The following is a 111,169-nucleotide window of genomic DNA, read 5'->3' as shown; positions in this document are numbered from 1 at the left end:
GTAGCTGTTCGGGCGTGGCCCACGGCTGGGCCGCGGACGCCATCGACTGCTGGTAGCAGTTCAGGAATGCCTCGCCCGCCGTGGTGCGGAAGCGGTCGAGCAGCGCGGCGCGGCGGTCGGCCTGCGCGGGCGGCAGTTGCGCGTGGGTCCGCTCCTGGCGGTCGGTGCCCACGGTGGCCGCGGCGTAGTCGATCGAGCGCAGCAGCCCGGCCACGTCGCGCAGCGGCGACGTCTTGCGGCGCCGGAACGCCAGCGGCTGGCGCGGCTCGCCCTCGAAGTCGACCAGATAGGTGTCGTTCTGCGCAATCAGCACCTGGCCCAGGTGGAAGTCGCCGTGGATGCGCGTCTGCAGGCTGCCCGGCGCCGCGGCGGCCAGACGCGCCACCAGCTTCGGCAGCTTGTCGCGGGCGGCCAGCAGCGTCTCGATGTCGCGCGCGAAGTCGCCCGATGCGGTCTCGCGGCGCGCTTCGAGCAGGCCCAGGGCCTCGTCCAGCGACTTCATCGCTTCCTCGGCCCAGTCGCTGGCCTGCGCGTCGGTGGCAGCCACCGGCGTGAAGGCTTCCTCGTTGGTCTCGCGCGCCAGCACGGCGTGCAACTCGGCCAGGCGCCGGCCCAGCGTGCCGACCATCGTCGCGTAGCCGGTCAGCGCCTCGCCGAACTCGTCGTCGCCGTCGGTCAGCGGCAGTGCGTCGTCGATGGACCGGCTCAGGTAGTCCAGCGTCCAGTCCCAGCCGTCGCCCTGGTTCAGGATGTAGCCCTGCAGCAGCATCAGCGTGTGCGGCGTGCCGTCGGCGCCGGTGCGCACCACCTCGCCCAGCAGCGCGGCGGAATGCCGGTAGCCATTGCTGGTCAGGTAGCGCGTCATCTCGGCCTCGGGGTGAATGCCGCCGGCCACCTTCCGCACCAGCTTCAGCACGCCCGTGTTGCCGTAGGCCAACGAGCTGTTCGACTGCTCGGCCGACATCCACTGCACCGGTTCGGATTCCAGCGGCGCGTCGGCCAGCCCCGGTTCGGGCAGGAAGTGGATGGTGCCGTGCGACACGTCGGCCGACGTGCGGTCGCGCATGGCCTGCACCACGGCGCGGGCATAGGCTTCGACCACGAAGCCATCGGTCGCCACGCCCACGCGCGGGCCGCGCCGCACGCGCGCCATCGACAGGCCGTGCACGAGTTGCGGCATGCCCTCGGTGTTCTCGCGGTCCCACAGCAGCGCCACCGGGAGCTGGTAGCACTCGGTGCGGCCCGGCAGCTGGACCTCCACCTCGCAGTGCCAGACTTCCTCGGTGTTGCCGATCTTGGCCAGTGGCCAGGCGTAGGCCACGTTCACGCGCTCGATGCGCTCGCCCTTCGAGGCGAACCAGCGGCGGCGCGTCAGGTAGTTGGGCAGTACCTCGGTGGTCAGCGCGCGCCGGGCCGACTCGGTGAGTTCGGAGCGGCCCCCGACGTTCTGCAGTACCAGCGTGACTTGATCCACCATCTGTTCCGGGGCGTTGACGTGCCACGACGGCGGCTGCGCGTCTTCGCTGAGCACAAACCAGTAGAAGCCATACGGCGGCAGCGTCAGCAGATAGGTGAGCTGGCCGATGGCGGGGAAGGGCGTGGCGCCCAGCATTTCCACGGGCACGCGGCCGTTGAACTGGGACAGGTCCAACTCCACGGCCTGCGGCGCGCGCGACAGGTTGGCCACGCACAGGATGTGCTCGTTCTCGTACTCGCGCAGGTACGCCAGGATCTTGCGGTTGCCCGGGAACAGGAACCGCAGCGTGCCGCGCCCGAACGCGCGGTGCTGGCGGCGCAGCGCCAGCATGCGGCGCATCCAGTTCAGTTGCGAGTGGGGGTCGCGCGTCTGCGCTTCCACGTTGACGGCCTCGTAGCCGTACAGCGGGCCCTGCAGCGGCGGCAGCACCAGCCGCTCGGGGTCGGCCGACGAGAAGCCGCCGTTGCGGTCGGGCGACCACTGCATCGGCGTACGCACGCCGTCGCGGTCGCCCAGGTGGATGTTGTCGCCCATGCCGATCTCGTCGCCGTAGTAGATCACGGGCGTGCCCGGCATCGAGAACAGCAGGCTGTTCATCAGCTCGATGCGGCGGCGGTCGCGCTCCATCAGCGTGGCCAGCCGGCGGCGGATGCCAAGGTTGATGCGTGCGCGGCGGTCAGAGGCGTAGACCTCCCACAGGTAGTCGCGCTCGCTGCTGGTGACCATTTCCAGCGTCAGTTCGTCATGGTTGCGCAGGAAGATGGCCCACTGGCAGTTCGGCGGCACCTCCGGCGTCTGCCGCATGATGTCCGTGATCGGAAAGCGGTCCTCGCGCGCGATGGCCATGTACATGCGCGGCATCAGCGGGAAGTGGAACGCCATGTGGCATTCGTCGCCCGCGATGCCGCCGTCCGGGCTGGCGGCGCCCGTGGTGTCGGCCGTGCCGCCGCCGCTGGCGCCGCCAAAGTACTGCTGGGCGTCCTCGGGCCACATGTTGGCCTCGGCCAGCAGCATCCGGCCCGGGTAGCGCTCGTCCAGGTGGCGGCGGATCTTGCGGATCACCTCGTGGGTCTCGGGCAGGTTCTCGTTGCTGGTGCCCTCGCGCTCCACCAGGTACGGCACGGCGTCCAGCCGCAGGCCGTCGATGCCGATGTCCAGCCAGAACCGCATGACCGACAGCACCTCGTTGAGCACCTGCGGGTTGTCGAAGTTCAGGTCCGGCTGGTGCGAGTAGAAGCGGTGCCAGAAGTAGGCGCCGGCCTCGGCGTCCCAGCTCCAGTTCGATTTCTCGGTGTCGCAGAAGATGATCCGCGTGCCGGCGTACTTCTGGTCGTTGTCGGACCAGACGTAGTAGTTGCGCGCGGCCGAGCCGGGCTTGGCGCGCCGGGCACGCTGGAACCACGGATGCTGGTCCGACGTGTGGTTGATGACCAGCTCGGTGATCACGCGCAGCCCGCGCGCGTGCGCGGCGGCCACGAAGCGCTTGGCCTCGGCCAGCGTGCCGTAGTCGGGGTGCACGTTGCGGTAGTCGGCAATGTCGTAGCCGTCGTCGCGGCGCGGCGACGGGTAGAACGGCAGCAGCCAGATGGTGTCGACGCCCAGGTTCACCAGGTAGTCGAGCTTGGCCAGCAGGCCGGCAAAGTCGCCGACGCCATCGCCATTGGCGTCGTAGAAGGACTTGATGTGCAGCTGGTAGATGACCGCGTCCTTGTACCAGAGGGGGTCCGCAGTCAACAGGGCGGCGTTGGCGCGCTCCGAGAGTCGCTTCATGCCGGGTCTCCAGGTTGTTGTTGTGGCCTGACGTGCCAGAGCGAGAACGGCAGCTCATGGGGGTTCAGGCGGATGCGCTGGCGTTTGCCATGCCAGGTGAAGCGCCGGCCGAACATCTGGTCCTCGGCCTCCAGCGCCGCGTGGTCCGGCAGGCCCCACTCCCAGAGCGGCAGCTCGATCTCGGACTCGCGCGCGTTGCGCGGGTCCAGGCTGATGGCCGCCAGCAGCACGTCGTCGCCAAACGCGCCCGCGTGCTCGGCCCCGGTGGGCACGAAGCGCGCGAAGTAGAGCACCGCGTCATCGCTGGCGTGGTAGAAGCGCAGCCCCAGGTGGTTTTGCAGCGCCGGGTGGTTGGCGCGGATCTGGTTCAGGCGCGAGATCTCGGCCACGATGTTGCCGGGCTGGTTCCAGTCGCGCACGCGCAGTTCGTACTTCTCGGAATCCAGGTATTCCTCGCGCTCCACGCCGTTCAGGATCAGCGGCGCGCTTTCGCAGACCTCGAAGCCGTTGTACATGCCCCAGAGCCCCGAGAGCAGCGTTGCCAGCGCGGCGCGGATCAGGAACGCCGGGCGCCCGCCGTCGTGCAGGAAGAACGGGTTGATGTCGGGCGTGTTGACGAAGAAGTGCGGGCGGTAGAACTCGCGCAGCGGGCTCTGCGTCAGCTCGGTCATGTACTCGATCAGCTCGGCCTTGGTGTTGCGCCACGTGAAGTACGTGTACGACTGCGAGAAACCGAGCTTGGCCAGCCGCGCCATCATCTTGGGCCGCGTGAACGCCTCGGCCAGGAACAGCGTGTCCGGGTGCTTGGCGCGCACGTCCGCGATCATCCATTCCCAGAACGGCAGCGGCTTGGTGTGCGGGTTGTCCACGCGGAAGATGCGCACGCCCTGGTCGGCCCAGAACATCACCACGTCGCGCAGCGCCTGCCAGAGCTGCTGACCGGCCGGCGGCTGGGCGTAGAAGTCGACGTTGACGATGTCCTCGTACTTCTTGGGCGGATTTTCGGCGTAGCGCAGCGAGCCGTCGGGCCGGTGCGAGAACCATTCGGGATGCTCGCGCAGCCACGGATGGTCGGGCGAGCACTGGATGGCGAAGTCGAGCGCCAGTTCGATGCCCATGTCGGCGGCGGCCTTGCGCAGGCGCTGGAAGTCCTCCATCGTGCCCAGCTGCGGGTGGATGGCGTCGTGCCCGCCCTCGGCGCTGCCGATGGCGTAGGGGCTGCCCACGTCGCCCGGCTCGGCCTTCAGGCTGTTGTTCTTGCCCTTGCGGTGCGCCTGCCCGATCGGGTGGATCGGCGGAAAGTAGAGCACGTCGAAGCCCATCGCGCGAATGGCCGGCAGGCGCCGGATCACGTCGTCGAACGTGCCGTGGCGGTTCACGTCGCCGCTTTCCGAGCGCGGGAACAGTTCGTACCAGCTGGCAAAGCGGCCAGCCAGCCGGTCGGCCTCGACCGGCATCGGCGTGGGGTAGCGGCTGGCGAACGGGCGGCCCGACGGCCTGGCCATTGCCGCGCGCATGGCGGCCTCGGTGCGCGGCGACAGCAGGATTTCCAGCCGCAGCGCGTCGTCGCCGGCGGCGGCCGCCAGGTCGGCCAGGATGGCGCTTGCATCGTCAATCGACTGGCCGTCAGGCGTACCGAGCGTATCGGCCACCAGCCGGGCGCCTTCCTCGATCTCCAGCGCGATGTTCACGCCGGCCTTGCGTTTCTTGCCGACCTCGTCGAGCCAGCTTGCGAACGTGTCGCGCCATGCCTCGACCGTGAATTCATGGCGGCCCAGCGTGGCGATGGGAAAGCTGCTGCGCCAGCGGTCGTTGACGGTGTGGACCATCGGCGACGCATGCCATTCCTGCTCGCCCGGGCCGCGCCACAGCACCGCGGCGGCCAGCTTGTCGTGCCCGTCCATCCAGATGTCGGCGCAGACCTCCACGCGCTCGCCCACGGTGCGCCGCACGGCAAAGCGGCCGTGGTCGGTGGTGGGCGACAGGTTCTCGATGGCCACGCGCGGCGCCTCCATGGCCACGGCCAGCGCGCGGTCGGCGGCCTTGGCTGCGCTGTCGCCGCGCCTGGGCTTGGCCACCGGGACGGCCGGGCTCGGGATCGCCTCGAACAGCCGGATATCGGCCGGCGGCAGCGTGATGGTGCTGCATGGGTCCAGCTTCTGGCCGTTTTCGAGCGTGCCACCCGGGCCGCCGTCGACGGGCGCCAGCGTGGCGGCCGGTTGCGGCAGCGCGCTCAGCACGCGGTCCACGCCGAACGAGGCCGGCTCCATCGGGCACGGGTTCAGCACCACGGTCAGCGCTGGCTCGCCGGCTGCGCCGTTGGCCAGGTGGCGGGGCACGCGCGCCAGCACCGTCAGCGGCGCATCGGGGCCGCTGACCTGCCGCACGGCCACGGCCGGGGCGTCGTCGCGCGCGGCCAGCCACGCGTTGGCCTGCATCAGTTCGTGGGTCAGGTCGTACGGGGCGTCGATGATGTCGTCGGGATGGCCATCGGCCTGCGACGCGGGCGCCGTGTCGATCGCCGCGCCGTCGGCATGGGCGCCGGTCTCGTAGCCGGCCGGTACCAGCCAGCCATCGCCGATGGCGGCGGCCGTCCACAGCGCACGGCGCGCGGCCAGCACGTCCACGCCATTGGGCGCCAGCGCCGGGGTGGCCAGCACGCGGCCAAAGCGGCGCAGGCGGGCGATTTCCTCGGTCAGCCACGCGCTGCGGTAGTCCCACCACGGCAGCGACGAGAACGCCCCGTCGAACGGCGCGGCGGACAGGTCGTCGATCTGCTGCGGGGTGGTGCCGGGCGTCCAGGCCAGGAATACCGGGCTGGCGGCGCCGGACTGGCGGCGCAGCGTCTCGATCAGTTCGGCCCAGTGGCGCCCGGCCACGCGCGACGGGGCGCGGCAGCAGAAGCCGGCCACGCCGGCATCCACCACGTCCCGCAACTGCGCCGTCCACCACGCCAGCAACTGGCTGGCCGTGGCCTCGTCGAACCAGCGCACGCGCACGCCGGGCAGGTGGCTGTCGCTGGCGTCGGGGCTGCCGGCCGGGCGGGCGTGGTCGACCCAGCCGTCGTGCATGCCCGCCGCGTCATGCGGAAAGCGGTCCAGCGACAGGTCGACGAGCGGTGCCAGTCCATGCTGCCGGCAGGCTGCGAATGCCGCCTGAAGCACGTCCGGGCGGGTGTGGGGTGCCGACCATCCGGCCAGCAGGATATGGTCGAAGCCAAGTTTCGCGGCGCGGCCCAGTTGCTCGGGGTCCAGCGCTCTCGCGTTCTTCAGGTTGAGTTGGCAAATGCGCACGTCACACGTCCTCTGGCCGTGGGGCGCCCGTGGGCAGGTTGGGCGCGCGTCATGTCAATTCCGTCCGGACATGCAGAGGCCGTGCCAGATTCGCCGCTTTGGCGGCCATTTCCGGCAGAGTGCGGTGCAGCAAGGAATCGCGCCGGACGGGCGGTTGGGGCGGCGGGCGGCGCTGGGCCGCCGGATGTAAAAAGTGCACGCCCCGGGTGGCGATGGAGTAGGAATGCCCGCTGGCGTTGGGCCGCACTGGTGCACGCGGACAGCCACCGGCGGTGTGATCCAGCGGATACGCGGATGGCGCGGCGGTCAGCTGGAGCGGTAGACGTCCAGGCGGTTGTAGAGCGTCTTCAGGCTGATGCCCAGCGCCTTGGCGGCCTGGCGCTTGTCGCCGTCGAACTTGGCCAGCGTGGCCAGGATGATCTCGCGCTGGGTGTCGGCCAGCGTGGTGCCCACGCGCACGCTGACCACGCCATCCACGGTGGTGGGGCGCGGCGGCTGGCTGGCGAGGCCGGGGTTGCCGATCTCGACCTGGCGGTCGGCCAGGATGTAGGCGCGGTAGATCGTGTTCTTCAGCTCGCGGACGTTGCCGGGCCAGTCGTAGCGCACCAGCCGTTCGAGGGAGCCGGGCGAGAACGTCTTCTCGGTCTGCTCCATCGTGTTGAATTCGTCCAGGAAGTGCCGGGCCAGCGGGATGATGTCCTCCGTCCGCTCGCGCAGCGGCGGGATATGCAGCGGAAAGACGGCCAGGCGGTACAGCAGGTCCTCGCGCAACTGGCCGTCGCGCACGGCATCCATCGGGTCGCGGTTGGTGGCGGCCAGGATGCGCACGTCGCTGACCAGCGGGGCGTCGCCGCCCACGCGGTGGAACGAGCGGCTTTCCAGCACGCGCAGCAGCTTGATCTGCATCTCCACCGGCATTTCGGTGACTTCGTCCAGGAACAGCGTGCCGCCCTGGGCCTGCTCGAAGTAGCCGGCCTTCTGCTCCAGCGCGCCCGTGAAGCCGCCTTTCTCGTGGCCGAACAGTTCGGATTCGATCAGCGTGGGCGCGATGGCGCCGCAGTTCACGGCCACGAACGGGCCGCTCCGGCGCGTGCTGCGCTCGTGCACGGCGCGCGCCACCACTTCCTTGCCGCTGCCGCTTTCGCCCACGGCGAGCATGGTGACGTCGGTGGCGGCCACGCGATTCAGCTGACCGATCAGCCGTTGCATGGCGGGGGAGGTGCTTTCCCAGAGCAGCGAGACCTGCGCGGGTGCGGCGCGGCGTCCCGATGCGCGAGGCGGGGCGGCGGGGCGGCCGGAAGGTAGCGTGGCAGTGGTCGACACGGGCGTGAAGGGGGCCTCCTGCCCGGCCGGCCCGCGCGGTGGCGGACGGGTTCGGGGGCGCAGGCACGTCGCAATGGTGGAAGATGCCTATCATGCTATCTGTTCAGGCGGCGGGTGGCTACCGCCTGAAACGCTGTCGCGGCAAGGTCCCACAGGCGTGTCAGACGGACACTGGCATAACGGCGCAGCCACTGTCGCTACACTTCAGGCTATCCTCAGGCGCGTGCCGTCCCGTACGCGCCGTGATCCCATTAGCCACGCCCCGCGGGCCATGACAAACAGACGCCGGTCATACGACGCTTCCACGTTCTCCTATGCCACATATCCTGATCGTTGACGACGACGAGAACGCCTGCGCGGCGCTGGCGGAAATCGTCGCGATCGAAGGCTTTTCCTCCGCCACCGCCGGCACCCTGCGCGAGGCGCGGCTGCAGATTGGCTGGCGCATGCCGGACGCCATCCTGGCCGACCTGCGCCTGCCCGACGGCAACGGCATGGAGCTGTTCGACGAGGTGGGCTCCGCCGGGGTCGAAGTCATCCTGACCACCGGCTACGCCAGCGTGGAATCGGCCGTCGAGGCGCTGCGCCTGGGCGCCACCGACTACCTGGTCAAGCCGATCAACGTGACGCGGCTGCAGACCGTGCTCAAGCGGATCGCCACAACCAGCGAGCTGCGCGCCGAGGTGCATTCGCTGCGCGGCGAGCTGCGCCGCTACGGCCGCTTTGGCCGCCTGCTGGGCAGCTCCGAGGCCATGCAGTCGGTCTACGACCAGTTGAGCAAGGTGGGCCCGACCGAGGCCACCGTGCTGCTGATCGGCGAGAGCGGCACCGGCAAGGAACTGGCCGCGCAGACCGTGCACGAGCTGTCGCAGCGGCGCCGCCAGCCGTTCCTGGCCGTGAACTGCGGCGCCATTTCGCCGACGCTGATCGAGACCGAGATGTTCGGCCACGAGCGCGGCAGCTTCACGGGCGCCGACCGCCAGCACAAGGGTTACTTCGAACGCGCCGACGGCGGCACGCTGTTCCTGGACGAAATCACCGAGATGCCGCTGGAGCTGCAGGTCAAGCTGCTGCGGGTGCTGGAAACCGGCTCGTTCATGCGCGTGGGGACCAACCGCGAGACCCACGCCGACGTGCGCGTGCTGGCTGCCACGAACCGGAATCCGGAAGAAGCGGTAGCCGACGGCAAGCTGCGCGCCGACCTGTATCACCGGCTCAACGTGTTCCCGATCGAGCTGCCGCCGCTGCGCGCGCGCGGCGACGACGTGGTGCAGATCGCCAACACGATGCTGGAGCAGCTCAACGCGGAGCAGGGCACGCAGCGCCGGTTCTCGTCGGCGGTGCTGGAAAGCCTGCGCATGCATTCGTGGCCGGGCAACGTCCGCGAGCTGCGCAACTTCGTGCAGCGCGCCTACATCATGGCCGACCAGGACGTGATCACCGAGGTCCAGATCCCGCTGCAGGTGGCCGCGGCGCCCAGCGCCGGCACCGCGGTGGTGTCCGTGCCGGTGGGCATGTCGCTGGCCGAGGCCGACCGCCAGCTGATCTTCGCCACGCTGGAGCAGTGCGCCGGCGTGAAGAAGCACGCGGCTGAAATTCTGGGCATCAGTTTGAAGACTTTGTACAACCGTCTGGAGGACTACGCCGCGAAAGGCGAACTGCCGGAGTGGCTGAGGGCTTCTCGCAGCAGCGATGCCGCGCCGCCCGCCGCATGATGGCGGCGGCAAAAAGCGGCGGCGGGGGCATGCGGCGGTGCGCCGGACACGGGCTGACCGTGCCAGCGCACGGTTCTTGCGTGCCGGAGCCCGTGGAGGTTCCTGATTCGATTGCCTTACCGACGGTTGACCATGACTGACGCTCCGCGTATCCCCCCTTCCGCCGTGTCCGCCGACAGTGGAGGCGCAACCGGGCAGGCGCCTGCCACGGTGCGCAGCATTGGCGAGGTATCCGCGCTGATCGAGCAGGCATCGCATGACCTGCGGTCGTCCCTGAATGCTATCCAGAGCTGGAGCTATGTGCTGGACCGTTCCATCGACACGCTGGCCGCCCCGGCGCAGCGCGCGCTGGACGGCATGCGTTCCGGCATGCAGCAGCAACTGGCGCTGATCGAGGAAATGGAAGAAGGCGTGCGGCTGCTGGCCGACGAGCGCGCGCCGACCTGGGAAGACACCGACCTGCGCATGCTGGCCGCGCTGGCCATCGAGGACAAGCGGCCCGCGGCCGAGGCGCGCGGCGTCATCCTGTCGCCGCTGGAATGCCACGACGACCACGGGCTCGGATTTGCCGTGCCCGGCGATTCCCTGCGGGCCGGGCCGCTGCTGCGGCATCTGCTGGTGCACTGCCTGTGGCGCGCGCCGGCGGGCGGTTCCGTGCGCGTGCACCTGAGCGCGGAGCCGGACTTCGTCAAGTTCCGCGTGACCGAAAGCCCGCCCGTGGACCGCTCGCGCGGCGCCAGCCGGCTGTCGGCGCTGAGCGAGTTCTTCGACCGCCGGCCGCCCGACAACGGCGGCCATTCGCCGCGCCAAAGCACGGCGCTGCTGCTGACCCGCCGCATGGTCGAACTGCAGGGCGCGGTGCTGACCGCCGAGAACCAGGATTGCGACAGCGACAACGTCACGGTCTGCATTGCGGTGCGCTTTCCGCGCGCCATCAGCGCCCGCCCAACCTGAGCACTTTTTACCGCTTGGCGCACAATCTGCAGCGCCAGGCCGGGCATCTTCCCCCCTGATCCCTGTGCTGGCGCGCCGTGGCGCGCACGTTGGCGCTGGCCCGCCGTTTGCATCGTTGTTCGACGCAGCCCCGCAGACAGGGCGCGGACGTCATTCGAACAGGAGAGATGCCATGGCACAAGCCAAAGCCTCGAAGGAATCCCAGAAGCCTTCCGCCAAGCCGTCCACCGCGTCGGCCGACCAGGCTAGCAAGGGCAAGGCCGACAAGGCCAAGAAAACCTACCAGGAAGCCGTTGACGAGTCACTGGACATGACCTTCCCGGCCAGCGACCCGATCTCGCCCAGCGCGGCAGCCCATGCCGAGCGCCAGACCGCCACCAAGCGCGACGACGTGGACTGGACCCTGAAGAAGGGCAGCGAGCACCAGCCGGCCGGCGAGAAGGCCGCGGCACATCGGCCCGGCGCCACCGACAAGGGCGGCGACAAGAAAAAGCGCTGATTCGAAAAGCGCTGATCCCGCCGCAGCCGGCGGCGACTTTTCCGCGCGACGGGTCGCGAAGTGTGCGCCCCGAGACCATTGCACTGCAACATGCCTTGAACGGAGCCTCAGGATGTCTACGATCATCGCAGGACGATTCGAAACGTTCGACCGGGCCGAGACCACCGCATCGCGATTGATGGCCCAGGGTGTCAGGCAGGACGATCTGACCATGTTCTATGTGAACCCGCCGGGACAGCACGGCACCTATCCGATTGGAGGCGACGAAGCCGTGGACCCGGCCGCGCGCAAGGCCGGGCCGGGCGCCGGGCGCGGCATCGTGATCGGCGCGGCCATCGGCTTTGCCATTGGCATCTGCCTGGTGGCGGCGGCGCGCGCGTGGTTTGCCACGGCCGCCCCGCAGCCATGGGTGCTGGTGCTGGTGATGGCGTTTGCCACGGGGCTGGGCGCCTACGCCGGGTCCCTGATGGGTGCGCTGGCCAAGACCGATGCACGCAGCGGCCCGGTGCGGCATGCGGGCGTGCTGCTGGCGGCGCACGTGAGCGCGGACAACACGTCGCTGGTGGCCAACGAACTGCGCCGCAACGGGGCGCAGGACGTGGAGCGCGCGGAAGGCCAGTGGCGCGACGGCCGCTGGGAAGACTTCGACCCCCTGCGGCCGCCCGTTCCGGCTGGCCGCTGAGTTTTTCATCCACCAGGAGGAATTTGCACATGAAGCCCTTGGACCCCCAGGTACCGCCGGCCGACACGCCGCCGCGCGGTGCCGCGATCATCGGTGACGTCGACCAGACCGGCGCGGGCTGCGGCCCGTTCGTGATGGCGTCCGACACGCTGGAAGGCAACAAGGTGGTGGACCCGTCCGGCGAGGAAATCGGCACCATCGACCACATCATGCTCGACGTGCTGGGCGGCCGGATTGCCTATGCCGTGCTGGCCATGGGCGGCTTCCTTGGCATCGGCGAAAAGCTTCACGCGCTGCCGTGGTCCGCGCTGACGCTGGACACGCGCCGCAAATGCTTCGTGCTGGGCGTGGAGAAGGACCGCATCAAGGCCGCGCCGGGCTTCGACAAGGAGCACTGGCCGACCATGGCCAATTCGCAATGGGCCACCAGCATCCACGAGTACTACGGCATTTCGCCGTACTGGGAGAAGGACCGGTACGACCCGTGGGGGTGAGGCAGGTGATATTGCCTGCTGGGAGCCAGCTCCCAGCAGGCTGCTGCCTCAAACCTTGTGATTCACCTGCCCGGCCGGCTTTTCCGCCGGGTCGGCGCGCATGCCCGTGGCCTGGGGCGGCTGGCCCATCGGCTCGGCGGGCGGAGGCACGCGCGTGGTGAGCTGGTTCGACACGCCCAGGATGCCTGGCGGCGTCGACGCGGCCTTTTCGATCCGTTGCGCGATATCGATGTCCTCCACCTGGCCCGTGATCGTCACGCGCCGGTCCACCACGTGCACGGCCACGCCGTCGGGCATGTCGCCGCCGCAGAATTCGGCGATGCAGGTGCCCACGCGCTCGCGCAGCAGTTCGTCTTCGTCGTCGGGGCTGGTGCGGCCCGGGGCTTCGCTTTCGGTCATGGCAGTCCTCGTCGGTCATGGGATACGCGCGGCACGATGCCGCGCCCGTGCGGAGAGCAGCAATCGTCATGCCCACCGCGCGCCCGCGGCGCCGGGTCGTGGCTTGTAAATACGACGTGTCACGGTGCCGGATGACATCCTTGTAGGACGCCACCGACTGAAACTGCATGAGGGCGCTCCCTACAATGTAGACAGTCCCGCTTGTCCCAGGGAGTCAGACATGAGCCAGCAGAAGACGCGCAGCCTTTTTCATCTGTTCGACCGCTTTGCCGGCGCCGCCACGCAGCAGGCCGGGTCGCCGGTCGCGTTCGCGCTGGCGGTGTTCGTGGTGGCCGCGTGGGCCATCACCGGGCCGATGTTCGGCTATTCGGAAACCTGGCAGCTCGTGATCAACACCGGCACCACGATCGTCACGTTCCTGATGGTGTTCCTGATCCAGCAGAGCCAGAACAAGGATTCGATCGCGGTGCATTTGAAGCTGAACGAACTGCTGGCGTCGCACCGCGAGGCCAGCAACCACCTGGTGGCCATCGAGGACCTCGACGAGGAGGAATTGCGGCAGCTCGTGAAGTTCTATCGCCATCTTGCCGAACTGGCCGACGAGGAGGGCGACGTCAAGTGCAGCCACTCGATCGACGAGGCCAACGAGAACCACGCGCAGAAGGCCCGGGCCCGCCACGCCCGGGGCAGCAAGCCCCCGGCGCAGGACAAGCGCGACACGCACAGCGAGACTTCGGCCGTGGCCTGAGCCGCGGCACCCCGTCCGTCAATGCAGGAGATGCGGCCCGGCCGCGAAGGAGCCCGACTTGGCAACCCCAGTGACTCCCGATGCAGCAGCGATCGCCCCGGTGGAAACCGCCGCGGCCCCCGAGCCGGAGACCCGCATCGTGCGCGTGGTGGCGTACGGCCGGGCCGACTGCGATGACCCGGACAGCCACCAGGGCGCCACGCTGCGCGGCATTGCCGAGCGCGTGGCCCGCCTGGCCGGCTCCACGTTCGCCGGCACCTACGACGCCGCCATGCAGCAGCCGTTCGACGGCGCCGGCGGGCGGTTCTACTTCGTGCCGGCCCATACGCTGGTCGGCATCGACACCGCGCGCCAGCTTGGCATCGGCAGCCTGCAGGATCTGCTGGGCGGCGTGGTGCCGCACGCATTCATCGGCACGAAGGTGATTTCCCACGGGCTGGTGGCGCCCGACGCGCGCGCCCCCGAGGGATGGAGCGCCGATTTCACGGACCGCGTGCGCGACCACGTGCTGCCCGGCTACACCGCGTTCTCGCTGGCCGATGCGCGCCAGGCCGGCGTGGCGATGCTGCGCGACGGCAAGGTCCGCGTGAAGGAGCCGTGCGGCATTGGCGGACTAGGCCAGCACGTGGTGTCGACCGAGGCCGAGCTGGACAGCGTGCTACAGGACCTGGACGCGGACAGCGTGGACCGGGAAGGGCTGGTGCTGGAGCGCAATCTCGACAACGTGCAGACGTTCAGCGTCGGCCAGGTGGAGATTGGCGACCTGCGCGCCAGCTACTGCGGCACCCAGGACCTGACGCGGGACAACCGTGGCCAGCTCGTGTATGGCGGGTCGACGCTGCGCGTCGTGCGCGGCACGCTGGAAAACCTGCTGGCGCACCCGGTGGAAGCCCACCTGCGCGATGCGGTGCGGGCGGCCGTGGCCTACCATGCGGCGGCCGTCGACTGCTTTCCGGGCGTGCTGGTGTCGCGCTGCAACTACGACGTGGCGTTCGGCACGCACCAGGGCCGGCCGCTGCTGGGCGTGCTGGAGCAGTCCTGGCGCGTGGGCGGGGCCACCGGCGCCGAACTGGCCGCGCTGGCGGCGTTCCGCGACGACCCGCAATGCGTGCGCGCCACGGCGAGCACGCGCGAAATCTATGGCAAGGACGCGACCGTGCCCCAAGACGCGGACGTCTACTTTCAGGGAGAAGACCGCAGTGTTGGCGCACTGACCAAATACGCGAGACTGGAGTCGACATCCGATGGCCACACATGAAGAATCGATACAGATCCATACCGAAGCGGGCATGATCGCCGGCACGGTGATCTCGCCCGCCACCAAGCTGCCCGGCGTGCTGTTCGTGCACGGCTGGGGCGGCAGCCAGCAGCAGTACCTGGCGCGTGCCCGCGAGGTGGCCGGGCTGGGCGCGGTCTGCATGACCTTCGACCTGACCGGCCACGCCGGCACGTCCGCCCAGTACGAGACCGTCAGCCGCATGCGCAATCTGGCCGACGTGCTGGCCGCCTACGACATGCTCGTGCGGCACCCCGAGGTGGACCGCAACGCGATTGCCGTGGTCGGCAGCAGCTACGGCGGCTACCTGGCCGCCGTGCTGTGCGAGCTGCGGCCCATCCGCTGGCTCGCCTTCCGCGCCCCGGCGCTGTACATGGACGAAGGCTGGGAAGTGCCCAAGCGCCAGCTTCACCGCGACCAGGACCTGGTGGCGTACCGCCGCAAGGTGGTGGCGGCCGACACCAACCGCGCCCTGCGCGCGTGTACCAACTTCAAGGGCGACGTGCTGGTGGTGGAATCCCAGCACGACAACATCGTGCCGCACACGGCCGTGCTCAGCTACGTCGATGCCTGCATCCAGGCCAGCTCCATCACCTATCGCGTGCTCAAGGGCGCCGATCACGGCCTGACGTCCGAGGACAGCCAGCGGGCCTACACCCGGCTGCTGCTGGGCTGGCTGCGCGAAATGGTGACCGAGGCGCGTACCGGGCCCGCCGTGCCGGCGCGGCCGTCCAAGCCGTCGTCGGTGGCGAAGACGCCGCATCACGACGACGGGCTGGAGCCCGACAGCCTGGCCAGGGAAGAAACGCGCGAGGCGGTAATGGCCGGGGATGACGACGACAACGACCCGCAGGTGATCGCCGCGTCGGCCCCGCCGATGCACAAGAGCCGCTGACGGGGCGGGCGGGCAGGGCGATTTGCAGGACTTGCAAAGTTGCCCGGGTCGCCCGTTTGGATCGGTAAGCATTGCAAAAGGGCGCGGCGGCGCGTCCGCCCGGGATGGCACGACTCATGCGTACCCGCATGCACATGAAACCGACCCCCGTTGCCGATGTGGAAACCCCAAGCCTGGACGCGGCGCTGCGCAAGGCGGGGCTGCACTACGTCGAGGACAGCGAGCCCGGCATTGCCCGGCGGCGGGCCGGCAAGGGCTTTACCTACGTCCGACCAGACGGCAAGCGCGTGGACGAAGCCACGCTGGCCCGCATCAACGCGCTGGCGATTCCGCCGGCCTACGAATCGGTCTGGATCTGCCTGGACCCGAACGGCCACCTGCAGGCCACCGGCCGCGACGCCCGGGGCCGCAAGCAGTACCTCTACCACCCCGAATGGGCCGCGCTGCGCGATGCCGACAAGTACGCGCGGCTGATGGCATTCGGCCACGCGCTGCCGCACCTGCGCGGGCGCGTGACGCGCGACCTGGCGCGCAACGGCATGCCGCGCGAGAAGGTGCTGGCGGCCGTGGTGGCGCTGCTCGACGCGACGCTGGTACGCGTTGGCACGCCGCGCTACGCCGAGCAGAACCGCACCTACGGCCTGACCACGCTCAAGCGCAAACACGTGGCCGTGCGCGGCAGCCGGCTGCGCTTCCAGTTCACGGGCAAGAGCGGCGTGACGCACGACGTCTCGGTCAACGACGCCCGGCTGGCGCGCGTGGTGCGCAACTGCGCCGAGCTGCCCGGGCAACGGCTGTTCAAGTACCAGGACGCCGAGGGCCAGATCCGCGAGATCGGCTCGACCGACGTCAACGCCTACCTGCAGGAGGTGACCGGCGGCGAGTTCACCGCCAAGGATTTCCGCACGTGGGCGGGCAGCGTGCATGCGCTGGCGCTGCTGCGCAAGACGCCCGCCGACAGCGAGACGGCGCGCAAGCGCGCGGTGGTCGAAGTCATCCGCACCGTGGCGCAGCGGCTGCGCAATACGATGGCGGTCTGCCGCAAGTGCTACGTGCATCCCGACGTGCTGGCCGCGTTCATGGACGACACATTGCACGCCTTACCGGCACCGCGTGCAGCGGCGCGCCTGCGGTCCGACGAGGCCCGGCTGCTGGCGCTGCTGGAAAACACCGCCACGGTATCGTCCTCGCCGCGCAAGGCCGCCTAAAGCGCTTGAAGCCGCTTGAAGCGGCACCCGTTCGGGTGAGCACCGGCACGGCATCGACCGGCACGGCAATTGCATCGATGCAGATACCCATAACAAGCACAACACGCATCGCAATCGAGGCTCAAGGTGGAACATGCAGTCATTGGTTGCCTTCACGCTGACAGCAGCAGCGAGGCAAACTTCCATACCGAGGCGCGCCCGTCGCTGCCTGCTGCTGAATCTTTCCAATCGTCCGAGACATCCGGCAATGCCTGCATCGTGACCGCCAGCGATGGCGGGCCGGCGCGGCACGGCCTGCACGTGTCGCCGGCGCGCCTGGCCACGGCTATCCAGCGCGGCAAGGGCGGCACCCCGCGCGCCGCGCGCGGCAAGGACCTGCGGCAGACGCGCGTGCTGATGCAGGCGTTGTGCGAGATGCGGCTGGAATTCTGCAAGCCGGACGAGGACATGTCGGCCGCGGCGCTGGAAACGCGCCAGGCAACGACGATGGCGCTGTGGAACAGCCGCGAGCGCGCGCTGTTCACGCAGCCCGACGTGGAGCGCGGCATCGAGGCCCGGCTCGAAGCCGGCTTTCGCCACGCGCGCAACGGCAGCCCGCGCGAGGCCGCCGGCGAGTTCAAGCGGGCCTACCTGCTGCTGTGCTGCGCGCTGACGCACGCGCGGGACATCGCCCGGCGCAAGGCGCAGGCCGGTCAGTCGGCCGGCCCGATGTAGCCGGGCATGCCACGGGCCTTGGGGCTCAGCGCGAGCTTTACGGCGCGCGCCAGCGCCCCGGCGAACGTGTGGTGCGTATCGAGCGGCCCCTTGATGTGCTTGCGGAAGAAATCGGCCCAGCGGAAGTCCGAATAGGCCGTCGACACCTTGCGGTAGCCGCCGGCAAGCTGCACGAACGCTTCCAGGCTGCGGTAGGGGTCGTCGCGCATGCTGTGCACGTCCTCGGGCAGCTCGCGGATCGGCCGGCGCCGGCCGTGCTCGTCGTACGGGTGGACCATGTTCTCGGCGTCCATCTGCTTCCAGAACTCGCGCCACGACAGGTGGCTCAGGTCGTCCCGCACCAGCGCCGGCACCATGTCGATGCCCATCTCCTGCCACGCGCGCACCCAGTGATGATGGTCGACCACGAACAGCGTCTGGTCGGGGCCTTGCACCACGTGCACGCGATGCTGGTCCAGAAAGGCAGGCAGGTCGGCGTGCGACAGCCGCCGCGTGACGTGCATCTTCTGCGCGACGTGGTACGCGCCCACGGTCATCTGCGTGGGGCGCAGATGGTCGATCGGCACCATCAGCGCCGCGCCTTCGCCAAGCCGTCTTTTTCGCTTACCCATGGATCTGTTCTCGCAAAAGCCAGTACCGGCGACGGTGGAGCAAGGTTTGTGCCGCCACGCTTTCCGATGCGGCGCCGTGTGGCCGGTGCAATCCTTGCCAGCACTTGTAACCGTTACGCATCGCCGTGGCAGCGGCTGCCGGTGGTTGCCTGCGCGCGCCGCGGCACGGAATTTGCGCGCCTTGCCGTATTGATCCATTCATCGCCAGATCCTACGGAACGCACGCCATGTCCACACCCGAGAAGCTCCCGCCCCAGCACCAGGACCGCCAGCCGGGCCTGGAGAGCGAAATGACGCCGAAGCCCGACAGCGGCGCGGACGACTACGTCGGCAGCGGCCGCCTGCAAGGCAGGGTGGCGCTGGTGACCGGCGGCGACAGTGGCATCGGCCGGGCCATCGCCGTGGCCTTTGCGCGCGAGGGGGCGGACGTTGCGTTTGCGTATCTCGACGAGCACGAGGATGCGAAGGAAACCCAGCGGCTGGTCGAGGACGCCGGCCAGCGGGCGCTGGCCATTGCCGGCGATATCGCCGATGTCCAGCACGCCGACAAGGTCGTGGCGGACACGCTCGCCAGGTTCGGCCGGCTGGACATCCTCGTGAACAATGCGGCGGAGCAGCATCCGCAGGAATCGCTGGAAGAGGTGACGCCCGACCAGGTCGAGCGGACATTCCGCACCAACGTCTTTGCGATGTTCCACGTCACGCGCGCGGCGCTGCCGCACCTGGGCAAGGGGTCGACGATCCTGAACACGACGTCGGTCACCGCCTACCGGGGCAGCGCCCACCTGCTGGACTATTCGGCCACCAAGGGCGCCATCGTCGCGTTCACGCGCTCGCTGGCGCTGCAGGTGGTCAAGCGCGGCATCCGCGTGAACGGGGTGGCGCCGGGCCCGATCTGGACGCCGCTGATTCCATCGACGTTCAGCCCCGAGGAAGTGGCGGAATTCGGCAAGAAGACGCCGATGGAGCGCCCCGGCCAGCCGTTCGAGGTGGCGGCCGGCTACGTGTTCCTGGCGTCGGACGCCGCGAGCTATATCACCGGGCAGATCCTCCACATCAATGGTGGCGAGGTGGTGAACGCCTGATGCCTCTGACCGCAGGATAAACAGGGAGAAACGATCATGTCTTCGATAGTCGCCGGACGCTTTGCATCCATCCCCGAGGCCGAGCAGGCCGCCCAGAAGCTCTACGCGCGTGGCTTCTCGGTCTGGGACGTCTCGATCATGTCGGTGGACCCGGGCGGTGCCCGGCCGCCCGGCGTGCTGCTGGCCGCGCGTGCCAAGGGCGACCGCCGCGACGAAGTGCTGGAGGTGCTGCGCGAAGGCGGCGCCAGCGACTGCGAGCAGGCCAAGGGCACCTGGGAAGGCGGCCAGTGGACCGATTTCGACCCGAAGCGGGCGCCGTCGCTGATCGGCGCGCCGGAAGGCGAGTACTGGCCGATGCCGGGTGGCAAGGGCAAGCCGTCGGGCGAGGCATCGCCGGACACCACGCGCCCGGCCCACGCCGCGCCGGTGGCGCACGAGGCCGTGGCCGAGGACAGCACCGGCAACGAGGACCCTGGCAGCGAGCTTGAGCACTACGTGGACCGCCAGGTGGCCAGCAACAGCTAAGGACATTGCCGATGGCCACGGAAACGACCGCGGAACTGGATACGCTGCGTCCCACGCAGATCACGCTCGGCATGTACCAGGTGCACGAGAAAATGGACGTCTCGGCCCGGCCGCGCAGCCCGGCCGCGCAGAAACGCTTTCTGACCGAGCATCGCATCGAGACGGTGGTGGGGCCGGGCGGCGCACTCTACATCGCCGATCACCACCACTGGGCGCGCGCCTGGCTGGAACTGGGCTGGGAAGAGGCGCCGGTGCGCATCATCGCGGACCTGAGCCACCTGTCGCCGGGCAAGTTCTGGAAGCAGATGCGCGCGCTTGGGCACTTGAATCCATATGACGAACACGGCCAGCACCTGACCGAGAAGGACCTGCCGGCCACGGTGATGAGCATGCGCGACGACCCGTACCGCAGCCTCGCCGCGTTCACGCGCAATGCCGGGGCCTACCAGAAGCCTGGCAACGCCTATGGCGACTTCCGCTGGGCCGATTTCTTCCGGCGCTACGTCGAGGAAGACATGCACAGCATCGCCGGCTTTGCGCGCGCGATGACCGTGGCGATTCCGCTGGCGCGCAGCGGCAAGGCGCGCCGGCTGCTGGGCTATGTGGGGCCGGTGCGGTTCGAAGAGGACGCCGGGAACAAGGGGGCGGGCAAGAAGGGGGCGGGCAAGAAGGCCGCCGGGAAGAAAGCGGGCGGGAAGAAGGCCGCCGGGAAGGAGTCGACGAAGAAGGCGTCCGCAGGGAAAGCGCCGAAGTCGTCCAAGGGCTAGCCCGGCAGAAAGCAGCGGAGGGGCGGTTTTCACCGCCCCTCCGTCATTTGCCGCCCGCGCGGCACGCCGCGCGCGTCAGCGCTTGGACTTGTGCGTGGGCTTGCCCTTCTGGCTGGTGCTGGCCATTTTCTTGAGCTCGCCTTCACTCATCGACTTGGCCATCGACTTCGATGCGCCCTTGAGCGAACTGGCCTTGCGCTCGCCGCGCTTGGCCGACAAGGCGGCGCCGGCCGCCATCTGCTGTGCCTTCGATTTGGCTGGCATGGTCGATCTCCTTCGGTTTGTGAAACCCGGGCCTTATATGCGGCCCAACACAACCAGGAGCACGACGATGATGACGATCAGGCCCAGGCCGCCGGACGGTCCGTAGCCCCAGCCGGAGCTGTACGGCCACGTCGGCAGTGCGCCAATCAGCAGCAGGACGAGAATGATCAGAAGAATAGTACCGATACCCATGGTGCGCTCCTTTGTTGTGGTGCTGCAGCGCGGCAGACGGGTACTGTCGCGCTGGCTGTCCCTGTGCCTTCAGGTTAGGACAGCACCACTCCGCGCTGAGGCGGGCTGGGGCTGAAATCAGTGTAGGAATCGGACGACTTCTGGTGGATTGGGACGCCGCCGCCGGCCGGAACCATGGCGGCGGCGCCCGCCGGCGTCACAGCGCGGCGCGGTAGATGCCGTGCGCGTCGGCCTGGGTCACTTCGCGCGGGTTGTTCACGAGCAGGCGGGTCTGGAGCATCGCGTCGGCGGCCAGGCGGTCCAGGTCGGTCTCCTGCACGCCCACCTCGCGCAGCGTGCGCGGGATGCCGGTGGCTTCCACCAGCCCCTCGATATGGGCGATCAGCGCGGCGGCCTTGGTTTCGTCGCTGCCCGTGGTGCCGGGCAGCACTACGTCGCAGAGCTCCCCGTAGCGCTTGCAGGCGGCCGGCGCGTTGAACTTCATCACGTGCGGCAGCACCAGCGCGTTGGACAGCCCGTGCGCGACGTGGAAGATGCCGCCGATGGGGTAAGCCAGCGCATGGACGGCCGCCACCGGCGCGTTGGCGAACGACTGCCCGGCGAACATCGCGCCCAGCAGCATCGCCTCGCGCGCGGCGCGGTCCTGGCCGTTGTCGCAGGCGCGCATCAGGTTCTGCGACAGCAGTTCCAGCGCGCGCACGGCCAGCATGTCGGAGACGGGATTCTTCAGATGGGCGCTGGTGTAGGCCTCGATCGCATGGACCATCGCGTCGATGCCGGTGGCCGCCGTGGCGGCGCGGGGCAGGCCCAGCGTCAGCTCGGCGTCCAGGATGGCCAGGTCCGCGAAGAGCTGCGGCGCCACCACGCCCATCTTGGTGGTCTCGCCGGTCGTGACGATGGACACGGCGGTGACCTCGGAGCCGGTGCCGGCCGTGGTCGGCATCTGCACCAGCGGCAGCCGCGTGCCGGTGACCTTCTTCACGCCGTACATGTCCTTGATGGACTGCGAGGCCGGCAGCAGCACGGCAATCAGCTTGGCGACGTCCATCGACGAGCCGCCGCCCAGGCCCAGCACCACCTCGGCATCGGCCTGGCGCGCGCGCTCGGTGGCTTCCAGCACGACGTGCTCGGGCGGGTCGGCCACCACGTCGTCGATCACGGTCACCTGCCAGTCGTGCTGGCGCAGGTCGTCCAGCGCCGGCGCCAGCAGGCCGCTGCGGGCCAGGAACCCGTCGGTCACGACGCACAGGCGCCGCGCCTGCGGGTACGACTCGCGCAGCAGCGCGCCCAGCCGGCGCGCCGCGCCAGCTTCGACGATGACCGTCGGCACGGTCTGGAAGCGGAAGGGGTTCATGGGGTCTCCTGGATCTTGATTAAACCGTCGGCAGCGCAACCGTAATCGTCATCAAACCTGCAGGCAAAGATACTTGATCTCCAGGTACTCCTCGATGCCGTGGCGGGAGCCCTCGCGGCCGATGCCGGACTGCTTGATGCCGCCGAACGGCGCCACCTCGTTGGAGATCAGGCCCGTGTTCAGGCCCACCATGCCGTATTCCAGCGCCTCGGCCGTGCGCCAGGCGCGGGCGATGTCGCGCGTGTACAGATAGGCGGCCAGCCCGAATTCGGTGGCGTTGGCGGCGGCCACGGCGTCCTCGTCGCGGGTGAAGCGGAACAGCGGCGCCACCGGGCCGAAGATTTCCTCGCGTGCCACGCGCATCTCGGCCGTGGCGCCGGCCAGCACGGTCGGCGTGTAGAACGTGCCGCCGAGCTTGTGCTTGCCGCCGCCGGTCAGCACCCGGGCCCCCTTCGACGTGGCGTCGTCCATCAGCGACGTGACCTTGTCGATGGCCTTGTCCTCGATCAGCGGGCCGATCACGACGCCGTCCTCCAGCCCGTTGCCCACGCGCAACTGGCTGGTGCGCTCGGCAAACTTGGCCGCGAAGGCGTCGTAGATGCCGTCCTGGATATAGAAGCGGTTGGCGCAGACGCAGGTCTGGCCGCCGTTGCGGTACTTGGCGGCGATGGCGCCTTCCACGGCGGCGTCCACGTCGGCATCGTCGAACACGATGAACGGCGCGTTGCCGCCCAGTTCCAGCGACAGCCGCTTGACCGTGGGCGCCGACTGGGCCATCAGGATGCGGCCCACCTCGGTCGATCCCGTGAACGACAGCTTGCGCACGATCGGGCTGCCCGTCAGCACGGCGCCAATCGTCCTGGAATCGCCGGTCACCACCTGCAGCACGCCGGCCGGCACACCCGCCCGATGGGCCAGCTCGGCCAGCGCAAAGGCCGACAGCGGCGTCAGTTCGGCGGGCTTGATGACGATGGCGCAACCGGCGGCCAGCGCCGGGGCCGCCTTGCGCGTGATCATCGCGGCGGGGAAGTTCCACGGCGTGATGGCCGCGCAGACGCCCACCGGCTGGCGCAGCGTGACCAGGCGCTTGTCGGCGGCAGGGGACGCCAGCACCTCGCCGTCCACGCGCTTGGCTTCTTCGGCGAACCATTCGATAAAGCTCGCGGCGTAGGCAATCTCGCCCTTGGACTCGGCCAGCGGCTTGCCCTGTTCGCGGGTCATCAGGTAGGCCAGGTCGTCGGTATTGGCAACCATCAGGTCGAACCAGCGGCGCAGGATGGCGGCGCGGGCCTTGCCGGTCAGCGCCGCCCAGCCCTTCTGCGCCACCTCGGCGGCGGCCACGGCGCGCTCGGTTTCGGCGGCGCCCAGGTCCGCCACCCTGGCGATGACCTCGCCGGTGGCCGGGTCGGTCACGTCGAACGTCGCGCCGGAATCGGCGCCTTGCCACTGGCCGTCCACATAAGCGAGCTGGCGGAAGAGCGAAGGATCCTTCAGTTGCATGGCGAATTTCCCCGAGAGAGTCACGGCGCCGGCGCGGCCTCACGTCAGACTTGCCGGCGTTCAATAGATTGAACTATATTCCGTATGTCGAACGATGCTCGATCATACGCCCATGCCGGGCAGACCGCCAGCATCGCCATCCGTTCCAGTCCTGCAGTTGCCAATGCCCAAATCCGCCTATACCCCGCCTGCCGACCTGGCGCCCGACAGCCGGCCGACCTCGCCGGCCGTGGTCCGGGCCGTGCGGGTGCTCGATGCCATCGCCGCGTCGGCCACCCCGCTCACGCTGGCGGACCTGACGCGCCTGACCGGCGCACCCAAGAGTTCGCTGCACGGCATGTGCGACACGCTGGCGCAGCTTCAACTGCTCAAGCGCCTGCCGAGCGGCGCGATGGCGCTGGGCCCGCACGTGATGGGCTGGGCCAACGCTTTCCTGGCGCAGACCGAGATCACCGAGGAATTCCGCGCGCTCTGGTCCCAGACCGACGCCTTCCACGACGCCACGGTCACGCTGTCGACGCTGGAAGGGGCCGAAGTGGTCTACCTGGCCTGCCAGAACGGCGACCGGCCGCTGGGCGTGACATTCCGCATCGGCATGCGGCTGCCCGCGCCCTACACGGCCACCGGCAAGGCGATGCTGAGCACGCTGCCGTCCGCCGACGTGCGGCGCCTGTTCGCCGATGGCCTGCCGGCGCCGCTGACGCGAGCCAGCGTGGGCAGCGCGGCGGCACTGGCCACCGAGCTGGAGCAGGTGCGTGCGGCCGGCTATTCGATCGACAACGGCCAGATGCGCGAGGGCATGACCTGCTTCGGCGCGCCCGTGTTCGACGCGCAGCAGACGCGGGCCGCCGGCGCCATCGCGGTCAGCTACCTGAGCAGCGAGATAGACGCCGCCACCGGCGAACGTATCGGGCGGCAGGTGCGCGCGCTGGCCGACCAGCTTTCGGCCCGGCTGGGCGCGGCGCCGCGCTGAGCCGGCCCGGCGGCCGGCCCGTCCGCCCGCTGTCGGATTTGCGCACGGTCAAAGGCGCGATCTCATCAAATCGCTAGCATCCGGGGGTTCCCCTTCCCGATGCATCACGCGATGACACAATCCCCGGGCGCGATCCGCCGCCCTCAACTGGTAGCGCCGGCCGGGTCGCTGGCGGCGCTGCGCATGGCGCTGCAGCATGGCGCCGACGCCGTCTACCTGGGCCTGCGCGATGCCACCAACGCGCGCAATTTCGGCGGCCTGAACTTCAGCGAGGACGATATCCGCACCGGCGTGGCCGAAGCGCACGCGCGCGGCGCCGAGGTGCTGTTCGCCATCAACACCTTTGCCCAGATGGGCCACGTGGAGCGCTGGCACCATGCCGTGGACGCCGCCGCCGCGCTGGGCGCGGATGCCGTGATCATGGCCGACGCCGGGCTCATCGCCTACGCCGCGCAGCGGCACCCGTCGCTGCGCATCCACCTGTCGGTGCAGGGCTCCGCCACCCATGCCGATGCCATCGAGCTGATGCGCCAGCAGTTCGGCATCCGGCGCGTGGTGCTGCCGCGCGTGCTGTCGGTGCCGCAGATCGCCCGGCTGGCGCGCCAGACCGACGTGGAGCTGGAGGTATTCGGCTTCGGCAGCCTGTGCGTGATGGCCGAGGGGCGCTGCCTGCTGTCGTCCTACGCCACGGGCGACTCGCCCAACAACAAGGGCGTCTGCTCGCCGGCCCACGCGGTGCGCTGGGACGAGCGCGACGGCACCATGCAGGCGCGGCTGTCCGGCATCCTGATCGACAGCTACGCGCCCGGCGAACCGGCCGGCTATCCCACGCTGTGCAAGGGCCGTTTCACGGTGGAAGGCGAGCGCGGCTACGTGCTGGAGGAGCCCACCAGCCTGAACGCGGTGTCGCTGCTGCCGTCGCTGATCGACATCGGCATCGCGGCGATCAAGATTGAAGGCCGCCAGCGCAGCCCGCGCTATGTGGCCGACGTGGTGGGCGTGCTGCGCGCTGCCATCGACGATGCCTGCCGCGACCCCCGGCGCTTCGTGCCGCGCCAGGACTGGCAGGCCACGCTGGGCCGCCATGCCGAGGGCGACCAGGTCACGCAGGGCGCCTACGACCGTCCGTGGCGATAGCCCGATCCCGCTTCCCGAATCCCCCCACGCTGCACCTTCCGCCCACATCCACCATGGCTACCCCCCTTTCCACGAATCCGGCCCCGACGGCCCCGGCGTGCCGGCTTGCGCTCGGCCCGCTGCTCTACTACTGGCCGCGCGCGACCGTGCTGCAGTTCTATGCGTCGGTCGCCGACACCGCCGTGGACCGCGTCTACCTGGGCGAGGCCGTGTGCACGCGCCGCCACGAGATGCGGCTGGCCGACTGGCTCGACGTGGCCGGCATGCTGCGCGACGCCGGCAAGCAGGTGGTGCTGTCCACGCCGGTGCTCGTGGAATCGGACAGCGACATCGCCGTGATGCGCCGGGTTTGCGCGCAGGACGACTATCTGGTCGAGGCCAACGACCTGGGCGCCGTGCAGAACATGGCGGGCCGGCCGTTCATCGGCGGGCCGCACCTGAACGTCTACCACGCCGGCACGCTGGCCTGGCTGGCGCAACTGGGCGCCACGGGCTGCACGGTACCGGTGGAGATGGATGGCGACACGATGGCGGCGCTGGCTGCGGCCCGGCCGGGCGGAATGGATCTGGAGGCGATGGTCTGGGGCCGCATGCCGCTGGCGTTCTCGGCGCGCTGCTTCACGGCGCGGCACCATCGGCTGCGCAAGGACGCGTGCGAGTTCCGCTGCATGGACTATCCCGATGGCCTGGTGGCCGACACGGGCGAGGGCCAGGCGTTCTTCACGCTCAATGGCATCCAGACGCAGTCGGCCACGTGCCTGGACCTGTGCGCGCAGGCGTCGCGGATGGCCGCGGCGGGCATCGGCTACCTGCGGATCAGCCCGCACGCCTCGGGCACGTTCGATGTCATCGCCCATCTCGACGCCATCCGCCGCGGTGCGCGCGAGGCGGCCCCGGCCAGCGTGAGCCCGGCCGGGGCGTTGCCGAGCAATGGCTACTGGAGCGGCGCGCCGGGCATCCGGTGGCTGTCGCACACCGAACAAGAGGCCGGACAAGGAGCGCTGGCATGACGATCCTGCAATCGCTGGCGACGCGCGTACATCGCCACCTGCCCGCCCCGCTGCGCGCCGCGCCGCTGGTGGTGGCGCTCGAAGCGATGCGCCGGGCCGGCTGGCTGGCGCCGCCAGCCGCGCTCGATGGCCGGACGTTCTCGCTGACCGTGGACGACATCGGCCTGGCGGTGCGATTTCACTGCGCCAACGGCCGGTTCCTGCCGGGGCCGTTCGACGATCGGGAGACCGACCTGACGCTGCACGCGGGCGCGCTGAGCTACCTGCGGCTGATCAGCGGCGATGCCGACACCGACACGCTGTTCTTCCAGCGTCGGCTGTCGATACGGGGCGACACGACGCTGGGGCTCGAAGTCAAGTACTGGCTCGATGCCGCGCCACGGCCCGAATGGCTGGGGGCGATGGCGCAGCGGCTGGCGCTGCTGTTCCCCGAGCCGCGCGGCGCCTGATTCAGAACTCGGGCAGCGCCCCGCCGTAGCGCGTGCCGCGCTGCTTGAAGCAGTGGCTGGCCCGCAGCACGGCGCGCGGCGCGTCGGCCAGGCCGCCGACGGCGTCAAAGCGCGCCAGCGTGGCATTCAGCTCGCTGGCGCTGCGCGCGTGGATCATCGCGAACAGGTTGTACTGCCACAGCGGCAGCCGCCGCGCGCGCCGGAAACACATGCTGACGTGCGGCACATGGGCCAGCCGCATGCCGACCGCATCCACGCGCGCGTCGGGCACATTCCAGACACACATCACGTTATGGGTATAGCCGAACGGACGGTGCCGCAGGATCGCGCCGAAGCGGCGGATCACGCCCGCGCTGCGCCAGCGCGCCAGCCGCGCGAGCGTATCGGACAGCGGCAGCCCGGCGCGGCGCGTGAGGGCGTGGTAGGGGTGGGGCGTCAGCGCCAGGCCGGCTTCGAGCGCCGCCGCCAGCCGCCAGTCGGCCTCGTCGAGGATGGGCGGCTCGGGCGGGCTCAGGATCAGCGGCGGCTGCGCGGGCACGCGGCGGCCGCCCCGGCCGGCGCCGAGCGGCAGGCCCAGGTCGGCCCGGTATTCGCGTTCGAGCGGCAGGTCCACGGGGCGCTGGCCCAGGTCGGCGGCAATCCGCGCCAGCACGCCGTCCAGCGTGCCACGGTCGCGCGCGCCGGCCACGAACCAGAGGTTGTAGCGGTGGCCTTCGCGCGCATGGCTCTGGCTGATGTCGGGATCGAGGTTGATGCGGTCGACCGCGTGCTCCATCCGGGCCTGCGGGATCGACAGGGCGGCCACCGTCGTGGCGCCAATGGTGTTCGGCGCGAAGACGGCGCCGATGCGGCTGATGCGGCCGTTGCCCAGGTCGCGGGCAAGCAGGCTCAGCAGCGTGTGTTCGGACAGGTTGAACGGCTCGCCGGCGCTCTGGTACGGGCGCGCGTCGAGCGGGAAATGGTCCTGGATGCGGTTGTAGAGGGCGAATTCGTCGAGGTCGGCAACGGGCATGGCGAGCGTGTGGGGCAATCGGAGTGCGTGGGTTGGGCACAGGGTCGATGCGCAGGCGCCATGTGTTGCGACGGACCGGAGCACGCCCGCAATATGCGGGCATCATCATCGTCAAGATCGGCAGCGGCCTCGTTGACCGCCATCAAGCCGGGTCGAGATGGTAGGCGCCGCCCGCGCTGGCCGCCCGGCGTTCCAGCCGCACGGCCAGCAGCGCGATGCCCAGCGCCGCCAGCGGCGCCAGCGCGGCCACCCACGGCAGCGCCGGCAGGCCCGGGCCGTGGTCGACGACCACGCCGCCCAGCCACGCCCCCAGCCCGTTGCCAAGATTGAACGCGGCGATGTTGAAGCTCGACGCCAGGTTCTGGCCGGCGCCCTGCGCATGGCGCAGCACGCGCAGCTGCAGCGGCGAGACGGTCGAGAACGCGGCGATGCCCAGCACGCCCACAAAGATCACCACGCCCACATGGCTGTGCAGCGACAGCGTCATCGCGGCCAGCACCACGGTCAGCGCGGCCACCGCACCCAGCAGCGCGCCGGTGGGGTGGCGGTCCGCCATGCGGCCGCCGAGGATGTTGCCGATGATCATGCCGCCGCCGAACAGCAGCAGGATGGGCGACACGGCGGCCTCGCCGAAGCCGGTCACGCGCGTGAGCATCGGCTGGATATAGGTGATGACGGCGAACGTGCCCAGCGCCTGCAGCACGGTCATCAGCAGGCCCAGCAGCACCTGCGGGCGGCCGATGGTCTTCAGTTCGTCGACCAGCCGCACCGGCGCGCTGTCGTCGCGGCTGCCGTGCACCAGCAGCGCGATCACCGTCAGCGACACGAGCCCGATGGCGGTCATGGCCCAGAACGTGGCGCGCCAGCCAAAATGCAGCCCCAGCCAGGCCCCGGCCGGCATGCCGAGCAGCGTGGCCAGCGTCAGGCCCGAGAACATCACCGAGATGGCCGACGCGCGGCGGTTGGCCGGCACGAGGCCGGTGGCCACCACGGCGCCCACGCCAAAGAACGTGCCGTGCGTGAGCGACGTGACCACGCGCGCCACCATCAGCGTGGTGTAGTCGGGCGCCAGCGCGCACGCGGCGTTGCCGACCGTGTAGACCATCATCAGTCCCAGCAGCACGGCCTTGCGCGGCATGCGGCGCGTCAGCAGGGTCAGGACCGGCGCGCCGGCGAACACGCCGAGCGCGTAGCCTGACACCAGCATGCCGGCGGACGCGATGGTCACGCCCAGGTCTGACGCCACCTGCAGCAGCAGGCCCATGATCACGAATTCGGCGCAGCCGATGCCGAACGAGCCGGCAGTCAGCGCGTAGAGGGCGGCCGGCATCCGCGCGGGCGGGGCGCCGGTGGCGGGGGTGGAAACGGGTGGAACGGGGGCGGTCATGGTCGGTTCTCGCAAAAAAGGTGGACCGGCGAGCACGGCGCCGGCTGGAGGAGCGGAGCAGGCCGCCAGTCTCGGCCTTTCTGATTCTTCGAAAAACGGGCAATATCGAGAATCAGTTTCAATCAATCGTTGAGAATCATGGATCGCATCGGTGACATCGGGCTGTTCCTGCGGGTGCTGGACCTGGGATCGATCAGCGCGGCGGCGCGCAGCCTGGACATTTCGGTGGCGGTGGCCAGCCAGCGGCTGCAACGGCTGGAACGCGAACTGGGCGTCCGGCTACTGCATCGCACCACGCGCCGGCTGCATGCCACGCCCGAGGGCGCGGTGCTGGCCGAGCAGGGGCGGCCGCTGGTGGAAGACCTGGAGGCGCTGGCCGGGTCGCTGCGCCAGGCGGGCAGCGGCATCTCGGGCACGCTGCGGCTGACGACCTCGGCGTCATTCGGGCGGCAGTACGTGTCACCGCTGCTGACCGAATTCCTGCGCCGGTATCCAGACGTCCATGTCAGCGTCAACCTGGACGACCGCGTGCTGGACGTGGTCAGCAGCGGCTTCGACCTGGCCATCCGCATCGGCTCGCTGGACGACTCCACGCTGGTGGCGCGCAAGCTGGCCGACAATCAGCGGCTGCTGTGCGCATCGCCCGACTACCTGCGCGCGCATGGCATGCCGCGGACGCCGGCCGATCTGGCGCGGCATCAGTGCCTGGTGCTGGTGGGCGCGCAGGGCCGGGCCGATGTCTGGCGGTTCGAGGACGGCAAGGGCGGGGAAATCGCGGTGCGCGTGCGGGGGCGCGTGGAGGCCAATACGGGGGAACTGCTGTCGGACGCGGCGCTGGCCGGTTTCGGGATTGCCATGCATTCCACATGGCATGTCTGCGACGATCTGCGGGCGGGCCGGCTCGTGCGGGTGATGCCGGACTATACCATCGCCGCCAACGGCATCTACGCCGTCATGCCGCAGCGCCGGCTGGTGCCGGCCCGGGTGCGGGCGTTCGTCGACTTCCTGGCCGAGCGCTGGCGCGATGCGCCGCCCGGTACGCCGGCCTTGGGTTCGCCGCGATCCTGACCTACATTGCCTAGTTACGGCCGCGCGGCGGGCAGGGGATCTGCCGGGGATCGGGAGCGAACGGGGCAGGGCCGGCTGCCTAATTCTTGGGCAGTCCGGTGCGATACCGCACCGACAGGCCCCCGGCGGATCGGGCCGGCAGGATATCCACAGAAGCTGTGGATATCCTCAACGTGGCCCGGCGCACGTCCGGCCTGGCCCGATGTCGCCATGCTGTGGCACCAACCTCGTCCAACTGTCCGCTTCGTGCCCGCTATGCGCAGGATTCCGTTTGCTGCCGTGCCGTCCGCCCTGGCCATGGCCGTCGCGCTGGGTGGCTGCGTGTCGTACTACCGCGTGCCGTCCGATGCGCCGTACGCCAGCGTGAGACTGATGACCAGCACCGACGACCGGACCACGTTCAGCGTGCTGGACCCTGCCCGGTGTCCGTCGCCGCGGCCGCTGGTACTGGCCGGCACCGGCAAGCAACTGGCGGCGATGGGGCGCGACTCGACGCTGGACATGGCGGGCATCGCGCCGGAGCCGCCGTCGCGCACGCGTGAGCGCAAGGTGGTGCCGGGCAAGCGGATCTTTATCGCGGTGACGTCGTACGCCGCGCCGCCGGCCGACGACGCCCGCTGCGCGGCCGGGGTGTCGTTCATCCCGCAAGTGAACCAGCAATATGAAATCCGTTACACCCGCGACGATGCCGCCACGCAATGCGCGGCGCGCGTGTTGCAGTTGAGGCCGACGGCCGATGGTGGTGCGACGGTGGTACCGGAACCTTCGCAGCAGGGTTTCCGGGCCCTGCGGCCCGAGTACCTGTGCGAAGCGCGCTAGGGCGCGCGGGCGATGGCGGCCGGCCGGGCGGCCGGACCAGGGGAGGGGTGGGTCAGGCCTGTTCGATCAGGAAGCGCTCGGGGCGCTTGCCCAGCCAGGCCGGCGCGCGGCCACGGCCCGACCACGTCTTGCCCGTCTTGGGATCGCGATACTTCGGCGGCAGCGCCGACGCGGTCTTGCGCGCGGCACCGGTGCCGGCCGGACGGCCACGGCGGCGCTTGGGCGCGATGTCCTCGACGCTGAGATCATAATCGGCCATCAGCTTGCGAATCTGTTCGATCACGCCGGCCACTTCATTGGCACGCACTTCGCTGAGCTTGGCTTCCAGCGCTTCTTTTTCGGCCAGCAGTTGCTTGTATGTCGGCATTTTTGGATCCCCGTTCAGATTGGCGGCCGTTGCGTGACACTGCAAACGGGTCCGCATAACAAAAATATTACAAGAATTATCGCGAAAAGCACGCATTCAAACGCCAATTCGCATAAGGCCCGCTAACCGATTTGCGGAAAAACGGTATCGCAATGACCAGTTATGGGATTGTCCGGCGGAATCTGGCGCTATCCGGCATTTGTCGCGCTGGCTCGCATCCTAACCACAATCGGCAAGGCGAGGCAACCTCGAATCGCCGGATAATCGAGAATCTGCCGCCGCAATCGCGATAAACAAATCGGTGGTCGTCCGACTCGCCATTCAGCGGATTCCGAAATTTGCCGGGACGCCGCCGCGCTTTGCACGATTGGCGACGCTGGTATTTTTGACAGGTTTTGGCACCCGGGCGCGGATATATTTGGCCGGGCCACGGCAGCTCGTGCCAATAAAAAAAGCCCCCGGGGGAAAGTACCCGAGGGCTGGCAAATCCACCGGTCATCCCAGGTGGAGGAGACATCGGTGCCGCCCGTGGCAGGGGCGGAATTTCGGTGTGCCGGTCGATATTGGCGGACCGTGTTTTACGGAAAATGCGATGCCGTCAGATGGCCCAGCCGCCGGCATAGAACGCGGCGAGCGCCACCGCAATGGCTACCGTGCCGACATTGAGCTTGCGCCATTCACCGGCGACGATGCGGCCGATCACCAGCGTGCAGAAGCCAAGCATGATGCCGGTGACGATATTGCAGGTCAGCACGATGAATACCGCGCAGACCAGGCCGGCCAAGGAATCGACAAGGTCGTCCATGTGCAGGCGCGACACGCTCGACAGCATCAGCAGGCCCACGTACATCAGCGCCGGCGCCGTGGCGTACGACGGCACCAGCCCGGCCAGCGGCGAGAAGAACATCACGGCCAGGAACAGCACGCCGACGGTCACGGCGGCCAGGCCCGTGCGGGCGCCGGCCGCGACGCCGACAGTGGATTCGATATAGGCCGCCGCCGGGGCGCCGCCGAAGAACGCGGAGAAGATCGAGCTGACAGAATCGGCGGTCAGCGCGCGGCCGCCGTTGTGGATGCGGCCCGTGGCGTCGAGCTGGTTGGCCTGTCCGGCCACGGCGCGGATGGTGCCCGTGGCGTCGAACACGGCGGTCATGACCAGTGCCAGCACGCTGGGCAGCACGGCGGCCGACAGCGCGCCGCGCACGTCCATCGCGCCGATCAGCGACGTCTGGCCCGGCGCGGACAGCGACGGCAGCGCGAACACGCCCGTGAACTTGACGGCCGGATCGAACACCAGCCCCAGCGCGGAGATGCCGACGATCACGAGCAGGATGCCGCCCGGTACGCGGCGGCGCTCCAGGCCGAAGATCGCGGCCAGGCCCAGCACCGACATCATCACCGGGAACGACGTGATATGGCCCAGCGCCACCGGCAGGCCCGGCGCGGTGTTCTTGACCACCAGCCCCACCTCGTTCGAGGCAATCAGCAGCAGGAACAGCCCGATGCCGATGCCGGCACCGTGCGCCACGCCGGCGGGCAGGTTGCGCAGGATCCACGAGCGCACGCCCGTGACCGAGATGGCCGTGAAGACCACGCCCATCAGGAACACGGCGCCCAGCGCCACCGCCGGCGACAGCTTCTGGCCCAGCACGAGCCCGAACGCCATGAACGCGGTCAGCGAGATGGCGCAGCCGATGGCGATGGGCAGGCGCGCCCACAGGCCCATCAGCAGCGACCCGAACGCGGTGGTCAGGCATACGGCCACGAACACGGCGCTGGTGTCGAAGCCGGCCTTGCCGAGCATGCCGGGCACCACGAACACGGCGTAGACCATCGCCATGAACGTGGTGACGCCGGCCACCACCTCGCGGCGCTGCGTGCTGCCGCGCGCGGTAATGCCGAAATACTGGTCGATCCGGCCGCTGGCCGGGGGCGCGGCGTCCACGTCCGTGACGGACGGATAGGGCTGTTCGATCATGGTCTGTCTCCTTGCTGGGGCGCTGCGCGCGTCCGCGTACGGATCGGGCGTCAGCCTCGTCTCACGTGGTTCCGGGGTGTGAGGGCGGAGTTCCCGTCGGCATCGGGCAAGGGGTGCGGGTGTCTCTTTCCTCGGTGTCCGGCCAGTGAGGCCGGGGCGCCGGTCCGGGCCTCTGGCGGGCCGGTTCCAGCGGGCTCAAAGGTAGGCGAGGCGTCCTGCCGGGTCATCATCGGGCCCGGATGCGGAACATGCCCGGCGCCGAATATCCACGGTAATGCGGTGCCTGCGGCGCCTCAGGGATTTCCCTCGGTGGGCCGCCGGGGCCATGCATCGGTCACACGGGCCACGCCGCGCTAAAGGTCACGGCCGGGCGGCCGATAGCCCTTTGGCAACCCTCATATCCACACAGCGAGCCAGCGGAGCCCCAGCATGACCAGCGCGATGAGAGACATCGACGAGCGCACCAATCTGACCAACAACAACCAGTTCGAGTTGCTGTTGTTCCGACTTGGCGACGCGACGCACAGCGGACAGTCCGAACTGTTCGGCATCAACGTTTTCAAGGTCCGGGAAATCCTGGTCATGCCGTCGGTGACGTCGGTGGTGGGCGCCGAGCCGGCGATCCTGGGCATGGCGGACATCCGCGGGCAGGTGATTCCGGTCATCGACCTGCCGCGCCTGCTGGAATGCAAGCCGAAGTCGGGCCTGAACATCATGCTCGTGACCGAATACGCGCGCTCGACGCAAGGCTTTGCCGTCGAGGCCGTGGAGGAAATCGTGCGGCTGGACTGGAGCCAGGTGATCTCGGCCGAGAACAGCGTCAAGGGCGGGCTGGTGACCAGCATCGCCAAGCTCGACGCCGGCGGCGACAACCCGCGCCTGGTGCAGGTGCTGGACGTGGAGCAGATCCTGCGCGACGTGCTGCCCACGCGCCAGCCCGACGTGGACCCGGCCACCGTGGGCCCGCAGCTCAGCCTGCGCCCCGGCACCAAGATCCTGTGCGCCGACGACTCCGCCCTGGCGCGCGGCCTGATCGAGAACGGCCTCAAGGCCATGGGCGTGCCCGTGGTGATGACCAAGACCGGCCAGGAAGCGTGGGACATGCTGGGCGAGATCGCCGACCTGGCCGCAAGCCAGGGCAGGTCGATCCGCGACGAGGTGTCGCTGGTGCTGACCGACCTGGAAATGCCCGAGATGGACGGCTTCACGCTGACGCGCAAGATCAAGGCCGACGCGCGGCTCAAGTCGCTGCCCGTGGTCATCCACTCGTCGCTGTCGGGCGAGGCCAGCGAGGAACACGTGCGCAAGGTCGGCGCCGACGCCTACGTGTCGAAGTTCCTGGCCAAGGACCTGGCCGACACGATCCGCGGCGTGCTGGCGCGGCACCCGTGATCGGGATGTATTGAGTTACCGATGGTTGTCTCCCCCTCTCCCGCGACGCGGGAGAGGGGCCGGGGGAGAGGGCATGGAGGCTCTGCTTGCCGACCGGTCGAGAACTGGACCGTTGGCCCTCATCCCCAACTCCTCTCCCGCCGGCGGCAGAGGGGAGCAAAACCCTGCGTCCTGCCACAGGCAACGCCACCCCCACCCCCGCACAAAACCCCGTCGCACGCAACAAAACCCCCTGAACCGGCTTTGCCCAAAAAAAAGGCACGCCAGCTCCTGTGAGGGCTGGCGCGGGTTTGCGGGCTGTCAAGAGGGCGATTATCCACGCAACCTGTGGATAGTTCCACGCGCCAGAAGGCTTAACTCAAACCAGTTAGCCGCGCGGCTACTTCGGCTGGGCCACCGTGCGCAGGTACGGCTTGAGCGTCTTGAATCCTTCCGGATACTTCTTCTTTGCGTCCTCGTCGGACACCGAGGTCGGGATGATCACGTCGTCGCCCGGCTTCCAGTTGACCGGCGTGGCTACCGTGTGCTTGGCGTTGAGCTGCAGGGAGTCCAGCAGCCGCAGCACCTCGTCGAAATTGCGGCCGGCGCTCATCGGGTAGACCAGCATCGCCTTGATCTTCTTGTCCGGGCCGATCCAGAACACCGAGCGGATCGTGGCGTTGTCCACGGCCGTGCGCGGGCCGCTGCCGCTGGCCTCGGGGTGGATCATGTCGTAGAGCTTGGCCACGGTCAGGTCGTGGTCGCCGATCATCGGGAAGTTCACGGCGGTGCCCTGGGTCTCCTCGATGTCCTTGGCCCAGCGCGAGTGGTCGCCCACGGGGTCGATGGACAGCCCGATGACCTTGGTGTTGCGCTTGTCGAATTCGGGCTTGAGCCGCGCCATGTAGCCCAGTTCGGTGGTGCAGACCGGCGTGAAGTCCTTGGGGTGCGAGAACAGGATCGCCCAGCTGTCGCCGATCCATTCGTGGAAGTGGATCGGGCCCTCGGTGGTTTCGGCGGTGAAGTCCGGGGCGGTCTCGCCAATGCGGATGGCCATGGTCAGGCTCCTTGGATGGGTTGCGGTTGTCGATCGGTCCGGCCATCCAGTATAGGAACTGCGGCGGACATTGCACGTCCGCCCGATGGCCGAGGGCGGCGCCGGTAGCGCGTTCGTCACTCCCTCAGTCGGGCCGCTCCAGGTCGGCGATCACGGCACGCAGAAAGCGCGCGGCCTCGCCGCCCGTGACCACGCGGTGGTCGAACGTCAGCGACAGCGGCATCACGCGGTGCACGGCCGGCACGCCGCCGGCGGCCACCACCTCGTCGCGGATGCGGCCGGCGCCCAGGATCGCCACGGTGGGCGGCACCACGATGGGCGCGGCATAGCGGCCGGCGATCATGCCGAAGTTCGACAGCGTGATGGTGTTGCCACGCATCTCCTCGGGCGCGATGGTGCGCGCCTTGATGTCGGCGCGCATCCGTTCCAGCCCGGCGCGCAGGTCGGCCGCGTCGCGCTTGCCGACGTTGCGCAGCACCGGCACGAACAGCCCCTCGGGCAGGTCCGCCGCGATGCCGACGTCGATCCGTTCCAGCAGGTGCCGATGGCCGGTGCGCCCCTCGTACCACGCGTTCAGCGCCGGCTCGGCGCGCACGCCGGCCACCAGCGCGCGCACCAGCCGGATCGTCACGTCGTGGCCGGCGGCGGTGGTTCCCACGGTCTGCCATGCGTGCAGGTCGGCATCGTCCATGACCGTGGCCGCCGCCACCTCGCTCTGCGCGCGCGCCATGTTCTGCGCCATCGCGCGCCGCACGCCGCGGACCACCTCGGCCGGACCCAGTTCGGACAGCGTGGTGGCCACGCGCTGCACATCGGTGGCCGTGATCACGCCGTCGCGGCCCGACGGCGTGACCATCGCCAGATCGACCGACAGCTTGCGCGCCAGCGCCCGCACCGCCGGCGTGGCGCGCAGGCCGTGGCCGCCGTGGATGCCGGCGGCGCCCACGCGGGCCGTGTCCTCGCGCACCACGTGCGTGCCCACCTTGACGGCGCCCACGACCGTGCCCGCATCCTCCGACGCGCCCGCGCCCTCGAAGCCCACCAGCGGCGCGCCCAGGTGGACGATGTCGCCGGGCCGGGCGAACAGCTTTTCCACGCGCCCGCCGAACGGCGACGGAATCTCGACGATGGCCTTGGCGGTCTCCACCGACAACAGCGGCTGGTCGGCGTCGATGGCGTCGCCGGGCTTCACGTGCCACGTCACGATCTCGGCCTCCTGCAACCCTTCGCCCAGGTCGGGCAGCTTGAAGATCCGCATGGTCGTCTCCTGTCGTCTCCGGTGTTCCTGGCTGGTTCCCGAGCGGGCCTACGCCGCGTCCAGCGCGCGCCGCGCCGCGTCCACGATCTGCGCCACGGACGGCAGGTAGCTGTGCTCCAGCCGCGCCAGCGGCACCACGGTGTCGTAGCCGGTCACGCGCTGCACCGGCGCGCTGAGCGAGTAGAGCCCGGCATCGGCCAGGTTCGCGGCAATCTCGGCGCCCACGCCGGCCGTGCGCGGCGCCTCGTGCACGATCACGCAGCGGCCGCTCTGCGCCACCGATTCGAAGATGGTCTCCATGTCCAGCGGCTTCAGCGTCGCCACGTCGATGACGGCGGCCGAGATGCCGTCGTCGGCCAGCTGGTCCGCGGCGGCCAGCGTCTCCTGCACCATGGCGCCCCAGCTGACCAGCGTGATGTCGCTGCCTTCGCGCAGCGTGAAGCATGCGTCCAGCGGCAGTGCCGCGCCGTCGTCGGCCACCTCCTGCCGGAACAGCCGGTAGAGCCGCGTCGGCTCGAAGAAGATCACCGGGTCGGGGTCGCGGATCGCGGCCAGCAGCAGCCCGTAGGCCCGCGCCGGCGACGACGGCATGACCACGCGCAGGCCGGGGATATGCGCGAACAGCGCCTCGGGGCTTTCGGAGTGATGTTCGGGCGCGTGGATGCCGGCGCCGCTGGGCGCGCGCACCACCAGCGGACAGGTCAGCCGCCCGCGCGTGCGGTGGCGCAGGTGGCCGGCGTGGTTCAGGATGTTGTCGATGGCCGGGTAGATGAAGCCCGCGAACTGGATCTCGGCCACGGGCTTGAGACCCATGGCCGCCATGCCGATGGCCGCGCCAACGATGCCGCCTTCGGCCAGCGGCGTGTCGATGACGCGCGCCTCGCCAAAGCGCGCCTGCAGGCCGACCGTCGAGCGGAACACGCCGCCGTTGACGCCGATGTCCTCGCCCAGCAGCACCACGTCGGGGTCGTGCGCCAGCGCGTGGGCCAGCGCCAGGTTCACCGCTTCCACGAGATGGAGTTCAGCCATGATCGGTCTCCGTGGCGGGGGCAGCGTAGCGCCGGGCGGTATCGAGTTGGTCGGCCAGCGCGGCCGGCAGCGTCTCGTACAGGCAATCGAACATCGCTGTGACGTCGGGGTGGGGCAGGTCCAGGTACGCCTGCACCGCCGCACCGACGGCCGCCTGGGTCTCGCGCACCAGCGCCTCCTCGCGCGCGGCATCCCACGCGCCCACGCTGGCCAGGTAGTCGCGCAGCCGCTTGATCGGCTCCTGTCGCCAGGCTTCCTTGACGGTGGCCTCGTCGCGGTAGCGCGACGCGTCGTCGGCCGTGGTGTGGTCGCCCAGCCGGTACGTGACGGCCTCGATCAGCGCCGGCCCCGCGCCGTCGCGCGCCCGTTCGATGGCCGCGCCCGCGCGCTCGCGCACGGCGATCACGTCGTTGCCGTCCACCTGTTCGCCGGGAATGCCGGCCGCGATGGCCTTCTGCGCCAGCGTGGCCGCCGCCGTCTGCCGCGCGCGCGGCATCGAGATGGCCCACTGGTTGTTGTTGATGACGATGACCAGCGGCACCTGCCACGCGCCGGCCATGTTCATGCCTTCGTAGAACGCGCCGTTCGACGTGCCGCCGTCGCCGATGATGCAAACGGCCACGCGCGGCTGCTGGCGCAGCTTGAACGCATAGGCCACGCCGGCCGCATGGCCCACCTGGGTGCCAATCGGCACGCAGTTGCCAAAGTCGTGCGGCACCGCCGCAAAGCCGCTGCCGCGCTCGTCGCCGCCCCAGTACAGCAGGCTCTCGGTCATCGTGACGCCACGCACGAACTGCGCGGCGTGGTCGCGGTACGACGGGATCAGCACGTCGTCCGCCCGCATCGCCATCGCCACGCCCACGCCAATCGCCTCCTGCCCCAGCGCCGACGCAAACGTGCCGATCTGGCCCGTGCGCTGCATCGCGATGGCCTTCAGGTCGAACTGCCGGGTGAGCACCATGGCGCGATAGAGCGGCAGCAGCGCGGCCGGGTCGCGGGCAAAGTCGGGAAGGTCGGGGGCAGGGCTGCCCTCGGGGGAGAGGTAGCGGGTAAATCCAATGTCAAAGCGCGCAACAGTGCCCATGTGGTGGTCCCCTTGTGGTTCGCTGTGTCCTGTGCGGCGCAGCATCTTGTGGACGCTGCTGCCTTCGACTATAGGGCAGGAATCCGGGGAGGGGGTGTGCGGTGGCGCACGGGGTGGGGACGGCCGAGGCTCCAGCAGCACGGCGCCCATATGCGCTCCCCGCATATCGCCCCGCTTTTTTGTTCGTTGTCTGCGGTGCCGCGCGTCCCTACAGTGCAAGGCTTGTGCTTGCCCCCAGGAGCCGATTCCGCCATGACCGTTGCCGTAGCCACCCGCCAGGATTTCGAGATTCGCCCGCTGGGTGCCGCGCTGGGTGCCGAAGTCGTCGGGCTGGACCTGAGCCAGCCGTTGTCCGACGATGACTTCCGCCGCATCCATCGCGCGCACCTGGACCACCACGTGGTGGTGTTCCGCGACCAGCGCATCACGCCAGACCAGCAGATTGCGTTCAGCCGCCGCTTCGGGCCGCTGCAGATCCACGTGCTGCACCAGTTTCAGCTTGCCAACCATCCCGAGATCCTGATCGTGTCGAACGTGCTGCGCGACGGCAAGCCAATCGGGCTGGGCGATGCGGGCCATTTCTGGCACTCGGACCTGTCGTACAAGGAAAAGCCGAGCCTCGGCTCGCTGCTCCACGCCATCGAACTGCCGGCCGAGGGCGGCGACACGCTGTTCGCCAACATGCACGCCGCGTACGACGGCCTGCCCGACGCGCTGAAGCGCCGGGTCGAAGGGCTGACCGCCGAGCACACGTATCTGGCGCGCTACGCCGAACTGCAGCAGCGCAGCCCGTGGCGGCCCAACCTGACGCCCGAGCAGATCGCGCAGGTCCGGCCCGTGGTGCATCCCGTGGTGCGGACGCATCCTGAAACGGGCCGCAAGGCGCTGTTCGTGAGCGAGCATTTCACGACGCGGATCGTCGGCCTGCCCGAAGCGGAAAGCCGCGCGCTACTGGACGAACTGTTCGCGCACAGCGTGCAGCCCCGGTACGTCTACCGCCACCACTGGCGCGCGCACGACCTGGTCTTCTGGGATAACCGCTCGCTGCTGCACCTGGCCGGCGGCACGCCGGACCACCTGCGCCGCGTGATGTACCGCACGACGATCGAGGGCGACACGCCGTTCTGATCTTCGCCCGCCCGTCTTCCACTCTTCCATCCCGCGTCCCCGGAGCCTTTCGCATGTCCCTGATTGCCCTTGCCACCACCTTTTCGCGCCGCGCCACGCTGGCCGTGCTGACCGCCGGCCTGGCGCTGTCCGGCACCGCGCACGCGGAGGGGCGCATCCGCATCGCCGAGCAGTTCGGCGTGGTGTACCTGCTGCTCAACGTGGCGCGCGACCAGCAACTGATCGAGAAGCACGGCAAGCAGCAGGGCGTCGATATCCAGGTGGAATGGACGCAGCTGTCGGGCGGCGCGGCCGTCAACGACGCGCTGCTGTCGGGCGCCATCGACATCGCCGGCGCCGGCGTGGGCCCGCTGCTGACGCTGTGGGACCGCACGCACGGCCGCCAGAACGTCAAGGGCGTGGCGTCGCTGGGCAACTTCCCGTACTACCTGGTCTCGAACAATCCCAAGGTGAAGTCGATTGCCGACTTCACCGACAAGGACCGCATCGCGCTGCCGGCCGTGACCGTGTCGGTGCAGTCGCGCGTGCTGCAACTGGCGGCGGCCAAGCAGTGGGGCGACAAGGAATTCAACCGGCTCGACAAGTGGACCGTGGCCGTGCCGCACCCCGATGCCGCGGCGGCGATCATCGCCGGCGGCACGGAAATCACGGGCCATTTCGGCAATCCACCGTTCCAGGAGCAAGAGCTGGCCGGCAACCCGAACGCGCATATCGTGCTGAATTCGTACGACGTGCTTGGCGGGCCCAGCTCGGCCACCGTGCTCTACGCCACCGAGAAATTCCGCAACGACAACCCCAAGACCTACCGCGCCTTCGTCGACGCGCTGGCCGAGGCCGCCGCGTTTGCGACCAAAAACCCCGAGGCCGCCGCCGACCTGTATATCCGCGTGAACAAGGCCAGGATCGACCGTGCGCTGCTGGTCAAGGTGCTCAGGAACCCGCAGGTGCAGTTCAAGATCACGCCGCAGAACACATTCCCGCTGGCCGCGTTCATGCACCGCGTGGGCGCCATCAAGAACCAGCCGAAGTCCTGGCAGGACTACTTCTTCCAGGATGCCGCCACCGCGCAGGGGAGCTGACATGGCCGAGGCCCATCCCGCCGGCACGCGCCTGCGCGTCGTGCCCCAGCCGCAGCCGCTGCTGGAAGTCGACCACGTATCGCTGGAATACCGCACGCCGCAGCGCGTGGTACGGGCCACGCACCAGGTCAGCTTCGACGTCCATGCGGCCGACCGCTTCGTGCTGCTGGGGCCGTCCGGCTGCGGCAAGTCGACGCTGCTGAAGGCCGTGGCCGGGTTCGTGCCCGCCGCCGAGGGCGAGATCCGGCTCGACGGCCGCCGCGTGCAGGCGCCTGGGCCGGACCGCATCGTCGTGTTCCAGGAGTTCGACCAGTTGCCGCCGTGGAAGACGGTGCGGCAGAACGTGATGTTCCCGCTGCGGCAGGCGCGTGGCTTGTCGAAGGCGGAGGCGGCGGACGTCGCCATGCACTACCTGGACAAGGTCGGGCTGGCCGCGTTTGCCGATGCCTTTCCGCACACGCTGTCGGGCGGCATGAAGCAGCGCGTGGCCATTGCCCGGGCGCTGGCCATGCGGCCCAAGGTGCTGCTGATGGACGAGCCGTTCGCGGCGCTGGACGCGCTGACGCGGCGGCGCATGCAGGAAGAACTGCTGGCGCTGTGGGACGATGCCGCGTTCACGCTGCTGTTCGTGACTCATTCGATCGAGGAAGCGCTGGTGGTTGGCAGCCGCATCCTGCTGCTGTCGCCGCATCCGGGCCGCGTGCGCGCCGAGCTGAACAGCCACCAGTTCACGCTGGCCAGCCAGGGCAGCGCCGAATTCCAGCTGGCGGCGCAGCGCATCCACGCGATGCTGTTCGAGACGCCGGCCGATGCCGCGCCGGCCGTTGCCATCCCCAATGCGAGGCACGGATCATGACCACCGCTCATCCCGCACTGCGTCCGGAGTACGAACGGGCGCTCGAACCGTTTACCGCCGTGCCGGTGTCGCGCGCGCTGCCCTGGCCGCGCCGGCTGTGGCAGCAGGGGTGGCTGCGCAAGGCCGTGATCCTGGCGCTGCTGGCGCTGGCGTGGGAGATCATCGCCCGCATCCAGGACAACGACCTGCTGCTGCCGACCTTCCTGTCGACCGCGCGCGCGTTTGCCGACGCCATCGTCAGTGGCGAGCTGCCCGGCAAGGCGCTGGTGTCGCTGTCGATCCTGCTGCAAGGCTACGCGGCCGGCGTGGCGCTGGCGTTCGTGCTGACCACGCTGGCCGTGTCCACGCGCGCCGGCCGCGACCTGCTGGACACGCTGACGGCGATGTTCAACCCGCTGCCGGCCATCGCGCTGCTGCCGCTGGCGCTGCTGTGGTTCGGGCTGGGCACCAAGAGCCTGGTCTTCGTGCTGATCCATTCGGTGCTCTGGCCGCTGGCGCTGAACACGTACGCCGGGTTTCGGGGCGTGCCCGAGACGCTGCGCATGGCCGGGCGCAACTATGGCCTGCGCGGGCTGCGCTACGTGGTGCTGATCCTGGTGCCGGCCGCGCTGCCGGCCATCCTGTCCGGGCTGAAGATCGGCTGGGCGTTCGCGTGGCGCACGCTGATCGCGGCGGAACTGGTGTTCGGCGCGTCGTCCGGCAAGGGCGGGCTGGGCTGGTACATCTTCCAGAACCGCAACGAGCTCTACACGGACCGCGTGTTCGCGGGGCTGGCGACGGTGATCCTGATCGGGCTGGCCGTGGAAGGGCTGGTGTTCGTCACGCTGGAGCGCGTGACCGTGCGCCGCTGGGGCCAGCAGCACTGACGCGGAAGCCCCAGGTTGCTGCGGCGCGCCTTGTCGATGCCATGCGCCCGGCGTATCGTGACGGGCCATGACGACAATCCATCCTGCCGCGGCCCAGGGTTTCTCGACCCAGGCCGACACCTACGCCCGCGGGCGTCCCGACTATCCCGAAGCGCTGGGCCACTGGCTGCGCGACACGCTGGGCGTGGCGCCCGGCGCCACCGTGGTCGACCTGGGCGCCGGCACCGGCAAGTTCACACGGCTGCTGGTGCCATCGGGCGCTAGCGTCGTGGCGGTGGAACCGGTGGACGCCATGCGCGCCCAGCTTTCCGCCCGCCTGCCCGACGTCCGCGCCCTGGCCGGCAGCGCCGAATCGATGCCGCTGGCCGACGCCAGCGTCGACGCCGTGGTCTGCGCGCAGGCGTTCCACTGGTTCGCCAACGCCGCCGCGATGCGGGAAATCCATCGCGTGCTCAAGCCGGGCGGCCGGCTGGGCCTGATCTGGAGCGTGCGCGACGAAACCACGCCATGGGTGGCGGCGCTGACGGCCATCATGACGCCCTACGAGGGCGACGCGCCGCGCTTCTACAAGGGTGACTGGAAGCGGGTGTTTCCGGCGCCGGGCTTCGGTCCGCTGGCGCTGGCGCGCTTTCCGTACACCCACACCGGCGCCCCGGCGCAGGTCATTGTCGACCGCGTGATGTCGGTCAGCTTCATCGCTTCGCTGCCGGCCGCCGAGCAGGACGCCGTCCGCGCCCGCCTGCAGGCAGTCATCGACACCGACCCGGCGCTGCGGGGCCGCGACGTGGTGGCCTTTCCGTACAGCACCGAAGCGTACTGCTGCACGCGGGAGTAGTCAGGCCACCGGGGCCAGCCGGGCCCGGTAGCGGGCGGCCAGCACCTGGCTCAGCCCCAGCGCCAGCACCGCGCTGAGCGCGGCGAACAGGTAGACGGTTGGATAGCCGCCCTGCTTGGCGATGAAGCCGGCCACGGGGCCGGTCAGGCCTAGCGCGAAGTCCAGGAACAGCGCATAGGCGCCCAGCGCCGAACCACGGTTGGTGGCTGGCACGCGCTTGACGGCCTCCATGCCCAGCGCCGGGAACACCAGCGAGAAGCCGAAGCCCACCACGGCCGCGCCGGCCAGCGCCTGCCACGGCGCGTGAGCCATCCAGATGATCGCCAGCCCGGCCGCTTCCACCGCGAACGACACCAGCGCCACGGGATAGCCGCCGAACTTGCCGATGGCATCGGCCATGACCAGCCGGGTCAGCACAAAGCAGACGCCCAGCGCGGTCAGCGCCAGCGCCGCGTTCTGCCAGCCGTGGCTGGCGTAGTAGAGCGTGATGAACGCGGTGATCACGCCAAAGCCGACCGACCCCAGCGCCAGGCACAGCCCGAACGGCGTCATCGCGCGGAACACGCGGCGGAAGGGCAGGCGGTCGCCCTTGAGGATCGGCACCGGCGCGCGGTGGCGCGCCAGCAGCAGCGCCGCGCCGGCCACCAGCGTGGTCACCACGCCAATGGCGGCCAGCCCGCCCCAGTGCGCCAGCACCACGCCCACGGGCGCGCCCACGGCCAGCGCGCCGTACGTGGTGATGCCGTTCCACGAAATCACCTTGGCTGTATGGCGCGCACCGGCGCTGCCGATGCCCCAGGCAATCGTGCCGGTCGTCACCAGGCTCTCGCCGGCGCCGAGCATCAGCCGGGCCGCCAGCAGCCACGCCAGCCCGATCCAGTCCGTGCCGGCGCACAGCGCGGCCACCAGCGTCAGCAGGCCGCTGCCGGTGACCAGCGCCAGGCCGGTCAGCACCGAGCGCTTGGGGCCCTGCGTGTCGCACAGCGTGCCGGCCCACGGCCGGCTCAACAGCGTGGCCAGGTACTGGATGCTGACGGCCAGCCCCGCCAGCACGGCGCTGTAGCCCAGGTCGCCGTGGACGAACCCCGGCACGACCGCGATGGGCAGGCCCACCGCCAGATAGGCAATGAAGTTGAAGGCAACGACGGAAAGGATGCGGCGGGTGACGTCGCCGGTTTCGGCTTCGCCATGCGGCGGCGTGGCCGGCAAGGAACTGGGGGCGGACATTGGGTGATTCGGAGGGCGCTGTGTGGGCCGGGGTATCGCCGAACCTGTACGACGACTCAGGGAAAACCCGGAAGGCGCCATGATACGGCAATGCAGCAATTTGCGTACGCCCGATACCGCCGGGTGGTCCGATTGACAACACTTTGGCCGTTCTATACGGTGGACGCCCGTTCCGATTGGCCTGCCGCCCATCCCTGCATCCATGCCACGCAAAGCCGCCCAGCTCTCCGAAGCCGACAAGCACGCCGCCGAGGGAGGCGCCGTGGCCGTGGACCGGGCGCTGTTCGTGCTGTCCGTGTTCCGCGAGGGCGATACGTCACTTGGCCTGGCCGAACTGGCCCAGCGCAGCGGCCTGTACAAGAGCACGCTGCTGCGGCTGCTGGCGTCGCTGGAACATGCGCGGCTGATCCAGCGGCTGGCCGACGGCCGGTATGCGCTGGGCGCCGAGATCGCCCGGCTCAACGCGGTCTACGCGGCGTCGTTCTCGCTGGAGCAGGTGGTCATGCCGGCGCTGCGCGAACTGGTGCGGGTGACGCGGGAATCGGCCGCGTTCCACGTCGAGCAGGGCGAGCACCGGCTGTGCCTCTACCGCGTGGATTCTCCCCAGCCGGTGCGCGACCACATCCGCGCCGGCGACCTGCTGCCACGCAACCGCGGCGCGGGCGGCCGCGTGCTGCGCGCGTTCGCCGGCGCCCGTGGCGAGATCTACCAGAAGATCCGCGACGAAGGCGTGATCGCGCTGGTGGGCGACCGCAGCCCCGATATCGCCGGCGTCTCGGCCCCGGTCTTCGGCCCCAACGGCGAACTGAAGGGCGCCCTGACGCTGACCTGTCCCACGCCCCGCTTCAGCAACGCCTTCCGCCAGCAGGTGCTGGACGCCGCCCGCGCCCTGACGCGCACGCTGGGCGGCCGGTTTCCGGAGGTGGTACCGGGCGAGGCGGAGGTGGAGGGGCGCGCGGGGGGAGGATTGATTTTCTTTCTCCCCTCTCCCGCGCGCGGGAGAGGGGTCGGGGGAGAGGGCTTGGCGGTACAAAATCCGACCGGTCGTGAATGAACGGCTGACCCTCTCCCCCAGCCCCTCTCCCGCAATGCGGGAGAGGGGAGCCAGACAGCGGTTCGTCAACCGTTGCAGGCTACAGCCACCCCCACCACACCACCCGCCACCCCCGGCTTGCCGGGGGTGCGCCGCAGCGCCGGCGCGGGCTATGATGCGTGTTTTGCCTCGTTTCAATCCGGCGTTTTCGCGGCCTGCCCTTTGCGGGTTAACGTGGATAACGGCAGCCGCCCCCGGTAGCTTTAAGAGGAAACCGATTCCCGTGCACCTGGCTCAGCAGACGATTCTGGTCGTCATGATGGTGGTGTTCTCCAGCACGCTGGTCATGGCGGCGGGGCTGGTGCTCGCGCTGCGCGCGAGTGCTGCCGGCCGGCTATGGGCGGTGGGGCACGTGGTGGCGTCGGGTGCCGGGCTGGTGGTGGCGGCCAGCGCGGCCGAGGGCTCGCTGCATCTGGCGGCGCTGGGGGCCGGCGCCTACCTGATAGGCCGGCTGACGATCTATCGCGGCGTGCGCGTCTACTACGGGCTGGCCGACCACGTGGTGCCGCTGCGGGTGACTGGCTTGGCCACGCTGGCGTTGCTGCTGCTGGTCAGCGGCCTGGCCGACGCCCGGCTGCTGCTGCACGGCGTGGCCTACGGCATGCTGGCGATGATCTCGTTCAGCACCATCGTGACGATGCTGCGGGGCCGCCGCGGCCGCACCAGCATCGGCGGGCCGCTGGTGCTGGCGTCGCACCTGGTCCTGCTCGGCTCGCAGGTGGCGGCGCTGAGCTACGGCGCGGCGTTCAAGGGGCTGGCGATCACGCCGTTCTTCCTCCAGACCAGTACATCCGTGTGGCCGCTGGCGCCGCTGGTGGCCGTGCTGCTGGGCCTGTTCGGCTTCAGCCTGATGGCGATGGAGCAGATCATCGCCCGCAACGAAAGCGGCGCCCGGCTGGACGCGCTGACCGGCCTGCTCAACCGCGGCGCGCTGGACATGACGGCCATCGGCCTGGTGGCGCGCTGGCAGCGCGACGGCGACCCGCTGTCGTGCCTGGTAATCGACGTCGATCATTTCAAGCGCGTCAACGATCGCCATGGTCATCACGCCGGCGACCAGATCCTGCGCGACATTGCCGCCGCGCTGGACAACTCGCGGCGCGCTTCCGACATCGCCGCGCGCTACGGCGGCGAGGAATTCTGCATCCTCTGCCCGCATACCGACGAACACCAGGCCACGGCGCTCGCCAACCGCATCCTGCGCAAGGTGCGCGCCATCGCGCTGCCCGACGGCGATGGTCCGGGCTGCGGCCATGCCAGCGTCAGCATCGGCATCGCCCAGTTGCAAGGCGGTGCGTCCAGCCGCGAGGCGCTCTGGCGCGGGCTGTTCGCCGATGCCGACCGCGCGCTCTACATGGCCAAGAAGCGGGGGCGCGACCAGTTCGTGCTGGCCTCGCACATGCGTCCCGAGCCCGACACGGCCGACACCGCGCTGCCGGTGGCGGGCGAGTCCGACTGCATCACGCCGGCCTGAGCCACGGCGCGCGCGACGCTACAGCACCCGGCCGAACCACCACATCGACAGCAGCGCGGCGCAGGTGGCCAGCAAGGCGCCCAGCGCGGCGAAGAACGCGGTGACCTCCACCTGGTCGCGCTTGCCGTAGCTGAGCCGGGCGTTGATGGCCCGGTAGATCGACTTGAGCCGCGACGCATCCTCCAGCCGGAAGTACTCGGCGCCGGTGACATCGGCCACCTGCTTCAGCACGGGCTCGTCGAGCTTCACGCGGGCCGACATGCCGTCGGCCTTCAGCACCACGCCCTCGGGCGTGCCCACGCCCACCGTGTAGATGCGCACGCCATTGGCGGCGGCCAGCTGGGCGGCCAGCGCGGCGCCGGGACCGGCGTTGCTCTCGCCGTCCGAGAACAGCACGATGGCGCCGGACGCGTACGACCCCGGCGCCACGCCGTCGCTGTCCGGGGTGAACGGCCTGGATTTCGGGCTGTCGTCGTTCATCAGCCGCGCGGCGTCGTCGGCCAGTTGCGGCATCAGCGCGGTCAGCGCAATCAGCAGGCCGTTGCCCAGCGCGGTGCCGCCCTGCGGCTGCAGCTTGTCGATGGCGGCGGCCACGTCGTCCTTGCGCCGGCTTGGCGCCTGCGCCACGGCTGCCGTGCCGGCCATCGCCACCAGCCCCATGCTCACGCCCGACGGCTGCGCGTCCAGCAGCACCTTGGCCGCGTTCTGCGCGGCGCGCAGGCGCGTGGGCTTGACGTCCGGCGCCCGCATGCTGCCGGACAGGTCGATCACCAGGATCACGGTCTCGATGCGCGACGGCAGCATCATCACGGCCTGCGGCCGCGCGATGGCGACGACGAACGCGGCCAGCGCCAGCAGCGCCAGCACCGGGGCCACGTGGCGCCGCCAGCCGGTGACGGGCTTGCCCGCCGCGCCGGTCATCCGCAGCGTGGGGTATTGGGCGCGCGCGCGGCGCCGGCGTGCATCGAGCCAGACGTAGCCCACGGCCACCAGCACCACGCACGGCAGCAGCCAGAGCATGATGGGCCACAGGAAGCTGAAGACGGGCAGGCGCCCGATGGCGTCGATCACGCTGTACCCCGGTTGGCTTCGCGCGCGCCGCCAAGCCGTCGGCTGCGCTGGCGGGCAAACTGCAGCAGCGCCAGATCGAGCCGGGTATCGGTGGACAGCGTCAGGCAGTCCACGCCCGCGCGCACCAGCGCCTGATGCAGCTCGGCCTCGCGCGCCTCGGCCATCGCCGCAAAGCGCTTGCGAAAGCCCCGGTCGTGCGTGTCGACGAACAACTGCTCGCCGGTCTCGGCGTCCTGCATCACCACCAGCCCCAGGTCGGGCAGCGCCCGTTCCAGCGGATCGACCAGCCGCACCGCCACCACCTCGTGCCGGCGCGCCAGCAGCGCCAGCGCCGCCTGCCAGCCCGGCGCGCTGATGAAATCGGACACGACGAAGATGACCGAGCGCCGCCGCGCCACGGCGCGTGCGCGATTGAGCAGGTCTTCCAGCCGGGTGTCGCCGGGCGCGGCGGGCGGCGTGGCGTGCATGCGGTCCAGCAGATGCAGCAGGTGCCGGCGGCCGGCGCGCGCGGGCACCACCGCCGGGCTGGTGTCGGCCGCGCCGCCATAGAGCACGGTGCCCACGCGGTTGCCGTAGCGCGTCAGCAGCAGCGCCATGACCGTGGTGAAATCGGCCAGCAGGTCGCGCTTGCGCACGGTGCCGGAGCCGAAGTCGATCGACCCGCTCAGGTCCAGCAGGAACCACACGGCCACCTCGCGATCCTCCTGGTACTCGCGCACGTGCGGCACCTGCAGCCGCGCGGTGACGTTCCAGTCGATGTGGCGCACGTCGTCGCCGGGGTGGTATTCGCGCAGGTCGGCCAGGTCCAGCCCGAAGCCGCGGAACAGCGTGCGGTAGTCGCCCTGCAGCAGGCCGTCCAGCCGGCGCACGACGGTCCATTCCAGCCGGCGCAGCAGCGCGTCGGTCTGGCGGGCGCCCAGGTGCGCGGCGGCCGGGCTGGCCGGTACCACGGCCAGCGGCGGCGCCTGGCGGCGCTTACCGCGCAGCAGCCCGAACATGGGATTCCATCGGCCGCTCGGGCACCGGCAGCGCCTGCAGGATGCGGGCGACGAGCTGGTCGGCCGTCACGGCATCGGAGATGGCCTCGTACGACAGCACCACGCGGTGGCGCAGCACGTCGGGCACCAGGTCGATCACGTCCTCGGGCAGCGCGTAGTCGCGCCCGCGCAGGAACGCCAGCGCGCGGGCGCCCTCGATCAGGCCGATGGTCGCGCGCGGGCTGGCGCCGAACGACACGTAGCGGTCCAGGTCTTCCAGCCCGTAGCCGCCGGGCTTGCGCGTGGCCGCCACCACGCGCACCGCGTACTGGATCAGCCCCGGGTCCACGTACACCTTGCGGCACTCTTCCTGCAGCGCCGCCAGGTGCTCGGGCGTGGCGATGGGGCTCACGGCAATGCGCGGCCCGGTGACGCGGTTGACGATGACGACCTCTTCCTCCTCGCTGGGATAGCCCACCAGCACCTTCATCATGAAACGGTCCACCTGTGCCTCGGGCAGCGGGTAGGTGCCCTCGGTCTCGATCGGGTTCTGCGTCGCCATGACCAGGAACGGCGACGGCACCGGATGCGATTCGCCGGCAATCGTCACCTGCTTTTCCTGCATCACCTCCAGCAGCGCGCTCTGCACCTTGGCCGGTGCCCGGTTGATCTCGTCGGCCAGCAGCAGGTGGGCGAACACGGGCCCGCGCACGGTGGAGAACTCGCCGGTGCCCTGGTTGTACATGCGCGTGCCGATCAGGTCGGCCGGCAGCAGGTCAGGCGTGAACTGGATGCGCTTGAACGTGCCGCTCATGGTGCGGGCGAGCGTGTTGACGGTCAGCGTCTTGGCCAGCCCGGGCACCCCTTCCACGAGCAGGTGGCCGCCGGCCAGCATCGCCACCAGCACCCGCTCCAGGAAGTGGTCCTGGCCAACCACCACGCGTTTCACCTCGTACAGCAGGCGTTCCATCAGGCTGGCGCTGTCAGGGGCGCCCCAGGATTGGTCGTTCATAGGCCTCCGCGTCTAGAAGGGTGAGGAACCAAGGGCCATGCCGGCACTTTCGATCGTGATGGCAAAGCCGATGCCAAGGAAGGTGCCGCTCGGATTCGGGTTCAGGATGGCGGTGACGATGCCCACCACCTCGCCGTTCATGTTGACCAGCGGCCCGCCCGAGTTGCCGGGGTTGGCCGCGGCGTCGAACTGGATCAGCTTGTCCAGGTTCTGCTTGCGGTCGGGCGACACGAACTGGCGGTCCAGCCCCGAGATCACGCCCGCCGATACCGATGGCCCGATGCCGAACGGAAAGCCGACGGCCACCACCTCGGTGCCCGGCACCAGCGCCTGGCTGGAGCCCAGCGTGGCGGCCGGCAGGTCGTCGGGGATCGACTTTGGCTGGACGATGGCGAGGTCTTTCTCGGGAATGGCCTGCAGCACTGACGCCTCGGACGTCTGGCCATTGTGGAAGCGCACTTCCAGGCGCGTGGCGTCGGCCACGACGTGGTAGTTGGTGATGATGGTGCCGGTCTCGGTGACCACCACGCCCGAGCCAATGTGGCGCGCTTCCGACTTGCTGGCCGGGGTGTCCTTGCCCTTGGGCGCTTCGACGATGGCCGATTCCTCGCGCGGCGACGGCGGCGTCTTTGGCGCCGCCTTGCCCTTGGCCTCGGGCTGGCCGCGCCGGGGCTTGGGTGCCGGCTTGGCTTCAGGCGGTTTCTCGGCCGGCTTTTCCGCGGCCTTGTCGGGCGCATAGCTGCGGATCTCGACCACCGATTCGCGGATGGCCTCGGCGGCGCGCGCGGTCTGCGAGGGCAGGGGTTTGGTCTGCAGGGTGTGCATCACGGCGGCGTCGATATCCGCCTGGGTGAGCTTGCGCGGGGGTGGCTGCGTGAGCCACGCGACACCGACGCCGGCGGCAAAGACCAGGGCGACGGCCATGGAAACCAACCCGTAGATCGTCACGCGTTTCATCGCTACCCCTGGTTGCCATCGCGCCGTGGAAAATACAGTACCATCCTCTTACCCACGCGCCAAGGAGCAGGGCATGCAGTTTCTCTGGCCGCAAATGCTCTGGCTGCTGCTTTTGCTACCACTGCTGGCGGCCGCCTATCTGTATCTGATCGCCCGGCGCAAGAAGGCGGCCCTGCTCTATGCCAGCCTTGCATTACCGCGCGCCGCGCTGGGCCCCGGCCAGCGCCTGCGGCGCCATATTCCCCCCGTCCTTTTCCTGCTGTCGCTTGGCGCGGCGCTGCTGGCGTGCGCGCGGCCGAGCGCCACGATCACGCTGCCGTCGGACACCATCACGCTGGTGCTGGCCATGGATGTATCGCGCAGCATGGAGGCCACCGACGTGGCCCCGACGCGAATCGCCGCGGCGCAGCAGGCCGCGCGGGACCTCGTGGTGGGGCTGCCGTCGAGCGTGCGGCTGGGCATCGTCTCGTTCGCGGCCACGGCCGCCCAGGTGCTGGCGCCGACCGAGAACCGGCAGGACATGCTCGACGCGCTGGACCGCTTTCAGTTGCAGCGCGGCACGGCCACCGGCAGCGGGCTGATCCAGGCGCTGGCCGTGCTGTTTCCCGACGACGGGATAGACCTGGAGGCCGTGCTGTTCAACGATGCATCGGTGCTGGGTGGCCGCCCGGCCACGTCGCTGGACGAGGCCGCCGCGGCCGATGCCGCCCGCAAGCGCGAGAAGCAGCGCCAGCCGGTGCAGCCGGGCACCTATCGCCACGGCGCGGTGATCCTGCTCAGCGACGGGCGCCGCACCACGGGCCCCGATCCGCTGGATGCCGCGCGCATGGCCGCGCAGCGCGGCGTACGTGTCTACACGGTCGGCTTCGGTTCGGTGCAGGGCGGCGCGGTGCCGGGCGAGCCGGTGCTGTCGTACTTCATGCAGCTCGACGAACCGGCGCTGCGCGCGGTGGCGACGATTACCGGCGGCGAGTACTTCCAGGCCGGATCGGCGGCCGACCTGAGCCGCGTCTATCGCCAGTTGAGCGCCCGTTTTGCGCTGGAACGGCGCGAGACCGAGGTTGGCGCGCTGTTCGCGGCGGCTTCCGGCCTGCTGTTGCTGCTGGCCGGCGCGCTGTCGCTGATCTGGTTCCGGCGCTGACCGGGCGCCGCCTGTGGGGAATGCCGGCGATACGGACACCCGGTCGTCATGCGCCGGGCGCCGCCGGCATCACGCCACGCCGAGCACCGCCTTGGTTTCCAGGAACGCCTCGATCCCGTAAGTGCCGTATTCGCGGCCGAGCCCCGACTGCTTGAATCCGCCGAACGGCGCGGCCGGATCGTGCGCGACCGTATTGACCAGCACGCGCCCGGCGTCGATGCGGCCGGCCACCTCGCGGGCGCGCGCCGGGTCGGCCGACACCACGTACGCCTGCAGCCCGTACGGCGTGTCGTTGGCAATCGAGATGGCGTCCGCCTCGTCGCGATAGGTCAGGATCGACAGCACCGGCCCGAAGATTTCTTCGCGGGCAATCGTCATGTCGTTGGTGACGTCGCTGAACACCGTGGGACGCACGAACCACCCGGCGCCGATGCCGGCCGGCCGCCCCTCGCCGCCGGCAATCAGCCGGGCACCCTCGGCAATGCCGACGCGGATGTAGCGCTGCACGCGCTGCCACTGCTTCTCGCTGACCATCGGCCCGATCGTCGTGGCGGCGTCGCGCGGGTCGCCCGCGCGGACATCGGCCATGGCCGACACCAGGCTGGCCTCGAACGCCTTGAGCCGCGCCTGCGGCACCAGGATGCGCGTGCCGGCGATGCACGCCTGCCCGCTGTTCATGAAGCCGGCCTGCAGCGCCAGCGTCGCGGCCTGCGTCAGGTCGGCATCGTCCAGCACGATCACTGGCGACTTGCCGCCCAGTTCCAGCGTGGTCCGCTTCAGCGATTCGGCCGCCGTGCGCAGGATGCCCTTGCCAACGGCCGTGGACCCCGTGAACGACAGCTTGGCCACGTCCGGGTGCGCCACCAGCGCCGCGCCGACCGTATCGCCCCGGCCGGTGACGATGTTGAACACGCCGCGCGGCACGTCGGCCGCGTGCAGCGCCTCGGTCACCACCTGCGTCTGCAGGCCGCTCATTTCGCTCGGTTTCACCACGGCGGTGCAGCCGGCCGCCAGCGCCGCCGCCAGCTTGCCGGTGATGAAGCCGGCGTCGTTGTTCCACGGCGTAATCAGCCCGGCCACGCCAATCGGCTGCATCACCACTTCCGACGTGCCCACGCGGCGCGTGAACGGGTAGTTTTCCAGCACGGCGGCGGCGTCGCGCAGCACCTCGCTGGCATGGCGTGCCATCCACCGTGCGCGCGACGCCGGGGCGCCGTATTCCTCGACGATGGCCTCCAGCAGGTCGTCCTCGCGGGCACGCACGGCCTCGTGCATGCGGCGCAGCATGTCGACCCGCATCTGCGGCGACGTGCGCGAGAACGCCGGGAACGCGCGCCGGGCGGCGGCCACGGCCAGGTCGGCGTCCACGGCATCGGCCAGCCGGACATGGCCGATCACGGCCTCGGTGGCCGGATTGAAGAGGTCGAAGCGCTCGTCACCGTGCGGTGTGACAAAGGCTCCGTCAATGTAGATCCTGTCGATGCGATGCATGGTGTATGCCTGAGACGTGGTTGCGTTGTGACCAAGATAGGCCGCCGGCATTGTGTTGACTAGACATACAATCGTATATGTCTCGTTAAACGATTTAGGACAATGCGTACTTCGGGTCTGGGAGAGCTGGAAGCCGTGCTGGCCGTGGCGCGCCATCGCAGCTTCCGCGCGGCGGCGGCCGAGATGGGCGTGTCGACGTCGGCACTGAGCCATGCGGTGGCCGCGCTGGAGTCGCGCATCGGCGTGCGGCTGTTCAACCGGACCACGCGCAGCGTGTCGCTGTCCGAAGCCGGCGCGCAGTTCGTGGCCAGCGTGGCGCCGGCCTTGTCGACAATCCGCGACGCCATCGACCAGGCCGGCAGCCTGGGCAGCCAGCCGTCCGGCACGCTGCGGATCAACACGTCGGCTGGCGCGGCGCACCAGGTGATGCCGGTCTTCGTCGCGTTCCTGGCACGCTATCCGGACGTGAGGCTCGACATCGTCACCGAGGGCAAGCTGATCGACATCGTCGTGGAGGGCTTCGACGCGGGCATCCGGCTGGCCGGCACGGTGCCGCAGGACATGGTGGCCGTGCCGTTCGGCGACCGCCAGCGCTTTGCCGTGGTGGGCAGCCCGGCCTACTTCGCCAGCCATCGCAAGCCGCGCACACCGGCCGACCTGAAGGGCCACCAGTGCATCCGCAGCCGGATGCCGAGCGGCACGATCTACCAGTGGGAATTCGAGCGCCACGGCGAAACGGTGCGCCTCGACGGCCCCGGCGCGCTGACGCTCGACGACGCCGGCCTGATGCTGGCCGCGGCGCGTGCGGGCGTGGGGCTGGCCTACCTGACCGAATGGAACGTGGCCGCCGACCTGGCAGCCGGCACGCTCGTGCGCGTGCTGGAAGACTGGACGCCCCCGCTGGACGGGCTATGCCTGTACTACCCGAGCCGCCGCCATGCACCGGCGGCGCTGCGCGCGTTGATCGCGGTGATCCAGGAACATGCGGCCGGACAGCGGAAGGGGCGGCGGGGGAGGGGGTGAGCGTGGGGTCGTGCGGTGGGTGGACGTGGTGATCTGCGCGGGTTTGCTCCCCTCTCCCGCATCGCGGGAGAGGGGCTGGGGTGAGGGCCAGCGGTTCAAACTGCGATGGTCGCGTCTTGCGTCGCCTGCCCTCACCCCCGACCCCTCTCCCGCATCGCGGGAGAGGGGAGCAAACAACGGGACGTAGCAGGTCGTGGGTGCACCCTCACAACGCCAACACAATCCTCCCGCCCGTCTTCGCCCGCGAGCAGCACGACATCATGCGGTCGTTGGCCTCGCGTTCGGTGCGCGTGAGCACCACGTCGCGATGGTCGATGTCGCCGGACAGCACGCGGACTTCGCACGATCCGCACAGCCCTTCCTCGCAGTCGCTCTGCACGTCGATGTTGGCGCAGCGCAGGGCCGTCAGCAGTGTCTGGTCGGCCGGCACTTCCAGCGTCAGGCCCGAGTCCTTCAGCTCCACCGTGAACGGCTGTTCCTTTGATGGGTCCAGCGTGCCGAGCTGCGAGCTGAAATGTTCCACGCGCAGCGTGTCGGCGGGCCAGGCGGCGCAGGCGGCTTCCAGCCCCTCGATCATGCGGGCCGGGCCGCAGGCGTAGACCTGCGTGATGCCGTCGGGCGTGCCGACGATCGCGGCAAGGTCGGCGCGGCTGCCCGCGTCGCGGGCGTGTACGTGCAGGCGGCTGCCATGCAGCGCGGCCAGTTCGTCGAGCATGGCCATGGCCGCGCGCGAGCGGCCGCAGTAGTGGATCGCGTAGTCGATGCCCAGCTCGCGCGCGCGGCGCGCCATCGCGCTGACCGGCGTGATGCCGATGCCGCCGGCGATGAAGAGCGCCCGGCGGCAGCCTTCGTCGAGCCGGAAGTGGTTGCGCGGGCCGCGCACCTTGAGCCGGTCGCCGGCGCGCAGGCTGGCGTGGATCCAGGCCGAGCCGCCGCGGCTTTCCGCTTCGCGCAGCACGGCAATCTCGAACGCGCCGGCATCGGCCGGATCGCCGCACAGCGAATACTGGCGCGAGATGCCGGTGCTGCCGCATTCCACGTCGATGTGCGAGCCGGGCGACCAGCGCGGCAGCGGGCGGCCGTCGGGCGCCACCAGGCGGATGCGCAGCACGTCCTGCGCGGCCGGCGTCACCGATGCCACCACCAGCGTGCGGCCGATGCTGCCGGTGGGCTCGCCGATGCGCACCGCGTCGCGCGGCGCCAGCACGGCCGGGTTGGTGCGTTCCGGATTGCGCGCCGGGTCCCATTCGACCCACAGGTGCTCCGGCCCGCGGAACGACGTGTTCGGCACGTAGGTGAAGGTCTGCTCGGCCAGCCGCAGGTGGGGCAGGCGGCTGGTCAGTTCCTCCAGGAAGACCTGCATCTCCATGCGCGCCAGGTTCTTGCCCATGCACTGGTGCGCGCCGTAGCCAAACGTCAGCTGGTCGCTGGCGTTGTCACGGTGGATGTCGAACAGGTCGGCATCGGCAAAGTGCCGCTCGTCATGGTTGGCCGACGCGGTCACGATCAGCAGCTTGCTGCCGGCCGCGAGCGGGATGCCGCCGACCTCGGTGTCCTGCGTCACCACGCGGCGCCACGCGGCCACCGAGCCGTTGTGGCGCAGGCATTCCTCCACCGCGTTCGGGATCAGCGCGGGGTCGTCGCAGATCTCGCGCCAGACGTCGGGATGCTGCAGCAGCAGCTTGATTGCATTGGCCGACGCATTGGCCGTGGTCTCGTGCGCGGCCACGATGCCGGCCATCATCATCGAGTGCAGGTAGGAATCGGTGACCACGTCGGGCAGTTCCTGCTGCTTGCGGATGCCGTACTGCATCCAGCCGGGTCCCGACGGGTCCGCGCGCATCTTGTCGAGGATGCGGCCCGCGAGCTGCCAGAAGTTGCCCACGGCATGGGCCACGGCCACCTGTTCCTCGGGCCTGGGCCGGCCCCAGGTGTTGACCGTGTGTGCAATGGAGTACTGGCGCAGCAGGTCCATGTCTTCCTCGGGCACGCCCAGGAAGTGCAGGGCCACGGTCAGCGGTACCTCCCAGAGCATCTGGTCGACCAGGTCGGCGCGGCCGTCGTCGATGAAGCGGTCGACGTACTCGCGCGCCAGCCGCCGTACCAGCGGCTCGTGGTGCATCAGCTCGGCCGGCGTGAACGGCTCCATCAGCGCGCGGCGGCGCGGCATGTGCGCGGGCTCGTCCTCGTTGACCAGCGTGCGGTTCATCGCATAGCCGTACGACGCCAGCACCGCGTTGGCGGCGTCGCCGGTGGGAGTGATCTTCTCCAGCGCGATGGCGGGGCTGAACGTGAGGTTGTCGCGGAAGATGGCCTTGATGTCGTCGTAGCGCGTGACCACCCAGTAGCCCAGCCGCGGGCTGTAGAACACGGGCTCCTGCTCGCGCGACCAGCGCACGTAGTCGGGCGGGTCCTGCTGGTAGCCGTCCTCGAACGGGTCGAACGCGGCGGCGTTGTGGCTGACCGGGCAGCCGTTGGGCGCGCGCAGCGCGGTGTGGTCGATCGGGCAGCCGGCGCGCGGCGCCGGCGGGGTGGGCTGGGTCATGCGGTACTCCAACGGCAATGCGGGGCGTCAGTCGAGCGAGATCTTCAGGTCGTGGATCAGGCGGGTCCAGCGCGCGGTCTCGCTGCGCAGCAGGTCGGCAAACTGGGCCGGCGTGTTGCCCACCGGCTCCACGCCAAAGTCCACCAGCTTCTTGTTGATGGCCGGGTCCCTGACCGCCGCCACCACCTGCCGGTTCAGCGTGCCGATCACGTCCGGTGGCGTGGCGGCCGGCACCACCATGCCGACCAGCGCCGCCGCTTCCACGTTCTTGTAGCCCAGTTCGGCAAAGGTCGGCACGTCGGGCAACTGCGGCAGGCGTGTGGCATTGGCCACGGCCAGCGGGCGCACCTTGGCGCCCTTGATGAAGCCGGCGCCGGCCGCGTAGTCGACCATCATCGCGGGAATCTGGCCGGCGGCCACGTCGGACAGCGCCGGCGCGGCGCCGCGATAGGGCGCGTGCGTCATCGTCAGGTGCGCCTCGGTCTTCAGCAACTCCATGGCCAGGTGGTGCGGGCTGCCGGCGCCGGCCGAGCCGTAGTTCACGCCGCCCGGCGTTGCCTTGACCTGCGCGATGAACTCCTGCGCGGTCTTGGCCTGCGTACCGGGGCCGACCACGAGGATCATCGGAAAGCGGCCCAGCAGCGTCACGGGGGCCAGATCGCGCGTGGGGTTGTAGGACAGGCTTTTGTACAGCGCGGGATTGAAGACCAGCGTGCCGTTGTCGGCCGACAGCACGGTGTAGCCATCGGCGGCGGCGCGCGCGGTTTCCGACGCGCCGATGGCGGTGTTGCCGCCCGGCTTGTTGTCCACCACCACGGGCTGGCCCACGCGGGCGGACAGCCCCTGGCCGATCGTGCGCGCCAGGAAGTCGGAGCCGCCGCCGGCCGGATACGGCACGATCCAGCGGATGGGCTTGGCGGGATAGGCATCGGCGGCCACGGCTGGCGCGGCGCCCAGCGCCGTGGCAAGGGTTACGGCCAGCAGCGCGGCGGGCTGGTAGCGGGGCATCGGGTTGTCTCCTTGGTATTTGGCCGGATGGTGGTTGGGCCGTTTTGCGTAAATCATATACGCATTGCGTAATCCAGAAATGAGGGTTAACCTCCGGCCCCATGTCTACGTCCGCCGCCTCCACCCCCCGTCCCCGCGAGCGCCGCCAGCGCGTGCAGGCCGCCGAAACCGGCATGGCCGTGCTCAAGGCGCTGGCCCGCCTGGGCGGCCGCGCCAGCCTGACGGCCATCGCGGCCGAGATCGACGAAAGCCCGGCCAAGGTCCACCGCTACCTGGTGAGCCTGGTCGAGCAGGGCTTTGTGGCGCAGGAGGCCAATACGCAGCAGTACCACCTGGGTATCGAGGCGCTGCAGATCGGGCTGGCCGCGATGCGCCAGGCCGACCCGATCCGGCTGGCCGAGGCGCCGCTGGTACGCCTGCGCGAGCGGCTGGAAGTGACGTGCTTCATCACGGTGATGGGCAACAAGGGGCCGACCATCGTGCGGATCGAGGAACCGGGCCTGCCGGTGACGGTGAATGTGCGGGTGGGATCGGTAATGCCGCTGCTGTGGTCGGCCACGGGCCGCGTCTTCCTGGGCCTGCTCGACGACTCGAACGTGCAGGCGCTGGCGCGGGCCGAACTGGATGCGCTGCCGCCAGCGCAACGCGCCGACCTGGACGCCGACGACCCGCTCGGCGTGCTGCGCGAGCCCGTGCGCGCGCAGGGCTGCGCGGCGGTGCGCGATACCAACCTGAAGGGGATCAGCGCCGTGGCGGCGCCGGTGCGCGACTACACGGGCCGCGTCTGCGCGGTGCTGACCGCGCTGGGCGCCACGGGCGGCTTCGATGCGTCGCTGGACGGACCCATCGGCCGCGCCGTGCGCGAAGAGGCGGCGGCCATCAGCACGTTGCTGGGCTACGCCGCCTAGGCGTCATTCCGGACGCTTGGGGATGTTGACCGCGCGCTGCACGGCCGGGCGCGCCTCGAAGGCCGCCAGCACGCGCGACACCTCGGGGAAGTCCTGGATGCCGACGAGTTCGCCTGCCTCGTAGAACCCCAGCAGGTTGCGCACCCACGGGAACGTGGCGATATCGGCAATCGTGTAGTCGTCGCCCATGATCCACTGGCGGCCCTTGAGCCGGTCATTCAGCACGTTCAGCAGCCGCTTCGACTCCGCCACGTAGCGGTCACGCGGACGCTTGTCCTCGTAGTCCTTGCCGGCGAACTTGTGGAAGAAGCCGACCTGGCCAAACATCGGCCCGATGCCGCCCATCTGCCACATGACCCACTGGATCGTCTCGTAGCGCAGCGCCGGATCGGCGGCCATGAACTTGCCGGTCTTCTCGGCCAGGTACACCAGGATCGCACCCGATTCCCACAGCGCCAGCGGCTGGCCGCCCGGGCCATTGGGATCGATGATCGCCGGGATCTTGTTGTTCGGGTTCAGCGACAGGAATTCCGGCGAGGTCTGGTCGTTCTTGTCGAACCGCACAAGCTGCGGCTCATACGGCAGGCCCGTTTCCTCCAGCATCAGCGAGACCTTGATGCCGTTGGGCGTGTTCAGCGAGTAGAGCTGCAGGCGGTCGGGGTGTTGCGCCGGCCATTTGCCGGTGATCGGGAAATCGGACAGGGCAGTCATGTGGCGGTGTCGTTTGGGCGAAAGGGGCCATGGTAATGCAGGGTGGCGTTGTTTGCTGGGGTGGGGGGTGAGGGCAGGCGGTTCCATCGGCGACAAGTCGCAATTTGAAGCTCGACGCCCCTCTCCCCCAACCCCTCTCCCGCGGGCGGGAGAGGGGAGCAAAAACACCGCATTCCTGCTGCGCCGTATTACCTTGTGCCGCCCAGTTCGGCCGCCACGAAATCCACGAAGACCCTGGCGCGCGTGGGCAGGCGGCGGCCGAAGCCGTGCAGCACTTGCAGAGGCACCGCGCGCAGCGGGGCGTCGGGCAGTACCTGGCGCAGGCGGCCGGCGGCGAGGTCGTCCTGCACGATGGTGCGCAGCAGTTGCGCGATGCCAAGCCCGTTGACGGCGGCCACGCGCATGGCTTCGCCGCTGTCGGTGTCGAACGTGCCGTCCACGGGTAGCCGCAGCCCGTCGGCGAACGTGATCGGCAGCGGCTGGCCGGCCAGCCGGTAGCGCACGTGGCGGTGGCGGGACAGGTCGGCCACCGTGCGCGGCTCGCCGTGGCTAGCCAGGTAGGCCGGAGACGCCACCAGCACCAGCGGCAGGTCTGCCAGCGGGCGCGCGTACAGGCCGCTGTCGCCGGGGTGCCCGGCACGCAGGGCCAGGTCGAAGCCTTCGCGGATCAGGTCGACGTGCTGGTCTGTCACGCTGACATCGAGCGACAGGCGCGGATGGCGTGGCAGCAGCGTCGCCGTGATGGGCCCCAGCAGCGTCCGCCCCAGGTCGCTCGGCATGCTCACGCGCAGCCGGCCCACGGCCGCCGTCGGGCGGGCCAGCACCTCGCTGGCTTCTTCCAGCCCGCGCACCAGCGGCGCCACGCGGCCGTAGTAGGCGTTGCCTTCGTCGGTCAGCACGAAGGCGCGCGTGGAGCGGTGGAACAGCCTGGCGCCCAGCCGCGCCTCCAGCCGCGAGATGCTCTTCGATACGGCCGAAGGCGTGGTACCGAGCAGCCGGGCGGCAGCGGTGAACGATCCGGCTTCCACGGCGCGGACAAAGGCAGACAGGCCGTGCAGGCGTTCCATCGACATGGATGACAAATTGGCACAAGTGATCGGTGCATTGTAGGGCTGCCCGGGCCCGGCGCGCTGCCGTAGAGTCGGCGCCGTACCCAACACGGAGCAGCATCATGAGCAAGCTGGCAGGAAAGGTCGCCGTCGTCACGGGCGGCAACAGTGGCATCGGACTGGCGATGGCGCGGCGTTTTGTCGACGAGGGCGCACAGGTGGTCATCGTCGGGCGCCGCGCCAACGCGGTGGCAGCGGCGGTGGACGGGCTGGGCCCGCAGGCCGTTGGCCTGACCGGCGACATCGCCGACCTGGCCACGCACGACCGCGTGGCGGCGCTGGTGGCGGAGAAGTTCGGCGGCGCCGACATCTACGTGGCCAACGCCGGCATGAACCAGATCACGGCATCGAACGAGGTGAGCGTGGACGAGTACGACGCGCATTTCGCCACCAACACGCGGGCGGCGTTCTTCGGCGTGCAGAAGATTGCGCCGGTGCTGCGCGATGGCGGGGCGATCCTGCTGGTCAGCTCGATCGCCACGGCCAAGGTGCTGGACGGCCACGCGGTCTACGCCGGCAGCAAGGCTGCGATCGAGGCGTTTGCGCAGAGCTGGGCGCTGGAGTTCAAGGCGCGCGGCATCCGCGTCAACGTCATCAGCCCCGGCCCGGTCGATACGCCGATCCTTGGCAAGCTGGGCGTGGCGGCGGCCGACCGCCCCGCCTTCGAGGCCGCCGTGGCGGGCGCCATTCCGCTCGGCCGCCTGGGCCGCGCCGAGGAGATCGCGGCGGCGGCGCTGCTGCTGGCCGGCAGCGAGGGCAGCTTCATCACCGGCGTGAACCTGCGCGTCGACGGCGGCATTGCGCTGACCTGACGCGGGGTGACGTGCGGTGACGTGGCACGACGTGCGGCGCTGGCACGATTCAACCCGCGTGACCACCCTCCATTTGGCTGTTCAATCATCTGGAGGGTAGGCGCGGCACGCCGGCGCCTTCTATCCTCAAGCTTCTTCGAACGGAGGGCAGCATGAGGATCACCACGGGGCTCTTCGGGCTCCTCGCCGGCTGCACGCTCGTGGCCGGCTGCAGCACGTCGGCACCCAAAGCGCCGACCGTGCCCGCCTTTCAGGCCGACGCGCGCAGCGGCAAGCCCAAGCGCGCCATGCAGGGCTGGATTGCCGCCAACCGGGCGTGGGGGTCGGACAAGGAGCTTGCCGCGATCCTGGCGCAGCCGGAGCAGCGCGGCGCGCGCGACGTGCTGGCCTCAGCGCAATGCTCGGAGCCTACGCCCCGCACGGCCGCGGCGCGCGCGGCGGCGGCTGCCAATGCATCGTCCCCGGCATTCCTGTTGAGCGGCACGCGGCTGGTCACCGATCTCTATACCAATCCCGACGACAGCCGGCCCGAACAGCGCAAGCGCGACGCGATCGACGCCAGCGGGGTGGACGTGGGCTTCTCCGCGGCAGGCTTCCGGGGCGTGCGATGTGTGGTGCTGGCACGCTATGCCGAGGGCGACGCACCAGCGCAGCCGGGCCTGCTGGCCGTGCTGGCGATCGAACAGAAATTGCAGGACGGCAAGTTCACCGACTACTTCCGCTTCCGCCCGCTGCATGTGCGCGCGGCCAACGCCACGGCCAAGACGGCGGCCGGCGGCGGCGGGCAACCGGCGCAGGTAACGCTGGCGTTCGCGCTGGTGGCGCGGCAACTGGTCGTCGACAACCAGGGCGCGGCGCGGTTTGCCGAACTTGGCTCGGCGGCAACGACCGTCGCGCGCGTGCGGCTGGACGGCGAAGCCACGACATGCGCGCCGGGCCAGTGCAGCGGCATGTCGCCGCCGGTGCCCGTGCCGGTGGCCAAGGGCACGGTGGTCGTCGCGCTGGGCGTGAGCGAGGCGGGCAATGTCGGCGACGTGGGTGCCGATATCGACCAGGCCCGGCTGGAGCAGGAAGCCATCCAGGCGGCACGCGGCACGCCGGGGGCCGCGCCGGCGACGCCGCCACCCCTCAAAACGGCAGGCTCAGGTAGTAACGCCCCAGCTCGGTGAGTTCGCCGTCGGCGCCCAGCAGGCTCGTGAAATGCGGGTCGGGGCGCCAGCGGCCCGTGAACCACGCATAGCGGAACACGTCGGGCCGCTGCTCGCAGGTGGCCACCATCTCGCGCATCTGCGCCTTCTGCTTGTCCAGCGTGTCGATCTGCGCGCCGTCGGCATTGGCGTGCCAGTTGGCAAACTCGGTCACCCAGAACGGCTTGCCGTACTTCGCCAGCCGGTCGAGCTGGCCGCCCAGCCCGTAGTCGTACCAGTGGAAGGCCAGGTAGTCGATGCGTGGGTCGCGGTTGCCGTTGGCGGCGCGGTAGGCCGTGTAGAACGCATCGAGCCAGACCACGGGATCGCTGTAGCCGGGCATCGTGCCCCAGGTGATGGCCGGGCCCACGAGCTTGACGCCGGTGCGCGCGGCGATGGCCTCGAACTGCGGCCACGCGGCGGCGGCCACGGCTGGCGTCAGGTTGGCCTGGTCGGTCAGGTTCGGCTCGTTCACCAGCAGCAGGTACTTGACCTCGGGATGCGCCAGCAGCCACGCCTGCACCGCGGTGGCGTCGAATGCGTAGTCGTTCCACAGCATCGGGATGAAGTCCATGCCGTAGGCTGCGCGCGTGTCCGTGGGCGCGGCCGGGTTCGGCCGGGGCGACCAGTTGTACCACCACGATACGCCTGGGGCCAGCGCGGCAAAGTCGGCCTGGCTGCCAAGGTCATAGGCAATGCCGCGCTTGGCGCTCTTGGTCACGCCGGGCGTGGCCGAGGGCGGCGGGGCGGGGCTGGCCGGCGGCGTGGTGGGCACCAGCGTGCCGCCATTGTTGCTGTTGCCGCCGCCGGAGTTGCCGGCCGACGTGCCGCCATCGCCGCCGCCACCGCAGGCGGCCAGCGCAAAGGCAAGGAGCGGCGGCGCGAAGAAGCGGCTGCGGAAGGGGTGGAGGTGCATGGTGGATGCGGTTGATTGACGGGTTGCGTGGCGCCCCTCGCCCGCACACGGGAGAGGGGCGCGCACAGCGCGGTGGCGATCAGAGCGACTGCAGGAACGCGCTGATGGCGTCGCGGTCGGCCTTGGGCAGGGCCTCGTAGCGGGTGCGGCTGTCGGTGGCCTCGCCGCCGTGCCAGAGCACGGCTTCGGTGATGGTGCGCGCGCGGCCGTCGTGCAGCAGGCGGACGTTGGCGTCGGCGCCCTGGACGAAGCGCAGCGAGCCCAGCCCCCACAGCGGGGCCGTGCGCCACTGGCTGGGGTAGGCGCGGCCTTCGGCCAGCGTGTCGGCCAGGCCCGGACCCATGTCGTGCAGCAGCAGGTCGCTGTACGGATGGATGGTCTGTTCGCGCAGCTCGGCAAACGGGTGCGTGTTGCCGGTCTTCATGGTCGGCGTGTGGCAGGCCACGCAACGCACCTGGGCAAACAGGTCGCTGCCGCGCGCAATCTGGGCCGGGTTCACGTCATGCTCGGGCGATACGCGCACGCCGTCCGGAAAGCCGCTGCGCAGCTTGCGCTGGGCCGGCACCGCGATCAGCGACAGGTAATGCGTCATCCGCTCCAGCTCGAACTCGCTGACCGACGTCGGCGTGGTCACGCTGTGGCAGTTGGCGGCACCGCGCTGGCAGCCCGCGTCCGGGAACATCGGCGACGTCACGCCCAGGTCCTTGATCAGCGCGTCGGCCACCTGCTGGCGGATGCTGCCCTTCGACGCCTTCCAGCCAAAGCGGCCCACGTGCGTCTTGCCGGTCTGCGGATCGACCACGAGGTTGGCCACGCCCTTGATGCCGTCGCCGTTCGCGTCGTTCGGATCGGCCTGCGCCAGGATCGTGGTCTCGGGCACCGCCTCCAGCAGGCCCATGCCGATCACCTGCGCCGCCTGCCGCGCCGAGTAGCGCGCCGGCGCGGGGCCCTTGAACGCGAACACGGGCTTGACCAGCTCGACCTTCTCGCCATCGGGCAGCGTGCGCACCGTGGTGTCGAACGACGCCACGCTGACGTCGAAGGCCGGCGCCTTGGCGTCCTGCGCGTGCTGCTGGATGTTGTGGCCGTAGGTGGGGTCGGCGCCGGTGCCGTCGGCGTTGGCCGTCAGGAACGACATCGTGTCCAGCTTCGCGCCCAGCGCCAGCGGCTTGCTGCGGCCGTTGTTGGTGTGGCACTCGATGCAGCGCGGCTGGTTGTAGCGCGCGCCGAGCTGGCCGATGTGGGCAGTGAACACGGGGTTGTCGCGGTCGTGTTCGGAGTGCGTGCCGTCGGCGAACGACGTGTGGAACAGCCGCCGGCCCTCCACGAAGCGCTGGGTGTTGGCGATGCCGATGTTGTTGGCCATCTGCTGGAAGACGCGCATCGGCTCTTCCGAGTAGTTGTACGAGAGGCTGGCCTGGCCGCCCAGCAGCGCGTCGTCGGGCAGCGGCTCCGAGTCCAGGTTCGGCGCGATGCCGTACCAGGGCCGCATGCCCACGCCCACGACGTAGAGCTGCTCGAACGAGTAGTAGCGGCTGCCGCCGCCGTCCACCACCGGGTCGCGCTTGAGGCGCGGCGCGGGCGCCAGTTCCACTTGTCGCCGATCTTGAGCGGGCTGTGCGGGTCGGTGCGCCAGTTCGAGTCGAACGTCATCATGCAGTCTTCGCGCGGCTGGTTCTCGCGGCAGATCGGCAGGCCGCCTTCCTTGGGGTTGTTGAACCCGTAGTTCAGGGACCAGCCGTAGTCGCGCACCGTGGGGTCCAGCACGTTGCGGAACAGGCTGAACGTGGTGCCGTCGAAGATGCCCTGGTTCACGCGCAGGTAGACCTCGATCAGCTGCTTGCCGGCCGGCACGTGGTCGCGGATCTCCAGCCCGAACGTGCGGTTCTGGAAGTAGAACGTCGGGAAGGTCAGGTAGCGGCCTGGGCCGGCGTCTGGGGCGTCCCACGCCTCGCCGCGCTCGCGCGCGTGGCGCTCGGTCGGGCGCGAGCCCATCAGCGTGACCAGCGTACCGTCGGCCTCGCGGTACTGGATCTGCTCCATGACCGGCGTGTCGGCGCCGTAGAGCGGTTCGTAGAGCGACGGCGTGACGGTCGGGGGCGGCGGCGCGCTGGCGCTGTCGCCACCGCCGCCGCCACACGCGGCAACCGCCAGGACTGCGGCCAGCAGCAACGCCGGGCCGCGATAGTGCGCGACTTGTTTCATCGTTATTGACCCTTCTTTTTATGGGAACCTCGGGGCTCCGCTCTTGCGATGTCTTTGCCTCCCGGCCGGCTGCCCGCACCCTGGCGGTGCCGGAAAAAAGGCGCATTCCCTGAAAGCCGCGGCGATTATCGGGAGGGGGTCAAATAGATGTCAATTGTCATTATGTGGCGCCCGGGGTGACAAAATTTGCGCCCTGCGGTGACGAGGATCGTCACTGCCTTGTGCCATGCGGGCTGCAGCGCCGTCCGTGTCAGGTACATGACAGCCAGCGGTCGAAATCGGCCGGGGCGGGGCAGCGGTGACGCGCGAAATTTTTTGTACAGGGCCGTGGCGATGGCCGCGACCGTTGCGCGGATGCCGCAGGCACGCATGCACCAAAACGGGCCCACGTCACGCATGGTGGCCGGATTCGCGGGATTTGCGTCCGCCGGCGCGCGGGACAAACCAAAGGATGAGACGCCGCTACGAATCGACTAGCGGCAGGCCCCCGAGGCACGAATGCGCTGCGCGGGCGCGCGGCCTACGATGCAAAGCACGGGCCGGCAATGCGGCCCCGGCGGCCGGCCACGATGGTCCGGCCCTCCAGGCAAGTCCAACAGGAGCAGATCATGATCCGCAGACACATGGTTCCCGTCATCGTGGCAGCCGCGGTGGGCGTCGCCGGCGCGTTCGGCGCCGGCACCGCGAGCGCGGCCAGCGCGAACGACGGCGGCCGGCATCCGGCCAAGCCGTCGCATCCGTCGTACAACATCGACCAGCCGCGCGACCCGTTCACGCAGGGCGCGCGCTTCGAGGTAACGCCCGCCACGCAGGGCCGGCTGATCCTGACCGGCCGCGACCTCACCGGCGTATCCGCGCCTCCGGGCGGCGCGCCGGCATGATCGCGGCATCGTTCGACGGCATCCAGGCCACGCTGGCGTGGCTTGGCGTCTGCGCCACCAGCGTCGGCATGGCGCTGGTCACGGCGCTCTGGGGCGGCGTGTGAGCGCGCGGTTCAGGCGGCTTGCGCGCCGGCCTGTTCGGCCTGCGCCGCATGCTGCGGCAGGCGGACGATCATCCGGGCCCCGCCTTCCGGCGGCGACTCCGCGGCAATGCTGCCACCATGCGATTCCACGATATTCCGGCAGATCGACAGCCCCATGCCCATGCCGTCCGGCTTGGTGGTGTAGAACGCGTTGAACAGGCGGTCCATGTCCTTCGGCGCGATGCCGGGGCCGGTATCGCTGACCACCACGACCACCGATTGGTCGGGCAGGACGCGGCTGGCCAGCGTCAGCCGGCGCCGGCCGGACATCTGCGCCATGGCCTGCGCGGCGTTGACCATCAGGTTGACCAGCACCTGCTGCAGCTGCGTCCAGTCGCCGTGAATCTGCGTGGTGCCGGCGTCCAGGTCCAGCACCGCCGACACCTGGTGGTCCTGCAGCTCGCGGCGCACCAGTTCCAGCGAATCGGTCACGAGCTTGTCGACCGCAATCTCCACGTACTTGGGTTCCGATTTCTGCGCCATGGCGCGGATCTGGCGGATGATGTCGTTCGCGCGGCTGGCGTCGCGGATCACCTGCTCGATGGATTCCGTGGCCTCGCCGATGTCGGGCGTCTCGCGCCGCAGCCAGCGCAGCGCCGAGCTGCCGCAGGTGACGATGGCCGCCATCGGCTGCGTCACCTCGTGCGCGATGGACGCCGCGAGCTGGCCCAGCGTGGTCACGCGCGACACGTGCGCCAGTTCGGTCAGCGTGCGGTGCAGCGTCTGCTGCATCTCGGTGGCCTCGGTGGTGTCCATCAGCGCGCCCACGTACTCGTGCTGGTCGCCGGCCGATGCGCTGCGGCGCGCCACCACGTGCACGTGGCGGATGGCGCCGTCCGGCATCTGCAGCCGGTAGCGCAGGTCGACGCTGTCGGTGCCGCCCAGCATGGCGGCGTGCATGCGCTGCACCTCGGCCAGGTCGTCGGGGTGCACGCGCGTCAGCATCATGCCGAAGTGGGGCGGCTCGCCGCGCGGATAGCCCAGGATGCGGAACGCCTCGTCGGACCACGTCATGGCGTTGCCCGGCAGGCGCAGCGCGATACTGCCGGTGCGGCTCAGGCGCTGCGCCTCGGCCAGAAAGGCTTCGCTGCGGGCCAGCGCGGCCTCGGTGCGGCGGCGGCGCTCCATGTCGGCCAGGTTGCGCAGCGCCAGCAGCGTGGTGGTGCCGATGGCCAGCAGCGCGAAGATGAAGCGGGCCACCTGCCCGTGATCGGGCTCGGCCGGGTTGGGCGATGCCACGTAGGCCACCACGGTCAACACCATGGCGGAGGCGGCCGTCACGCGGGTGGCGCCGATCGAGCCGGTCAGCGCCACCAGCAGGATCACCAGCACGTAGACCACGGCAATGGCGAAGTCCAGCGGCGTGAAGGCGTCGATCACGAACACGCACAAGGCCAGGACGCCCGCGGCGCCCATCAACAGCCGGTTCGATGCTGGGTTGTACATGCCCTTCCGCCTCTCTTTGTTGTTCTGGTTGCCATGCGCCCGGCCGGCGGCATGGATCGACGATGATACTAGCCCTGCATGACTGGTCGAGGAATCATATGAAGGTATAGGAGAACGTATGGATCATGGGGCCGCCGGGCCGGCGCGGGCGTATCTGAAACCGGTCGGCCCGCCGCGGAAACCGCCGCGCGCGGCCCGGGGCATAGTCGGCGTGTCGCCCTATCGTTCCCAAGGAGCCGTGATGACCCCATCCCCCATCGACGACGCCGGCCTGGCCGTCACCGAGATTGCCGACCACCTGAACCGCCTGCTGGCCGACGTCTTTGCGCTGTACCTGAAGACCAAGAACTTCCACTGGCATATGTCCGGCCCGCACTTCCGCGACTACCACCTGATGCTTGACGAGCAGGCGTCGCAGATCTTCGCCATCACCGACGACGTGGCCGAGCGCGTGCGCAAGCTGGGCGGCACCACGCTGCGCTCGATTGGCGCCATCGCCCGCCTGCAGCGCGTGCGCGACAACGACGCCGAGGACGTGTCGCCCAAGGCCATGCTGCGCGAGCTGCACGCCGACAACCTGCAACTCGTGGAAGCCATGCTGGACGCCCACGCGATCTGCGACGACCACGCCGATGTGGCCACCGCCAGCCTGCTGGAAAACTGGATCGACGAGGCGCAGCGCCGCGCCTGGTTCCTGGCGGAATCGGTCCGGTAGCGCGGCACCGGGACGGGCGCCTGCCCGTCCGATGTCGGGGCGCCCGCGCGGGTCTTCAAGGGCCGCGCGCACCCCGTCTCTCCCTCTTGAAAACCGGCGCGGCGACAATAGTTTGGAGTCGATCCGGCAAGGCCGGAGGCTGGCATGTGAACGGATTTTCACATGCCCTCCAATGCTGACTGGGAGAACAGACATGAACGACTTCCTCTTCGGGAACGCCCTTTTTTCGGAGATCGACCGCGTCCAGCGGCAGATGGCCGGCCTGATGGGCGGCTTCCCCTCCAGCCTCCGGGCCTCGCGCCAGGGGGCCTTTCCGCAGCTCAACATCGGCGCCACCGACGACTCGGTGGAAATCGTCGCCTTTGCGCCGGGCATGCAGGCGTCCGACTTCAACGTGTCCATCGACAAGGGCCTGCTGACGGTCAGCGGCGAGCGCAGGCCGGTGCAGGACGCCGCCGCCGAGGGCACGCGCACCTACGCGCAGGAGCGCTTTGCCGGCAGCTTCCGGCGGGTAATCGAGCTGCCGCAGAATGCCGACCCCGAGAAGGTCACGGCGCGATACACCAACGGCTGCCTGGTCGTGTCGGTGGCCAAGCGCGAGGCGTCGAAGCCGCGCGCGATCCAGGTCCAGTAACCATGTGGCGCAGTCAACGTCAGGAGAACATCATGAGCAACGCGAACCAGCTGACCCAGGCCAATCCACAACAGCCGGCGCCGTCGCAGGAGACCGCCGCGCGGCGCGCCACGGTGACGCCGCCCGTCGACATCTACGAGGACGCGCTGGGCGTGACCGTCTGGGCCGACCTGCCCGGCGTGGCGCTGGAGAACCTGGAAGTCAAGGTGCATGACGGCACGCTGTCGATCGAGGGCGAGGCATCGGTGCCGGTGCCGCCGAACCTGCGCGTCCAGTACCTGGAGCTGCAGCAGCCGCGCTTTTCCCGCGCGTTCGCGGTGAGCCCGGACTTCGACACGTCGCGGATCTCGGCCAACCTGCACGACGGCGTGCTGAAGGTGTTCGTGCCGCGCCGCGAGGAAGCCCGTCCGCGCCGCATCGAGGTCAGCGCGGGCTGATCCCCCGCGCACGGGCCGGCTCAGCGCGCGTTCGAGCGGTAGTGGAACGCGTGGCGCGGGGCCGGCTCGGCGGCCGGCAGCTCGGGCGCCGAGGCGTCGTCCATGGCCGAGGCCAGGATCATCGCGTCGGCATTGAGCGCGGGCGGCCGGCTGCGCTGCGGCCGGAACACAAGGTCGTTGCGATCGATCGGGGCGCCGCTCAGCGCGCACTGGCCGGGGTCGCGCGCGGTGCCGATGGTCCACACCTGGGCGCCGTAGCGGCAGTGCGTGGCATCGCGCCAGCTCACCACGGCCATGGCCGTGCTGAGGCGCTCGATGATCGTCACGATCGGGGCGTGCGCGCGCGGCGCGTAGGGCTGCGCATGCCCGCTGGGGGTGGGGTGCTGCGGGCCGAGCAGCGCGATGGTGCGCAGCCAGGTGTCGCAGGCGCTGTCGCGGACGTCTTCGGCCCGCGCGGATTGCAGCAGTTCAGCCATGGGAGCTCCCGGGAATCGAGGTGACCTTGACGCGCCAGCAGTGCGGCGTGTCGCCGACAAAGCGCTTGAAGACGGTGGTGAAGTGGGCCTGCGAGCGAAAGCCGCAGCGCATGGCCACCTCCAGCACGCTGCCGTCGCCGCTGCGCAGCAGGTCCTGCGCGTGCTCGATGCGGCGCCGGACCAGGTATTCGTGCGGGCGCATGCCCGTCGTGCGGCGGAACTGCGCCGCAAAGTACATGCGCGTCAGGCCCGTGCTGCGCGCGATGTCGGCCAGCCCGATCGGCGCGGCCAGGTTGTCGTCGATGAACGCGATGGCCCGGCGCAGGCGCCATTGCGGCAGCATGGTGACGGCCCGCGTGTTCGATTCGATCCGCTGGAAGTGGTTGGCAACCACGCGCGCCACGATGGCCAGCGCGACGCTGTCGGCAAAGATCCGGCCCAGGCCGGGGTCCTGCGAATGCGCCACCGCCAGCGCCTGGCCCAGCCGTTCGAGCGCCGGATCGGCGTGGAAGAACGGGTCGTCGAGCCGCAGGTCGCCTTCGTACGGGTGGCCGAACTGGTCGGCGTAGCAGGCTGCCAGCACCGGCTGCGGCACGAACAGGTGCAGCACGTCGGCGGCCGACGCGTAGACCGCGGCCGTGGGTGTGCCGGGCGCCGCCACGTGCACCGCTCCGGCACCGAGCCGGCCGTCGAACACCGGCATCCCGCCGCACAGGAAGCGTACCGAGCTGGAGCGCAGGTTGATCGAGATGCAGTGGCGGGTGTCATCGCCCGGGTGCGACACCATGTCGGGCGGCTCGCCCTCGCACGTCCAGCGCGATACGACGATGGTGTCCGGCCGCTGGCCGGCGGCCTCGGCATCCGGGGCCTCGCGCCAGCGCGTCTCGCGCCGCACGAACGCGGGCGCCTGCGCGGCGGCCACGCGGCACTGCAGCCGCTGCGCGGGGCGCGAGGCGTCGGCGCGGGCGGGCGCCTCCAGAACGTTGGTCGATACCTCTTTCATGGCGAAGCTCCCGGATACGGAAATCGGTGGGCGGGCGTTCATCCGGCGTACTGGATGAAGGCGGTGGCGATCAGAATCAGGTTCAGCACGGCGAGGACGATCCAGCCGTACATCAGCAGCAGGCTTTCCTGGTCGTTCATGGCGGGCCTCATGCAGGAGAATGGGTGCGCCCGGCCGGCGCCGTGGCGTGGACGGGGGCGATGGCCTGCGCCCACATGCGATACACCGTCGCGCCGGCCACGCCTACCGTGGCGAAGGCAAGGACGACGGCAAGGGCCGGTATCCAGCGTTGATGGCGGTTCATGTCGGTGGCTCCCAGGGAAGCAGTCGGTGCGTTGAACGAATCCTAGGAGCCGGGCACGGATGCCCACAATCGCCGCGTAGGAGGTACGCAATCAAACGAAGGTATAGGTCTGGCCACCCGGGTGCACCGGGATGGGGCGGGGAAGAGGGCCGGCGGTTGTGATTCGAACAGGTCGGGTCTTGAGACGCCTTGCCCTCACCCCCGACCCCTCTCCCGCAGGCGGGAGAGGGGAGAAAAACTTCGGGATATCGAACGCGAAGCCTGATTCTGCCGATTGTGGTCTCCCCTCTCCCGCGTCGCGGGAGAGGGGGCTGGGGGAGAGGGCCGGCGGTTGTGATTCGAACAGGTCGGGTCTTGAGGCGCCTTGCCCTCACCCCCGACCCCTTTCCCGCAGGCGGGAGAGGGGAGAAAAACTTCGGGATATCGAACGCGAAGCCTGATTCTGCCGATTGTGGTCTCCCCTCTCCCGCGACGCGGAGAGGGGCTGGGGGGAGAGGGCCGGCGGTTGTGATCCGGACAGGTCGGGTCTTGAGACGCCTTGCCCTCTCCCCCGACCCCTCTCCCGCAGGCGGGAGAGGGGAGAAAGCATGGGCATGGAGAATCAACCGGGAGCATGGAACTCGCCATCGGGCCTGGAACGATCGCGATGGTTTGGCTCCCCTCTCCCGCGTCGCGGGAGAGGGGCTGGGGGTGAGGGCCGGCGGTTGCGATTCGGACAGGTCGGGTCTTGCGACGCCTTGCCCTCACCCCGACCCCTCTCCCGCAGGCGGGAGAGGGAGAAACCACGGGCATGGAGAATCGACCGGGGGCATGGGACTCGCCACCGGGCCTGGAACGATCGCGATGGTTTGGCTCCCGTCTCCCGCGACGCGGGAGAGGGGCTGGGGGTGAGGGCCGGCGGTTGTGATCCGAACCGGTCGGGTCTTGAGACGCCTTGCCCTCACCCCCGACCCCTCTCCCGCAGGCGGGAGAGGGGAGAAAACCATGGGCATGGAGAATCAGCCGGGGGGCACGGAACTCGCCACCGGGCCTGGAACGATCGCGATGGTTTGGCTCCCCTCTCCCGCGACGCGGGAGAGGGGCTGGGGGTGAGGGCCGGCGGTTGTGATCCGGACAGGTCGGGTCTTGATACGCCTTGCCCTCTCCCCCGACCGCTTTCCCGCAGTGCGGGAGCGCGGAGAAAAACAAGCCGAGCCACCGCTCGGCGGCGCCCCGAAAACCGCCGCCGCGGCCCCGCCGCAACGCCGCCCGTCCGCCTATACGAAGGCATAGTGTTGGCGGCAGGGGTAGCTCGTTACCATGGCGCCATGAGATTGTTGTGAGGTACCGGCCTTGGCCAAGAAACAGGTAGTCGCCATCATTGACGACGATGAATCGATCCGCGCGGCGACTTCCCGGCTGGTGCGCTCGCTGGGATGGGACGCGCACACCTACGATTCGGCGCAGGCCTTTCTGGACACCGGCGGCGCGTCGCTGGTGCAGTGCATCCTTTCCGATGTGCAGATGCCCCGCACCAGCGGGCTGGAGCTGCTGCGTATCCTGAATGCCCAGGGCAGCCGGGTTCCGGTAGTATTCATCACCGCGTTTTGCACGGAAGCGATCCGCCGGGAGGCCCTGCGTGCCGGCGCGCAGGCATGCCTGAGCAAGCCTGTCGACGAGGCGGCCGTCCAGCGGTTCCTGGACGACGTGGCGTCCGGACGGCTTCCCGCCGTTCCCCCGGCTGCCACGGAATGAAAGTGAATCCATGAACAAACCGATTGCGTCGGGCGACGCGCCATCGATGGTCTACGTGGTCGACGACGACGAGTCGATGCGCCGCGCGGTGTCGATGCTGCTGCGCTCGGTCGGCTACCAGGTGGAGACTTTCGCGTCGGCCACGGACTTCCTGGCCGCGCCGCGCCCGGATGTGCCGAGCTGCCTGATCCTGGACGTGCGGCTCAAGGGCCAGAGCGGGCTGGCCGTGCAGGAGCAGTTCGCGGCCAGCAAGATGCCGATCCCGATCATCTTCATGACCGCCCACGGCGACATCGCCATGTCGGTCAAGGCCATGAAGGCCGGGGCGATGGACTTCCTGGCCAAGCCGTTCCGCGACCAGGACATGCTCGACGCCGTGGAAAGCGCGCTGGCGCGCGACGCGGCGCGGCGGCAGTCAGACGCCACCGAGGCCGGCCTGCGCCAGTGCTACGACGAGCTGACGCCGCGCGAGAAGGAAGTCATGGCCTACGTGGTGCGCGGCCTGCTGAACAAGCAGATTGCCGCCGAACTGGCGCTCAGCGAGATCACGGTGAAGATCCACCGCGCCCAGGCCATGAAGAAGATGGGCGCCAAGTCGCTGGCCGACTTTGTGCTGAAGGCCGAGGCGCTGGGCATCATCGATGCCGCGCGCAGCGGCGCCGGCGCCTAGCCGCCATCCACCGCCCGGGCCGTCAGTGCCCGGCGAACCGCGTGTGGTCCAGCATCCGGGCGCTGATGGGCAGCAGGTGCGCGCGCAGCGCCGCGTGCAGGTAGCGCACCGCCGGCGAGAACTGCTTGCGGTGCGGGCAGACCAGGTTCAGCGGCACCGGTTCGCCGGGCTGGTCGGGCAGCAGCAGTTCCAGCCGGCCCTGCGCCACGTCGTCGCTGACGTCGATCCATGACTTGTAGGCGATGCCCCGCCCGTCCAGCGCCCAGCGCCGGGCAATCTCCGCGTCGTCGCACAGCAGCGTGCCCTTGACCGTGATCTGGCGCCGCATGCCGGCGGTGGGGAAGATCCAGCGGTCGTAGACGCGCCCGCCCAGCACGTACGGCAGGCAGCGGTGCATCAGCAGGTCGTCGAGCATGGCCGGGCGGCCGTGCCGCGCCAGGTAGTCGGGCGAGGCCACGAGCACGCGGCGGTTGTTCTCGGCCAGCGGCAGCGCCACGTAGCTGGCGCCCTCGTTCACGCCGTAGCGGATGGCGATGTCCACCGGATCGCGGAACACGTCGGTCACCTGGTCGGACAACGACAGCCGCAGCACCAGTTTCGGATGCGACGCCTGGAAGTCGGTCAGCACCGGCAGCAGCACGTTGCGGCCCAGGTCGGACGGCGCCGCGATCTTCAGCGTGCCCTGCAGCGCCGTGGGCTCGCCATGCATCCGCTCCCGCCCCTCCTTGAGCATCGACAGCACCTCGTCCGCATAGGGCAGGTACTGCTCGCCCTCGGCGGTCAGCCGCAGGCTGCGCGTGGACCGCGCGAACAGGCGGATATCGAGCTCCCGTTCCAGCCGCTGGATGGCCGCGCTGACCTGGCCGGGCAGCAGGTCGGCCTCGCGGGCGGCGTTCGAGAAACTGCCCAGCGCGGCCGTGCGGACGAAAAGGTGGAGGTCGTCGAGTCTGATCATTTTCACTCTGGCAGTGAAAGTCCTGCCGGATTCTCCCAGTTTTTCGGACGCGGCGCAGTGGCGATCATGCAACCCGTACCCCGCCGCCGCGCATCGGCCTGGGCGGGCGGAAAACACTATCGGAGTTGCGGAAATGAAAGCCGTTATCTATAGCCAGCACGGATTGCCAATTGCAGACCCCGCGTCGCTCTACGACGCCGACGTCGCCCGGCCCACGCCGGGCCCGCGCGACCTGCTCGTGAAGATCGAGGCGATCGCGGTCAACCCCGTCGACACCAAGGTGCGCGCCGGCTCTCCGGCCGACCAGCCGCGCATCCTGGGCTGGGACGCGGTGGGCACGGTCGAGGCCGTGGGCGCCGGCGTGACGCTGTTCCGCCCGGGCGACGCGGTCTACTACGCAGGCTCGATTGCCCGGCCGGGCGCCTATGCCGAATACGGGCTCGTCGACGAGCGCATCGCGGGCCGCAAGCCGGCGTCGCTGTCGGCCGCCGATGCCGCCGCGCTGCCGCTGACGTCGCTGACCGCCTGGGAGCTGCTGTTCGACCGGCTGGGCGTGGCCGAAGGCGGCGGTGCGGGCCAGTCGCTGCTGATCATCGGCGCGGCGGGTGGCGTGGGATCGATCCTGACGCAACTGGCGCGGCAGCTGACCGGCCTGCGCGTGATCGGCACCGCCTCGCGCCCGGAGACCGACGCGTGGATCCGTGACCAGGGCGCGCACGACGTCATCGACCATGCCCGCCCGCTGCTGGAAGGGCTGCGCGGCATCGGCGCCCCGCAGGTGGACTACGTGGCCAGCCTGACCCATACCGACGAGCACTACGCGCAGATCGTGGAGGCGCTGGCGCCGCAGGGCCGCCTGGGCGTCATCGACGACCCTGACACGCTGGACGTGGTGCCGCTCAAGCGCAAGGCCGCGTCGCTGCACTGGGAGCTGATGTTCACGCGCTCGCTGTTCGAGACGCCGGACATGGTGCGCCAGCACGAGATCCTGAACCGCGTGGGCGAACTGGTGGATGCCGGCGTGCTGCGCACCACCAGGGGCGAGCATTTCGGTACCATCCGCGCCGACAACCTGCGGCGCGCCCACGCGCTGATCGAGAGCGGCCGGTCGCGCGGCAAGATCGTGCTGGAAGGATTCTGAGCGCGCGGCGCGCCCCGGCCGGGCCCGCCGCCGTGCCACCCATTTTCACTGTCATTCGAGGAGAGAAGCATGCAAGTCAAGGACGCCATCCTGTCCCGCCATACCGTCAAGGCGTACGAAGCCGGGCAGACGCTGCCGCAAGAGCAGATTGACACGCTGCTGACGTGGCTGCACAACAGCCCGTCGTCGGTCAATTCGCAGCCGTGGCACTTTGTCGTGGCGTCGACGCCGGAAGGCCGCGACACCATCGCCCAGGCCGCCACGGGCACGTTTGCCTACAACCATCCGAAGATCGTCGATGCGTCGCACGTGATCGCGCTGTGCATGCGGACCGATCTGGACGAGGCGCACCTGCGCGCCGTGCTGGCGCAGGAAGAGGCCGACGGCCGCTTTCGCGCCGAGGGTGCGCGCGAAGGCCAGGACAAGTCGCGCCGGTCGTACGTCGACCTGCACCGCTACGTGCAGCGCGACATGCCGCAATGGATGGAAAAGCAGGTCTACCTGGCGCTGGGCGGGCTGCTGCTGGGCGCCGCCATGCTCGGCATCGACGCCACGCCGATGGAAGGCTTTGACGGCGCGGCGCTGGACCAGGCGCTGAAGCTGCGCGAGCGGGGCCTGACCGGCGTGGTGCTGGTGGCGCTGGGCCGCCGCAGCGAGAAGGACTTCAACGCCGGCCTGCCGAAGTCGCGGCTGCCGCGCGAAACGGTGTTCACGCACATCTGACTGCGCCATCTGGAAAATGCGTCAGGCGGCCGGGCCGGCGGGCTGCCACTGGCCGGTTGCCGGGCAGACATCGACCGGCCGGCCGTCGCGGCGCAGTCCTGGCGCGTCGCCGGCCGGCCCGGTGGGTGCCGCATCGAACGTGACGCCCAGCGCCTGCGCGACGCGGGCATCCTCGATCGGCAATTCCCAGGTCAGGAACACCTGCGTGGTGTCCTGGCCGTCCGGAAAGTCGGCGGCGTCGAAGCCGGCGCCGCCGCGCCGGATCACGCCGTGCGGCTGGCAGGGATCGAACAGCAGCACGGTGCCGCGCCGCAGCGCGATGCGCTGGTCCAGTGCGACGAAATGCACGTCCTGACCCTTGTCGTCGGCAAGGAACAGGTTGCAGAACGCGGCGCCGCCATACTGGCCGCCGTCGTGGTGATACCGCGCGCCGCGGCACACCATCAGGGCCACCTCGCAGTCGTCCAGCACTTCGGGCAGGCCCAGCGCGCGGGTCCAGTCCGCCACGGCCTGCACGCATTGTCGATAGTCGGGCCAGCGCAGCCGCGCGCGGGCCAGCGGCAGCACCTCCACGTCGCCGGGCTCCAGCACCATGTTCGTGGCGATCTCGCGCGCCCAGTCGGCCAGCAAGCGGGCCGGCGGCGCGGGAACGTCGACCACGCCAGCGATCACGCGCCCGCCGACACGCCGGCTGCGCAGCGCATCGTCCTGCCAGTACCACGAAACGAGGGAAGGGGAGTTGGCCTGCATGCCCGGCAGTGTAGCGCGGGCGGTGGCGCAGGCCGGGCCGGTAATCGTTACACGGCCCTGCAATCCTGAGCCGGCAGCGCGGGCTACCAGAACGTGGCCGCGTAGCCGACGACGATCAGCGCGATGGCGATCAGAAAGATGGGATGGGTCCACGTATAGCGGCGGTTGCCGCGCAGTCGCTGCATCTTCTGGTCTCGGTCCTGCACGTCGTTCTGCTGCATGAGTCCTCCTGGAAGAGTGGGCCCCGAGGGGCCGTTGCGGCAAGGACGTGCAGGATGTGTGCCAAGCGGCGCCTGGCCGCCGCTTGGCCCGCTCAGAACCACATGCGGACACCCGCGACGAAGCGCGTCTCGCCGCTGCGGCCGCCGGCGGCGCGCAGCATGTCGGCCGTGTTGCCGAATGCCTGGTAGCGCTCCACGCCGACATACGGCGCGAACTGGCGGCTGAACTCGTAGCGCAGGCGCAGGCCGACCGTGCCGTTGGACAGCCCGCTGCCGGTGCCGGTGGCCGGATCGTTCTTGCCGTAGAGGTTGGCTTCCACGCGCGGCTGCAGGATCAGCCGCTGGGTGATGAGCAGCTCGTACTCGCCCGCCAGCCGCAGCGCGGTGCGGCCCTCGGTGCCGACGTAGCCGGTGGCTTCCACCTCGAACCAGTAGGGCGCCAGGCCCTGCACGCCGAAGGCCAGCCAGTTGCGCGCCGGGCGGCCGTAGCCGGCGTCGTTGCGCAGGCCGAGCTGGGTATCCCAGTAGCTGGCCACCGCATGGCCCCAGAGCAGTTCGGTGCGCGCCTCGGCAAAGCGGCCGTGCTCGACGTGGCCCTCGGCCTTGACCACGAACTTGTCGAAGCTGTTGCCGATCCACGCCTGCGCCTCGTAGGCGGCGGCGTTGCTGCCGTTGCCGTGCGTCCATTCGAGCCGGTCCACCAGCACCGACGCGAACAGATGCTCGTCCGCCATGTGCAGCGAGCGGTGCGGCCCCAGCGCGTACTGGCCGACGCCCAGGCGGTAGCCGCCCGAATAGGCGTCTGGGTCGCGCGCGTCGGGCGGGGCGCTGCCGCCCTGCATGCGCATGGCGCCATGGTCCATGGCCGGGGCTGGCGATGGCGCGGGCGGTGGCGTATCGGGGCTGGGCGCGCTGGCCGGTGCCGTGTCGGCCATGCCTTCCATCTGGCTGTGGTCCATGCCGGGCATCGCCGTCGGGGCCGGCTGGGGCGTGGCGGGCGCTGCCGGCGTGGCGGCCGGGGCGTGCTGCGCATGGTCGCCGTGGCTACCGTGGCTACTGTGGCCGCCGTGCGCGCCATGGTCGTGCTGGGCCCACGCGGCGGGCGTAGCAGCGCAGGCGACCATCGCGGCGGCGATCCGAACGTAGCGAAAGGTTCGAAGGGTGCGAAGGTCGACGCTCATGCCACCACCACCTCGCGGAACATGCCCGCATCCATGTGGAGCATCAGGTGGCAATGCCAGGCCCAGCGGCCCAGCGCGTCGGCGGTCACCAGGAAGCTGATGCGCTGGGCCGGCTGCACGCCAATCGTATGGCGGCGCGCCATGAAGCGGCCGTCGGGGGCTTCCAGCTCGCTCCACATGCCGTGCAGGTGCATCGGGTGGGTCATCATCGTGTCGTTGTGCAGGATCACGCGCAGCCGCTCGCCGTGGCGGAAATGGACCGGCGTGGACTTGCCGAACTCCACGCCGTCGAACGACCAGGAATACCGCTCCATGTTGCCGGTCAGGTGCAGCTCGACTTCGCGGCCCGGGCCGCGCGGGTCCAGCGGGCCGCCAATCGTGTGCTGGTCCGCCAGCGTCAGCGCGCGCCGGCCGGTGTGGCGCAGGCCGACGCCGGGATCGTCGAGGTTGGTCCGCGCCATGTCGACGCGCATGTCGGTGCTGGCGCCGTATTCGGTGCGCGCGTGGCGGGCAACCGTGCTGGGTACCTTCAGCGACGCGGGGGCGGCATGGGCGGCATGGGCGGCGTGGGCGCCGTGATCGGCATGCGCGCTGTGGCCCGCATGGTCCGTCCCGTGCATCGCCATGCCGCCCGCGCCAGCCGCACCGCCCATGCTGCCCATCATGTCGGTCATGCCGAGCCATTCGACGGGGTCCAGCGCCGGCACCGGCGCGGCCAGCCCCGGCCGCACGGCCAGCGTGCCGCGCGCAAAGCCGCTGCGGTCCATCGACTGCGAGAAGATCGTGTAGGCGTCGTCGCGCGGTTCCACCAGCACGTCGCAGGTCTCGCCGGGGCCGAAGCGGAATTCGTCGACGGTGACCGGGTCGATGTTCTGCCCGTCCACCTGGAACACCCTGAGCTTCAGGCCGGGGATGCGCACGTCGTAGAACGTGTTGCCGGCGCCGTTGATGAAGCGCAGCCGCACCTTGTCGCCCGGCGTGAACAGGCCGGTCCAGTTGCCGGCCGGCGTCGTGCCGTTGGTCAGGTAGGTCAGCGTGGCGCCGGACAGGTCTGCCAGGTCGGTCGGGCTCATCCGCATCTGGTTCCACATCTGGCGCCTGGCCAGCGCGCTGCGCAGGCCGTCGGCGGAGACGTCGCGGAAGAAGTCCACCACCGTCGGCTGGTTGTAGTTGTAGTAGTCGCTCTGGGTCTTGAGCTTCGAGAGGATCCGCATCGGGTCCTCGTCGGTCCAGTCGGACAGCAGCACCGTGTAGTCGCGGTCGGCCGCCGGGCCGTCGGTGCCTGCGGCGGGATCGATCACCAGCCCGCCGTACACGCCCGTCATCTCCTGGAAGCCCGAGTGCGAGTGATACCAGTAGCTGCCGGCCTGCTGCACCTTGAAGCGGTAGGTGAAGGTCCGGCCGGGCGGGATGCCGGCAAAGCTGATGCCGGGCACGCCGTCCATCTCGAACGGCAGGATGATGCCGTGCCAGTGGATCGACGTCGGCTCGCGCAGCCGGTTGGTCACGCGCACGGTGACCGTGTCGCCCTGGCGCCAGCGCAGCGTGGGGCCCGGCAGCATGCCGTTGACCGTGGTGGCCAGGCGCGGCGTGCCGGTGTAGTTGACCAGCGTCTCGCCGATCTCCAGGTCGAATTCGGTGCCGCGCAGCACCGGCCCGCTGCCCAGCGCGGCGGTCGCGGGCTGGCCCGGCGCCCCGGCCCGGGCGGGCAGCCCCAGCCCCGCCATGCCGGCCAGGACTCCGCCCGCGGCCAGGCCCTGGACAAAGCGGCGGCGCGGCAGGTTGGGCAGTACCAGGCGCGGCGATCCATCACGTCGCATCAGGATGTTCCTCGTGTTTGGCTCGAAAACGTGCCGCCTCGGTGGCGGGCAGGGGCAAGCGTAATGGCGGTGGACTCACCGGCAACTGACTCGAACATTACATTCCGGTAAGGTTGCTGTCATGTTGGTCGGCGTCTCGGTAGACTGCCGCCGATAGCCAATCTCAGGAAGGTCGACGATGAAGTTGCTGGTCGTGGAAGACGAGCCGAAGACCGGTGAATACCTGCGCCAGGGGCTGACGGAGGCCGGTTTCGTGGTCGACCTTGTCGGCAACGGCGTAGATGGCCGGCATCTGGCGCTCAGCGAGGCGTACGACCTTGTGATCCTGGACGTGATGCTGCCGGACCTGGACGGCTGGCGCGTGATGCAGGCGATCCGCGCGGCCGAGAAGTCGGTGCCCGTGCTGTTCCTGACCGCCCGCGACGCCGTGGTGGACCGGGTCAAGGGGCTGGAACTGGGCGCCGACGACTATCTGGTCAAGCCGTTTGCGTTCTCGGAGCTGCTGGCGCGCGTGCGCACGCTGCTGCGCCGGGGCAGCGCGCAACTGGCAATGGAACGCATCCAGATTGGCGATCTCGTGCTGGACCTGCCCCGGCGCCGTGCCACGCGGGCGGGCCGCCGCATCGTGCTGACCAGCAAGGAGTTCGCGCTGCTGGAACTGTTCGCGCGCCGGCGCGGCGAGGTGCTGCCGCGGTCGCTGATCGCGTCGCAGGTCTGGGACATGAATTTCGACAGCGACAGCAACGTGATCGACGTGGCCATCCGCCGGCTGCGCGCCAAGATCGACGACGACTTCGACGTGAAGCTGCTGCAGACCGTGCGCGGCATGGGCTACGTGCTGGAGGCGCCCGAAGCGGGGCCGGCATGACGCGGCGGCTGTCGCTGACGGTGCGGCTGACCGTCCTGTTCTCGCTGTCGTCGGCCGTCGTGCTGCTAGGGCTGGGCGTGCTGATCTGGCTGGCGATGGATCGGCATTTCGCCACCGAGGACTACGTGAACCTGCGCGGCAACCTGCGGCTGATCGAGAAGGTGGCACGCGAGACGCCTGCGGGCCAGTTGCCCGCCCGGCTGGGCGAGATGGTCGGCCATCATCCCGGCTTCGTGGCCCAGGTGCGGGCGGCGGACGGGACCGTGCTGTACGACAGCGGCGGTTTCGATTTCGCCCGCGCGGCGGCTGCGGCGGGTGTGGCGGCGCCAGACGCGGCCGGCGAGCAGCGGTTTGCCTGGCGCGACGGCGAGCGGGCCTATCGGGGCCTGCGCACGCGGCTGGCGCTGCCCGGATCGACGGCCGGCCCGCTGACGGTGGTGGCCGCGCTGGACACCGAGATCCACGGCCACTTCATGCATGCCTTCGGGCGGTCGCTGGGGCTCTACATCGCCCTGGCCGTGTTTGCGAGCGGGCTGCTGGGCTGGTGGGCCGCGCGGCGCGGGTTGCAGCCGCTGCGCATGATGGCGTCGCGGGCCAGGGGCGTGACCGCCAACCGGCTGGACGCACGGATGCCCGTGGAGGCCGTGCCCGTCGAAATGGGCGACCTGGCCGCCACGCTGAACGCGATGCTGGACCGCCTGCAGGCGGCGTTCCAGCGGCTGTCGGAGTTCTCGTCGGACCTCGCCCACGAACTGCGCACGCCGATCACGAACCTGCTGACCCAGACCCAGGTCGTGCTGTCCCGGCCGCGCGACGACCACAAGTACCGCGAGGTGCTGGCATCGAACGCCGAGGAACTGCAGCGGCTGGGCCGGATGGTCTCCGAGATGCTGGACCTGGCCAAGATGGAGCACGGCATCACGCTGCCGAGCGAGGAGATGATCCAGGTCGGCGACGAGGTGCGCGCGCTATTCGATTTCTACGACGCACTGGCCGAGGACCAGGGCGTGACGCTGAGGGCGGCCGGCACCGGCACCATCGTCGGCGACCGCCTGATGCTGCGCCGGGCGCTCAGCAACGTGCTGTCGAACGCCATCCGGCACACGCCGGCAGGCGGCCAGGTGCGCGTGGAGATCGGCGAGCCCGCCGGCCGCACCGAAATCGCAGTGGAGAACGACGGCGACCCCATCGACCCCGCCGCGCTGCCGCTGCTGTTCGACCGCTTCTACCGCGAAGACAAGTCCCGCACCCGCGCCGGGTCGGAACGCACCGGCCTGGGCCTGGCCATCACCAAGGCCATCATGGACGCGCACGGCGGCACCATCGCCGCCACCTCGGCCGCCGGCCGGACACGCTTCACACTGGTGTTTCCAGGGCGCTGAAGGGCTGGAGGTAGGGCGTGGGCGGGGTTTGTTGCGGCGGAACGTCGGCCAGTTCGTAGCTCGTGCTGCGCCCGCCCGCCGGCGCCTTGCGCAGGGCGCCGCGCGCCAGAAGATCGTTGATGTCGCGCAGCGCTGTATCGGCGGAGCACTTGGCGATGGCGGCCCATTTGCTGCTCGTCAGCTTGCCTTCGAAGCCGTCCAGCAGGCGATTCAGCACCTTGACCTGCCGGGCATTGAGCGACGCCATGCCCCAGTGGTGCCAGAAACGCGCCTTGGCCAGTACCTTGTCCAGCGTCCCGTGCGCCTGGTCCACCGCCTCGTGCAGCGTGAAAAGGAACCATTGCAGCCACCGGGTGACGTTCATCGAGTCTTTCTGCGTGCGTTCCAGGATGTCGTAGTAGGCGTACCGTTCCCGCTGGATCTGGGCCGAGAAGCTGTAGAAGCGCTGCGAACTGCCATCGGCGCGCGCCAGCATCAGATCCCCGACCGCGCGGGCAATCCGGCCGTTGCCATCGTCGAATGGATGCAGGGTCACCAGCCAAAGATGCGCCAGTGCGGCGCGGATCAGCGGCGGCTCGGCAGCCGGGCCGTTGATCCATGCGAGGAAGCGCGCCGTTTCGGCTTCCAGGCGCTCGGCGGGCGGCGCCTCGAAATGCACGCGCTGCCGGCCGATGGGGCCGGAAACGACCTGCATGGGGCCGGCCGAATCGTCCCGCCAAGCGGCAACGCGGATCCGCGACAAGCCCGAATAGCCCGTGGGAAACAGCGCGGCATGCCAGTTCAGCAAGCGCGCCTTGGTGACAGCGGCGTCGCTGTTGGCCGTGGCGTCCAGCACCATTTCGACCACGCCTTCGACATGGCGGTCAACAGGCGCCAGGGCGCCGATATCGACCCCGAGCCGGCGCGCGATCGACGAACGCACGGACTGCGCGTTCAGGCTCTCGCCCTCGATTTCGCTCGTCTTGACCACGTCGTCGGTCAGCGCGATGAGGCACGCCTGATCCCGCAAGCCCATGCCAAGGTCGGCCAGTCGACCGGCGAGCAGGCCCTGGGCACGACTGACGGCGGCCATGGGCTCCGCCAGGGCCGCCAGGTCATACCGCCAGACCGGCCAGTCCGGGTCTTCCCAGATGTACTTGTATTCGACGCGATTCATGCGGTGATTATCGGCGCTATTCGCCGCAGCCACAAGTTATTCACCGCAGGATTTGCGGTGATTGGCTGGTCTATTCACCGCAAATGGTCTTTGCATCACACAAAATCAGCTGCCGGCCAAAAAAATAGCCACCCGAAGGTGGCTACCTGTCTGCCGAAGCCCGTGGCCGTCAGCCCTTCAGCACCTCGCCGATCGCGTTGGCGACCACGCCGACGTTGCGCTCGTTCAGCCCGGCCACGCACATCCGGCCCGAGCGCAGCACGTAGACGCCATGCTCGTTCTTGAGGCGGTCCACCTGCTCGGCCGACAGGCCGGTGTAGGTGAACATGCCGCGCTGCTTGATGTAGCGCGACAGCTTCTCGCCGCTCACGTGTTCGCGGAGCTGGTCGTGGATCGCCTGGCGCATGCGCGCGATGCGCTGGCACATGGCCGCCAGTTCGTCTTCCCAGCTCTTGCGCAGCGCCGGCGTGGTCAGCACGCGGGCGACGACGCGGGCGCCGTGGGTGGGCGGGTTGCTGTAGTTGGCGCGCACGGCGCCGGTAAGCTGGCCCAGCACGCGGCTGGCTTCGTCGGGGCTCTGGCAGATCACGCTCAGGCCGCCGCAGCGTTCGCCGTACAGCGAGAAATTCTTCGAGAACGAGTTGGCGACCAGCGCCGGCACGTTCTGGCGGGCCAGTTCACGCACCGCGAAGGCGTCGTCGTCCAGGCCGGCGCCAAAGCCCTGGTAGGCCATGTCGACGAACGGCAGCAGCTTGCGGGCCTTGAGCACGCCAATCACCTGGCGCCACTGGTCCTCGTTCAGGTCCACGCCGGTCGGGTTGTGGCAGCAGGCGTGCAGCAGCACCACGTCGCCCTGCGGGATGGCTTCGATGGCGGCCAGCATCGCGTCGAACTTCAGGCCGCCGGTCTCGGCGTCGTAGTACGGGTAGGCGTTGACCTGGAAGCCGGCACGCTCGAAGACCACGCGGTGGTTTTCCCAGCTTGGATCGCTGATCCACATCTGGGCCTTCGGGAAGTAGCGGCGCAGGAAGTCCGCGCCCACGCGCAGCGCGCCCGAGCCGCCCAGCGTCTGCACCGTGGCGATACGGCCTTCGGCGCGCGCGGCGCTGTCGTCGCCAAACACCAGCGCCTGCACGGCCTGGCGGTAGCCGGGGATGCCGGCCATCGGCAGGTACGGGCGCGGGCCCATGTCCGCCAGCAGCGCGGCCTCGGCCTCCGCCACGGCCTGCATGACCGGCAGGCGGCCTTCGTCGTCAAAGTAGATGCCGATGCTCAGGTTGACCTTGCTGGTACGCGGGTCCTGCTGGAAATCCTCGTTGAGCGAGAGGATCGGGTCACCGGGAAAGGCTTCGATGTGTTCGAACATGGGATGCGTCTGGCTACGGGTTCAGGGGGCGGCGGCCCGCGATGCCGGCGGGCCGCGCAGCCGTCTTTACTGGATCTGGGCGCGCGCGGCGGGCAGGGCCGACCCGGCGTTCTTCTGCCGGAGGCGATAGCTTACGCCAAGAACCAGCAGCCAGACCGGAATCAGGTAGACCGACAGCCGCAGGCCCGGCGTCAGGAACATCACCACGAGGATGCCCGCCAGGAACGCCAGCGTCAGGTAGTTGGTCAGCGGATAGCCCAGGCTCTGGAAGGCCGTGGTCTTGCCCTCGGCGCGCTTGGCGCGGCGGAACATCAGGTGGATGACGCTGATCATCGCCCAGTTGATGATGAGCGCCGAGACCACCAGGCCCATCAGCATCTCGAACGCCTGGCCGGGCATGAAGTAGTTGACCAGCACGCAGATGCCGGTGGCCACGGCCGACACGGCCAGCGCGGTCAGCGGAATGCCGCGGCGGTTCACGTTCAGCAGCGCGCGCGGGGCATTGCCCTGTTGCGCCAGGCCCAGCAGCATCCGGCTGTTGCAGTAGACGCCGCTGTTGTAGACCGACAGCGCGGCCGTCAGCACGACGATGTTGAGCACGGTGGCGACGATGTCGCTGTTCATCGCGTGGAAGATCAGCACGAACGGGCTGCCGCCGGTGACCACCTTCTGCCATGGGTACAGCGACAGCAGCACGGCCAGCGCGCCGACGTAGAAGATCAGGATGCGGTAGATCACCTGGTTGGTGGCCTTGGGAATGCTCTTGCCCGGGTTGTCGGCTTCCGCGGCGGTGATGCCCACCAACTCCAGCCCGCCGAACGAGAACATGATCACGGCCATCGCCATCACCAGGCCGCCAAGGCCGTTGGGGAAGAAGCCGCCGTGCTGCCACAGGTTGGCCACGCTGGCCTCGGGGCCGGCGCCGCCGGACACCAGCAGGTAGCCGCCGAAGCCGATCATGCCGATGATGGCCGCCACCTTGATGATCGAGAACCAGAATTCCATCTCGCCAAACGACTTCACGCTGGCAAGGTTGATCGCGTTGATGATCAGGAAGAAGGCCAGAGCCGACACCCACGTGGGGATGGCCGGCCACCAGTACTGGACGTAGATGCCCACGGCCGACAGCTCGGCCATGCTCACGAGGATGTAGAGCACCCAGTAGTTCCAGCCCGACATGAAACCGGCAAAGTGGCCGCAATACTTGTTGGCGAAGTAGCTGAACGAGCCGGCTACCGGTTCGTCCACGACCATCTCGCCCAACTGGCGCATGATGAAGAAGGCGACGATGCCGGCCAGCGCGTAGCCCAGCAGCACGGACGGGCCGGCCAGCTTGATGGTCTGGGCGATGCCCAGGAACAGGCCGGTGCCGATGGCGCCGCCCAGGGCGATCAGCTGGATGTGACGGTTCTTCAGGCCGCGCTGGAGCGCGCCCTGGTTGTCGGGTGCATGCATTGGAGTTGTCTGTCCTCTACCCATTCTTGTGGAATGGCTGGCGCCTCTGTGGGATGGGCGCTTGGAAAAAGCGCCGGCGCGGGTAACGCCGGACGCAGGGGTGCGCGCCGGCGAAAACCCGAGAGTTTACCGGCACACGCTTGGAAAAACAGGAAAAACGGGCCAACCGGGACGGCCCGGCGCGGATGCGCGGCCGTCCGGGTTACCTGAAGGTCACACCTTCAGCGTGCCGCGCTCGATCTGGTCGCGTTCGAGCGATTCGAACAGCGCCTTGAAGTTGCCTTCGCCGAAGCCGTCGTCACCCGAGCGCTGGATGTACTCGAAGAACACCGGGCCCAACACGGTCTTCGAGAAGATCTGCAGCAGCAGGCGGGCCTTGCCGCCTTCGGTCGTGCCGTCCAGCAGGATGCCGCGGGCCTTGAGCTGGTCCACGGGCTGGCCGTGGCCGGGCAGGCGGGTCTCCAGCGCCTGATAGTAGTAGTCGTTCGGGGCCGTCATCAGCTCCACGCCTGCCAGTTGCAGGTTGTCGATGACCTCGATCAGGTTGTCGACCGAGAAAGCGATGTGCTGGATGCCCTCGCCGTTGAAGGCCATCAGGAATTCCTCGATCTGGCCGGCACCCTTCGACGATTCCTCGTTCAGCGGAATGCGGATCTTGCCGTCCGGCGCGGTCATCGCCTTCGACGCCAGGCCCGTGTACTCGCCCTGGATGTCGAAATAGCGGATTTCGCGGAAGTTGAACAGGCGTTCGTAGAAGTTGGCCCAGTAGGCCATGCGGCCACGGTAGACGTTGTGCGTCAGGTGGTCGATCAGCTTCAGGCCGTGGCCCTTCGGATGACGGTCCACGCCCTCGATGAACTCGAAGTCGATGTCATAGATCGACTTGCCGTCCTCGAACCGGTCGATCAGGTACAGCGGCGCGCCGCCGATGCCCTTGATGGCCGGCAGGCGCAGTTCCATCGGCCCCGTGGCGATCTCGATCGGCTGGGCGCCCAGCATCAGCGCGCGGTTGTACGCCTTGTGCGAATCCTTGACGCGGAACGCCATGCCGCAGGCGCTGGGACCGTGCTCGGCCGCGAAATAGGCGGCTTCGCTGTGCGGCTCGTTGTTCACGATGAAGTTGATGTCGCCCTGGCGGAACAGCACCACGTCCTTCGAACGGTGGCGCGCCACCAGCGTGAAGCCCATCTTCTCGAACAGTGGCTCCAGCACGTTGGGCGTGGGCGACGCGAATTCAACGAACTCGAAGCCCATCAGTTGCATCGGATTTTCAAACAGGTCGGCCATGGTCTCAGCGCTCGGGGGCGGGCTAGGGGGATGGAAATAATATTTCGGTCAGGCTGCGGCGCGAGTGGCTTGTAAGACGCTTGGCGCGCCACGCAACGTGAGGAAATTGTAGAACTCGCCCCGGTAAATAGGATTTCGTTAGGGACGCAGGGAAACCCTGAGATATGAGATAAGATTTCGTCAAACTGCCATTTGAGGAAATCGAAATGCAGCAAACCGAGCTGGATCGCATCGATCGCCGCTTGCTGGCCGAACTGCAGGAACACGGCCGCGCGTCGAACCTGGAACTGGCCGAGGCGATCAACCTGTCGCCCGCCCAGACCCTGCGCCGCCACCGCCGCCTGGAGGAGGGCGGCATCATCAAGCGCTACGAAGCCCGGCTGGACAGCACCGCCCTGGGCTTCGGCGTGACCGCGTTCATCCACGTGACGATGGAGCGCGGCCACATCCGCGACCTCTCCAGGTTCAAGAGCCTGGTGGCCGAACTGGCGCAGATCCAGGAGTGTTTCTCCGTGACCGGCGACATCGACTACGTGCTCAAGGTGGTGGCCAAGGACCTGAAGTCGCTGTCGGACTTCCTGCTCGACACGCTGATGCGCATCCCGGGCGTGAGCGGCGTGAAGTCCAGCGTCTGCCTGGACGAGATCAAGTGTACGAGTGCGATGCCGCTGGATCCGTAATCCGGTGTGTCATCGGAGAACGCCCGCCTTAGGCGGGCTTTTTTGTGGGTAAGGGTCATAAATCGTAAAACTGCGATGTAGCTGAGAAACGCCCCGTGCTAGAGCTGGCCGTTCCACGAGCAACGGAGCGATCTGAATGAAGCGTACGCCCACCTGCCCGGCTTGTCGTCCACACGGACTGGCCTTCAACGGCTGTTCGCCGAGTTTCGCCTTCTCCCTGCTCGCCTTGTTCGCCACCTTCGGCAACCCCGTGGCCGCCCACGCCACGCCGCCGCAAGCCGTGGTCGAAAGCTGCTTGATGGGCGCCCCCGCTGCCGACGGTATATCGGTCTCTGTCAATGCGCCTGGACACCAATCCATGGAGCAGCGGGGCCAATACCTGCTGGTCTGGCCGGAGGAAGCGTTTGGCACGCGCATTGGTTATGCCACCGATGAGAAAGGCGGGAACGATTACATCTTTGCCGGTCCTTATCGTGGCTACATTCGCCGTGCCGTGGCGCTGACAAAGTGGCGTCCCGAGCGGCTGGAAGTGCCGCTGCTGGCTACTTATGGCGTGGTCCGGCAGGGCAAGCACCGCTATGTCTGTGTGACTGAGGCCAATGGCCAAGGCACGGCCGCGTTTGTCGTGGCCGGTTATATCGGGCGGATGCCGCCGGCCAAAGGCAAAACGATGCGGCTCTACTACACCGTCGCGGACATCAAGACGTTCAAGGCGTTTCCGCCCAGGTGAAGGTGGGATTTACTGATCGATCTTCCGCATCGCCGCCGTAATCTCGGCCGTGGCGTCCGGGCGGACCAGGCGGGCGATTTCCTGGCCATCGCGCAGGAAGATCAGCGTGGGCCAGAGCTTGACGCGGAACGAGCGGCCCAGGGGGCGGCCGCTGCCGTCTTCCACCTTGATGTGGCCGATGCCGGGATGGTCGCGGAACGCGGCTTCGATCAGTGGCTGGGCGCGCTGGCAGAAGCCGCACCAGCCGGTGCCGAATTCGAGGATGGTGGCGCCGGGCAGGGCGTCGATTTCGGCGCGGGTCGGTTCGGGCGTGGTGAAGCTGTGGGTCATGCTCATCGGTCGGGGCTCCGTTCGGCGGGCGATGGACACTGCGCTGACATGCGATTTCCGCGCCAGCGGCGCAAGCGTCATTCTGCCAGCGACGGCGCGGGCATGCTGCGCGGCGCGGCGGTAAGAATTTCCCACCATGCCGGCAAAAGCGCCTGTGCCTCGGCGCGCGCGTAGCGGTCGTCGATCAGCCAGACCACGCCGCGGTCCTGCTGGGTGCGGATCACGCGGCCGGCCGCCTGCACCACCTTGCGCAGGCCGGGGTACAGGTAGGCGTAGTCATAGCCTTGGCCGAACACGGCGTCCATGCGCTCGCGCAGTTGCTCGTTGACCGGGTTGATCTGCGGCAGGCCCAGCGTGGCCACGAAGGCGCCGATCAGGCGGTCGCCGGGCAGGTCGACGCCTTCCGAGAACACGCCCCCGAGCACGGCGAAGCCGATGCCCTGGCCGCCGGGCGCGAAGGCGTCCAGAAAGGCGGCCTGTCCGGCCTCCGACATGCCGCGCGCCTGCGCCCAGGTCGGGATGTCCGGGTGGGACGCCGCCAGCAGCGCGGCGGCCTGCTGCAGGTAGTCGTGGCTGCTGAAAAACGCCAGGTAGTTGCCGGGGCGCGCCGCGAACTGCTCGGCCATCAGCTTTACGATGGCCGGCAGCGATCGCTGCCGCTGGGCGTACCGCGTGGAGATATGGCGCGCCACGTGCACGTCGAGCTGGTCGGCCCGGAATGGCGATGGCACCTCGACCCACACGGCACTGGCGGGCAGCCCGAGCAGGTTGCGATAGTAGTCGGCCGGCTGCAGCGTGGCCGAGAACAGCGTGGTCGAATGCGCGCCGGCAAAGCGCGGCGCCAGGTACGGCGCGGGCAGCAGGTTGCGCACGCAGAGGTCGGCGTCCACGCCGGCCCGCTGGCGCGGCGTGCGCGTGATGTCGAACAGCGAATGCTTGCCGCCGTACTCGGTCAGTTGCTCGGCCAGCCGCAGGAAGTGCATCGCGTCGAAATAAAAGCGTTCCAGCGTGGCGTCATGGCGCTGCGGATGCTCGCTCATGTCGTCGATCACGGCCGTGCAAAGCTGCACCAGCGCCTCGACGAACGCGGCCGGCTCCTCGTCGCGGGTCTCGTAGGCGGCGTCGCCCGACTTGGCCAGCGCGTTCCACTGCCGATAGACGCGGTCCATCGGCCGTTTCAGCGCGGCCGGCGCGGATTGCCGCACGCCGCGGAACGCCGCATGGTCCAGCGTGGCCGTGTACATGCCCCGGCCGCGCTCGACCAGGTTGTGCGCCTCGTCCACCAGCACGCTCACGCGCCACTCGTTCATGGCTGTCAGCATGTACAGCAGCCCGCTGCGGTCGAAATAGTAGTTGTAGTCGGCCACGACGAGGTCGCTCCAGCGGATCATCTCCTGGCCCAGGTAATACGGGCAGACCTGATGCTGGCGCGCGATCTCGCGCAGCGCGGGCCGGTCCAGCAGCGGCGCGTGGCTCGCGGCCTCGCGGGCGGCGGGCAGGCGATCGTAAAAGCCCTGCGCCAACGGGCAGGAATCGCCATGGCAGGCCAGGTCCGGGTGCTCGCACGACTTGTCGCGCGCGGTCAGCTCCAGCACGCGCAGCGGGGTGTCGTCGGCATGCTGGCGAAGCTGGCGGGTGGCGTGGAGCGCGACGGCCCGGCCCGTGGAACGGGCGGACAGGAAGAACACCTTGTCCAGGCGCTGGGTCGGCATGGCCTTGAGCGCCGGAAAAACGGTGCCGATCGACTTGCCGATGCCGGTGGGCGCCTGCGCCAGCAGCGTCCGCGCCGACGCGTTGGCCTTGTAGACCGATTCGGCCAGCAGCCGCTGGCCCTCGCGGAACGTGCCGTGCGGAAAGGCCAGCGACTGCAGCCCCGCGTCGCGGCCCTCGCGATGGGCGGCCTCGCGTTCGGCCCAGTGCATGAAGCGCCGGCAACTGTCCTCGAAGAACGCGCGCAGCGCTGGCGCCTCGTAGCGCTCCTTCAGCACGCGCTCGCGCTGGCTGACGATGTCGAAGTAGACCAGCGCCACGTCGATATGGTCGAGCTGGCGCGACTGGCAGAGCAGCCAGCCATAGATCCTGGCCTGCGCCCAGTGCAGGGCCTGGTGGTTCTGCGGAATCTCGACCTTCTCGCCGCGCACGGTTTTGATTTCCTCGACGCGGTTGGCCACCGGGTTATAGCCATCGGCCCGGCCGCGCACGCGCAGTCCCTCGAAATCGGCGGCGAGCGATACCTCGGCCTCGTAGCCGGGGCCGCGCCGGGCCGTCACCACGCCATGGCCAGCCACGCCTTCCTGCCCGGTGGGCGACGGCGTGAAGCGCAGGTCGAGGTCCCCGGCCTTGGCCGTGAACTCGCACAGCGTGCGCACGGCGACGGTATAGCGGGGGGGGGCGGGGCGGAAGTGACGGACAAGGCGCTGAAAGGATGAAAATCGCGGGACTGTATGAATATACAGTGATCGGACACCGACAGGAAATCCGCGCCGACGAATCTAAGATGAAGCACCGAACCGGCCCGGAGGATCCGCCCGATGCATTCGCTCAAGATTGCCACCTTCAACATCAATGGCGTGCGCACGCGCCTGCAGTCGCTGCTGACGTGGCTCGAACGCGAGGCGCCCGACGTGGCCTGCCTGCAGGAGCTGAAGGCCGTGGACGAAGGCTTTCCGATCGACGAGATCCGCGCGGCCGGCTACGGGGCGATCTGGCATGGCCAGAAGTCGTGGAACGGCGTGGCGATTCTGGCTCGGGGCACGGACCCGGTGGAAGTGCGGCGCGGCCTGCCCGGCGCGGAAGACGACACGCAGAGCCGCTACCTGGAGGCCGCCGTGGAGGGCGTGCTGATCGCCTGCCTGTACCTGCCGAATGGCAACCCGCAGCCGGGGCCGAAGTTCGAGTACAAGCTGGCGTGGTTTGAACGGCTGATCCGCCACGCCCAGGCGCTGCGCGACAGCGGCCACCCGGTGGTTATCGCCGGCGACTTCAACGTGGTGCCGACCGACGACGACATCTACAACACGCGCTCGTGGCTCAAGGACGCGCTGCTGCAGCCGGAAAGCCGCGAGTGCTACCGGCGGCTGCTGGCGCAGGGCTGGACCGACGCGCTGCGCGCGCGGTATCCCGACGAGAAGATCTACACGTTCTGGGATTACTTCCGCCAGCACTGGCAGACCAACTCGGGGCTGCGGATCGACCACTTGCTGCTGAGCCCGGAGCTGCGCATGCGCGATGCGGGCGTGGACAAGTGGGTGCGGGGCGAGGAAAAGGCGAGCGACCACGCGCCGGCGTGGGTCGTGATCGACGTGCAGGGCGGGGCGGGGGAGGAGGCGGTCGGCAGGAAGCCGGCGGCGAAAAAGACGGCGGCGAAGAAGACGGCGGCGAAGAAGAAGGGGGCAGCGAAGAAGGTCCCGGCGAAGAAGGCGGCGGCGAAGAAGCCCGCGGCCAAGCCGGCGTCCGAGGCAAAAAAACCGCCGGGAGGACGACCCCGGCGTCGGAGAAAGAGGTGACGCCCGTCGCGAGAGCAAGACGGCGGGCGTCGGGCGCCTGAACCGGGGCGCCCTGAAATCGTTCAGGCGGGCACCGGCTCGCGGTGAGCCACCACGCAGAGCGATCCGCGCACCGCGCCCAGCAGCATGTCGGCGGCGGCATCGAGCCGGTCCGTCGAGCCCGACATCCGCGCGGTGATGATGCCGTTCTGGATCGCGCCATACAGCACCTTGGCCAGCGCCGGCGGCGGCACCGGATACGGCTGGCCGCTTTCGATCTCGGTCCGGCGCAGCAGGTTGGCAATCCAGGTCTCGTTGGCCTGGAAATGCTCCTGCAGGTATTTGCGGATCGAATCGGGCAGCGCCAGCACCTCGGCGGACAGCATGCCGGCCAGGCAGATCTGGTTCAGCCCGATGTCGTTGCGCAGCGGGCCAACGTAGCGCTCGGCCTGCTCGATCAGCGGCGCCGACGTGTCGATCGCGGCCAGCCGGGCCTGCGAGCGTTCGCGGTACAGGCGCACCACCTCCAGCACCAGGTCGTCCTTGGCCGGGAAGTAGTAGTGGATGCTCGACGTCTTCACGCCCACCAGCTCCGCCAGGTCGCGGTAGCTGAAACCGTTGTAGCCCCGTTGCCGGATCAGCACGGAGGCGTGCTCGAGCAGTTGATCACGTACGGAATGCGTCTTCATTTCGGTTGCCCGCGCCAGCCTGGCGCCGGACCCTCCTGTTATCGGTGCGTCGGCATCCTGCCCAGGGCAGGCGTCAGACGGTCATCGTCTGCGCAACCAGCGATAGGACTGCGCCGCTGGCGAGGCAAAGCACCACCCAGCCGCCCAGGATCAGGGCTGTGTCACGCAAGGTCATGATGTCACTCCAGAATTCGATGCCGGCGGCGCCCCGGGTTTGCCCGGGCGCCACCGGCGCGGGGATCAGGCCAGCGCGCCGTCGGTGTAGACGTCGGTCGAACGGGCGCCGTCGAAGTACGGGTTGCGCGGACCGTTGCCGCGGGCGCCGTCCAGGTACGGATCGACCTTGCGGGCCGGGCTGGCAGACACACCCTTCGTGTCCAGGCCGGCCACGGTGCGGGCACCGTCGGTGTACGGGTCGAACTTGCCGATCTTGGCGCCGTCGGTGAACGGGTCGGCCTTGCCGATGCGGGCACCGTCGGTGAAGACGTCGCGGCTGCCCACGGCGGCCACCAGGCCGTCACGGTTGGTCACGCGGGCACCTTCGGTGAAGACGTCGCGCTGGCCGATGCCGGCCACCAGGCCGTCACGGTTCGTCACACGTGCGCCGTCGGTGTAGGCATCGCGGGTGCCGATGCGGGCGCCTTCGCTGAACGAGTCGAACTTGCCTTGGCGGGCGCCGTCGGTGAAGGCGCTGCGCGGGTCGTTGACGCGGTAGCTGTAGCCGTAGACTTCGCCGGCCTTCTGCACGGCGGGGGCGGCCTGGGCGGTGCCAGCAACGAAAGCGGCGGCGAGGGCGGCGGCGGTAACGATGGTCTTGACGTTCATGATGCTCTCCTTTGCTCGGGCCGGCGATCCTGGTTCAGGGGCGGGTCGGGGGCCGATGTCTGTTTGGCGATATCGCGATCTTTCTTTGTTGCTATCTACTGATAGGTAGATGGCGGGGGCTAAAAAAAAGACCGCTTCCGGTACTGACTATCCAACCTGTGATGCTTGGCTTCGGCGCTGTTCGCTTTGTCTTGCTGCGGCAGTGCGTCGTCCATGGCTCGAATATTATCTACTACTAGATAGATAGGCAAGGAAAATTTGGAGAAACTGCGATGTACTTCTGGAGGTCTGCCTCTAGACCCTTCACTGGCCCATCGTAAAACTTTGAATTCAAAAAGAAAAACGTCGGCACCGCTGACGCGATGCCGACGCTCCGGCTTCCCGGGGTCGCCCGGGCTCTAGCGCTGGCCGATCGAAAAAGCGATCTCTCCGACACCTTCGACGCCGCCAGTCACCTTGTCGCCGGGGTTCAGCGCGCCCACGCCGGCCGGCGTGCCGGTGAAGATCAGGTCGCCGGGCTGCAGCGTCATCGCTTCGGAGATATAGGCGATGACATCCGCCACCGGCCAGATCAGCTCGTTCAGGTCGCCCTGCTGGCGGGGCTCACCGTTGACCTTGAGCCAGATCGCGCCCTGGGCCGGGTGCCCGATGGCGGACACCGGCTGCAGCGGGCCGCACGGGCCCGACGCGTCGAACGACTTCGACCAGTCCCACGGGCGGCTCATCTTCTTGGCCACGTCCTGCAGGTCGCGGCGCGTCAGGTCCACGCCCACGCCGTAGCCCCAGACCAGGTCCAGCGCCTGCGCCGGCGTGACGTTGGCGCCCGGCTTGCCGATGGCCACCACCAGTTCGATCTCGTGGTGCAGGTTCTCCGTCAGCGGCGGGTAGGGCACCGTGCCCTCGGCAGCCACCACGGCGTCGGCCGGCTTGGTGAAGAAGAACGGCGGCTCGCGGTCCGGGTCCTTGCCCATCTCGCGGGCGTGCGCGGCGTAGTTGCGGCCCACGCAGAACACGCGGCGGATCGGAAAACGGGCCTGGCTGCCGGCCACTGCAACGCTCGGCTGCGGCGCCGGCTGGATGACGAAATCGGTCATGGTCTCGCTCGGTGGAAGAAATGGTGGGCTGACGGCCGGTTACTTGGCAAACACCTGGCTCATGTCGCCGAATGCCTTGAATTCCAGGGCGTTGCCCGACGGATCCAGGAAGAACATCGTGGCCTGCTCGCCCACCTGGCCTTTGAAGCGCACGTGCGGCTCGATCACGAAACGGGTGCCGGCGGCGCGCAGCTTGTCGGCCAGCCGCTCCCATTCGTCCATCGGCAGGATCGCGCCGAAGTGGCGGACCGGCACGTCGTCGCCGTCGACGGCGCTGGTGGCGCGATGGCCGCACTCGTCGGGCGACAGGTGCGCCACCACCTGGTGGCCGTAGAAGTTGAAGTCGACCCAGGCATCGGAACTGCGGCCTTCCGGGCAGCCGAGCAGGTCGCCGTAGAACTGGCGGGCCGTCGCAAGGTCGTGGACCGGAAAGGCCAGGTGGAACAGGGGAATGGCGGCAGTCATGGCTTTCTGTAGGGGTGTGGAAAGGACTGTCGTTGATTGTAATCAGCAGAACTCGTAATATGAAACGAATGATTTTCTGACTGAGCATCGAAATTTTCGATGCCTGGCGCGCTGCTCGCTCCGCCATCCACACCGCCGCCCCCGCCCCGTGCTCCGTTATTTCAAGACCTTCCTCGTCGCCGCCGAAACCGGCTCGTTCTCGGCCGCCGGCGCGCGGCTTGGCCTGACCCAGTCGGCGGTCAGCACCCAGATCCGCCGGCTGGAGGAAGACCTCGGCTGCACGCTGTTCGACCGCTCCGGCAAGTCCGTGACGCTGAGCGACGAAGGCCAGCAGGCGCTGGCCGATGCCGCGCGGATCGTGGCGCTCTATGAATCGATGAAAGGTGCGCGGGCGCAGCGCGATACGGCGCCGCTGGACCTGGGCGCCGTGTCGACGGTGCAGTCGAGCCTGCTGCCGCGCGCGATGCAGCGCTTTCGCCAGGCGCATCCCGACACGCACGTGAACATTGTGCCGGGCATGTCGACGCAGTTGCTGACGCAGGTCGATGCCCGCGAGCTCGACATCGCCGTGCTGGTCAAGCCCCGGCTGGGCATCCCGCCCGAACTGAAATGGGTGCCGCTGATCCACGAGCGATTCGTGGCCGTGGCGCCGCCGGGGTCGCCGGACACGCTCAAGGCGCTGCTGGAAACCGTGCCGTTCATCCGCTACAACCGCCATTCAACCGGCGGCCAGCTGGTGGACCGCTACCTGCGGCGCCACCGGTTCTGGGTGCGCGAGGGCATGGAGCTGGACGAGCCCGCCGTGATCCTGCAGATGGTCAGCGAGGGGCTGGGCTGCGCGATCATCCCGTCGGCGCTGGTCCCGCTGCGGCAGACGCCGAACATCGTCGAGGTGCCGATGCCGGGCCAGCCGCTGTATCGCGAGATCGGCGTGCTGGTGCGGCAGTCGGCGCTCAAGCGCGCGCCGGCCGCCGCGCTGATCGACGCCTTTGCCGCGGCCAGCCGCGATCTCTAGCGCTTACGCCTGCGCGGCGCGCACGGCCGGCTCGGGCGACTTGCGGCGCACCATCAGCGCCAGCAGCGCGGCCAGCAGGCAGGCCGATCCCGCCACATAGAGCGCCGGGGAATAGGTCAGCCACAGCGTGCGCGACAGCCCTGCGCCAAACGCCGCCGTCGCCGCGCCGATCTGGTGCGCGGCAAAGATCCAGCCGAACACCATCGGCGCGCGCTCGCGGCCGAACGTGCTGCCGGCCAGCTTGATCGTCGGCGGCACCGTGGCAATCCAGTCCAGGCCGTAAAACATCGCAAAGATCGACAGGCCGTAGAGCGTGAATTCCGAATGCGGCAGCCAGAACAGCGACAGGCCGCGCAGCGCGTAGTACCAGAACAGCAGCTTGCGGCTGTCGTAGCGGTCCGACAGCCAGCCCGACAGGATGGTGCCGACGAAGTCGAACGCGCCCATCATCGCCAGCGCCGATGCCGCCGGCACGGCCGACATGCCGAAGTCCGCGCACAGCGCGATGAAGTGCGTCTGGATCAGCCCGTTGGTCGACAGCCCGCAGATGAAGAACGTGCCGGCCAGGATCCAGAACGTCTGCGTGCGGGCGGCCTCGCCCAGCACGACGAACGGGCCCTTCCAGGACATCGGCACGGCCGCTGGCGCCGGGGCGGGCGCGGCCGGGGTGGCCGGTACCTCGCCGAATGGCGCCAGGCCCACGTCGGACGGCCGGTTGCGCATCAGCCCCAGCACGACCAGCGCCAGCGTGCCGCACGCCGCCAGCACCGGCAGCACGGCCACGCGCCAGCCCATGTGCTCGATCAGCCAGGCCGCCACGGGCAGGAAGGCCAGTTGGCCGGTGGCCGAACTGGCCGTCAGCAGGCCAATCACGAGCCCGCGCCGCGCCGTGAACCAGCGGTTGGCGACCAGCGCGGCCAGCACCAGCGCCGTCAGGCCGGAGCCAACGCCGAGCATCAGCCCCCAGGCCAGGAACAGTTGCCAGAGCTGGGTTGATACCGTGGCCAGCGCCATGCCGCCGGCAATCAGCGCCAGCGCCGCGCAGACCACGTTGCGGATGCCGAAGCGCTCCATCAGGATCGCGGAAAACGGCGCCATCAGGCCGAACAGCGCAAAGCGGAAGGCCAGGATCGACGAGACCTGGTCGGTGCTCCAGCCCATCTCAGCGGTCAACGGTTTCAGGAAGGCGCCGGGCAGACCGAGCGCGGCGGAAGTGGTCAGCATCACGCAGAACGTGAGGCTGGCGACGATCCAGGCGTAATGGACGCCGCGCCGGTCCAGCCGGCGGGAAAGGGCTTGCGCGAACATGGGGCTCCGGGATGGGTGGGGGCTCAGGAAAAAGAAGTCAGGCGGCGGCGGGCACCGGGTTGGCCAGCAGGGCGGCGCGGGCGGCGTCGAGAATTTCGTCGGACAGCGCGTCGCCGGCCGTGGCGCGCGCCAGCGTGATGGCGCCGACCATTGTGGCCAGTTCCAGCAGGGCGGTGCGATGGGCGGCGTCGGCCGTGTCCGGCTGGGCCGGGGCGGTCGATTTCCAGGCGGCCAGCAGTTGCCGGATACCGTCGACGTACGCCTGCCGCACGGGTTTGCCGGCCGGTTCGCGCGCCACGTCGCCAACCAGTGCCGACGCGGGGCAGCCATGCCCCGGCGCGTCGCGGTGCCGCTCGTGCAGGTACGACGTGACCAGTGCCTCACGTGCGGCGCGCGGGCTGCCGGCGTCGGCGATCCGCTGTTCCCACAGCGCGGCGGAATCGCTGAACGCCCGCGCGCAGGCGACGGCTGCCAGGTCGTCCTTCGACGCAAAGTGACCGTAGAAGCCACCGTGCGTCAGGCCCGCGTCGGCCATCACCTGTGCGACCGATACGCCATGCAGGCCATGCTGGCGGAACAGGCGGGCTGACGAAGCCTCGATGGCCGACCTATGCTGATCGGCAACTGTCCGCGATGCGCGTGCCATATCCGTTCCTCCCCGATGCAATCGTGCAGATGGAAAAATTGCGCTTGCCAGGAGTTTATATGACATCCATACTTTATTCAATAGATGTTGGTCGTCATCCAAAAGACCCGATGGCGGGCCAGCGTCGACACCCCTGTTGAAACCTCTGTCTCATCCAAAGGAGAACCTGCCATGTTCAAACTGTTCGATATGTCCGGCCGCGTCGCGGTGGTGACCGGATCCACCAAGGGAATGGGCCTGGAGATGGCCCGCGCGCTGGGCCAGGCCGGTGCGCGCGTGGTTGTGTCGGGCCGGGCGGCCGATGTGTCCGAGCAGGTGGCGGCCGGGCTGCGCGAGCAGGGCATCGACGCCACGGGCATCGCCTGCGACATCGTCGATCTGGCCAGCGTGCGCGCATTTGCCGACCAGGTGCTGGCCAAGTTTGGCCGCGTGGACGCGCTGGTGCTGAACGCGGCCGGCAGCACGGCCGTCGGGTCGATGCTGGGGCAGGGGCCCGAGCAGTTCGACGAGGTGATGGCCGGCAACGTGCGCGGCAACCTCGTGCTGGTCAACGCGCTGGCGCCGCAGATGATGGAGCGCAAGGACGGCTCGATCACGTTCATGTCGAGCATCGCCGCGCGCCGCGGATCGGCCATGCTGGCGCTCTACAGCATCTCCAAGGGCGCCACGGACCTGGCCATGCGCAACCTCGCGCAGACGCTGGGACCGTACAACATCAACGTCAACAGCATCAACCCCGGCCCGGTACGCACCGATTTCTCGCGCGACGCGCTCTGGGGCGACCCCGAACGCGAAAAGGCCCTGTCCGCCGGCATCCCCCTGCGCCGCATCGCCGAAGCAGTCGATGTGGCCGGCCTTGCCCTGCTGCTGGCCTCGCCGGCAGGCCGCTATATCTCCGGACAGACGATCGGGGTGGATGGCGGGGCTACGGCTTGAGGTAAGGGGTTTCAAGCGGCTACGGGTTTCTCCCCTCTCCCGCGGGCGGGAGAGGGGCCGGGGGAGAGGGCGTCGAGGCTCTGCTTGCCGACCCGTCGCATATAGCGCCGCCGGCCCTCTCCCCCTACCCCTCTCCCACAAGTGGGAGAGGGGAGCCAACCATCGGCGTGAGACGCTCGTCGGAGCGCCAAATCCGTGCCCCGCCGCACCCCCACTGTGCGCGGCCTGCACCCCGGTTGTGCAACATCAAAATCCCTTCGAAATAGCAGGAAAAACGGCTTCATTCCGCGGTATTGCCGCCGTTACAGCGGGCAAAGGACTTCGATACAAGGAGCATCGTGACCGCTTTCCTGACCCCTGCCATCCGCCTGATGGCGCGGCTGACCATCTCGCGCAAGCTGGTGCTGTTGTCCGTGCTCTTCCTGATCCCGCTGTGCGGGGCGCTGTTCGCCGTGCTGAACCAGTCGGTGCAGTCGATCCACGAGACGCGCGACGAGCAGCGCGGCCTGAAGCTGGCCGGGCTGGCGCTGGATTTCATGCGCGAGACGCAGGTGCGCCGTGGCGCGGCCAACGGCGTGCTGCTGGGCAACGCCAGCTTCCGGCCCACGTTCGATGCCGCCGATGGCAAGGCCGGGCAGCACCTGGCGGCGTTGCTGGCAGAGGCGGCGGCCGTGCAGTCCTTCGACGTGGTGCCCGACGCCAGAAAGCTTGACGAAGGCTGGCAGCAGATTCGCCGGCTCGGGCTGGACACGGCCGCCGCGCCGCTGTTCGGCCGTCATACGGACCTGGTCAAGCAGACGCGCCTGTTCATTGCGGACGTGGCCGACCGGTCGTCGCTGGCGCTGGATCCCGAGGCCGGTTCCTACTATCTGGTCAACCTGATGGTCGGGCCGATGCCCAAGCTGGCCGAGGTCAGCGCGCTGGCACGCGGGCGCGGCGCTGGCATCGTCGCGCAGGGTGGCTACTCCGACGCCGCCCAGCAGGCCGACCTGGCGGCGCTGGCCGACCAGATCCAGGACGGGCTGGAAACGGTGCGCCGCGACATGGCGCGCGTGGAGCACGGCGCGCCGCAGTACCGCGACCGCGTGGCCGCGGCGGTGCGCCAGCTGGCCGCCGTCGACAACTTCTATCGCACGCTCAAGGTCAGCATGCTGGGGTCGGCTGGCATCACGATCGATGCCAAGACGTACTTCGCCGAAGGCACGGCCGCGATCGACGCCGTGTCGGTGGTCAGCCGCGAGTTCGCGACGCTGGCGCAAACCATGCTGGCCCAGCGCGTGGCGGCGGAACAGCGCAAGCTGGCGCTGCTGGCCACCATCGCGCTGGCGACGGTCGGCGGCGCGCTGTACCTGTTTGCCGGGTTCAGCCGGGGCATGCGCGACGACGTGCGCGACGTGGCCGACCTTGTCGCGCGCATCAACAGCGGCGACCTGTCCGTGCGGATCGAGGCCCACGGCCGCGACGAACTGGGCGACGTGAAACGGCACCTGATGACGCTGGTGGACGCGTGGCGCGGCATCATCGGCGACACGCGCGACAGCGCGCAGAACGTGCTGGTGGCGGCTGGCCAGATCGCGCAGGGCAACGCCGACCTGTCGCAGCGCACCGAGGCGCAGGCGTCGTCGCTGGAACAGACGGCGGCGAGCATGGAGGAGCTGACGTCGATCGTCCGGCAGAACGCCGGCAACGCCAGCCAGGCCAGCACGCTGGCGGCCGAGGCGGCCAGCGTCGCGGTGGCCGGCGGCGAGGCCGTGGTGCGGATGCGCCAGACCATGAGCGAGATCGAGGCCGATTCGCGCCGCATCGTCGACATCATCGCCGTGATCGACAGCATCGCTTTCCAGACCAATATCCTGGCGCTCAATGCCGCCGTGGAAGCGGCCCGCGCCGGCGAGCTGGGGCGCGGCTTTGCCGTGGTGGCGGGCGAGGTCCGCACGCTGGCGCAGCGTGCCGCGACGTCGGCCAAGGAGATTCGCGGGGTGATCTCGCAGTCGGCCGGGCGCGTGGCCAGCGGCACGGCGCTGGCTAACGACACGGCGGCGACCATGGACGGCGTGGTGGCAGCGGTGCAGCGCATGACCGGCATGATGGACGACATCAGCCGCGCCTCGCACGAGCAGAGCGGCGGCATCGCACAGGTGAACCAGGCCGTCACGCAGATGGACCAGGTGACGCAGCAGAACGCCGCGCTGGTGGAAGAGGCCGCGGCGGCCGCGCGGGCGCTGCAGGAGCAGGCCGAGCGGATGGAACAGGCGGTCAGCGTGTTCCGGCTGGCGGCCTGACCGGCGGACAGTCACCCGGGGGGTGCCGGTCCGGACATAAAAAGGGCGCCCGCTGTGACACAGGCGCCAAGTCCCAATCAGCCTTCCGGACGGAGGCGGTGGCCGGGGCGGCGGCAAGGCGCCGCCGCCGCGATCACCAGCCGTTGAAGCCGCCGGCGCCGCTTACCGCTTTATCGACATCCTGCGGCCGCTGGACGCGGATGTTGTTCTCGACCTCGGTGACGCCGAACGTGTTGTCCGCCAGGTCCTCGATGTCGTACTTCTGGCCGCGCGTCTGCACGGTGCCGCTCAGCGTGACCTTGCCCTTGTCGACGTCGACGGACACCTCGCGGACGTCGAGCCCGGTGGTGAACGTCAGGCGCTCGCAGATCTCGTCGCGGATGCGCTCGTCGGTGCGCGTGTAGCCGCGCGGGCCGGTGCGCTTTTCCTCGGAGTCCGAACCGAACCATTCGCTCATGACCTGGCCGATGCGGTGGCCCAGGTTGTAGAGCGGGCCGTGTTCTTCCTCGCGGTACTCGCGGTCGTCGTCGTCACGGTCGCGCCAGTCGTTGCCGGACGAACGGCGCTGGCCGTAGCCAAGCTCCTCGTCGTAGCCGCGCGCGACATGTAGTCGCGCCCGTAGCGCTGCGCGTGCTGCGGGCGGTTGTCGCCCCATTCGTCGCGCGGTTCGGTCCAGTAGCGGGTGTCGCTGCGCAGGTCGTTGAAGTAGGCAGTCTGCCCGCCCTGGCCACGCTGGCCCCGATAGGCCGGCGCGCGCCGCTCGGCTTCGCGCAGCCATTCCTGGTCCGCATTGCCGAAGCCACGCTGCTGGCCGTAGCCGGTGTCGCTGAACTGGCCGCGCTGCTGGCTGCCGTAGCGCTCGCCCGACCCACCGCCGTAGCCGTACTTGCCGCCGTAGCCGCCATAGCCACTTTCGCCGCCGAAGTCGCGCTGCTGCTGCCCGCGCTGCCGGCCGCGCTGGGCGCCCGTGTCGCCCACGTCACCGTAATCGCCATATTCGCTGGCGTATTGCCGGCTCTTGTACTGCTCCTGCAGGCGCCAGTTTTCTTCCTGCTCCGGCTCCCAGCCGTAGCCGCCGTTGAGCCCGTAGCGCAGGTTGCTGCCCTGTTCGCTGCCGCTGCGGTAGCCCGACGGCACGGGACCGCCTTCGCTCAATTGTCCCGGCGTCAGCCGCTGGCGGCGGCGCGCCTCGTCCCAGCTATCGCCCGACGATTCGGGCTGCCAGTCGTCACGGGTCCATCGGGAGCCGCGGTTGTCGTCCCAGGGGTCACCCAGGTCGTCGTCGCGCCGGTTGTCCTCGGCTCGCCAGGGGGTGTTCCGGCGATATCGCTCGCTTTGGTAGTCGCCCATGTTGCGCTCCTGAAAAGTTGCGGTTGCCATGCGTGCCGCAACGGGCATCCCGCCGGGCACGGCTGGCCATGTCGCTGGCCATTCCAGGATGGGGGCAAGTTCCGTACCGTCGCCGCCCGCCCTTGTGGAGACTGGCGTGGCGGGCGAAGCGGCGGGCCGGCGCCATGCAAGCGTTGCCCGGCTGCATGTAAAGACTGCACGTCGGCGGGGCGGGGCAGGGACCGGCGCGTGTCAGGGAGCGTTCACACGGCGCAGGTTGCCCGATGGCGGGGCCAGCATCGGCGCCCCGGCCGCTGGCGAGGACGGCGCCGGGCCCGGCGACGGCTCGGGGCGGGCGCCGCGCGGCTCCCGGACCGGCGCGATGCCTTCCACGGTATTGAACAGCTGGCTGTGCGCGTAGTCGACGGCCGTGGCTTCCAGGAAATTGGGCAGCGTCGGCTGCGCGGGCGGGTTTGGGAGCGGCCGGTCGGCGTGCGCCCCGGCGTGCCAGCACAGCAGCAGCACCCGCAACAGCAGGATGAATCCGCGCAGGCGGTAGCGGAAGAAGCGGGCTTCGGGCGGCAGGCGCGGCGCGACGGCGCCCGGCCGCGGCTGGGGCGGAATCAACATGACGGTCTCCGGGGGAGCGCGAACGCTCGGGATCAGCAAGGCGGCGGCGCCGCGCTCGATGCCGCGGCGGGCGCCGCGGATGCTCCGTCAGATTGCAGAGAACATGCCATCGGCAATCCCGACCCCGGAAGGTGGCCAACGCCACTTTCGACGCGAAAAAACGGGATGCCTGGGCAGAGAATGCCAACACCGGGTGCCAGACCGTCGGCCGGCGCCCAACAGTCTGGATGGCCGGGCTAGTGGAGGCCGCGCTGGGTGGTCGAGTGGTCGTGCCCGTGATGGGTGGGGATGGCGCCGGGCGCGGGCATGCCGATGTCGGCGCTGCAGCTCGGGTTTTCGGCGTCGTGCTCGTGCGGCTCCAGCGCGCCGGGCACGCGGCGGCTTTCCAGCCCACCCGAGCGCAGCCACGCCAGCGTGGCCCCGGCCGCGCGGTCGATCAGCTCGCCGCAGCGGCTGTAGTCGTACGGCGAGACGTCCAGCGGACACAGCGGCGGCACGACGGCGATGTGCGCGTGATCGCCCCAGCGATCCAGGTCGTGCACGAGCTGGCGGGCCACCAGCAGCGACAGGGCGTTGAACGCGTGCTCGATTGCACCCTTGGGCGGCCGACGCTCCGCGCACGCAAAACCGGCCGGCAGCACGATGATCCGCGTGGCGCCCAGCCGGATCGCCGTGGACACCGGCGTGTTGTTGGCAACGCCGCCATCGATCAGCTTCTGGCCGTCGATCTCGACCGGCGGAAACACGCCGGGAATGGCGGCGCTGGCCAGCACCGCCTTGACCATGTTGCCCGACGACAGCACTACCTCCGCGCCGCTATGCATGTCGGTGGCCACGATGTGCAACGGCAGCCGGGCGTCCTCGATCCGGGCCTCGCCAAAATGGCGGGTCAGCAACCGCTTCAGCGCCTGCGACTCCACCAGATGCCCCCGGTTGCCCATGATCATCCCGAGCATGCTGCGCCACGACCACGGCAACACCTCCGCGCGCGTGATGCTGCGCCACAGGCCTTCCAGTTTCGCCGTGCCGTCGGCGTGCGGATTGCTGGCAAAGTACGCGCCATTGATGGCGCCCGCCGACGCCCCGATCACCAGGTCGGCCGATACCCCCCAGTTCACCAGCTCCCGGAGCATGCCGACCTCGATGGCGCCCAAACTGCCGCCGCCGGCAAACACGAATGCAGTCTTTTCCATGGTCTCGAAGATCGGGCGCGCGCCCGTCAATGGGTCAAATTGGCGTGGTGTGGAGAGAATAGGCCACTTCGCGGCCGGGCAAAAGCTCGGGGAAGTGCGAGGGGGCCGGTCAGGTTAGCAGCGGTTCGAGCTGCTGGCGGACTTCGGGCGGCAGGCGGGTTGCGCTGCGGGCAAGATTGACCTGCATGGTGGCCTGCGCCACATCGAGCAGGATCGGGTCGATGTCATAGCTGCCACGTTGGGCCAGCCAGTGCAGTACGTCGGCCAGATGCCAGACCGAGGCAGCCCCCTCGTGCACCGGCAACGGAAACGACGCCGAATGGCTTGTCATGAGCTTGCGCATGTTCTGGCGCGACACGCCGATGGTTTCCGCAACGTCGGTCAGGCCCACCAGATCGGGCGTAGCTTCGACCAGCCTTGCCGCGGGGACGGCCGCGCGGACGTCAGCCAGTGCGGTCACGATCGCCGCGTTGGCAGATTCCGCCTCCCGCGCGAACATCAGGGCGATGCGCCCGGGAATGCCGATGCCGACCAGGGCGTCGTCGCAGCCGGCCGCGCCCAGGCGTTCCACGATCTCGTCGTGATCGTTGTCGTCATTGGAAAGTTGGTATTTCAGCGTGAAGTTGTATTCCATGTCTTGTTCGACCCATCAGCCCCACCCACGTTAGGTTGCAAAGGGCCGGTTGTCAAGCGACAACATAAGCTGCGCTTGATCCACACCGACGCCCGCGCAGCCTACCAACCCGGCGACGCCATGTGGGGCTTTCATCACACTTTGTCACGCTCTCGCGCGGTTATGTGTCTGCAATTAACTGCCATGCGATCGCCCCGGCCGCATGCGTGGCCATCAAGAAAAAAGCCCGAAGCAAACGCTTCGGGCTTTCGCACCCATCACCAGCGAGTCGCCCCGCAGGCAAGCGTCAGGCCGCCAGTTCCTCGTTGGCTGCCTTGCCCGCCTGCGTCGGCATGGTGCCGTGCTCGCGGTAGTGGACGTGCCACGCGAACGCTTCTTCCAGTACGTGGGGTGTCTGGCCGCCCCGCAGGCAGGCGCGGCGGTAGTAGTCCAGCAGACCGTCGCGGTATGCCGGGTCGGCGCAGTTCTGGATGACCTGCAGCGCGCGCTCGCGTGGGGCCAGGCCGCGCAGGTCGGCCAGGCCGTGCTCGGTCACCAGGATGTCCACGTCGTGCTCGCTGTTGTCCACGTGCGTGACCATCGGGACGATGCTGGAGATCCGGCCGTCCTTGGCCACGGATTTGGTCACGAACACGGACAGGTAGGCGTTGCGCGCGAAGTCGCCCGAGCCGCCGATGCCGTTCATCATGTGCGTGCCGCCCACGTGGGTGGAGTTCACGTTGCCGTAGATGTCGCATTCCAGCGCCGTGTTGATCGTGATCAGGCCCAGCCGGCGCAGCACTTCGGGATGGTTGCTGATCTCCTGCGGCCGCAGCAGCAGCTTCTGGCGGTACCGGTCGATGTCGGCCAGCACGCGGTGGTACACCGGGGCGGACAGCGTCATCGACGCGGCCGAGGCAAAGCGCATCTTGCCGGCGTCGAGCAGCGCGATGGTGCTGTCCTGCAGGACCTCCGAATACATGGTCAGGTCGTGGAACGGCGAGTCGGCCAGCCCGTGCAGCACGGCGTTGGCGATCGTGCCGATGCCGGCCTGCAGCGGTTGCAGCGACGGCGCCAGCCGCCCCGCGCGCACTTCGCGCTCCAGCAGCGCGTTCAGGTGGCCGGCAATCTGGCTGGTCTCGGCGTCGGGCGGCAGCGCGTTCGACGGGCTGTCGTCGCGCGCCGTGATGACGATGGCCGCGATGCGGGCCGGGTCCACGGGGATGTAGGGCAGGCCGATGCGCTGCTCCACGGCGATCAGCGGGATCGGCTGGCGGTAGGGGCGTTGCACCGGGTAGGCGATGTCATGCAGCCCTTCCAGCCCGGCCGGCATGTTCAGGTTCAGCTCGACGATGACCTGCCGGGCCATCCGCGCGAAGCTGGCCGAGTTGCCGACCGACGTGGTCGGCACGATGCCGCCGGTCTCGGTGATGGCAACGGCCTCGATCACCGCCACGTCGACCGGGCCGATCTGGCCGCTGCGCAGCTGCTCGGCGGTCTCGCCAAGGTGCTGGTCGATGAACATGACCTCGCCGTCGTTGATCTTGCGGCGCAGGGCCGCGTCGGACTGGAACGGCAGGCGGCGCGCCAGCACGTTGCTTTCGGCAAGGATCCGGTCGGTGTCGTGGCCCAGCGATGCGCCCGTGATCAGCGTGATCTGCAGCGGATCGGTGGCGGCGCGGCGGGCCAGCGCCAGCGGCACGGCCTTGCAGTCGCCGGCGCGGGTGAAGCCGCTCATGCCGACGGTCATGCCGTCCTTGATCAGCGTCGCGGCGTCTTCGGCCGACATGATCCTGTCCTGGAGTGCGGCCAGGCGAATGCGATCGCGGTACATCTAGTCTCCTTGCTGGGGGCTGTCTGGTCTGCCGCCCGGGGCCCCGGAGGTCCGCGACGGACGGTGCGTCCTGAAGGCGCGCAGGACAGTGTAGCGAGCGCTTAATATTCTCACCATGATTTAAAGCTCTGGAAATCAGTCGGTTTTTTCATCGTCATGACGGTGGCACGCCGGCGGCGTAGCGTGCGAAACCATACAGGGGGCGCCCCGGACGACGCATGACCATGCGCAAGGACGGTGCATGCGCAGCGTGTCCCAAAGTCCGTCTGTGATTCCTGCCTAGGCGGATTACTATCTTCTGCAGCGCGGCCGGCGTACGGGCCAGGCAATCTTGACCACCGAACTTGGGGAACAGCATGGAGATGACGCAGGCAACGTCGGAACTCGACGCCCGGCCAGACAACGACGAGGTGCCGGGCGCGCAGGCGCCGGCGGCCGAACTGGAGGCGCCGTTCTCGAATCTGGAGACACGGCGCCATCAGATGTTTCCCACGCTGACGCAGGCCGAGATCGCGCGCATCCAGCGCTTTGGCCAGGTGCGCACGTGGCAGGCCGGCGAGCTGGTGTTCCGCGTGGGCGATGCGGGGCGCGGCATGCACGTGGTGCTGTCCGGCCGGGTGCGCATCGACCGGCGCGACGGCCTGGGCCATAGCTCGCCGATCACCGAGGAAGGGCCGGGCCAGTTCCTGGCCGAGGTCGGGCAACTGACCGGCAAGCCCGCGCTGGTGGATGCGGTGGCGCTGGAGGACTGCACGATCCTGGTCATCCCGCCGGCCAGCCTGCGCGCGTTGCTGGTGGCCGAGGCCGACCTGGGCGAGCGCATCATGCGTGCGTTGATCCTGCGGCGGGTGGGGCTGATCGAGCAGGGCGGCGGACCGGTGCTGGTGGGCAAGGGCACCCAGCCGCTGCTGCTGTCGCTGCAGGCGTTCCTGCGGCGCAACGGGCATCCGCACCGGGTGATC

Annotated in this window: 104 protein-coding genes and 1 pseudogene (2 of these 105 cut by a window edge); 49 read left to right on the top strand and 56 right to left on the bottom strand. The window is 69.4% G+C overall.

Annotated elements, in window-relative coordinates:
• The 3 genes from treS to EPAKOI_RS21715 form a co-directional block, all read right to left on the bottom strand.
• Positions 1-3,247: the 5' portion of a maltose alpha-D-glucosyltransferase gene (gene treS, locus EPAKOI_RS21725; RefSeq protein ID WP_423193643.1), read on the bottom strand. The gene continues 134 nt to the left of window position 1, outside the view; only the first 3,247 of its 3,381 coding nucleotides appear in the window; its start codon is at positions 3,245-3,247; its stop codon lies off the left edge, out of view.
• Positions 3,244-6,540: an alpha-1,4-glucan--maltose-1-phosphate maltosyltransferase gene (locus tag EPAKOI_RS21720; RefSeq protein ID WP_423193642.1), complete on the bottom strand. Its 3,297-nt coding sequence runs from the start codon at positions 6,538-6,540 to the stop codon at positions 3,244-3,246. The genes treS and EPAKOI_RS21720 overlap by 4 nt, the downstream gene beginning before the upstream one ends.
• Before the next feature lie 306 nt (positions 6,541-6,846).
• Positions 6,847-7,863: a sigma-54 interaction domain-containing protein gene (locus EPAKOI_RS21715; protein WP_253700205.1), complete on the bottom strand. Its 1,017-nt coding sequence runs from the start codon at positions 7,861-7,863 to the stop codon at positions 6,847-6,849.
• Between the two features lie 314 nt (positions 7,864-8,177).
• On the opposite strand from EPAKOI_RS21715, the gene EPAKOI_RS21710 reads away from it, so the two are divergent.
• The 5 genes from EPAKOI_RS21710 to EPAKOI_RS21690 all read left to right on the top strand — a co-directional run bounded on the left by EPAKOI_RS21710 (position 8,178) and on the right by EPAKOI_RS21690 (position 12,207).
• A complete protein-coding gene (locus EPAKOI_RS21710; RefSeq protein WP_124686240.1) occupies positions 8,178-9,578 on the top strand; it encodes a sigma-54-dependent transcriptional regulator in 1,401 nt (466 codons plus the stop codon).
• A 132-nt stretch (positions 9,579-9,710) separates the two neighbouring features.
• Positions 9,711-10,532, top strand: coding sequence for a sensor histidine kinase (locus tag EPAKOI_RS21705; protein WP_423193641.1), 822 nt, complete (start codon positions 9,711-9,713; stop codon positions 10,530-10,532).
• Positions 10,533-10,704: 172 nt separating this feature from the next.
• Positions 10,705-11,031, top strand: coding sequence for a hypothetical protein (locus EPAKOI_RS21700; protein ID WP_124686242.1), 327 nt, complete (start codon positions 10,705-10,707; stop codon positions 11,029-11,031).
• Between the two features lie 112 nt (positions 11,032-11,143).
• Positions 11,144-11,713: a hypothetical protein gene (locus tag EPAKOI_RS21695; protein WP_313838299.1), complete on the top strand. Its 570-nt coding sequence runs from the start codon at positions 11,144-11,146 to the stop codon at positions 11,711-11,713.
• 29 nt (positions 11,714-11,742) lie between these two features.
• Entirely contained in the window at positions 11,743-12,207 is a 465-nt protein-coding gene (locus EPAKOI_RS21690) for a PRC-barrel domain-containing protein (protein ID WP_124686244.1), read from the top strand.
• A 48-nt stretch (positions 12,208-12,255) separates the two neighbouring features.
• Here the strand turns inward: EPAKOI_RS21690 and EPAKOI_RS21685 are convergent, their stop codons facing one another.
• Positions 12,256-12,606, bottom strand: coding sequence for a BON domain-containing protein (locus EPAKOI_RS21685; RefSeq protein ID WP_124686245.1), 351 nt, complete (start codon positions 12,604-12,606; stop codon positions 12,256-12,258).
• A 220-nt stretch (positions 12,607-12,826) separates the two neighbouring features.
• Between EPAKOI_RS21685 and EPAKOI_RS21680 the strand changes: the two genes are divergently transcribed.
• The 5 genes from EPAKOI_RS21680 (at position 12,827) to EPAKOI_RS21660 (ending at position 17,447) form a co-directional block, all read left to right on the top strand.
• A complete protein-coding gene (locus EPAKOI_RS21680) occupies positions 12,827-13,354 on the top strand; it encodes a low affinity iron permease family protein (RefSeq protein ID WP_423193640.1) in 528 nt (175 codons plus the stop codon).
• 58 nt (positions 13,355-13,412) lie between these two features.
• A complete protein-coding gene (locus tag EPAKOI_RS21675) occupies positions 13,413-14,612 on the top strand; it encodes a DUF3182 family protein (RefSeq protein WP_423193639.1) in 1,200 nt (399 codons plus the stop codon).
• The gene (locus EPAKOI_RS21670) at positions 14,599-15,525 is read left to right on the top strand and encodes an alpha/beta hydrolase family protein (protein ID WP_423193638.1); all 927 of its coding nucleotides are present in this window, start codon (positions 14,599-14,601) and stop codon (positions 15,523-15,525) included. The genes EPAKOI_RS21675 and EPAKOI_RS21670 overlap by 14 nt, the downstream gene beginning before the upstream one ends.
• Positions 15,526-15,659: 134 nt before the next feature.
• Positions 15,660-16,733, top strand: coding sequence for a DNA topoisomerase IB (locus tag EPAKOI_RS21665; RefSeq protein WP_124686248.1), 1,074 nt, complete (start codon positions 15,660-15,662; stop codon positions 16,731-16,733).
• Between the two features lie 258 nt (positions 16,734-16,991).
• On the top strand, positions 16,992-17,447 hold the full coding sequence (locus tag EPAKOI_RS21660) for a hypothetical protein (RefSeq protein WP_423193637.1): 456 nt from the start codon (positions 16,992-16,994) through the stop codon (positions 17,445-17,447).
• On the opposite strand, the gene EPAKOI_RS21655 is transcribed toward EPAKOI_RS21660, so the two are convergent.
• Complete coding sequence (locus tag EPAKOI_RS21655; RefSeq protein ID WP_124686250.1) at positions 17,426-18,058, bottom strand: ParB-like protein; 633 nt, start codon at positions 18,056-18,058, stop codon at positions 17,426-17,428. The genes EPAKOI_RS21660 and EPAKOI_RS21655 overlap by 22 nt on opposite strands.
• A 227-nt stretch (positions 18,059-18,285) precedes the next feature.
• On the opposite strand from EPAKOI_RS21655, the gene EPAKOI_RS21650 reads away from it, so the two are divergent.
• The 3 genes from EPAKOI_RS21650 to EPAKOI_RS21640 are packed head-to-tail and all read left to right on the top strand — an operon-like array spanning position 18,286 to position 20,435.
• A complete protein-coding gene (locus EPAKOI_RS21650; RefSeq protein ID WP_124686251.1) occupies positions 18,286-19,143 on the top strand; it encodes an SDR family oxidoreductase in 858 nt (285 codons plus the stop codon).
• 36 nt (positions 19,144-19,179) lie between these two features.
• On the top strand, positions 19,180-19,668 hold the full coding sequence (locus tag EPAKOI_RS21645) for a hypothetical protein (protein WP_423193636.1): 489 nt from the start codon (positions 19,180-19,182) through the stop codon (positions 19,666-19,668).
• A gap of 11 nt (positions 19,669-19,679) precedes the next feature.
• Complete coding sequence (locus EPAKOI_RS21640; RefSeq protein ID WP_423193635.1) at positions 19,680-20,435, top strand: ParB-like protein; 756 nt, start codon at positions 19,680-19,682, stop codon at positions 20,433-20,435.
• 75 nt (positions 20,436-20,510) lie between these two features.
• Here EPAKOI_RS21640 and EPAKOI_RS21635 read toward each other — a convergent pair whose 3' ends face one another.
• The 4 genes from EPAKOI_RS21635 to EPAKOI_RS21620 all read right to left on the bottom strand — a co-directional run bounded on the left by EPAKOI_RS21635 (position 20,511) and on the right by EPAKOI_RS21620 (position 23,745).
• A complete protein-coding gene (locus EPAKOI_RS21635) occupies positions 20,511-20,699 on the bottom strand; it encodes a DUF3008 family protein (RefSeq protein WP_124686254.1) in 189 nt (62 codons plus the stop codon).
• Between the two features lie 33 nt (positions 20,700-20,732).
• Positions 20,733-20,891: a DUF3309 family protein gene (locus tag EPAKOI_RS21630; RefSeq protein ID WP_124686255.1), complete on the bottom strand. Its 159-nt coding sequence runs from the start codon at positions 20,889-20,891 to the stop codon at positions 20,733-20,735.
• Between the two features lie 196 nt (positions 20,892-21,087).
• Positions 21,088-22,245, bottom strand: a complete 1,158-nt coding sequence (locus EPAKOI_RS21625; protein WP_423193634.1) for an iron-containing alcohol dehydrogenase — start codon at positions 22,243-22,245, stop codon at positions 21,088-21,090.
• A 51-nt stretch (positions 22,246-22,296) separates the two neighbouring features.
• Positions 22,297-23,745, bottom strand: coding sequence for an NAD-dependent succinate-semialdehyde dehydrogenase (locus tag EPAKOI_RS21620; protein WP_423193633.1), 1,449 nt, complete (start codon positions 23,743-23,745; stop codon positions 22,297-22,299).
• A gap of 163 nt (positions 23,746-23,908) precedes the next feature.
• On the opposite strand from EPAKOI_RS21620, the gene EPAKOI_RS21615 reads away from it, so the two are divergent.
• From EPAKOI_RS21615 to ubiT, 4 genes are all read left to right on the top strand, one after another.
• Positions 23,909-24,718, top strand: a complete 810-nt coding sequence (locus EPAKOI_RS21615) for an IclR family transcriptional regulator (protein WP_423193632.1) — start codon at positions 23,909-23,911, stop codon at positions 24,716-24,718.
• 111 nt (positions 24,719-24,829) lie between these two features.
• Positions 24,830-25,855, top strand: a complete 1,026-nt coding sequence (gene ubiU, locus EPAKOI_RS21610; RefSeq protein ID WP_124686259.1) for a ubiquinone anaerobic biosynthesis protein UbiU — start codon at positions 24,830-24,832, stop codon at positions 25,853-25,855.
• A gap of 53 nt (positions 25,856-25,908) precedes the next feature.
• Complete coding sequence (locus EPAKOI_RS21605; protein WP_423193631.1) at positions 25,909-26,865, top strand: U32 family peptidase; 957 nt, start codon at positions 25,909-25,911, stop codon at positions 26,863-26,865.
• A complete protein-coding gene (ubiT, locus tag EPAKOI_RS21600) occupies positions 26,862-27,314 on the top strand; it encodes a ubiquinone anaerobic biosynthesis accessory factor UbiT (RefSeq protein ID WP_423193630.1) in 453 nt (150 codons plus the stop codon). Before EPAKOI_RS21605 ends, ubiT begins: the two co-directional genes overlap by 4 nt.
• 1 nt (position 27,315) lies before the next feature.
• Here ubiT and EPAKOI_RS21595 read toward each other — a convergent pair whose 3' ends face one another.
• A complete protein-coding gene (locus EPAKOI_RS21595) occupies positions 27,316-28,326 on the bottom strand; it encodes an Lrp/AsnC family transcriptional regulator (protein ID WP_124686262.1) in 1,011 nt (336 codons plus the stop codon).
• 142 nt (positions 28,327-28,468) lie between these two features.
• Positions 28,469-29,713 (bottom strand): MFS transporter, encoded by a 1,245-nt coding sequence (locus tag EPAKOI_RS21590; RefSeq protein WP_423193629.1) that lies wholly within the window; start codon positions 29,711-29,713, stop codon positions 28,469-28,471.
• 138 nt (positions 29,714-29,851) lie between these two features.
• Between EPAKOI_RS21590 and EPAKOI_RS21585 the strand changes: the two genes are divergently transcribed.
• Positions 29,852-30,781: a LysR family transcriptional regulator gene (locus tag EPAKOI_RS21585; RefSeq protein WP_423193628.1), complete on the top strand. Its 930-nt coding sequence runs from the start codon at positions 29,852-29,854 to the stop codon at positions 30,779-30,781.
• Positions 30,782-31,060: 279 nt separating this feature from the next.
• Positions 31,061-31,600, top strand: coding sequence for a hypothetical protein (locus EPAKOI_RS21580; RefSeq protein WP_423193627.1), 540 nt, complete (start codon positions 31,061-31,063; stop codon positions 31,598-31,600).
• A 52-nt stretch (positions 31,601-31,652) separates the two neighbouring features.
• Here EPAKOI_RS21580 and EPAKOI_RS21575 read toward each other — a convergent pair whose 3' ends face one another.
• Both EPAKOI_RS21575 and EPAKOI_RS21570 read right to left on the bottom strand, forming a co-directional pair.
• Positions 31,653-31,967: an H-NS histone family protein gene (locus EPAKOI_RS21575; protein ID WP_124686265.1), complete on the bottom strand. Its 315-nt coding sequence runs from the start codon at positions 31,965-31,967 to the stop codon at positions 31,653-31,655.
• Between the two features lie 598 nt (positions 31,968-32,565).
• Entirely contained in the window at positions 32,566-33,945 is a 1,380-nt protein-coding gene (locus tag EPAKOI_RS21570; RefSeq protein WP_423193626.1) for an NCS2 family permease, read from the bottom strand.
• Between the two features lie 429 nt (positions 33,946-34,374).
• On the opposite strand from EPAKOI_RS21570, the gene EPAKOI_RS21565 reads away from it, so the two are divergent.
• Positions 34,375-35,337, top strand: a complete 963-nt coding sequence (locus tag EPAKOI_RS21565) for a chemotaxis protein (protein WP_124686267.1) — start codon at positions 34,375-34,377, stop codon at positions 35,335-35,337.
• A gap of 379 nt (positions 35,338-35,716) precedes the next feature.
• On the opposite strand, the gene EPAKOI_RS21560 is transcribed toward EPAKOI_RS21565, so the two are convergent.
• The 4 genes from EPAKOI_RS21560 to pdhA all read right to left on the bottom strand — a co-directional run bounded on the left by EPAKOI_RS21560 (position 35,717) and on the right by pdhA (position 39,744).
• Positions 35,717-36,373 (bottom strand): peroxiredoxin, encoded by a 657-nt coding sequence (locus EPAKOI_RS21560; RefSeq protein WP_124686268.1) that lies wholly within the window; start codon positions 36,371-36,373, stop codon positions 35,717-35,719.
• A 124-nt stretch (positions 36,374-36,497) separates the two neighbouring features.
• A complete protein-coding gene (locus EPAKOI_RS21555) occupies positions 36,498-37,631 on the bottom strand; it encodes a dihydrolipoamide acetyltransferase family protein (RefSeq protein WP_124686269.1) in 1,134 nt (377 codons plus the stop codon).
• A gap of 48 nt (positions 37,632-37,679) precedes the next feature.
• Positions 37,680-38,660, bottom strand: coding sequence for an alpha-ketoacid dehydrogenase subunit beta (locus tag EPAKOI_RS21550; protein WP_423193625.1), 981 nt, complete (start codon positions 38,658-38,660; stop codon positions 37,680-37,682).
• The gene (gene pdhA / locus EPAKOI_RS21545) at positions 38,653-39,744 is read right to left on the bottom strand and encodes a pyruvate dehydrogenase (acetyl-transferring) E1 component subunit alpha (protein ID WP_124686271.1); all 1,092 of its coding nucleotides are present in this window, start codon (positions 39,742-39,744) and stop codon (positions 38,653-38,655) included. The genes EPAKOI_RS21550 and pdhA overlap by 8 nt, the downstream gene beginning before the upstream one ends.
• A gap of 252 nt (positions 39,745-39,996) precedes the next feature.
• Between pdhA and EPAKOI_RS21540 the strand changes: the two genes are divergently transcribed.
• The 5 genes from EPAKOI_RS21540 (at position 39,997) to EPAKOI_RS21520 (ending at position 44,508) form a co-directional block, all read left to right on the top strand.
• On the top strand, positions 39,997-40,872 hold the full coding sequence (locus tag EPAKOI_RS21540; protein WP_423193624.1) for a TauD/TfdA dioxygenase family protein: 876 nt from the start codon (positions 39,997-39,999) through the stop codon (positions 40,870-40,872).
• Between the two features lie 53 nt (positions 40,873-40,925).
• Positions 40,926-41,951, top strand: a complete 1,026-nt coding sequence (locus EPAKOI_RS21535; RefSeq protein ID WP_423193623.1) for an ABC transporter substrate-binding protein — start codon at positions 40,926-40,928, stop codon at positions 41,949-41,951.
• 1 nt (position 41,952) lies between these two features.
• A complete protein-coding gene (locus EPAKOI_RS21530) occupies positions 41,953-42,807 on the top strand; it encodes an ABC transporter ATP-binding protein (RefSeq protein WP_423193622.1) in 855 nt (284 codons plus the stop codon).
• Entirely contained in the window at positions 42,804-43,673 is an 870-nt protein-coding gene (locus EPAKOI_RS21525) for an ABC transporter permease (RefSeq protein ID WP_423193621.1), read from the top strand. Before EPAKOI_RS21530 ends, EPAKOI_RS21525 begins: the two co-directional genes overlap by 4 nt.
• Positions 43,674-43,740: 67 nt before the next feature.
• Positions 43,741-44,508: a methyltransferase domain-containing protein gene (locus tag EPAKOI_RS21520; protein WP_423193620.1), complete on the top strand. Its 768-nt coding sequence runs from the start codon at positions 43,741-43,743 to the stop codon at positions 44,506-44,508.
• On the opposite strand, the gene EPAKOI_RS21515 is transcribed toward EPAKOI_RS21520, so the two are convergent.
• Complete coding sequence (locus tag EPAKOI_RS21515) at positions 44,509-45,735, bottom strand: MFS transporter (protein ID WP_423193619.1); 1,227 nt, start codon at positions 45,733-45,735, stop codon at positions 44,509-44,511.
• A 202-nt stretch (positions 45,736-45,937) separates the two neighbouring features.
• Here EPAKOI_RS21515 and EPAKOI_RS21510 point away from each other — a divergent pair, with 202 nt between their 5' ends.
• Both EPAKOI_RS21510 and EPAKOI_RS21505 read left to right on the top strand, forming a co-directional pair.
• Complete coding sequence (locus EPAKOI_RS21510) at positions 45,938-46,789, top strand: IclR family transcriptional regulator (protein WP_423193618.1); 852 nt, start codon at positions 45,938-45,940, stop codon at positions 46,787-46,789.
• Between the two features lie 262 nt (positions 46,790-47,051).
• Positions 47,052-48,302, top strand: a complete 1,251-nt coding sequence (locus EPAKOI_RS21505) for a diguanylate cyclase (protein ID WP_423193617.1) — start codon at positions 47,052-47,054, stop codon at positions 48,300-48,302.
• A gap of 18 nt (positions 48,303-48,320) precedes the next feature.
• Here the strand turns inward: EPAKOI_RS21505 and EPAKOI_RS21500 are convergent, their stop codons facing one another.
• The 4 genes from EPAKOI_RS21500 to EPAKOI_RS21485 are packed head-to-tail and all read right to left on the bottom strand — an operon-like array spanning position 48,321 to position 52,319.
• Positions 48,321-49,373, bottom strand: a complete 1,053-nt coding sequence (locus EPAKOI_RS21500) for a VWA domain-containing protein (RefSeq protein WP_423193616.1) — start codon at positions 49,371-49,373, stop codon at positions 48,321-48,323.
• Complete coding sequence (locus EPAKOI_RS21495) at positions 49,370-50,371, bottom strand: DUF58 domain-containing protein (RefSeq protein WP_423193615.1); 1,002 nt, start codon at positions 50,369-50,371, stop codon at positions 49,370-49,372. The genes EPAKOI_RS21500 and EPAKOI_RS21495 overlap by 4 nt, the downstream gene beginning before the upstream one ends.
• Positions 50,349-51,362 carry an AAA family ATPase gene (locus EPAKOI_RS21490; protein WP_124686282.1) on the bottom strand — a complete coding sequence of 338 codons (1,014 nt, stop codon included), beginning with the start codon at positions 51,360-51,362 and terminating at the stop codon, positions 50,349-50,351. The genes EPAKOI_RS21495 and EPAKOI_RS21490 overlap by 23 nt, the downstream gene beginning before the upstream one ends.
• Before the next feature lie 12 nt (positions 51,363-51,374).
• Entirely contained in the window at positions 51,375-52,319 is a 945-nt protein-coding gene (locus tag EPAKOI_RS21485; protein WP_423193614.1) for a S1C family serine protease, read from the bottom strand.
• Between the two features lie 73 nt (positions 52,320-52,392).
• Between EPAKOI_RS21485 and EPAKOI_RS21480 the strand changes: the two genes are divergently transcribed.
• Positions 52,393-53,460, top strand: coding sequence for a VWA domain-containing protein (locus tag EPAKOI_RS21480; protein ID WP_124686284.1), 1,068 nt, complete (start codon positions 52,393-52,395; stop codon positions 53,458-53,460).
• A gap of 69 nt (positions 53,461-53,529) precedes the next feature.
• Here EPAKOI_RS21480 and EPAKOI_RS21475 read toward each other — a convergent pair whose 3' ends face one another.
• The gene (locus tag EPAKOI_RS21475) at positions 53,530-54,951 is read right to left on the bottom strand and encodes an aldehyde dehydrogenase family protein (protein ID WP_124686285.1); all 1,422 of its coding nucleotides are present in this window, start codon (positions 54,949-54,951) and stop codon (positions 53,530-53,532) included.
• A gap of 102 nt (positions 54,952-55,053) precedes the next feature.
• On the opposite strand from EPAKOI_RS21475, the gene EPAKOI_RS21470 reads away from it, so the two are divergent.
• Positions 55,054-55,974, top strand: coding sequence for a LysR family transcriptional regulator (locus EPAKOI_RS21470; RefSeq protein WP_124686286.1), 921 nt, complete (start codon positions 55,054-55,056; stop codon positions 55,972-55,974).
• Positions 55,975-56,179: 205 nt separating this feature from the next.
• Here EPAKOI_RS21470 and EPAKOI_RS21465 read toward each other — a convergent pair whose 3' ends face one another.
• Positions 56,180-58,519 (bottom strand): cytochrome P450/oxidoreductase, encoded by a 2,340-nt coding sequence (locus EPAKOI_RS21465; protein ID WP_423193613.1) that lies wholly within the window; start codon positions 58,517-58,519, stop codon positions 56,180-56,182.
• Positions 58,520-58,546: 27 nt separating this feature from the next.
• Entirely contained in the window at positions 58,547-59,527 is a 981-nt protein-coding gene (locus tag EPAKOI_RS21460) for a Bug family tripartite tricarboxylate transporter substrate binding protein (RefSeq protein ID WP_423193612.1), read from the bottom strand.
• Between the two features lie 101 nt (positions 59,528-59,628).
• Between EPAKOI_RS21460 and EPAKOI_RS21455 the strand changes: the two genes are divergently transcribed.
• Positions 59,629-60,435, top strand: coding sequence for an IclR family transcriptional regulator (locus EPAKOI_RS21455; RefSeq protein ID WP_423193611.1), 807 nt, complete (start codon positions 59,629-59,631; stop codon positions 60,433-60,435).
• A 3-nt stretch (positions 60,436-60,438) separates the two neighbouring features.
• Here the strand turns inward: EPAKOI_RS21455 and EPAKOI_RS21450 are convergent, their stop codons facing one another.
• Positions 60,439-61,146 carry a glutathione S-transferase N-terminal domain-containing protein gene (locus EPAKOI_RS21450; RefSeq protein WP_313840105.1) on the bottom strand — a complete coding sequence of 236 codons (708 nt, stop codon included), beginning with the start codon at positions 61,144-61,146 and terminating at the stop codon, positions 60,439-60,441.
• A gap of 188 nt (positions 61,147-61,334) precedes the next feature.
• Positions 61,335-62,219, bottom strand: coding sequence for a LysR family transcriptional regulator (locus EPAKOI_RS21445; protein WP_423193610.1), 885 nt, complete (start codon positions 62,217-62,219; stop codon positions 61,335-61,337).
• Between the two features lie 98 nt (positions 62,220-62,317).
• On the opposite strand from EPAKOI_RS21445, the gene EPAKOI_RS21440 reads away from it, so the two are divergent.
• Both EPAKOI_RS21440 and EPAKOI_RS21435 read left to right on the top strand, forming a co-directional pair.
• Complete coding sequence (locus EPAKOI_RS21440) at positions 62,318-63,067, top strand: SDR family NAD(P)-dependent oxidoreductase (RefSeq protein WP_423193609.1); 750 nt, start codon at positions 62,318-62,320, stop codon at positions 63,065-63,067.
• 152 nt (positions 63,068-63,219) lie between these two features.
• Entirely contained in the window at positions 63,220-64,236 is a 1,017-nt protein-coding gene (locus EPAKOI_RS21435) for a hypothetical protein (RefSeq protein WP_423193608.1), read from the top strand.
• Here EPAKOI_RS21435 and EPAKOI_RS21430 read toward each other — a convergent pair.
• Positions 64,196-65,170, bottom strand: coding sequence for a glycoside hydrolase family protein (locus EPAKOI_RS21430; protein ID WP_423193606.1), 975 nt, complete (start codon positions 65,168-65,170; stop codon positions 64,196-64,198). The genes EPAKOI_RS21435 and EPAKOI_RS21430 overlap by 41 nt on opposite strands.
• Before the next feature lie 79 nt (positions 65,171-65,249).
• The gene (locus EPAKOI_RS21425) at positions 65,250-66,764 is read right to left on the bottom strand and encodes a di-heme oxidoredictase family protein (protein ID WP_423193605.1); all 1,515 of its coding nucleotides are present in this window, start codon (positions 66,762-66,764) and stop codon (positions 65,250-65,252) included.
• A 1,219-nt stretch (positions 66,765-67,983) separates the two neighbouring features.
• Between EPAKOI_RS21425 and EPAKOI_RS21420 the strand changes: the two genes are divergently transcribed.
• Positions 67,984-68,256, top strand: coding sequence for a hypothetical protein (locus EPAKOI_RS21420; protein WP_423193603.1), 273 nt, complete (start codon positions 67,984-67,986; stop codon positions 68,254-68,256).
• Positions 68,257-68,369: 113 nt separating this feature from the next.
• Here the strand turns inward: EPAKOI_RS21420 and EPAKOI_RS21415 are convergent, their stop codons facing one another.
• Complete coding sequence (locus EPAKOI_RS21415) at positions 68,370-69,845, bottom strand: sensor histidine kinase (protein WP_124686297.1); 1,476 nt, start codon at positions 69,843-69,845, stop codon at positions 68,370-68,372.
• A gap of 241 nt (positions 69,846-70,086) precedes the next feature.
• Between EPAKOI_RS21415 and EPAKOI_RS21410 the strand changes: the two genes are divergently transcribed.
• From EPAKOI_RS21410 to EPAKOI_RS21400, 3 genes are all read left to right on the top strand, one after another.
• Positions 70,087-70,560, top strand: coding sequence for a Dps family protein (locus EPAKOI_RS21410; protein WP_124686298.1), 474 nt, complete (start codon positions 70,087-70,089; stop codon positions 70,558-70,560).
• 193 nt (positions 70,561-70,753) lie between these two features.
• Positions 70,754-71,194, top strand: coding sequence for an Hsp20/alpha crystallin family protein (locus tag EPAKOI_RS21405; RefSeq protein WP_423193601.1), 441 nt, complete (start codon positions 70,754-70,756; stop codon positions 71,192-71,194).
• Positions 71,195-71,226: 32 nt separating this feature from the next.
• On the top strand, positions 71,227-71,631 hold the full coding sequence (locus tag EPAKOI_RS21400) for an Hsp20/alpha crystallin family protein (RefSeq protein ID WP_313840114.1): 405 nt from the start codon (positions 71,227-71,229) through the stop codon (positions 71,629-71,631).
• A gap of 20 nt (positions 71,632-71,651) precedes the next feature.
• On the opposite strand, the gene EPAKOI_RS21395 is transcribed toward EPAKOI_RS21400, so the two are convergent.
• The 3 genes from EPAKOI_RS21395 to EPAKOI_RS21385 form a co-directional block, all read right to left on the bottom strand.
• Positions 71,652-72,107 carry a DUF3331 domain-containing protein gene (locus tag EPAKOI_RS21395; protein ID WP_124686301.1) on the bottom strand — a complete coding sequence of 152 codons (456 nt, stop codon included), beginning with the start codon at positions 72,105-72,107 and terminating at the stop codon, positions 71,652-71,654.
• Positions 72,100-73,110, bottom strand: a complete 1,011-nt coding sequence (locus EPAKOI_RS21390; protein ID WP_124686302.1) for a helix-turn-helix transcriptional regulator — start codon at positions 73,108-73,110, stop codon at positions 72,100-72,102. Before EPAKOI_RS21390 ends, EPAKOI_RS21395 begins: the two co-directional genes overlap by 8 nt.
• Positions 73,111-73,258: 148 nt before the next feature.
• Entirely contained in the window at positions 73,259-73,414 is a 156-nt protein-coding gene (locus EPAKOI_RS21385; RefSeq protein ID WP_172966176.1) for a hypothetical protein, read from the bottom strand.
• A gap of 1,332 nt (positions 73,415-74,746) precedes the next feature.
• On the opposite strand from EPAKOI_RS21385, the gene EPAKOI_RS21380 reads away from it, so the two are divergent.
• Both EPAKOI_RS21380 and EPAKOI_RS21375 read left to right on the top strand, forming a co-directional pair.
• Positions 74,747-75,148 (top strand): response regulator transcription factor, encoded by a 402-nt coding sequence (locus EPAKOI_RS21380; protein ID WP_313840117.1) that lies wholly within the window; start codon positions 74,747-74,749, stop codon positions 75,146-75,148.
• 10 nt (positions 75,149-75,158) lie between these two features.
• On the top strand, positions 75,159-75,818 hold the full coding sequence (locus tag EPAKOI_RS21375; RefSeq protein WP_124686304.1) for a response regulator transcription factor: 660 nt from the start codon (positions 75,159-75,161) through the stop codon (positions 75,816-75,818).
• Between the two features lie 22 nt (positions 75,819-75,840).
• On the opposite strand, the gene EPAKOI_RS21370 is transcribed toward EPAKOI_RS21375, so the two are convergent.
• A complete protein-coding gene (locus tag EPAKOI_RS21370) occupies positions 75,841-76,773 on the bottom strand; it encodes a LysR family transcriptional regulator (protein WP_313840119.1) in 933 nt (310 codons plus the stop codon).
• Positions 76,774-76,906: 133 nt separating this feature from the next.
• On the opposite strand from EPAKOI_RS21370, the gene EPAKOI_RS21365 reads away from it, so the two are divergent.
• Positions 76,907-77,914: a zinc-binding alcohol dehydrogenase family protein gene (locus tag EPAKOI_RS21365; RefSeq protein WP_423193600.1), complete on the top strand. Its 1,008-nt coding sequence runs from the start codon at positions 76,907-76,909 to the stop codon at positions 77,912-77,914.
• 69 nt (positions 77,915-77,983) lie between these two features.
• Positions 77,984-78,637: an oxygen-insensitive NAD(P)H nitroreductase gene (nfsB, locus tag EPAKOI_RS21360; RefSeq protein ID WP_423193598.1), complete on the top strand. Its 654-nt coding sequence runs from the start codon at positions 77,984-77,986 to the stop codon at positions 78,635-78,637.
• Positions 78,638-78,658: 21 nt separating this feature from the next.
• Here nfsB and EPAKOI_RS21355 read toward each other — a convergent pair whose 3' ends face one another.
• The 4 genes from EPAKOI_RS21355 to EPAKOI_RS21340 form a co-directional block, all read right to left on the bottom strand.
• Positions 78,659-79,387 (bottom strand): hypothetical protein, encoded by a 729-nt coding sequence (locus EPAKOI_RS21355; RefSeq protein ID WP_423193596.1) that lies wholly within the window; start codon positions 79,385-79,387, stop codon positions 78,659-78,661.
• An 83-nt stretch (positions 79,388-79,470) separates the two neighbouring features.
• Positions 79,471-79,608, bottom strand: a complete 138-nt coding sequence (locus tag EPAKOI_RS21350; protein ID WP_172966177.1) for a hypothetical protein — start codon at positions 79,606-79,608, stop codon at positions 79,471-79,473.
• Between the two features lie 92 nt (positions 79,609-79,700).
• A complete protein-coding gene (locus tag EPAKOI_RS21345) occupies positions 79,701-80,789 on the bottom strand; it encodes a copper resistance protein B (protein WP_423193595.1) in 1,089 nt (362 codons plus the stop codon).
• On the bottom strand, positions 80,786-82,609 hold the full coding sequence (locus EPAKOI_RS21340) for a copper resistance system multicopper oxidase (protein WP_423193594.1): 1,824 nt from the start codon (positions 82,607-82,609) through the stop codon (positions 80,786-80,788). Before EPAKOI_RS21340 ends, EPAKOI_RS21345 begins: the two co-directional genes overlap by 4 nt.
• A gap of 178 nt (positions 82,610-82,787) precedes the next feature.
• Here EPAKOI_RS21340 and EPAKOI_RS21335 point away from each other — a divergent pair, with 178 nt between their 5' ends.
• Both EPAKOI_RS21335 and EPAKOI_RS21330 read left to right on the top strand, forming a co-directional pair.
• A complete protein-coding gene (locus EPAKOI_RS21335) occupies positions 82,788-83,477 on the top strand; it encodes a heavy metal response regulator transcription factor (protein ID WP_423193593.1) in 690 nt (229 codons plus the stop codon).
• Positions 83,474-84,859: a heavy metal sensor histidine kinase gene (locus EPAKOI_RS21330; RefSeq protein ID WP_423193592.1), complete on the top strand. Its 1,386-nt coding sequence runs from the start codon at positions 83,474-83,476 to the stop codon at positions 84,857-84,859. Before EPAKOI_RS21335 ends, EPAKOI_RS21330 begins: the two co-directional genes overlap by 4 nt.
• Here the strand turns inward: EPAKOI_RS21330 and EPAKOI_RS21325 are convergent.
• From EPAKOI_RS21325 to hppD, 4 genes are all read right to left on the bottom strand, one after another.
• Entirely contained in the window at positions 84,834-86,015 is a 1,182-nt protein-coding gene (locus EPAKOI_RS21325; protein WP_423193591.1) for a Fic family protein, read from the bottom strand. The two genes, EPAKOI_RS21330 and EPAKOI_RS21325, sit on opposite strands and share 26 nt — an antisense overlap.
• Positions 86,016-86,184: 169 nt before the next feature.
• Positions 86,185-87,381 (bottom strand): amino acid aminotransferase, encoded by a 1,197-nt coding sequence (locus EPAKOI_RS21320; RefSeq protein WP_313840128.1) that lies wholly within the window; start codon positions 87,379-87,381, stop codon positions 86,185-86,187.
• 66 nt (positions 87,382-87,447) lie between these two features.
• Complete coding sequence (locus EPAKOI_RS21315; RefSeq protein ID WP_313840129.1) at positions 87,448-88,836, bottom strand: amino acid permease; 1,389 nt, start codon at positions 88,834-88,836, stop codon at positions 87,448-87,450.
• Between the two features lie 213 nt (positions 88,837-89,049).
• On the bottom strand, positions 89,050-90,123 hold the full coding sequence (hppD, locus tag EPAKOI_RS21310) for a 4-hydroxyphenylpyruvate dioxygenase (protein ID WP_423193590.1): 1,074 nt from the start codon (positions 90,121-90,123) through the stop codon (positions 89,050-89,052).
• A 206-nt stretch (positions 90,124-90,329) separates the two neighbouring features.
• Here hppD and EPAKOI_RS21305 point away from each other — a divergent pair, with 206 nt between their 5' ends.
• Both EPAKOI_RS21305 and EPAKOI_RS21300 read left to right on the top strand, forming a co-directional pair.
• Positions 90,330-90,803 (top strand): Lrp/AsnC family transcriptional regulator, encoded by a 474-nt coding sequence (locus EPAKOI_RS21305; RefSeq protein WP_124686317.1) that lies wholly within the window; start codon positions 90,330-90,332, stop codon positions 90,801-90,803.
• A 136-nt stretch (positions 90,804-90,939) separates the two neighbouring features.
• The gene (locus tag EPAKOI_RS21300) at positions 90,940-91,533 is read left to right on the top strand and encodes a hypothetical protein (RefSeq protein ID WP_423193588.1); all 594 of its coding nucleotides are present in this window, start codon (positions 90,940-90,942) and stop codon (positions 91,531-91,533) included.
• Between the two features lie 9 nt (positions 91,534-91,542).
• Here the strand turns inward: EPAKOI_RS21300 and EPAKOI_RS21295 are convergent, their stop codons facing one another.
• Both EPAKOI_RS21295 and EPAKOI_RS21290 read right to left on the bottom strand, forming a co-directional pair.
• Complete coding sequence (locus EPAKOI_RS21295) at positions 91,543-91,869, bottom strand: thioredoxin family protein (protein WP_124686319.1); 327 nt, start codon at positions 91,867-91,869, stop codon at positions 91,543-91,545.
• A 71-nt stretch (positions 91,870-91,940) separates the two neighbouring features.
• On the bottom strand, positions 91,941-94,232 hold the full coding sequence (locus EPAKOI_RS21290) for an ATP-dependent DNA helicase (RefSeq protein ID WP_423193587.1): 2,292 nt from the start codon (positions 94,230-94,232) through the stop codon (positions 91,941-91,943).
• Between the two features lie 162 nt (positions 94,233-94,394).
• Between EPAKOI_RS21290 and xth the strand changes: the two are divergent.
• Positions 94,395-95,177 (top strand): annotated as a pseudogene (xth, locus tag EPAKOI_RS21285) (exodeoxyribonuclease III); the annotation flags it as partial.
• Between the two features lie 254 nt (positions 95,178-95,431).
• On the opposite strand, the gene EPAKOI_RS21280 reads toward xth, so the two are convergent.
• From EPAKOI_RS21280 to EPAKOI_RS21265, 4 genes are all read right to left on the bottom strand, one after another.
• Entirely contained in the window at positions 95,432-96,037 is a 606-nt protein-coding gene (locus EPAKOI_RS21280) for a TetR/AcrR family transcriptional regulator (RefSeq protein WP_313840133.1), read from the bottom strand.
• Between the two features lie 240 nt (positions 96,038-96,277).
• A complete protein-coding gene (locus tag EPAKOI_RS21275; protein WP_423193586.1) occupies positions 96,278-96,862 on the bottom strand; it encodes a copper resistance protein CopQ in 585 nt (194 codons plus the stop codon).
• A 398-nt stretch (positions 96,863-97,260) separates the two neighbouring features.
• The gene (locus EPAKOI_RS21270; protein WP_423193584.1) at positions 97,261-97,956 is read right to left on the bottom strand and encodes a fumarylacetoacetate hydrolase family protein; all 696 of its coding nucleotides are present in this window, start codon (positions 97,954-97,956) and stop codon (positions 97,261-97,263) included.
• A gap of 39 nt (positions 97,957-97,995) precedes the next feature.
• Positions 97,996-98,421: a VOC family protein gene (locus EPAKOI_RS21265; protein WP_124686325.1), complete on the bottom strand. Its 426-nt coding sequence runs from the start codon at positions 98,419-98,421 to the stop codon at positions 97,996-97,998.
• 148 nt (positions 98,422-98,569) lie between these two features.
• Between EPAKOI_RS21265 and EPAKOI_RS21260 the strand changes: the two genes are divergently transcribed.
• Positions 98,570-99,436 carry a LysR family transcriptional regulator gene (locus EPAKOI_RS21260; RefSeq protein ID WP_124686326.1) on the top strand — a complete coding sequence of 289 codons (867 nt, stop codon included), beginning with the start codon at positions 98,570-98,572 and terminating at the stop codon, positions 99,434-99,436.
• Between the two features lie 3 nt (positions 99,437-99,439).
• On the opposite strand, the gene EPAKOI_RS21255 is transcribed toward EPAKOI_RS21260, so the two are convergent.
• Together EPAKOI_RS21255 and EPAKOI_RS21250 are read right to left on the bottom strand one after the other, a co-directional pair.
• Positions 99,440-100,744, bottom strand: a complete 1,305-nt coding sequence (locus tag EPAKOI_RS21255; protein ID WP_423193583.1) for an MFS transporter — start codon at positions 100,742-100,744, stop codon at positions 99,440-99,442.
• 37 nt (positions 100,745-100,781) lie between these two features.
• Complete coding sequence (locus tag EPAKOI_RS21250; RefSeq protein ID WP_423193582.1) at positions 100,782-101,390, bottom strand: TetR/AcrR family transcriptional regulator; 609 nt, start codon at positions 101,388-101,390, stop codon at positions 100,782-100,784.
• 171 nt (positions 101,391-101,561) lie between these two features.
• Here EPAKOI_RS21250 and EPAKOI_RS21245 point away from each other — a divergent pair, with 171 nt between their 5' ends.
• Both EPAKOI_RS21245 and EPAKOI_RS21240 read left to right on the top strand, forming a co-directional pair.
• A complete protein-coding gene (locus EPAKOI_RS21245; protein ID WP_124686329.1) occupies positions 101,562-102,326 on the top strand; it encodes an SDR family NAD(P)-dependent oxidoreductase in 765 nt (254 codons plus the stop codon).
• A gap of 338 nt (positions 102,327-102,664) precedes the next feature.
• Entirely contained in the window at positions 102,665-104,608 is a 1,944-nt protein-coding gene (locus EPAKOI_RS21240; protein ID WP_423193581.1) for a methyl-accepting chemotaxis protein, read from the top strand.
• A 133-nt stretch (positions 104,609-104,741) separates the two neighbouring features.
• Here EPAKOI_RS21240 and EPAKOI_RS21235 read toward each other — a convergent pair whose 3' ends face one another.
• From EPAKOI_RS21235 to EPAKOI_RS21210, 6 genes are all read right to left on the bottom strand, one after another.
• Positions 104,742-105,065: a BON domain-containing protein gene (locus EPAKOI_RS21235; protein ID WP_423193579.1), complete on the bottom strand. Its 324-nt coding sequence runs from the start codon at positions 105,063-105,065 to the stop codon at positions 104,742-104,744.
• Positions 105,062-105,958, bottom strand: a complete 897-nt coding sequence (locus EPAKOI_RS21230; protein WP_423193577.1) for a hypothetical protein — start codon at positions 105,956-105,958, stop codon at positions 105,062-105,064. The genes EPAKOI_RS21235 and EPAKOI_RS21230 overlap by 4 nt, the downstream gene beginning before the upstream one ends.
• A gap of 231 nt (positions 105,959-106,189) precedes the next feature.
• Positions 106,190-106,567, bottom strand: coding sequence for a hypothetical protein (locus EPAKOI_RS21225; protein WP_423193576.1), 378 nt, complete (start codon positions 106,565-106,567; stop codon positions 106,190-106,192).
• A 236-nt stretch (positions 106,568-106,803) separates the two neighbouring features.
• Positions 106,804-107,760, bottom strand: a complete 957-nt coding sequence (locus tag EPAKOI_RS21220; protein WP_423193574.1) for a patatin-like phospholipase family protein — start codon at positions 107,758-107,760, stop codon at positions 106,804-106,806.
• A 109-nt stretch (positions 107,761-107,869) separates the two neighbouring features.
• Positions 107,870-108,394: a helix-turn-helix transcriptional regulator gene (locus EPAKOI_RS21215; protein WP_423193573.1), complete on the bottom strand. Its 525-nt coding sequence runs from the start codon at positions 108,392-108,394 to the stop codon at positions 107,870-107,872.
• 286 nt (positions 108,395-108,680) lie between these two features.
• Positions 108,681-110,207, bottom strand: a complete 1,527-nt coding sequence (locus EPAKOI_RS21210; RefSeq protein ID WP_313835896.1) for an acetyl-CoA hydrolase/transferase family protein — start codon at positions 110,205-110,207, stop codon at positions 108,681-108,683.
• A 356-nt stretch (positions 110,208-110,563) separates the two neighbouring features.
• Between EPAKOI_RS21210 and EPAKOI_RS21205 the strand changes: the two genes are divergently transcribed.
• Positions 110,564-111,169, top strand: partial view of an FAD-dependent oxidoreductase gene (locus tag EPAKOI_RS21205; protein WP_124686335.1) — the 5' portion only. The gene runs 1,149 nt beyond the window's last position; the window shows 606 of its 1,755 coding nt (coding positions 1-606); it begins with the start codon at positions 110,564-110,566; its stop codon lies beyond the right edge, outside the window.

It is taken from the genome of Cupriavidus sp. H18C2, assembly GCF_049393795.1.
Taxonomy (GTDB): Bacteria; Pseudomonadota; Gammaproteobacteria; order Burkholderiales; family Burkholderiaceae; genus Cupriavidus; species Cupriavidus pauculus_C.
Note: the sequence above shows the minus strand (reverse complement) of the source record. Positions and strands in the feature narration are given on the sequence as shown.

What these genes read in the sequence shown, in the direction of transcription:
- EPAKOI_RS21710 (WP_124686240.1), top strand. Translation starts at nt 8,178, where the DNA reads ATGCCACATATCCTGATCGTTGACGACGACGAGAACGCCTGCGCGGCG.
- EPAKOI_RS21705 (WP_423193641.1), top strand. Translation starts at nt 9,711, where the DNA reads ATGACTGACGCTCCGCGTATCCCCCCTTCCGCCGTGTCCGCCGACAGT.
- EPAKOI_RS21700 (WP_124686242.1), top strand. Translation starts at nt 10,705, where the DNA reads ATGGCACAAGCCAAAGCCTCGAAGGAATCCCAGAAGCCTTCCGCCAAG.
- EPAKOI_RS21695 (WP_313838299.1), top strand. Translation starts at nt 11,144, where the DNA reads ATGTCTACGATCATCGCAGGACGATTCGAAACGTTCGACCGGGCCGAG.
- EPAKOI_RS21690 (WP_124686244.1), top strand. Translation starts at nt 11,743, where the DNA reads ATGAAGCCCTTGGACCCCCAGGTACCGCCGGCCGACACGCCGCCGCGC.
- EPAKOI_RS21685 (WP_124686245.1), bottom strand. Translation starts at nt 12,606, where the DNA reads ATGACCGAAAGCGAAGCCCCGGGCCGCACCAGCCCCGACGACGAAGAC.
- EPAKOI_RS21680 (WP_423193640.1), top strand. Translation starts at nt 12,827, where the DNA reads ATGAGCCAGCAGAAGACGCGCAGCCTTTTTCATCTGTTCGACCGCTTT.
- EPAKOI_RS21670 (WP_423193638.1), top strand. Translation starts at nt 14,599, where the DNA reads ATGGCCACACATGAAGAATCGATACAGATCCATACCGAAGCGGGCATG.
- EPAKOI_RS21665 (WP_124686248.1), top strand. Translation starts at nt 15,660, where the DNA reads ATGAAACCGACCCCCGTTGCCGATGTGGAAACCCCAAGCCTGGACGCG.
- EPAKOI_RS21655 (WP_124686250.1), bottom strand. Translation starts at nt 18,058, where the DNA reads ATGGGTAAGCGAAAAAGACGGCTTGGCGAAGGCGCGGCGCTGATGGTG.
- EPAKOI_RS21650 (WP_124686251.1), top strand. Translation starts at nt 18,286, where the DNA reads ATGTCCACACCCGAGAAGCTCCCGCCCCAGCACCAGGACCGCCAGCCG.
- EPAKOI_RS21645 (WP_423193636.1), top strand. Translation starts at nt 19,180, where the DNA reads ATGTCTTCGATAGTCGCCGGACGCTTTGCATCCATCCCCGAGGCCGAG.
- EPAKOI_RS21640 (WP_423193635.1), top strand. Translation starts at nt 19,680, where the DNA reads ATGGCCACGGAAACGACCGCGGAACTGGATACGCTGCGTCCCACGCAG.
- EPAKOI_RS21635 (WP_124686254.1), bottom strand. Translation starts at nt 20,699, where the DNA reads ATGCCAGCCAAATCGAAGGCACAGCAGATGGCGGCCGGCGCCGCCTTG.
- EPAKOI_RS21630 (WP_124686255.1), bottom strand. Translation starts at nt 20,891, where the DNA reads ATGGGTATCGGTACTATTCTTCTGATCATTCTCGTCCTGCTGCTGATT.
- EPAKOI_RS21625 (WP_423193634.1), bottom strand. Translation starts at nt 22,245, where the DNA reads ATGAACCCCTTCCGCTTCCAGACCGTGCCGACGGTCATCGTCGAAGCT.
- EPAKOI_RS21620 (WP_423193633.1), bottom strand. Translation starts at nt 23,745, where the DNA reads ATGCAACTGAAGGATCCTTCGCTCTTCCGCCAGCTCGCTTATGTGGAC.
- EPAKOI_RS21615 (WP_423193632.1), top strand. Translation starts at nt 23,909, where the DNA reads ATGCCCAAATCCGCCTATACCCCGCCTGCCGACCTGGCGCCCGACAGC.
- ubiU (WP_124686259.1), top strand. Translation starts at nt 24,830, where the DNA reads ATGACACAATCCCCGGGCGCGATCCGCCGCCCTCAACTGGTAGCGCCG.
- EPAKOI_RS21605 (WP_423193631.1), top strand. Translation starts at nt 25,909, where the DNA reads ATGGCTACCCCCCTTTCCACGAATCCGGCCCCGACGGCCCCGGCGTGC.
- ubiT (WP_423193630.1), top strand. Translation starts at nt 26,862, where the DNA reads ATGACGATCCTGCAATCGCTGGCGACGCGCGTACATCGCCACCTGCCC.
- EPAKOI_RS21595 (WP_124686262.1), bottom strand. Translation starts at nt 28,326, where the DNA reads ATGCCCGTTGCCGACCTCGACGAATTCGCCCTCTACAACCGCATCCAG.
- EPAKOI_RS21590 (WP_423193629.1), bottom strand. Translation starts at nt 29,713, where the DNA reads ATGACCGCCCCCGTTCCACCCGTTTCCACCCCCGCCACCGGCGCCCCG.
- EPAKOI_RS21585 (WP_423193628.1), top strand. Translation starts at nt 29,852, where the DNA reads ATGGATCGCATCGGTGACATCGGGCTGTTCCTGCGGGTGCTGGACCTG.
- EPAKOI_RS21575 (WP_124686265.1), bottom strand. Translation starts at nt 31,967, where the DNA reads ATGCCGACATACAAGCAACTGCTGGCCGAAAAAGAAGCGCTGGAAGCC.
- EPAKOI_RS21570 (WP_423193626.1), bottom strand. Translation starts at nt 33,945, where the DNA reads ATGATCGAACAGCCCTATCCGTCCGTCACGGACGTGGACGCCGCGCCC.
- EPAKOI_RS21565 (WP_124686267.1), top strand. Translation starts at nt 34,375, where the DNA reads ATGACCAGCGCGATGAGAGACATCGACGAGCGCACCAATCTGACCAAC.
- EPAKOI_RS21560 (WP_124686268.1), bottom strand. Translation starts at nt 36,373, where the DNA reads ATGGCCATCCGCATTGGCGAGACCGCCCCGGACTTCACCGCCGAAACC.
- EPAKOI_RS21555 (WP_124686269.1), bottom strand. Translation starts at nt 37,631, where the DNA reads ATGCGGATCTTCAAGCTGCCCGACCTGGGCGAAGGGTTGCAGGAGGCC.
- EPAKOI_RS21550 (WP_423193625.1), bottom strand. Translation starts at nt 38,660, where the DNA reads ATGGCTGAACTCCATCTCGTGGAAGCGGTGAACCTGGCGCTGGCCCAC.
- pdhA (WP_124686271.1), bottom strand. Translation starts at nt 39,744, where the DNA reads ATGGGCACTGTTGCGCGCTTTGACATTGGATTTACCCGCTACCTCTCC.
- EPAKOI_RS21540 (WP_423193624.1), top strand. Translation starts at nt 39,997, where the DNA reads ATGACCGTTGCCGTAGCCACCCGCCAGGATTTCGAGATTCGCCCGCTG.
- EPAKOI_RS21535 (WP_423193623.1), top strand. Translation starts at nt 40,926, where the DNA reads ATGTCCCTGATTGCCCTTGCCACCACCTTTTCGCGCCGCGCCACGCTG.
- EPAKOI_RS21530 (WP_423193622.1), top strand. Translation starts at nt 41,953, where the DNA reads ATGGCCGAGGCCCATCCCGCCGGCACGCGCCTGCGCGTCGTGCCCCAG.
- EPAKOI_RS21525 (WP_423193621.1), top strand. Translation starts at nt 42,804, where the DNA reads ATGACCACCGCTCATCCCGCACTGCGTCCGGAGTACGAACGGGCGCTC.
- EPAKOI_RS21520 (WP_423193620.1), top strand. Translation starts at nt 43,741, where the DNA reads ATGACGACAATCCATCCTGCCGCGGCCCAGGGTTTCTCGACCCAGGCC.
- EPAKOI_RS21515 (WP_423193619.1), bottom strand. Translation starts at nt 45,735, where the DNA reads ATGTCCGCCCCCAGTTCCTTGCCGGCCACGCCGCCGCATGGCGAAGCC.
- EPAKOI_RS21510 (WP_423193618.1), top strand. Translation starts at nt 45,938, where the DNA reads ATGCCACGCAAAGCCGCCCAGCTCTCCGAAGCCGACAAGCACGCCGCC.
- EPAKOI_RS21495 (WP_423193615.1), bottom strand. Translation starts at nt 50,371, where the DNA reads ATGTTCGGGCTGCTGCGCGGTAAGCGCCGCCAGGCGCCGCCGCTGGCC.
- EPAKOI_RS21490 (WP_124686282.1), bottom strand. Translation starts at nt 51,362, where the DNA reads ATGAACGACCAATCCTGGGGCGCCCCTGACAGCGCCAGCCTGATGGAA.
- EPAKOI_RS21485 (WP_423193614.1), bottom strand. Translation starts at nt 52,319, where the DNA reads ATGAAACGCGTGACGATCTACGGGTTGGTTTCCATGGCCGTCGCCCTG.
- EPAKOI_RS21480 (WP_124686284.1), top strand. Translation starts at nt 52,393, where the DNA reads ATGCAGTTTCTCTGGCCGCAAATGCTCTGGCTGCTGCTTTTGCTACCA.
- EPAKOI_RS21475 (WP_124686285.1), bottom strand. Translation starts at nt 54,951, where the DNA reads ATGCATCGCATCGACAGGATCTACATTGACGGAGCCTTTGTCACACCG.
- EPAKOI_RS21470 (WP_124686286.1), top strand. Translation starts at nt 55,054, where the DNA reads ATGCGTACTTCGGGTCTGGGAGAGCTGGAAGCCGTGCTGGCCGTGGCG.
- EPAKOI_RS21465 (WP_423193613.1), bottom strand. Translation starts at nt 58,519, where the DNA reads ATGACCCAGCCCACCCCGCCGGCGCCGCGCGCCGGCTGCCCGATCGAC.
- EPAKOI_RS21460 (WP_423193612.1), bottom strand. Translation starts at nt 59,527, where the DNA reads ATGCCCCGCTACCAGCCCGCCGCGCTGCTGGCCGTAACCCTTGCCACG.
- EPAKOI_RS21455 (WP_423193611.1), top strand. Translation starts at nt 59,629, where the DNA reads ATGTCTACGTCCGCCGCCTCCACCCCCCGTCCCCGCGAGCGCCGCCAG.
- EPAKOI_RS21450 (WP_313840105.1), bottom strand. Translation starts at nt 61,146, where the DNA reads ATGACTGCCCTGTCCGATTTCCCGATCACCGGCAAATGGCCGGCGCAA.
- EPAKOI_RS21445 (WP_423193610.1), bottom strand. Translation starts at nt 62,219, where the DNA reads ATGTCGATGGAACGCCTGCACGGCCTGTCTGCCTTTGTCCGCGCCGTG.
- EPAKOI_RS21440 (WP_423193609.1), top strand. Translation starts at nt 62,318, where the DNA reads ATGAGCAAGCTGGCAGGAAAGGTCGCCGTCGTCACGGGCGGCAACAGT.
- EPAKOI_RS21435 (WP_423193608.1), top strand. Translation starts at nt 63,220, where the DNA reads ATGAGGATCACCACGGGGCTCTTCGGGCTCCTCGCCGGCTGCACGCTC.
- EPAKOI_RS21430 (WP_423193606.1), bottom strand. Translation starts at nt 65,170, where the DNA reads ATGCACCTCCACCCCTTCCGCAGCCGCTTCTTCGCGCCGCCGCTCCTT.
- EPAKOI_RS21420 (WP_423193603.1), top strand. Translation starts at nt 67,984, where the DNA reads ATGATCCGCAGACACATGGTTCCCGTCATCGTGGCAGCCGCGGTGGGC.
- EPAKOI_RS21415 (WP_124686297.1), bottom strand. Translation starts at nt 69,845, where the DNA reads ATGTACAACCCAGCATCGAACCGGCTGTTGATGGGCGCCGCGGGCGTC.
- EPAKOI_RS21410 (WP_124686298.1), top strand. Translation starts at nt 70,087, where the DNA reads ATGACCCCATCCCCCATCGACGACGCCGGCCTGGCCGTCACCGAGATT.
- EPAKOI_RS21405 (WP_423193601.1), top strand. Translation starts at nt 70,754, where the DNA reads ATGAACGACTTCCTCTTCGGGAACGCCCTTTTTTCGGAGATCGACCGC.
- EPAKOI_RS21400 (WP_313840114.1), top strand. Translation starts at nt 71,227, where the DNA reads ATGAGCAACGCGAACCAGCTGACCCAGGCCAATCCACAACAGCCGGCG.
- EPAKOI_RS21395 (WP_124686301.1), bottom strand. Translation starts at nt 72,107, where the DNA reads ATGGCTGAACTGCTGCAATCCGCGCGGGCCGAAGACGTCCGCGACAGC.
- EPAKOI_RS21390 (WP_124686302.1), bottom strand. Translation starts at nt 73,110, where the DNA reads ATGAAAGAGGTATCGACCAACGTTCTGGAGGCGCCCGCCCGCGCCGAC.
- EPAKOI_RS21385 (WP_172966176.1), bottom strand. Translation starts at nt 73,414, where the DNA reads ATGAACCGCCATCAACGCTGGATACCGGCCCTTGCCGTCGTCCTTGCC.
- EPAKOI_RS21375 (WP_124686304.1), top strand. Translation starts at nt 75,159, where the DNA reads ATGAACAAACCGATTGCGTCGGGCGACGCGCCATCGATGGTCTACGTG.
- EPAKOI_RS21370 (WP_313840119.1), bottom strand. Translation starts at nt 76,773, where the DNA reads ATGATCAGACTCGACGACCTCCACCTTTTCGTCCGCACGGCCGCGCTG.
- EPAKOI_RS21365 (WP_423193600.1), top strand. Translation starts at nt 76,907, where the DNA reads ATGAAAGCCGTTATCTATAGCCAGCACGGATTGCCAATTGCAGACCCC.
- nfsB (WP_423193598.1), top strand. Translation starts at nt 77,984, where the DNA reads ATGCAAGTCAAGGACGCCATCCTGTCCCGCCATACCGTCAAGGCGTAC.
- EPAKOI_RS21355 (WP_423193596.1), bottom strand. Translation starts at nt 79,387, where the DNA reads ATGCAGGCCAACTCCCCTTCCCTCGTTTCGTGGTACTGGCAGGACGAT.
- EPAKOI_RS21350 (WP_172966177.1), bottom strand. Translation starts at nt 79,608, where the DNA reads ATGCAGCAGAACGACGTGCAGGACCGAGACCAGAAGATGCAGCGACTG.
- EPAKOI_RS21345 (WP_423193595.1), bottom strand. Translation starts at nt 80,789, where the DNA reads ATGAGCGTCGACCTTCGCACCCTTCGAACCTTTCGCTACGTTCGGATC.
- EPAKOI_RS21340 (WP_423193594.1), bottom strand. Translation starts at nt 82,609, where the DNA reads ATGCGACGTGATGGATCGCCGCGCCTGGTACTGCCCAACCTGCCGCGC.
- EPAKOI_RS21335 (WP_423193593.1), top strand. Translation starts at nt 82,788, where the DNA reads ATGAAGTTGCTGGTCGTGGAAGACGAGCCGAAGACCGGTGAATACCTG.
- EPAKOI_RS21330 (WP_423193592.1), top strand. Translation starts at nt 83,474, where the DNA reads ATGACGCGGCGGCTGTCGCTGACGGTGCGGCTGACCGTCCTGTTCTCG.
- EPAKOI_RS21325 (WP_423193591.1), bottom strand. Translation starts at nt 86,015, where the DNA reads ATGAATCGCGTCGAATACAAGTACATCTGGGAAGACCCGGACTGGCCG.
- EPAKOI_RS21320 (WP_313840128.1), bottom strand. Translation starts at nt 87,381, where the DNA reads ATGTTCGAACACATCGAAGCCTTTCCCGGTGACCCGATCCTCTCGCTC.
- EPAKOI_RS21315 (WP_313840129.1), bottom strand. Translation starts at nt 88,836, where the DNA reads ATGCATGCACCCGACAACCAGGGCGCGCTCCAGCGCGGCCTGAAGAAC.
- hppD (WP_423193590.1), bottom strand. Translation starts at nt 90,123, where the DNA reads ATGGCCGACCTGTTTGAAAATCCGATGCAACTGATGGGCTTCGAGTTC.
- EPAKOI_RS21305 (WP_124686317.1), top strand. Translation starts at nt 90,330, where the DNA reads ATGCAGCAAACCGAGCTGGATCGCATCGATCGCCGCTTGCTGGCCGAA.
- EPAKOI_RS21300 (WP_423193588.1), top strand. Translation starts at nt 90,940, where the DNA reads ATGAAGCGTACGCCCACCTGCCCGGCTTGTCGTCCACACGGACTGGCC.
- EPAKOI_RS21295 (WP_124686319.1), bottom strand. Translation starts at nt 91,869, where the DNA reads ATGAGCATGACCCACAGCTTCACCACGCCCGAACCGACCCGCGCCGAA.
- EPAKOI_RS21280 (WP_313840133.1), bottom strand. Translation starts at nt 96,037, where the DNA reads ATGAAGACGCATTCCGTACGTGATCAACTGCTCGAGCACGCCTCCGTG.
- EPAKOI_RS21275 (WP_423193586.1), bottom strand. Translation starts at nt 96,862, where the DNA reads ATGAACGTCAAGACCATCGTTACCGCCGCCGCCCTCGCCGCCGCTTTC.
- EPAKOI_RS21270 (WP_423193584.1), bottom strand. Translation starts at nt 97,956, where the DNA reads ATGACCGATTTCGTCATCCAGCCGGCGCCGCAGCCGAGCGTTGCAGTG.
- EPAKOI_RS21265 (WP_124686325.1), bottom strand. Translation starts at nt 98,421, where the DNA reads ATGACTGCCGCCATTCCCCTGTTCCACCTGGCCTTTCCGGTCCACGAC.
- EPAKOI_RS21255 (WP_423193583.1), bottom strand. Translation starts at nt 100,744, where the DNA reads ATGTTCGCGCAAGCCCTTTCCCGCCGGCTGGACCGGCGCGGCGTCCAT.
- EPAKOI_RS21250 (WP_423193582.1), bottom strand. Translation starts at nt 101,390, where the DNA reads ATGGCACGCGCATCGCGGACAGTTGCCGATCAGCATAGGTCGGCCATC.
- EPAKOI_RS21245 (WP_124686329.1), top strand. Translation starts at nt 101,562, where the DNA reads ATGTTCAAACTGTTCGATATGTCCGGCCGCGTCGCGGTGGTGACCGGA.
- EPAKOI_RS21235 (WP_423193579.1), bottom strand. Translation starts at nt 105,065, where the DNA reads ATGAGCGAATGGTTCGGTTCGGACTCCGAGGAAAAGCGCACCGGCCCG.
- EPAKOI_RS21230 (WP_423193577.1), bottom strand. Translation starts at nt 105,958, where the DNA reads ATGGGCGACTACCAAAGCGAGCGATATCGCCGGAACACCCCCTGGCGA.
- EPAKOI_RS21225 (WP_423193576.1), bottom strand. Translation starts at nt 106,567, where the DNA reads ATGTTGATTCCGCCCCAGCCGCGGCCGGGCGCCGTCGCGCCGCGCCTG.
- EPAKOI_RS21220 (WP_423193574.1), bottom strand. Translation starts at nt 107,760, where the DNA reads ATGGAAAAGACTGCATTCGTGTTTGCCGGCGGCGGCAGTTTGGGCGCC.
- EPAKOI_RS21215 (WP_423193573.1), bottom strand. Translation starts at nt 108,394, where the DNA reads ATGGAATACAACTTCACGCTGAAATACCAACTTTCCAATGACGACAAC.
- EPAKOI_RS21210 (WP_313835896.1), bottom strand. Translation starts at nt 110,207, where the DNA reads ATGTACCGCGATCGCATTCGCCTGGCCGCACTCCAGGACAGGATCATG.